Genomic DNA, 112598 nt, shown 5'->3' with positions numbered 1-112598 from the left:
GACTGGCAGGGCTTCCCGCAGCGCAAGGACTACCCGCTCGGCGGCATCGCCGTCGAGTACAAGGGCGCCCAGATCCCGGCTCCGGACCAGCGGAGGTCGTACTCCTGATGACCACTCCCCACGCAACACCCAGGGCCACGACCGAGGGGACTGTATATACAGTCACCGGCGGCGACTGGGACGAGGTCGTCGAGTCGGCGGTCAAGTCCGACGACGAGCGCATCATCGTCAACATGGGCCCCCAGCACCCGTCCACGCACGGAGTGCTCCGGCTGATCCTGGAGATCGACGGCGAGACCGTCACCGAGGCCCGCTGCGGCATCGGCTACCTCCACACCGGCATCGAGAAGAATCTCGAATTCCGGAACTGGACGCAGGGCACCACCTTCGTCACGCGCATGGACTACCTGACGCCGTTCTTCAACGAGACGGCGTACTGCCTGGGTGTCGAGAAGCTCCTCGGCATCGAGGACCAGATCCCCGACCGGGCCACCGTCCTGCGCGTGCTCCTGATGGAGCTCAACCGGATCTCCTCCCACCTGGTGTGCATCGCCACCGGCGGCATGGAGCTCGGCGCCACGACGATCATGATCTACGGCTTCCGCGATCGTGAACTCGTTCTCGACCTCTTCGAGCTGATCACCGGCCTGCGCATGAACCACGCGTTCGTCCGCCCCGGCGGACTCGCCCAGGACCTGCCCCCGGGCGCGGTCGACCAGCTGCGCGAGTTCGTGAAGACCATGAAGAAGAACCTGCCGGAGTACGACAAGCTCGCCACCGGCAACCCCATCTTCAAGGCCCGCATGCAGGACGTCGGCTACCTCGACCTCACCGGCTGCATGGCGCTCGGCGCCACCGGCCCCATCCTGCGCTCCGCCGGACTGCCGCACGACCTGCGCAAGACCGACCCCTACTGCGGATACGAGAACTACGAGTTCGACGTCCCCACCGCCGACAGCTGCGACTCCTACGGCCGCTTCCTCATCCGCCTGGAAGAGATGCGCCAGTCGCTGCGGATCGTCGAGCAGTGCATCGACCGGCTCGCACCGGGCCCGGTCATGGTCGCCGACAAGAAGATCGCCTGGCCCGCGCAGCTCGCGCTCGGACCCGACGGACTCGGCAACTCGCTCGACCACATCAAGAAGATCATGGGCACCTCCATGGAGGCCCTGATCCACCACTTCAAGCTGGTGACCGAGGGCTTCCGGGTCCCGGCCGGACAGGCGTACACCGCCGTCGAGTCGCCCAAGGGCGAACTCGGCGTGCACGTCGTCTCCGACGGGGGCACCCGCCCCTACCGGGTCCACTTCCGCGACCCGTCCTTCACCAACCTCCAGGCCATGGCGGCGATGTGCGAGGGCGGCCAGGTCGCCGACGTCATCGTCGCCGTCGCATCCATCGACCCCGTGATGGGAGGCGTCGACCGGTGACCGAAGCACGCAGCGAAGTCAGTCTGGGGATGCCGCAGCTCCCCGCCCCCGCCTACCCGGCCGATGTGCGCGCCAGGCTCGAAGCGGATGCGAAGGAGGTGATCGCCCGCTACCCCGACAGCCGCTCCGCGCTGCTGCCGCTGCTGCACCTCGTGCAGTCGCAGGAGGGGTACGTCTCGCGTACGGGCATGGCGTTCTGCGCCGACGTGCTCGGCCTCACCACCGCCGAGGTCACCGCGGTCGCCACCTTCTACACGATGTACCGGCGGAAGCCCAGCGGCGACTACCAGGTCGGCGTCTGCACCAACACGCTCTGCGCGGTGATGGGCGGCGACGCGATCTTCGACCGGCTCAAGGACCACCTCGGCGTCGGCAACGACGAGACGACCGAGGACGGCAAGGTCACCCTCGAGCACATCGAGTGCAACGCGGCCTGCGACTTCGCGCCCGTCGTGATGGTCAACTGGGAGTTCTTCGACAACCAGACGCCCGAGAGCGCGACGCGGCTCGTCGACGACCTGATCGCCGGCCGCACCGTCGAGCCGACCCGCGGCGCGCCGCTCTGCTCGTACAAGGAGACCGCCCGCATCCTGGCCGGCTTCCCCGACGAGCGCCCCGGCGCCGTCGCCGCCTCCGGCGGAGCGGGACACGCCTCGCTCATCGGCCTGAAGCTGGCCAAGGGCGAGGCCGGCCCCCAGCCCCGCGTGGTGGGCCCACGCGGCCAGGCACCGCGCGACGAACCGCAGAAGGGCGCCGAACACCTCAGCTCCCATGACGCGCCACAGCAGACCTCGGCCTCCGACCCGGCCCACCCGGCCGGTCCCGTCGCCGAGGAGGGGGAGTGATGACGTTGGCCGCCGAAATCGACAAGAACGGGACCAGTCCCGAGAAGCTTCTCGCCCCGGTCCTGTCCGCCTTCTGGGACGAGCCGGAATCCTGGACCCTGGAGACCTACCGCCGCCACGAGGGGTACGAGGGGCTGCGCAAGGCGCTGGCCATGTCCCCGGACGACCTCATCGCGTACGTCAAGGACTCCGGTCTGCGCGGCCGCGGCGGCGCCGGCTTCCCCACCGGGATGAAATGGCAGTTCATCCCGCAGGGCGATGGCAAACCGCACTACCTGGTGGTCAACGCCGACGAGTCGGAGCCCGGGACCTGCAAGGACATCCCGCTCCTGTTCGCCAACCCGCACAGCTTGATCGAAGGCATCGTGATCGCCTGCTACGCGATCCGCTCCACGCACGCCTTCATCTACCTGCGCGGCGAAGTCGTCCCCGTACTGCGGCGGTTGCACGAAGCCGTACGCGAGGCGTACGAGGCGGGCTATCTCGGTACGAACATCATGGGCTCCGGACTCGATCTGGAACTCACCGTGCACGCGGGCGCCGGTGCGTACATCTGTGGTGAGGAGACGGCACTCCTCGACTCGCTCGAAGGGCGCCGCGGCCAGCCCCGGCTGCGCCCGCCCTTCCCCGCGGTCGCCGGTCTGTACGCCTGCCCCACTGTGGTGAACAACGTCGAGTCCATCGCCTCGGTTCCCGCGATCCTGAACAAGGGCAAGGACTGGTTCAAGTCCATGGGCAGCGAGAAGTCCCCGGGCTTCACGCTGTACTCGCTCAGCGGACACGTCTCAGGACCCGGCCAGTACGAGGCCCCGCTCGGCATCACGCTGCGCCAGCTCCTCGACATGAGCGGCGGCATGCGCCCCGGCCACCGGCTGAAGTTCTGGACCCCGGGCGGCTCCTCCACCCCCATGTTCACCGAGGAGCACCTCGACGTGCCCCTCGACTACGAGGGCGTCGGCGCCGCCGGATCCATGCTCGGCACCAAGGCGCTCCAGTGCTTCGACGAGACCACCTGCGTCGTGCGGGCCGTCACCCGCTGGACCGAGTTCTACGCCCACGAGTCCTGCGGCAAGTGCACGCCATGCCGTGAGGGCACGTACTGGCTCGTCCAGCTGCTCCGCGACATCGAAGCGGGCAAGGGACAGATGGCCGACATCGACAAGCTGAACGACATCGCCGACAACATCAACGGCAAGTCCTTCTGCGCCCTCGGCGACGGCGCCGCCTCGCCGATCTTCTCCTCGCTGAAGTACTTCCGCGAGGAGTACGAGCAGCACATCACCGGCAAGGGCTGCCCCTTCGATCCCGCCAGGTCGACCGTCTGGGCCGACGACAAGAACGCACCCCAGGGGGTGAACGCATGACAGTCACCACGAGTGCGCCCTCCGGGGGCGGCGAGGCGGCGCTCCCGCCCGAGGACCTGGTCACGCTGACCATCGACGGCATCGAGATCAGCGTGCCCAAGGGCACCCTGGTCATCCGGGCCGCCGAACTCCTCGGCATCGAGATCCCGCGCTTCTGCGACCACCCGCTCCTCGACCCGGCCGGCGCCTGCCGCCAGTGCATCGTCGAGGTCGAGGGCCAGCGCAAGCCGATGGCGTCCTGCACCATCACCTGCACCGACGGCATGGTCGTCAAGTCGCAGATCACCTCGCCGGTCGCCGACAAGGCGCAGCGCGGCGTGATGGAGCTGCTGCTCATCAACCACCCGCTGGACTGTCCGGTCTGCGACAAGGGCGGCGAGTGTCCGCTGCAGAACCAGGCGATGTCGCACGGAGACGCGACCTCCCGCTTCGACGGGAAGAAGCGGACGTACGAGAAGCCCGTCCCGATCTCCACCCAGGTGCTGCTGGACCGTGAGCGGTGTGTGCTCTGCGCGCGCTGCACCCGGTTCTCCAACCAGGTGGCGGGCGACCCGATGATCGAGCTGATCGAGCGCGGTGCGCTCCAGCAGGTCGGCATCGGCGAGGGCGACCCGTTCCAGTCGTACTTCTCCGGCAACACCATCCAGATCTGCCCGGTCGGGGCACTGACCTCGGCGGCGTACCGGTTCCGCTCCCGCCCCTTCGACCTGGTGTCGTCCCCCTCGGTGTGCGAGCACTGCGCCGGCGGCTGCGCCACCCGCACCGACCACCGGCGCGGCAAGGTCATGCGGCGTCTCGCCTCCAACGACCCGGAGGTCAACGAGGAGTGGCTCTGCGACAAGGGCCGCTTCGGCTTCCGCTACGCCCAGCAGCGCGACCGGCTCACCACTCCGCTGGTCCGTAACGAGGCCGGCGAGCTGGAACCGGCGAGCTGGCCCGAGGCGCTGGCCGCCGCGGCCGCCGGACTCTCCGCCGCACGCGGCAGGACCGGCGTCCTCACGGGCGGCCGGCTGACCGTCGAGGACGCGTACGCGTACAGCAAGTTCGCCCGGGTCGCCCTGGACACCAACGACATCGACTTCCGGGCCCGGGTGCACAGCGGCGAGGAGGCAGACTTCCTGGCCTCGCGCGTCGCCGGGCGCGGCCGGGACCTGGACGGCGGCGGTGTCACGTACACCTCGCTGGAGAAGGCCCCGGCCGTGCTGCTGGCCGGGTTCGAGTCCGAGGAGGAGGCGCCCGGCGTCTTCCTGCGGCTGCGCAAGGCCCACCGCAAGCACGGACAGCGCACCTTCGCCGTCGCCTCGCACGCGACGCGCGGCCTCACGAAGGCGGGCGGCACGCTGCTGCCCGCCGCCCCCGGCACCGAGACCGAGTGGCTGGACGCGATCGCGGGCGGTGTCGGCCTCGACGGTGACGGAGCCGCCGCGGCCGAGGCGCTGCGCGGCGACGGCGCCCTGATCGTGGTGGGTGAGCGGCTGGCCGGTGTGCCGGGCGGGCTGACCGCCGCGGTACGGGCGGCGACCGCGACCGGGGCCACCCTGGTGTGGATTCCGCGCCGGGCCGGCGAGCGCGGCGCGGTGGAGGCGGGCGCGCTCCCGTCGCTGCTGCCCGGCGGCCGCCCGGCCACCGACCCGCGGGCCCGGGACGAGGTGGCGTCCGCCTGGGGCGTCGCCGAACTCCCTTCCCGCTTCGGCCGCGACACCGGCCAGATCGTCGAGGCCGCGGCCTCCGGCGAACTGGGCGCGCTGCTCGTCGCCGGGGTCGAGGCCGACGACCTGCCCGATCCGGCCCGGGCCCTGGAGGCCCTGGACCAGGTCGGATTCCTGGTCTCGCTGGAGCTTCGCCCCAGTGAGGTCACCGACCGCGCCGACGTGGTGTTCCCGGTGGCCGCGGTCGCCGAGAAGTCGGGCACCTTCCTCAACTGGGAGGGCAGGGCGAGGATGTTCGAGGCCGCGCTGAAGCCCGAGCAGATGACGCGGACCCCGGCCCCGGGTGATGCGCGGGTGCTGCACATGCTGGCCGACGCGTTGGGCGTCCACTTCGCGCTGCCGGACCTGAAGTCCGTACGCCGCGAACTGGACCGGCTCGGCGGGTGGCAGGGCACGCACGCGGAGGACCCGCGGGCCTCCTCCCAGCCGCTGCCCCGGCCCGGCGACGGCGAGGCGGTCCTCGCGGGCCACCGGATGCTGCTCGACCTGGGCCGGCTGCAGGAGGGCGATACGGCGCTGGCCGGGACGCGGCACGCCGCGGTCGCCCGGCTCTCCGCCGTCACCGCGGCCGAGACCGGCGTCAAGGACGGCGATCTGCTGGCCGTCTCCGGCCCGGCGGGCTCCGTGCGACTGCCGCTCCAGGTCACCGACATGCCGGACCGGGTGGTCTGGGTGCCGCTGAACTCCGTCGGGCGCGGAGTCCCGGCCGGCACGGGCGTCCAGCCGGGCGGCCTCGTCCGGATCGGTGCCGCCGCACCCGGCATTTCCGACGTCACACCGGAGGTGGGGGCGTGAGTGCCTTCGCTCAACTGGCCGCGGGCCCGCACGGCGTCGTGCTCGCCGCCGAGGACCTGTCGATGTTCGGCACCGACCCGTGGTGGCTCGTCGTCATCAAGGCGGTCTTCTGCTTCGCGTTCCTGATGGTGACCGTGCTCTTCTCCATCGTGTGGGAGCGCAAGGTCGTCGCCTGGATGCAGTTGCGCATCGGCCCGAACCGGCACGGTCCCTGGGGCATGCTCCAGTCGCTCGCCGACGGCATCAAGCTGATGCTGAAGGAAGACGTCATCGTCAAGCGGGCGGACAAGGTCGTCTACGTCCTGGCCCCGATCATCGCGGCGATCCCCGCGTTCATGGCGATCGCGGTCATCCCGTTCGGGCCGTCCGGCAACGAGGTCTCGATCTTCGGGCACCGTACGGCGATGCAGCTCACCGACCTGCCGATCGCGATGCTGTACATCCTCGCGGTCGCCTCGGTCGGGATCTACGGCATCGTGCTGGCGGGCTGGTCCTCCGGATCGACGTACCCGCTGCTCGGCGGGCTCCGCTCGTGCGCGCAGATGATCTCCTACGAGATCGCGATGGGCGCCGCGTTCGCCTCGGTCTTCCTCTACTCCGGGTCGATGTCGACCTCGAAGATCGTGGAGGCGCAGGAGGACCGCTGGTTCATCATCCTGCTGCCGGTCTCCTTCATCATCTACATCATCACGATGGTCGGTGAGACCAACCGCGCCCCGTTCGACATGCCGGAGTCCGAGGGCGACCTCGTCGGCGGCTTCAACACCGAGTACTCGTCGATCAAGTTCGCGATGTTCATGCTCGCCGAGTACGTCAACATGGTCACCGTCTCCGCGGTCTCCGTGACCCTGTTCCTGGGCGGCTGGCGGGCCCCGTGGCCGGTCAGCACCTTCTGGGAGGGCGCGAACCACGGCTGGTGGCCCATGCTCTGGTTCGTCATCAAGGTCCAGCTGCTGCTGTTCTTCTTCATCTGGCTGCGCGGCACGCTGCCCCGCGTCCGCTACGACCAGCTGATGAAACTCGGCTGGAAGGTCCTGATCCCGGTCTCCGTCGTCTGGCTGATGATGGTCGCGACCGTGCGGGCCCTGCGCAACGAGGGCTACGACTTCTCGAGGATCCTGCTCTACGTGGCCGGGGCCGTGATCGCGGTCCTGCTGATCTCCTTCGTGGTCGACATCTTCCGCGACAAGAAGGGCCGGGCGGCCGTGGAGGACGCGGGTCCGGAGCCGGCGTTCGACCCGATGGCGGGCGGATTCCCGGTGCCGCCGCTGCCCGGACAGACCCTGCCGCCCGTGCCGAGGCGCAGGCCGCGCCGCGAGCGGGAGCTCGTTGTCAGTGGCGGCATGGATACTCAGAGTGACGAAAATCCGAGTGACGGAAAGGAGGCCGGCGGTGTCTGAACTGCCCGAGTCGCCGGGGTCCAAGAGGCCGGCCAAGTCCACGAAGGCTTCCCGGTCCTCGGGATCTTCGGAATCTTCGCGGTCCTCGGATTCGTCGGAGGACAAGTTCCAGAATCCGGTGGCCGGGTTCGGCGTGACCTTCAAGGCCATGTTCAAGAAGCGGCTGACGGAGCAGTATCCGGAGACGCCGAAGGTGACGGCGCCGCGCTTCCACGGCCGGCACCAGCTCAACCGCCACCCGGACGGGCTGGAGAAGTGCATCGGCTGCGAGCTGTGCGCCTGGGCCTGCCCGGCGGACGCGATCTACGTCGAGGGCGCGGACAACACCGACGAGGAGCGCTACTCCCCGGGGGAGCGCTACGGCCGCGTCTACCAGATCAACTACGCGCGCTGCATCCTGTGCGGACTGTGCATCGAGGCCTGCCCGACCCGGGCGCTGACGATGACCAACGAGTTCGAGCTCGCCAACACCACCCGCGAGAGCCTCATCTACACCAAGGACGAGCTGCTCGCGGGCCTGGAGGAAGGCATGGTCGACAGCCCCCACGCGATCTTCCCCGGCACGGACGAACAGGACTACTACCGGGGCCTGGTGACCGAGGCCGCCCCCGGTACGGAACGCCAGGTCGCCGTCTCCAAGGGCGAGAAGCCGGACGACAGCGAGAGCAACGGCGCCACGCAGGAGGTGGACGCATGACCGGCCTGGCCGCAGCGGCCTCCCAGACGTCGACCGGCGAGGCCTTCCAGTTCTGGGTGCTCGGCACGGTCGCCGTGATCGGCGCCCTGTCCACCGTACTGATGAAGCGGGCGGTGCACAGCGCGCTGAGCCTCGCCGGGACCATGATCATCCTGGCGGTGTTCTACCTCGCCAACGGCGCCTACTTCCTCGGCATCGTCCAGGTCGTCGTCTACACCGGCGCGATCATGATGCTGTTCCTCTTCGTGGTCATGCTCGTCGGCGTCACCGCGGCGGACTCGCTGAAGGAGACCCTCAAGGGCCAGCGCTGGCTGGCCGCCGGATGCGGGCTCGGCTTCGGCGTCCTCCTGATCGCCGGCATCGGCAACGCCTCGCTGAACAGCTTCAACGGGCTCGGCGCCGCCAACGCCGCGCACGGCGGAAACGTGGAGGGGCTCGCCAGCCTCATCTTCACCAAGTACGTCTTCGCCTTCGAGATCACCGGTGCGCTGCTGATCACCGCCACGGTCGGCGCGATGGTGCTCACGCACCGCGAGCGCACCGAACGGGCGAAGAACCAGCGGGAGATGTCCCAGGAGCGCGTGCGCGGCAACCACCTGCCGCCGCTGCCCGCACCCGGTGTCTACGCCCGGCACAACGCCGTGGACATCGCCGGACTCCTCCCGGACGGCACACCGTCCGAACTCACCGTCATGCAGACGCTGCGCAAGCGCGGCCAGATGCGCGATGTGTCCAACGAGTCGCTGGCCGACCTCAAGGCACTGGAGCAGCGCTCCGGTGAGCGGCTCGGCCGGGACACCGCAGAAGAAGAGGAGGTCGCCAAGTGAATCCGGTCAACTACCTCTATCTCGCCGCTCTGCTGTTCACCATCGGCGCGGCCGGGGTCCTGATCAGGCGGAACGCGATCGTGGTGTTCATGTGCGTGGAGCTGATGCTCAACGCCTGCAACCTCGCGTTCGTCACCTTCTCCCGGATGCACGGCAATCTCGACGGCCAGATCATCGCGTTCTTCACGATGGTCGTCGCCGCCGCGGAGGTCGTGGTCGGGCTCGCGATCATCGTGTCGCTGTTCCGTTCCCGCCACTCGGCCTCGGTCGACGACGCCAGCCTGATGAAGCTGTAAGGGGCGCTTGAACTGTGGAGAATCTGATTGCGCTGCTGGTCGCGGCGCCCCTGCTCGGAGCGGCGGTGCTGCTCTGCGGCGGCCGCCGGCTTGACCGCGTGGGCCACTGGCTCGGCACCGCGTTCGCCGCCGCCTCCTTCGTCGTCGCGGTGGTGCTCTTCGCCGACATGCTCGGCAGGAGCGCCGACGACCGCGCGCTGCACCAGATGCTGTTCAGCTGGATTCCGGTCGAGGGCTTCCAGGCCGATGTGGCCTTCCAGCTCGACCAGCTGTCGATGACCTTCGTGCTGCTGATCACCGGTGTGGGCACCCTGATCCACATCTACTCGATCGGCTACATGGAGCACGACGAGCGCCGGCGCCGCTTCTTCGGCTATCTGAACCTGTTCCTCGCGGCGATGCTGATCCTGGTCATCGCCGACAACTACCTGCTGCTGTACGTCGGGTGGGAGGGCGTCGGTCTGGCGTCGTACCTGCTCATCGGCTTCTGGCAGCACAAGCCCAGCGCGGCCACCGCCGCCAAGAAGGCGTTCCTGGTCAACCGGGTCGGCGACATGGGCCTGTCTATCGCGATCATGCTGATGTTCACCACCTTCGGCACCTTCGCCTTCGGCCCCGTCCTGGAAGCCACCGGCGAGACGAGCGAGGGCAAGCTGACGGCGATCGGCCTGATGCTCCTCCTCGCCGCCTGCGGCAAGTCCGCCCAGGTGCCGCTGCAGTCCTGGCTCGGTGACGCGATGGAGGGCCCGACCCCGGTCTCGGCCCTGATCCACGCCGCCACCATGGTGACCGCGGGCGTCTATCTCATCGTCCGCTCCGGCGCGATCTTCAACGGCGCACCGGACGCACAACTGGTCGTCGTGGTCGTCGGAGCCGTCACGCTGCTCTTCGGTGCGATCGTCGGTTGCGCGAAGGACGACATCAAGAAGGCCCTCGCCGGGTCGACGATGTCGCAGATCGGCTACATGATCCTGGCCGCCGGGCTCGGCCCGATCGGCTACGTCTTCGCGATCATGCACCTGGTGACGCACGGCTTCTTCAAGGCCGGGCTCTTCCTCGGCGCCGGTTCGGTCATGCACGGCATGAACGACGAGGTCGACATGAGGCGCTACGGCGGCCTGCGGAAGTACATGCCGGTCACCTTCATCACCTTCGGCCTCGGCTACCTCGCGATCATCGGCTTCCCCGGCCTGTCCGGCTTCTTCTCCAAGGACAAGATCATCGAGGCGGCGTTCGCCAAGGGCGGCACCGAGGGCTGGATCCTCGGAGCTGTCACCCTGCTGGGCGCCGCGATCACCGCGTTCTACATGACGCGCGTGATGCTGATGACGTTCTTCGGCGAGGAGCGCTGGCGCAACGCCCCCACGCCGTCGCCCGCCGAGCCGGACGTGGAGCCCGCCGCCGAGACACGCGGCGAGTACTCCGTGCCGCATCCGCACGAGTCCCCGAAGTCCATGACGATCCCCATGATCATCCTGGCGTTCGGTTCCGTCTTCGCCGGAGGCTTCTTCTCCATCGGCGACCGCTTCCTGCACTGGCTGGAGCCCGTCACCGGCCACAGCCACGGGGACTCCCCGGTCAGCGCGACCACCGTCACGGCCGCCACCATGGTGGTGCTCGTCATCGGTGTCGCGATCGCCTGGGCGATGTACGGACGCAGGCCGGTGCCGGCACTCGCCCCGCGCGGCTCGCTGCTCACCCGGGCGGCCCGCCGCGACCTCCTCCAGGACGACTTCAACCACGTGGTCCTGGTCCGCGGCGGCGAACACCTCACCCGCTCCCTGGTCTACGTCGACCACTCCCTGGTCGACGGCGTCGTCAACGGCACGGCCGCGTCCATGGGCGGGCTCTCCGGCCGGCTGCGCAAACTGCAGAACGGCTACGCCCGCTCCTACGCGGTCTCGATGTTCGGCGGTACGGCGGTTCTCATCGCCGCGACCCTGCTGATGAGGGCGGTCTGATCACATGTCCTTTCCCCTCCTGACAGCGACGGCGGCGCTCCCGGCGATCGGCGCGGTCGCCACCGCCGCCGTCCCGGCGGCCCGGCGCACCGCCGCCAAGTGGCTGGCGCTCGCGTTCTCGCTGGGCACCCTCGTGCTGGCGGGCATCGCTCTCGCCCGCTTCGAGCCCGGCGGCGACCGTTACCAGCTCACCGAATCGCACGCCTGGATCAAGGACTTCGGCGTGCGGTACGAGCTGGGGGTGGACGGCATCGGTCTCGCGCTCATGGCGCTCACGGCCCTGCTGATCCCCTTCGTCATCCTGGCCGGCTGGCACGACGCCGACCCCCTGGAGACGAACTCCTCGCGCTGGCGGCCCACCCAGGGCTTCTTCGCCCTGATCCTGATGGTCGAAGCGATGGTGGTCCTGTCCTTCGTCGCCACCGACGTCTTCCTCTTCTACATCCTGTTCGAAGCCATGCTCATCCCGATGTACTTCCTCATCGGCGGCTTCGGCGACCGGGCCCACTCCGGGACCGACGAGAACGCGGCGGCCCAACGCTCCTACGCCGCCGTCAAGTTCCTCCTCTACAACCTGGTCGGCGGCCTCATCATGCTGGCCGCCGTCATCGGCCTCTACGTGGTGACGGGGACGTTCTCGCTCTCCGAGATCGCCGCGGCCCGGGCCGACGGCTCGCTGACCATGGCGACGAACACCGAGCGCTGGCTCTTCCTCGGGTTCTTCTTCGCCTTCGCGGTGAAGGCCCCGCTGTGGCCGCTGCACACCTGGCTGCCCAACGCCATGGGCGAGGCGACCACCCCGGTCGCCGTGCTGATCACCGCCGTCGTCGACAAGGTCGGCACCTTCGCGATGCTGCGCTTCTGCCTCCAGCTCTTCCCGGAGGCCAGCAAGTGGGCCACGCCCGTCGTCCTCGTGCTGGCGCTGATCAGCATCGTCTACGGGGCGCTGCTCGCCGTCGGCCAGCGTGACATCAAGCGGCTGATCGCCTACGCGTCGATCTCGCACTTCGGCTTCATCATCCTGGGCATCTTCGCGATGACCAGCCAGGGACAGTCGGGCGCGACGCTCTACATGGTCAACCACGGCATCTCGACCGCCGCGCTGATGCTGGTGGCGGGCTTCCTGATCACCCGGCGCGGTTCGCGGCTCATCGCCGACTACGGCGGAGTGCAGAAGGTGGCCCCGGTCCTGGCCGGCACCTTCCTGATCGGGGGCCTCGCCACGCTGTCGCTGCCGGGGCTCGCCCCGTTCGTCAGTGAGTTCCTCGTCCTGGTGGGCGCGTTCGCCGCGTATCCGGCGGTCGGCATCATCGCCACCACCGGGATCGTGCTCGCCGCGATCTACGTCCTCGTCCTCTACCAGCGGACGATGACCGGACCGGTCAAGGCCGAGGTCCAGGGCATGGCGGACCTCAAGGTCCGTGAGCTGGTGGTGGTCGTCCCGCTGATCGCTCTGCTGATCTTCCTGGGCGTCTACCCGAAGCCGCTGACGGAGATCGTCAACCCGGCGGTGCAGCACACCATGTCGGACGTACAGAAGAAGGACCCCCAGCCCGAGGTGGAGGCCGCCAAGTGAGCGCAACAGCTGTCCACAGCCTGTGGACCATGGCGGGCGGGGTGACATCGGCCGCCCCGGAGCAGAAGTTCCAGGCGCCGGTCATCGAGTACACCCAGCTGACGCCGGTCCTGATCGTGATCGGAGTCGCCGTTCTGGGCGTGCTCGCCGAGGCCTTCGTGCCGCGTCGGGCCCGCTACTACACGCAGGTGTTCCTGACCGTCGCCGCACTGGTCGCCGCGTTCGCCGCGGTCATCGGCCTGGCGGCGGCCGGGTACGGCACGACCAAGGCGCACATCGCCGCCATGGGCGCCATCGCCGTCGACGGACCCGCCCTGTTCCTCCAGGGCGTCATCCTGCTGACGTCCCTGGTCGCCGTCTTCACCTTCGCCGAGCGGCGGCTCGATCCCGAATCGCACGGCAGCCGCGTCGACTCGTTCGCCGCGCAGGCCGCCTCGGTCCCCGGCAGCGACAGCGAGAAGGCCGCCGTCAAGGCTGGATTCACCACCACCGAGGTCTTCCCGCTGCTCCTCTTCGCGGTGGCGGGCATGCTGGTCTTCCCGGCGGCCAACGACCTGCTGACGCTCTTCGTGGCCCTGGAAGTCTTCTCGCTCCCGCTCTACCTCCTGTGCGCCGTCGCCCGCCGCAAGCGGCTGATGTCGCAGGAGGCCGCGGTGAAGTACTTCCTGCTCGGCGCCTTCTCCTCGGCGTTCCTGCTCTTCGGCATCGCCCTGCTCTACGGATACGCGGGCTCCGTCTCGTACGCACAGATCGCCACCGTCGTCGACGGGTCCATCCAGCAGATCGACCCGGCGCTCGCCGACACGATGGGCAACGACGTGCTGCTGCTGATCGGCGGCGCGATGATCCTGACCGGTCTGCTCTTCAAGGTCGGCGCCGTCCCGTTCCACATGTGGACCCCGGACGTCTACCAGGGCGCCCCGACCCCGGTCACCGGCTTCATGGCCGCGGCCACGAAGGTCGCCGCGTTCGGAGCGCTGCTGCGCCTGCTGTACGTGGTGCTGCCGGGCCTCACCTGGGACCTGCGCCCGGTCATGTGGGGCATCGCGATCGTCACGATGGTGGGCGGCGCGGTCGTCGCCATCACCCAGACCGACATCAAGCGGCTGCTGGCCTACTCCTCGATCGCGCACGCCGGATTCATCCTCGCCGGTGTGATCGCGGCCACCCCGCAGGGCATCTCCTCGGTCCTGTTCTACCTGGCCACGTACTCCTTCGTGACAGTCGGTGCCTTCGCCGTCGTCACCCTGGTGCGCGACGCGGGCGGTGAGGCGACGCACCTGTCGAAGTGGGCCGGGCTCGGCCGGCGCTCCCCGCTGGTCGCCGCGGTCTTCGCGGTGTTCCTGCTGGCGTTCGCCGGTATCCCGCTCACCTCGGGCTTCTCCGGGAAGTTCGCGGTGTTCAAGGCCGCGGCCGAGGGCGGTGCCAGCGGACTGGTGGTCGTCGGTGTGATCTCCTCGGCGATCGCCGCGTTCTTCTACATCCGCGTCATCGTGCTGATGTTCTTCAGCGAGCCGAAGGCGGACGGCCCCACGGTCGCCGTCCCCTCCCCGCTCACGATGACCACGATCGCGGTCGGAGTCGCGGTCACCCTGGTGCTGGGCCTGGCCCCGCAGTACTTCCTGGACCTGGCGAGCCAGGCGGGAGTGTTCGTGAGGTAACGGACGCACCACTGCTGGACAGCGCCGGACGGGCTTGGAAGTCAAGTCCGTCCGGCGCTGTCGTAGGCGGCGCTTATCGTGGCAGGGGAGAGCGCGGGGACAGAACGGGACGGATGTTCGGGGGAACAGGGCAATGAGCAGGACGGGCGGCACAGGCGTGACGGACATGACCACGGACATGACCATGGACGTGACCGAGAGCGAGGCGCGGCAGACGCTGCACCGCATCTTCGGGTACGAGACGTTCCGCGGCGAGCAGGAAGCCGTCGTCGACCACGTGGTGGCGGGCGGGGACGCCGTCGTGCTCATGCCGACCGGTGGCGGCAAGTCCCTCTGCTACCAGATCCCGGCCCTCGTCAGACGGGGCACGGGCATCGTCGTCTCGCCGCTGATCGCCCTCATGCAGGACCAGGTGGACGCGCTGCGGGCCCTGGGCGTGCGGGCCGGGTTCATCAACTCCACGCAGGACTTCGACGAGCGCCGCTCGATGGAGGCACAGTTCCTCGCGGGCGAGCTCGACCTGCTGTACCTGGCCCCGGAGCGGCTCCGCCTGGACTCCACCCTCGGCCTGCTCTCGCGCGGCGAGATCTCCGTCTTCGCGATCGACGAAGCGCACTGCGTCGCCCAGTGGGGCCACGACTTCCGGCCCGACTACCTCTCCCTGTCCGTGCTGGGCGAGCGCTGGCCCGACATTCCGCGCATCGCCCTGACGGCCACGGCGACCGGCGCCACGCACCGCGAGATCACCCAGCGCCTCGGCATGCCCGACGCCAAGCACTTCGTGGCCGGCTTCGACCGGCCCAACATCCAATACCGCATCGTGGGGAAGTCCGACCCGAAGAAGCAACTGCTGACCTTCCTCAAGGAGGAGCACGCCGGGGACGCGGGCATCGTCTACTGCCTGTCCCGCAACTCCACGGAGAAGACCGCCGAATACCTCTGCCGCAACGGGATCGAGGCCGTGCCGTACCACGCGGGTCTGGACGCCGGGACCCGTGCCGCCCATCAGTCCCGCTTCCTGCGCGAGGAGGGCCTCGTCGTCGTCGCGACGATCGCCTTCGGTATGGGCATCGACAAGCCGGACGTGCGCTTCGTCGCCCACCTCGACCTGCCGAAGTCCGTCGAGGGCTATTACCAGGAGACCGGCCGGGCCGGCCGTGACGGAGCCCCGTCCACGGCCTGGATGGCTTACGGACTCCAGGACGTCGTCCAGCAGCGCAAGCTCATCCAGGGCGGAGAGGGCGACGAGGCCTTCCGCCGGCGTGCCGCCGCGCACCTGGACTCCATGCTGGCGCTCTGCGAGACCGTCCAGTGCCGCCGCGCCCAGCTCCTCACGTACTTCGGCCAGGAGCCCGCCCGGTCCTCGTGCGGCAACTGCGACACCTGCCTGAGCCCGCCCGAGACCTGGGACGGCACGGTCGTCTCGCAGAAGCTGCTGTCGACGGTGGTCCGGCTGCAGCGGGAGCGCGGGCAGAAGTTCGGCGCCGGCCAGATCATCGACATCCTGCTCGGCCGCAAGACCGCGAAGGTGATCCAGTTCGACCACGACCGGCTCTCGGTGTTCGGCATCGGCGAGGAGCTGGCCGAGGCGGAATGGCGGGGCGTGGTCCGGCAGCTTCTGGCCCAGAGCCTGATCGCCGTGGAGGGCGAGTACGGCACGCTGACGCTGACGGAGGAGAGCGGTGCCGTGCTCGGCCGGGAGCGCGAGGTGCTGCTGCGCAAGGAGCCGAAGAAGCCCACGGCGTCCCGCTCCTCCTCGTCGAGGAGCGAGCGCAAGGGCACGGCGGCCGCGGCCGCCGACCTCCCCGAGACGGCCATCCCGGTCTTCGAGGCGCTGCGCGCCTGGCGCGGCGCGCAGGCGAAGGAGCTGGGACTGCCCGCGTATGTGATCTTCCACGACGCGACGCTGCGCGAGATCGCGACGGTGCGTCCGTCGTCGCTCGGCGAGCTGGGCGGGATCAGCGGCCTGGGCGAGAAGAAGCTGGCGACGTACGGGGAGGGGGTGCTGGAGGTGTTGGCGGGGCTCCCGGGGCTCCCGGACGAGGCGGAACCCGCGGCGTCGGCGGAGGCGGCTCAGGCCCCGGCCTCGCCCCCCGCCACCCCGGCCCGGGTGGCGGCTCCGGCCGCCGACGCGGAGTTCGGCTGGGACGAGGAGCCGCCGGAGTTCGAGTGAGGCGGGGGCGAGCGTGCGGCGGATCTACTGCGGGTCCGCCGCCCGGCGCCGCGAGACGATCGCGGTGAGGTCGAGGTCGACGGGGAAGGGCGCGGAGACCTTCATCCGGTCGTGGAAGATGCCGGTGGAGGTGTATGCCCCGGTCGCAGGCTCCAGCTCGAAGACGTAGACGACCGCGCGGCCGTCCTGGTTCTCCACCCGCCAGTAGTGCGGAATCCTCGCCCGCGCGTACTTCACGGGCTTGGTCTCCCGGTCACGTGTGACGGAATCGTCGGACACGACCTCGATCGCCAGCAACACGTGCTCCGCAGGGAATCGCGTCTGCTGCAGACTCTCGACCGTGTCCGCGCGGACGACGACCACATCGGGCTCGGGCCGGTTCGACCGGTCGATATCAATCGTGAAACGGGCCACGGACTCCAGACCGGGCGGCGCCGAGGACAACAGTTGTCCACTGAAGAGGCTGACGGCCCGGGAATGGAAAACGGTCTGAGGGCACGCGAACACCAGACTGCTGTCGATTAGCTCCGTGTGCGGAGGCAGATTCGGCAGCGTGTCCAGGTCATCGGCGGTCCAACCGCCCTCGGGCGGAACCGCCCACTGCGGCTCGGATGCCTCGTGTTCCACGCCCACGCTCATCAGTGCTCCCGTGACTCCTCCGCGCCCTGAGAGGCGGGGCTTCTCGCTATGCCGTGTTGGCGTGGCGACGGACCAGCCCGGCCCGTAGGACGTTGAGTGCCCCGACCTCGTCGGCGTGGGCCTGGCGGTCGCAGTCGAACTTCCCGTGCATCCGCAAGGAACTGGTTCAGGCCTGCCAAAACGTGTCAACGCGTCAAGCGCCAATGCTGTCACCCCGGCGTTACGCCCCGCCTGCCCCATCGTGAACCGGTCGGCCGGCCCCGGACCGCTCCGGTGCGTCCCGGCGGACGTTGCGGTACACCGCGTAGGCGGGCCACCGCTCATGGACCAGTGACCGCATCACCGAACGGGACGTCAGTCCGGCGCCGGGTACCTGCCGGTCGAGGCCGGCCGCCGCCACGAGCGCGGCCAGTGCACGGCTGCGGTGGTCCGGGAGGCCGGCGCGCTCGGCCGCCGCGTACCGATCCCGGACGTGGGCCGCGTAGCTCCGCGGTCCCGCCGGGTGGCGGTGGCAGGGCACCAGGCCGAGGAAGCGGCGGGTCTCCCGGAGCAGCACACCGCGCTGCACCGCGGCCTCCAGATACATGTCCCCGGCCGGCTGTCCGGCGCACCGGACCCAGCCCTGGGCCGCGACGCCCGAGCGGCCCTTGCCCGGCGGTGGCAGGCTGCGCATCAGCGCGGCCACGAGCGGGTCCGGCGGCTCCAGCGGGTTGACCACCTGGATCTCGCCGCGTTGCCCGGTGACCCGTCCCTGCAGCTCCAGTTCGGCCGGGGCCGCCCCGGCCAGCGCGTACTCGAGGATCCGGTTGCGGCAGTACGGGGTGCCGCGCTGCGGGTCCAGCGCGAGCAGCAGCAGTTCCTCGGGCAGCGCCGGGAGGGGAGCGGGGTCATGACGCGGGCACGATCCGGCCGGTCACCTCGCCGAGCCCGACGCGGGTGCCGTGCGGACCAGGGGCCCAGGCCGTCAGCGTCACCGTGTCGCCGTCCTCCAGGAACGTGCGCTTGCCCTCCGCAAGTTCCAGCGGGTCGCGGCCGTTCCAGGTGAGCTCCAGCAGGGAGCCCCGCTGGGCCGGGTCGGCGCCGCTGATGGTGCCGGAGCCGTACAGGTCACCGCTGCGCAGCGAGGCACCGTTGACCGTCATCTGTGCCAGCTGCTGGGCGGCCGTCCAGTACATGGTGGAGAACGGCGGCTCCGAGACGACCTGCCCGTTGATCGCGACGGAGAGCCGCAGATCGAAGCCGCCGGGCTCCTCCTCGTCCGCGTCGTCGAGGTAGGGCAGCAGGGGGAAGTCCCGCGCGGGCGGCGGGGTCCGGGCGGCGTCCAGGGCGTCCAGCGGCGTCACCCACGCCGATACGGAGGTGGCGAAGGACTTGCCGAGGAACGGGCCCAGCGGGACGTACTCCCAGGCCTGGATGTCGCGCGCCGACCAGTCGTTGAGCAGCGACAGGCCGAAGACGTGCTCGCGGAAGTCGGCGAGCGGTACCGGCCGGCCCTGCTCGGAGCCGACGCCGACGACGAATCCGACCTCGGCCTCGATGTCCAGCTTGACGGACGGGCCGAAGACGGGCGCCGGGTCGGCGGGGGCCTTGCGCTGCCCCGACGGGCGCACCACGTCCGTACCGGAGACGACGACCGTGCCCGCCCTGCCGTGGTAACCGATCGGCAGGTGCTTCCAGTTGGGCGTGAGCGCGTCGCCGTCCGGGCGGAAGATGCGGCCGACGTTGGTGGCGTGGTGCTCGCTGGCGTAGAAGTCCACGTAGTCCGCGACCCGGTAGGGAAGGTGGAGCGTCACGGAGTCGACGGGGTGGAGCAGCGGCTCGATGTCCGCGCGGTGGGCCGGCACCGTCACCCAGGCGGTCAGCGCCCGGCGCACATCGCTCCAGGCGGTGCGGCCCGCCGCGAGCAGGGCCATCAGGTCGGGCTGGGCCAGCAGTTGCGCATAGGGCGAACCCAGCGCGTGCGCGGCCGCCCCGGCGTCCAGCACATGGTGACCGATGCGGACGCCGACCCGCCGCTCGGCGGGCCGGTCGGGGGTGGAGAAGACACCGTACGGAAGGTGGTGCGGACCGAAGGGATCGCCCTCGGCCACGTCGAGCGGGCTGCTCTGCTCGGGCATCTGTTGCTGCCTCGCTTTCCAGGTCGCTGTGGGGGACACGTTACGTGGGGGACATCCCCAGGCCGCAGCACCCCAACCACCCCCAATGCCCTGGAAAGCCCTGGAAGACCCTGGAAAGTCAAGGCCGGGGCCTCAGGCGCGGCGGGCGGCCCAGACGCTGCGCTCGGTGCGCACGGCGAGATCCTCGCGGCGCAGGATGCTGTGCGGGCCGTCGGTGTCCAGGAGCACGTCGAGAGCGGCCAGGTCCTCGGCGTCGAGTGCGGGGGCGGCCACGTCCCGGATGCGCTGGAGGCTGCCGTGGGCGTAGCGGCCGATGGCGGGGCTGCGCTCGCCCTCGATGTTCACGACGAGGGTGCGCTCGGCCTCGACGGCGAAGCCGGCTGCTGTCAGCATCGGCCCCCAGTCGGCGCCGCGGTGCGGAACGTGCTCGGCGTGGAAGCTGTCGGTCGCGGCATGGGCGCGCTCCTCGAGACCGGGCCGGCCCTCGGGGGCGCCGGCCGGCAGGAATCGGGGGAAGCCCGCGAGCTCGACGACGGCGAACAGGCCATCGGGGGCCAGCAGGTCGCGAACGCTTCGGAGGGCGTGGCCGGGGTCGGCCATGTGGTGCATCGAGGCCGAGGCCCACACCAGATCCGGGGTGCCGAGGTCGGGCCAGTGGCTGCTGTCCAGGTCGGCCTGCACGGTCCGCACGCGCCCCTGGACGCCGCGGTCGCATGCCTTCTCGCGCAGGAGCTGCAGGTGCCCGGCCGACGTGTCGACGGCGGTGACGTGCGCGTCGGGGAAGCGTTCCAGGAGCGCGAAGGTGCCCGCGCCGGTGCCGCAGCCCAGGTCCACGATCTGGCCCGGCTCGCTCTTCAGCGGCAGCCAGGCGGTGAGGGACGCGATGTGCTCGGCGAGCACCTCGGCATCCAGATCGAGGATCTCCGCCTGCCCGCTGTCGCCGTGCTCGTGGTGATCGCCGTGGCCGTGGCCGGGGTGGCGGCCTTCGCCCTGATGGGGGGTGTGCTGGTGCGTGTGGGTCATGGCGCCACCGTAAGCCCGTCATGCGCCAGTGGCACGACTACTTGCGTACAACGCAAGAAGGTGGCGCGGTTTGCTGCCCGGCAGGCAACATCACCCCCCCGTGCCTAATGGCCCTGGAGATCCTGGACGCCTCCGCAGTCCGCTTCGGAGCCGTCGACGTCCTTCTGATGGCCGCGGCGGGCGTCGCGGTCGAAGATGCCCATGATCTCGCACGGTCCGCCCTCGGCGCCGATGGCGTGCGGCATCATCGTGGGGAATTCGGCGGCCTGGTTGGTCTCGATGCGAAAGCGCCGGTTGCCGAGCATGAGGACTGCGGTGCCGGACAGCACGACGAGCCATTCACGACCGGGATGGGCCCGCATGCGAGCCGGGTTGTCCGGCGGCGGCTCCGTCATCCTCTGGCGCACGACGCTCATACCGGGATCGCCCTTGACCGGCCAGCGCATCAGTCCGTGCTTGCCGTCGATCACCGGGTTGATCACGACATCGTCGGCGGCGTTCTCCACGAGCTGGTCCAAGGTGGTGTCCAGGGCGCGGGCGAGCGTGACGAGCTGGTCGAGGGCGAGACGGCGTTGCCCGTTCTCGATGCGGCTCAGCGAGGACTGGCTGAGGTGGGCGCGCGTGGCCAGCTCCTCCAGTGACCAGCCCTGCGCGACGCGCAGCGCGCGGATGCGTTTGCGTACGAGACTGTCCAGCTGCCCGTCCTCTTGCGTCATGGGCAATATCGTATGCGTACTCTGCAACGCGGGCCGGACTCAGCCCGCCGTGCGCGGGATGCGCTTCTCCCAGGTCCGGTGGAAGACGACCTCGCCGCCCTCCTTGCAGATCACCTCGTTGGAGGTGATGAAGTCGCTCGCGTCGGCGGCGATCTCGGAGCGTGACTCGATCAGTACGTCCCAGGGCATCTCCGGCCGGTGCAGCCGGACCGTCCAGTCGGAGCGGGTGCGCGCGGAGAGCGGATCGCGCTCCTGGATCGTGTACGTCTCCACCGTGTCCTCGGTGAACTCCAGGCCGTCGGGGTAGACACGCGTGCCGCCGTACCGCGGGTCGACCTCCATCCGCCACTCGCCCTTGGCGACGTCACGGACGACGAGCCGCTCGGGCCGCTGCTCGTCGAGCGTGACGGGGAGGACGACGCCGAGCGGTTCGGACTGCTCGGGCTCCTCGAAGCGGATCGCGGGGTCCTCGGTGTGCCGGCGCACCGGGAGTTCGACGAGGCTGCCGTCGGCCTCGAGGGTGAAGCCCTTCGAGCCGGCCTGCGGCCAGATCCACGGCCAGTACGCGGAGGAGACCGCGAGCCTGATCCGGTGGCCGGGCGGGAAGGCGTGCCCGATGGCGTTCAGCTCGAAGGTGACGTCCTCCGTCGCACCGGCGGGCCAGTCCTCCGCGCGGTCCGGGCCGTTGCGCGCGGCCAGGTTGAGGACGCCTCGGGTGACGAGGGTCGAGGAGCCGTCGGGGGCGACGTCGCAGAGCCGGGCGACGGCCTGGCCGCGCGGAGCGTCCATCCGGATCCGCAGCCTCACCCGGGGGCGGCCAAGGATCTCGATCGGGGCGTCCTCGACCGGGAATTCGAAGCACACCGACTTGGCGTCCTCGTCCCGCTGGTCGGGCGGCAGGTCGGCGTCGCTGCCGAATGGGAGGAACCGGCCGGCGTCCACCCCGGTCTGCTGCGGCGAGTCGACGGTCTGCGGCCCGCCCTGGAGGGCGTACGCGATGGGCGCGACGTTCTCCGACGGCCAGCCGGCGTCCCCGACCCAGCGGCCCGGCAGGGTCTCGTAGACCGTGGCCGGCCGGTGCGACTCGCTGATCCAGGACCGCAGCAGCGGCTCCGCCATGACGCCGGTGTCCTTGTCCTTCAGATGCTGGTCCCACCAGCGCAGCGTCTCCTGGAGGAAGCCGATGCCGGGCCCCGGCGGGAGCCCGCGGTCGGGGTACTGGTGCGACCAGGGCCCGATGATCCCGCGGACCTTCGCCGGGTCCAGGTGCTCGACGAGCCGGAGCACGGTGTCGCGGTACGGGTCGTGCCAGCCGCCCACCGCGAGGACACCGGCCCTGATCGCGGAGTAGTCCTCGCAGACGCTGCCGTGCTTCCAGTAGTCGTCGCGCGTCTGGTGCGCCAGCCAGGTGTGGATGAACGGGTCCACGGCTTCGAGCCGGTCCAGCCACATCTCCCGCCAGTCGTCGCCGACGTCCGCCGGGTCGGGCGGCCGGCAGACGAAGGCCAGCATGGCCGCCGCCCAGGCGTGCATGTCCACGGCGAGGACCGAGCCACCCATGTAGTGGACGTCGTTGTCGTAACGGTCGTCGGTCGAGCACACCGTGACGACCGCCTTCAGCGGCTCAGGGGCCAGTGCGGCGATCTGGAGCGAGTTGGAGCCGCCCCACGAGATACCGAACATGCCGACCCGGCCCGAGCACCACTCCTGCTGGGCCAGCCAGTGGATGACGGCCACCCCGTCGGCGAGCTCCGCGGCGTCGTACTCATCGCCCGGCATCCCCTCGCTGTTGCCGTGCCCGCGCACGTCGACCCGGACCGAGGCGTAGCCGTGGCCCGCGTACCAGGGATGGCGCTGCCAGTCGCGCGGCGCGGTCCAGTCGCTCAGCCGGCACGGCAGGTACTCCAGCAGCGCGGGCACCGGTTCGTCGGTGACCGGCCGCCAGATCCGGGCGTACAGCTGGGTGCCCCCGGGCAGCGGGATGTAGAGGTCCTCGTGGGTCGTCTCGTACGGGAACGCGGTCCGGATGTGCATACGGGTCCCTCAGCGGACGGGGTGCATGGTGCACCTGAGCCAGGGTGCGGCGGCGATGACGGCCGCAGGGGCCACCACCGCGACAGCGCCATTGACACCGAAATCTTGTCGGACGTGTGCGGCCGGCGCGGCCCCGGCTTCGCCCGGACGGCCGCGACCACCGGGGCGAGATGGACGAGGGTGCCGTGCGCGGCGGCGACGGACGCGGCGGTGCCGGCCTCCATCCCCGTGCCGCCGTGCGCGACCGTGTCGGCGAAGCGGAGGACCCGGATCGCCCGCACGCCGAGGAACGAGAACCGCTTCCGTACCTCCAGGCCGGACACGGTCCTCAGACCCCGCGGCCGGCCCGGGAAGGCATGGTCGTCACCCGGCGGGGGCACGGCGGCTTCGGTGTCTGCGGCGGCGTGGGACAAAGGGGCAACTCCTGATCGTATGAGCTGATCCCGAACATACCGGCGGTCGCGGGAAGCCGCCCACGGTGATCCAAAGGGGACCGGATACGCTGACTTGAGTGATGGCAGCGACACATCGACATTCCGTGTGATCGTCAGCAGACAGGAGATCCCCTCGTGACCGTCGTCGGGCCGTTCGGACTGAGCGTGCGGGACCAGGCTCTTGAGGCCGGTGTCCAGGCCGGTTTGGCTGCTGTCGAGTCGGGGCTGCTCGATGCCACCAAGAGCGAGGTGCCCTTCATCACGGAGGCCGCGCAGCACCTGGTGCGCGCGGGCGGCAAGCGGTTCCGGCCCCTGCTGGCGATGCTGGCCGCCCAGTTCGGCGACGCCGACGCGCCGGGCGTGGTGCCCGCCGCCGTGGTCGTCGAGCTGACGCACCTCGCGACGCTGTACCACGACGACGTGATGGACGAGGCCGACGTACGACGCGGAGTCGACAGCGCCAATTCCCGCTGGGGCAACTCGGTGGCCGTGCTGACCGGCGACTTCCTGTTCGCGCGCGCCTCGCACATCCTGGCCGACCTCGGCCCCGAGGCCGTCCGCATCCAGGCCGAGGCGTTCGAGCGCCTGGTCACCGGCCAGATCCTGGAGACCGCGGGCCCGCGCGACGGGCGCGACCCGGTCGAGCACTACCTCGACGTGATGCGCGGCAAGACCGGCTCGCTGATCGCCGTGGCCTGCCGGTTCGGCGCGATGATGTCCGGCGCCGACGAGTCGACGACCGACATCCTCACCCAGTACGGCGAACGGCTCGGCGTCGCCTTCCAGCTCGCCGACGACGTCCTCGACATCGCCTCCGACTCCCACGAGTCCGGCAAGACCCCCGGCACCGATCTCCTCGAAGGCATCCCGACCCTGCCCGTCCTCCACCTGAGGGCGCAGGCCGCGGCCGACGGCAAGCCGGACGACCTGGAGCTCGTCGAGCTGCTGGACAGTGACCTGAACGGCCCCGGCAGGCTGGAGGAGGCGCTGCGCCGGCTGCGCGCCCATCCGGCACTCGACCAGGCGCGACGCGACACGATCCGGTACGCACAGGAGGCGCGGGCCACCCTGAAGCCGCTGCCCTCGTGCTACGCGAAGGACGCCCTGGAAGAGATGTGCGACGCCGTGGTGCACCGCGCGGGCTGAGTTCCCGTCACCGCCGACCCCTACGGGACGGCGGAGCTGCCGTCCCCCGATGTCATCCCGGAGAGGTACGCGGAGTTGCTCCCGCGGGCTGACGCCTGGAGCCGCCCGATTTGGTCAGATGGAGAACAACCACTCCTGAACCAAAAAACGGGTGAGAATGGCGGCAGGGAGTGGACGAGTGCATCCGGACGGAAGCCGCCGACCACGGAGGTAGGGCACACATGGCACCGAACGACAGCGCAGGGACCAACGGCACGGCGGCGCCCGGCACCACGGGCGCCGGCGCGGTCCGCCGGAAGGCGGCGCGCTACATCGTCCCGGTCGCGGTGGCGGGGGTGGCGGCCGCGACGATCGGGCTGGTCCCGGCGCTCGCGAGCTCGGGAGACCCCGATCTGCCGAAGATCACCGCACAGGAACTCATCGAGAAGATCGCCGCCTCGGACACGCAGCAGCTCTCCGGAACGGTGAAGATCAGCACCGACCTCGGCATCCCGTCGATCGGCGGCCTGGCCGGCTCCTTCCTTTCGGACGGCGCGGGCGACAAGGGCTCGGCGAGCGCCGACCCGCAGGCGAAGCTGACGGAACTGGCCTCCGGAACGCACACCCTCAGGGTGGCCGCCGACGGCCCCGACAAGCAGCGGGTGTCCATCCTGGACGACGCGTCCGAGTACAGCCTGATCCACAACGGGGACCAGGTCTGGGCGTACGACAGCAAGTCGAACGCGGTCTACCACGCGAAGGACGAGGCCGGCCGCGGCAAGGAACAGGCCGCCCCCGAGGCCGCCCCCGAGGGCGTGCCCACCACCCCGAAGGCCCTGGCCGATCAGGTGCTGAAGGCCGCCGACGGCACGACGTCCGTCACGGTGGGCGGCACGGCGCAGGTCGCCGGGCGCGACGCGTACCGGCTGGTCATCAAGCCCGAGCAGAGCGGCTCCACGATCGGCTCGGTCACGATCGCGGTGGACGCGGAGAACGGCACACCGCTCAAGTTCACCCTGCAGCCCAGCAGCGGCGGCAAGGCGGTGATCGACGCGGGGTTCACCTCGGTCGACTTCAAGAAGCCCGACGCCTCCTCGTTCTCCTTCACCCCGCCCAAGGGCGCCGAGGTCACCGAGGCGGACGAGGCCGAGGGCCACGCGAAGGCCGAGGCCGAGAAGGCGAAGGGCGACCTGGCCGAACTGGGCGGCCTGGGCGGTCCGGGCGGCCTGGGCGCCCTCGAGGGCGCGGACGGCATGAAGGTGATCGGCAAGGGCTGGAACGCCATCGCCGAGATCAAGACTCCCGGCGGGGGCGCCCTCCCGTCGGCGGAATCGGGCGACGTACCGTCCGAGGCCCAGGGGTTCCTGGACGCCCTCGGCGACAAGGTCACCGGAAAGTTCGGCTCGGGCACGGTCTTCAAGACCCGCCTGGTCAACGCTCTGATGACGGACGACGGCCGGGTCTACGTCGGCGCGGTCACCAAGGACGCGCTGGTGAAGGCCGCGGACAACGCGAGCTGAACCGCCCGTCGTATGCCGTCGCGCGCACGGCCCGCCCGCCCCGCCGTAGCCTCCGTACGGCGGGGCGGGCGCGGACGCGATCTGGGGAGCACACATGACAGGGGCCGACACCGCGCCCGTGATCGAGACGCGGGGTCTCACCAAGCGCTACCGCGGCGGCCAGCTCGCCGTCGACGGGCTCGACCTCACCGTCCCCGGCGGCAGCGTCTTCGGCTTCCTCGGGCCCAACGGCTCCGGGAAGACCACCACCATCAGGATGCTGATGGGCCTGATCGAGCCGACCTCCGGCACCGCGAGCATCCTGGGCCGCCCGATGCCGGGCGCGGCCCGCACCGTGCTCCCGGAGGTCGGTGCGCTGATCGAGGGCCCCGCGCTGTACGGGTTCCTGAGCGGCCGGGACAACCTCGTGCGCTTCGACTGCGCCGACCCCACCGCCGATCCGCGCACCCGGAGCGCCCGCGTCGGCCACGCCCTGGAGCGGGTCGGTCTCGCCGCCGCGGCCGGCAAGAAGGCCCGGGCCTACTCGCTGGGCATGAAGCAGCGGCTCGGACTCGCCGCCGCCCTGCTCCGGCCCCGCCGGCTGCTCGTCCTGGACGAGCCGACCAACGGCCTGGACCCGCAGGGCATGCGGGAGATCCGCACCCTGGTCCGGGAGCTCGCCGCCGAGGGCACCACGGTCTTCCTCTCCTCCCACCTCCTCGACGAGATCGAGCAGATCTGCACCCACGCGGCCGTCATGGCCCGGGGCCGGCTGATCACCCAGGGACCCGTCGCCGACCTCGCCGCGGGCGCCCTCGGCCGGCTCGCCGTCACCACGCCGGACCCGGCCGACGCCGCCCGCGTCCTGAAGGAGCACGGCATCACGGGCATCACGCTCGACGGCGACCGGGTGCGCGCCGACACACCGGCCGGCTCCGTCGAGCTCGCGGACCTGAACGCCGCCCTGGTCCGCGGCGGGATCCGGGTCCGGTTTTTCGGCGTCGAAAAGGCCTCGCTGGAGGACGCGTTCGTCGCACTCACCGGAGAGGGATTCGATGTCGCAGGCTGACCGCGCACTCGCCGGGACCGCCCCGGACGCCCCGGCCCGGCGCAACCCGCTGTGGACGCTCGGCATCCTGCGGTCCGAGCTGACCACCACCCTGCGCCGCCGGCGCACCCTCGCCCTGCTCGGCGTACTGGCGGCCGTCCCCGTACTGATCGGGATCGCGGTCCGCATCGAGACGTCCGACGGTTCGGCCGCCGGACCCGGCGGGGGTGGAGCCGGGCCCGCGTTCCTCTCCCAGGTGACCAACAACGGTCTCTTCCTGGTCTTCGCCTCCCTCGCCGCGACCCTGCCGGTCTTCCTCCCGATGGCGGTGGGCGTCATCGCGGGCGACGCCGTCGCGGGCGAGGCCAACGCGGGAACGCTGCGCTACCTCCTGGTGGCACCGGCCGGCCGGACCCGGCTGCTGCTCGCCAAGTACGCCTCCACCTTGGCGTTCTGCCTGGTCGCGACGCTCGTCGTGGCGGCCTCCGCACTGGCCGTGGGAGCCCTGCTCTTCCCCACCGAGGACGTCACGACGATCTCCGGCACCCGGATCGGCTTCGGCGAGGGCCTGCTCAGGGCCGGGCTCGTCGCGGTGGCGGTCGCGCGTCCCTGATCGGCTTCGCGGCCCTCGGACTCTTCGTGTCGACCCTCACCAACAGCGGGATCGCGGCCATGGCGGCGACGGTCGGGGTGCTGATCACCGTACAGATCGTGGACGCCATCCCGCAGCTGAGCGGCATCCACCCGTATCTCTTCCCGCACTACTGGCTGTCCTTCTCGGACCTGCTGCGCGAGCCGTTCTACTGGGACGAGGTGCTGAAGAACCTGGAGCTGCAGGCGCTGTACGCGGCGGTGTTCGGCTCGGCGGCCTGGGCGCGGTTCACGGCGAAGGACATCACCGCCTGAGCGGAGCGGCTCCGGCACCCGTACCGTCGGCCGGCGAGCCGTCCCCCGATCGGCTCGTCGCGGCACGAACGGCACGAACGGTGCGAAGGCAAGGAACGAGCCGACACGGCACGTTCCGTTTCCCGCTTGGGCATTGTTCGACTTTTGGCGACGGACTGTCAACAACGATTGGCTTGAACGGACCTATGCTCACCGAATGATCACATCGCCGAGTTCACTGCGCCGGAGCGAAAGCTCCCGCAGGGCGACCCTGGAGGCCGCCCTCGACCTCTGTACGGAGAAGGGGTACGGCCGCGTCACGGTGGAGGCCATCGCGGCCCGGGCGGGGGTCAGCAAGAAGACGATCTACCGCTGGTGGCCGTCGAAGAGCGCGGTGCTGCTGGAGGCGTTCACGGAGGCCCTGGTCACCGCCACCCCGTTCGCCGACACCGGTGACATCGCCGCGGACCTGCGCACGCATGTGACGGGCGCGGTGAGATTCCTCGCCGAGCCGCCCTTCGGCCCCGCGTACGCCGGCATACTCTCCGAGCTCCACCACGACGACGCCCTGGCCGAAACGGTCCGCACCCAACTGATCGATCCCCGCTTCGAAGCAGCGGTCGATCGCCTGCGATCCGCGCAGCACCAGGGCCAGATCCCACCCGGCGCCGATCTGCGCCTCGCGGTGGAGATGCTCTACGGCCCCGTCTACTACCGCCACGTCCTGCGCAAGCCGATGCAGGACCCGGAGACGGTGGCATCCCTGGTCGGGCACGTGCTGCGGTCGCTGGGGGCCGGGGGCAGCTGAGGGGCGACCCCCTCGGCACATTCGCTCCCTGTGCTTGAGCACAGCCGGCCCAGGAACATCCTTGTGTGCCAACCCCGTTTGCTCTAGCTTTTGCATGCGCGTTTGCAAATTGCGCCTGGGGGGTGGGCATGGCGTTCTGGATGGCGGCTGCGTCGGTGTGGGCGGTGTTGCAGTTGCTGCTGCTCACCTGGCCGGTGCGCACGGTGCGCTGGCCGACGGTGTTCGTGGCCTTCGGGGTGGGGGCATACGGCTGCGTCGTGCATCGATGCTGGTGGAACTGGTGACCGCACGCCAACTGGCCGCCTCGCGCCACGAGTCGGTCAGTGCCGTGCTGGACACCGTGTCATGGACGACGGCCCCGGTCGCGGAGGAGCTGATCAAGATCGCTCCGCTGCTGCTGGCGGGGTGGGCACTGCGTGGCCGTATGCGGTGGGGGCTGGCCGACTTCGCGGTGCTGGGCGGGGCCCTGGGAGCGGGCTTCAGCCTGCTGGAAGAGCTGCTGATGTACGCCGGGTCGGGGGCGAAGGCGGTGCCCCGGGAATCCGGCGGCTGGCAGATTCCGGCGAGCCTGATGTCCCAGGTCTACGTCCCGGGCCCGGGCGAGGTATTGGGGCACTGGTTCCCGGCGCCGACCGGATTGGCGGTGACCGGCGGCCTGGTGGTGCGGATGCCGTACGACATGCACGTCTTCGCCAGCGTGCTGGCGGGTGCCGGGGTGGGGCTGCTGCTGTGCGGGGCAGGCCGGCTGGTGCGGGCCTGCGGCGTACTCCCGGTCACCGGTGCGATAGCCGTTCACTGGGTGCACAACTACGCGGCCGTCTTCCCGGACAACGAGATGGCGGGGAGTGGCGGGAGCGACTCACCGGATCGTGGGGCCTGTGGATCATCCTGGGATGCCTGGCGCTCGCCTGGGGGTGGAGCGTTGGAGCCGTCCGGCTCGGCGTACGGCGCGAGAGCGGCGTCCGGCTCGATGGGGAGCGGCAGGGCCGCGGCAGCGCGCAGGTGCTGTTCGCCTTCGCTCTGCTGAAGCCCCCGGCGACCTGGCTCATCGCGCTGGGGTACGCACGGCAGCGTCGCGCCCTGCTGTACGCGGCGGCCCACCCCCGTACCCGTCCCGAAAAGCTGGAGCCGCTGCGGACGGGGGTGGTCGAACGGACGCGGCAGCTGAATCAGGTGAACGACGAGGCGGCCTGGCGCGGCCGGTCCCATCCCGCTCCGCTTCCCCGGCCAGTATCACGACCTGGAAACGGGCCACCACTACAACCTCCACCTCGATCTCAACTTCGGGAGCTCGTTCCAGTCAGGGGAAGACGCGTTCCAGGACCAGGGCGACGCCGTCCTCCTCGTGGGAGCGCGTTATCTCGTCCGCGGCCGCGCGCGGGAGCGGGTGGGCGTTCGCCATCGCCACGCCGTAGCCGCAACTGCGGAACATCGGCAGATCGTTGGGCATGTCCCCGAAGGCGATAGCGGTCGCCGGGTCCAGGCCCAGGTGCTCGGCGGCCGCCGCGATGCCGGTGCCCTTGTCGACGCCGTACGGCTGGAGTTCGACCGTCCCCGGGCCCGAGTGCGTCACCGTGGCGAGGTCGCCCACGGCCGCGTGGGCGGCGGCTGCCAGGGCGTCGTCGTCCAGGTCCGGGTGGCGGATCAGCACCTTGATGAGGGGCGTGGCCCACAACTGGTCCCGGTGGGTCGCCCGCTGGGCCGGCAGTGCGGGGTGCGGCATCCGGTAGCCCGGCTCGATCAGGGTCCGCCCGTCGGCCCCGTCCTGGTCGACCGCCGCAAAGACCTGGCCCACCTGCGCCTCGATCTTGCCGAGCGCGGCGTCGGCCAACTCCCGGTCCAGGGTGGCCGCGTGGACGATGCGCCCCGCCCCGGCGTCGTACAGCTGCGTTCCCTGGCCGCAGACCGCGAGCCCCTGGTAGTCCAGAGCCGAGAGCAACTCCCGTACCCCCGGTACCGGCCGCCCGGTGACCACGAGGTGCCGGGCTCCGGCGGTGGCGGCGAGAGCAAGCGCGGCGCGGGTGCGGGGACTCACGGTGTCGTCGCGGCGCAGCAGGGTGCCGTCCAGGTCCGTGGCGATGAGGGCATATGCGGGCGGGAGAGGCATGGGGCAAGCGTAAAGTTCCGCGAATTCCGCTGTACGGCCCTGACCTGCGGCGATGGTCCGGTGTCGGGAGGCAGCCCGTAGGACGTGGGGGCGTACCGGGAGGAAACGTACCGGCTGGGTCCAGGGTGCTGGGGCGCAGGCGGGGAAATCCGGGCCGGACCTAGAGTGCGGACATGCCTCCGTTTGATGGTCCGGGGAGAATCACGCTCAGGGAAGAGATCCTTTCGCTGCGGGAGCGGCAGCAGCGTCGGCGGCGCTCGCGTCGGCGTCGGCTCGCGACGGGCGCCGGAGCCGGTCTCGCCGTGCTGGCCGGCGGCCTATGGCCTCTTCTGGGCGCCGGGCCGCAGCCGGGCGGCCATGCGCCCCTGCCTGTATGCGCAGCCGACAGCACCACCCTGCGCGCCGACGTGGATGCGGACGGGCACCTGGACGAGATCCGCGACCAGAACCGCGACGCGTCCGGTTCGGTGGTCTTTCGGAAAGACGGAGACCGCACCACCGTCGGTGCGGGCGATGCCCGTGGGTTCTGGCCGAAGCTGCGAGGTGCGCTGAAGGAGGACATGGTGACGCGGGGAGCATTCGGCGACTTCGACGGCGACGGGTACCTCGACCTGGCCCTCTTCTACAGCCAGGACGACGAGGGCGACAGCCCGCGCGACAACATGCTGGTGCACGAGGTGCGTTACGGGCCTCTGGCCCGGGACCTGAGCAGTGACCGGACCGGCACCATCCGCGTAGGCAGCCCGGCGTTCGTGTCCGGGGCGTGGGTCACGGACGCCGACCACGACGGCCGCTCCGAGCTCCAGGTCCTCCAGTCGGGCGGGGACGGCATGATCGCGCGCCATGTCGGCCGGCAGGACGACGGAGGGATCTCGGTGGGAGGCGAGGAGTTCCGCGGGCCGGACCGGCCCGAGACGGAGCTCGGGCGGCTTGCCTTCCGTGCGTGCGCGGCTCGCTGACGCGATCAGGCGTTGCCGAGGTCGCCCCGCTTGACGCCCGCCACGAAGGAGGCGAAGGCGTCGACGGGGAGCGTCAGGACCGGGCCGGTCGGGTTCTTGGAGTCGCGTACGGGGACGATGCCGCGCGGGGCTACGAGGTTGGTGGCGACCTCGATGCAGGCGCCGCCATTGTTGCTGTAGGACGAGGTGTACCAGCGGGGGGATTCGGTCGTCACGGGGTGCCCTTTCGTGCCTGCTCGATCATGGCCATCGACGCCGACTGGGAGAGCGCCTCGGCCTGTAGCTGATGGTAGGCCGTCAACAGCGGCAGTACGAAAGTGCTTTCGCGTTCCAGATGGCCTTGTTGGGCCGACTCGGCGTAGGACATGAGCGAGCGGTCCGGCAGCGTCAGTACGTAGACGGGCAGGTCGAACGGGCGGCGGACGCCCATCGTGAACGGGGCGATCTGCAGGACGGTGGTCGGCAGCTCGGCGAACTCGAGCAGACGCGTCAACTGCGCGTCCATAGCCGCCGGATCGCCGATCGGCCGGCGGATGCAGCTCTCGTCGAGCACGACCAGCACCAAGGGCGTGGGCGTGCGGGTCAGTGACGCCTGCCGCTGTGCGACGAGGTCGATCCGCTCCTGCGCCTGGTCCGGCGTGATCGCCCCGCGCTTCACGGCGCTCTCGGCGAGGGCTGTCGCGTACTCCGGGGTCTGGAGCAGGCCGGGCATGACGCCCACCTCGTAGAGCCGGATCTCCGCAGCTCGGGCCTCCTGACCCACATACTCCGGGAAGCCTTCCAGCAGGGCCGTGTGGCGCGCGGCCCGACCCTGGCGCTCGAACTGATCGCCGGTTCCGAACGCCTTGTCGACGCTGTTCGAGAAGCGGGGAGTTGGGGACCGGCGACCGGTTTCGACAGCCGAGATATGAGTTCCGGAGTACCCCGTGCGCTCACCCAGTTCATCCTGCGTCCAGCCACGCTCGTCCCGTAACGTGCGAAGACGCTCCCCGAAGGCTGCGACGGGGGAGCTTTCGGGGCTCAGCTCTTTGCGGTTCATCAGTGTTCCGCCCAACTCTCCGTGCGGCTGACGCAAGTTGAAGACACTGCGACTCTAGGCCACGCTCGACCCGCTTGGTAGTGGAACGACTACGGAGAGGCACGAACGTGTCCGAAGAGAACCGGCCCCCGCCCCGCGGCACCCTCGTCGTGGACACCAACCGTGGTGACCGTGGCCGTGATCGCGACCGCGTCGGGGAGTTCCGCGGAGTCGCGGGCCCCTACTGGATGCTGCGGCCGGCCAGGGGCGGTCCCGAGTGGGAGGCGCTTCCCGAGCACGTCCGCCCGGCCACGCCCGCCGAGTCCCTCGCCGCCAGGACCGCGAGGGAGAACGCCCGGAGCCGGGGTGAGGTGGCGTGAGCGGCCGGGCGGAGGCGCCCGACGCGTGCCAGGAGTGCCAGGAGCTCGTTCTGGCCGAAGCCGCCGCCAAGCGTGAGCGGGACGGGAGCCGGGAGACCGACTGCCGGGTGCTGCGGGCGCGCCATCAGGCCGCGGTGCACGGGGCGCGGGCGTGAGGGCACGCGGCCGTCAGCCGCGTACGTGGAGTCCGAAGCCCGTGCGGCCCGCCGGCTCCAGGCCGGACTTCAGGTGCAGGGACGGGATCTCGTAGTCGCCGAAGTTCTGCCGCCGGAACGCGACCGGTTCGGTCGACTCCAGGGTGAGCAGGCGCTGTTCCCACGCCTTGGCCGCGTCCGGGAAGTCGTCGCCGGTCATCCGGTCGGTGCCGTACAGGACGAACGGCGGCAGCACCTCGATGCCGGGGTAGTAGAGGATGCCGTGCTGGATGGGGAACAGCAGGTCGTCGATGGGGCCGTTGATGCCGCGGGCGGCGTAGTGCGACTCCTGGCCGCCGACCGTCACCGAGAGCAGGGCCCTGCGGCCGGCGAGCGTGCCTTCGCCGAAGCGCTCGCCGTACTTCGTGTCGTTGTGCTCCCCGACGCCGTACGCGAAGTGGTACGTGAACACCCGGTCCACCCAGCCCTTCAGGATCGCGGGCATCGAGTACCACCACAGCGGGAACTGGAAGATGACCGTGTCCGCCCACAGCAGCTTCTCCTGCTCGGCGCGGACGTCCTCGGTGAGCGTTCCGGCGTCGAAGGCCCGGCCCGAGTCGCGGGCGACCCTCAGGGGGGTCGAGGCGTCGGGGCCGTAGTCCGCGGCGTCCACGACCGCCTTCCAGTTCATCGCGTACAGATCGCTCACCCGTACCTCGTGCCCGGCGGCCTCCAGGGTGGATACCGCGAGGTCCTTCAGCGAGCTGTTGAGCGACTGCGGCTCGGGGTGGGCGTGGACGATCAGGGTCTTCATGAGGACTCCTTCGGGCGGGTTCGGATGTCTCCGATTCAAGACGCCCGGGCGTCCGCCGTTCAGGGGCGCCGCTTCCGTCGGACCGGACTTCCTGGTATCGGCAGGGCCACCTTCACGCGCCAGGCCGTGGTCATACTGGAGCGCATGGACGATCTCGCGGGCTTTCTGCGGACCCGGCGTTCCCGGGTCGATCCGGCGGCCGTCGGCATCCCCGCGGACAGCCGCCGCCGGGTCGAAGGGCTGCGCCGTGAAGAGGTGGCCCACCTGTCCGGAGTGAGCGTCGACTACTACGTACGCCTGGAGCAGGGCCGGGCGACCCAGCCCTCCGAGCAGGTTCTCGACGCGCTCGCCCGCGTCCTCGGCCTCGACGAGACCGAGCGGGAGCACCTCCACCGGCTCGCCCGGCAGCGCCGCCGCCGCGCGAAGGCGCCGGGCGGGCGGGTCAGGCCGGAGGTGCTGCGGGTCCTCGACCTGGTCGTCGACGCGCCCGCTCTGATCATGGACCACCGGCTCGACGTCCTTGCCGGGAACCGCCTCGCCGGGCTGCTCTACGGGCGGCCGATGCCGGGCCTGAACACCGCACGCCACCTCTTCCTGGAGGAGAGCGAGCGCGGTCTCTACGCGGACTGGGAGACCTGCACACTCGATGCGGTCGGACACCTGCGCCTGGCGGCCGGCCGTTATCCCGAGGACCCCCGCCTGGCCTCGCTCATCGGCGAACTGGCGATGGGCAGCGAGCGTTTCCGCCGGCTCTGGGCCCGGGCGGATGTGCGTGCCCGGACCCATGGCCGCAAGGCGTTCCGGCATCCGCTGGTCGGGCTGCTGGAGCTGCACCAGGAGAACTTCGCCCTGCCGGACGAAGCCGGCCGGGAACTGCTCGTGCTGTCGGCGGCCCCGGGCAGCCCCGCCGAGGACGGGCTGCGACTGCTCGCGGGGCTGGACGCGGACGGCACGGACGGCGGTGATGGCGCGGGCGGCGGTGAGGCGCAGCCATCGGTACACCCCCGTCAGCTCCGCGCGTAGCTCACTGCACGCAGAACTCGTTGCCCTCCGGATCGGCGAGCACCGTCCACGTCCCGCCCGGCTCCGCCACCTTGCGGAGCACCTGCGCGCCCAGGCCCTCCAGGCGGGCCACCTCCGCGTCGCGGCGCTCCGGTCCGGCGTGCAGGTCGAGGTGGAGCCGGTTCTTCACCGTCTTGGGCTCCGGCACGCGCTGGAACAGCAGCCGCCGCCCCAGCCCCGTCCCGCTCTCCTGCTCGTACGGATCGTCCGGGTGCCGTACGGCCGCCAGGTCCAGCCAGGCCCGCCGCCCGTGCGCGGTCGTCGTGATCGCCTCCGGTACGGCTCCGAGGCCCAGGAGGCGTTCGACCAGGGGGCTGTTGTCCTCGATCTCGTAGCCGAGGGCCGCGGACCAGAACCCGGCCTGGGCGTGCGGGTCCGCGGCGTCGACGACGACTTTCCACTCAAGAGTCATGCGGGACATTCTCGCCCGGAACGGCGGATTCCGGTGGGCGGATCGAGACCAGGCGGGCGAACGCCACCACGTTCGCCTGGTAGCCGCCCGCCGCGGGGTCGTAGGCACCGCCGCAGGTGAGCAGGCGCAGCTGGGCGTCCTCGGTCGCGCCGTAGACGCGGGCGCTCGGGAAGTCGCGCTTCTCGAACTCCTCGATCGCGTAGATGCGGAAGGCCGCCACCGTCCGGTCCGCGCGGCGCACGTCGACCGTCGCGCCGGGGGCCAGCGTGTCCAGTCCGGCGAAGGCCGCCGGGCCGGTCGGGGTGTCGACGTGGGCGACGACGACGGCGGTGCCGGGGGAGCCCGGGGTCACCCCGTCCCGGTACCAGCCGGCCAGATTGCGCTCCGCCGGGTCGGGCACCCCGAGCCTGCCCCGGCTGTCCAGGGTCAGGTCCACCAGGGGTGCGTCGACCCCGAGGGCGGGGATGCCGACGCGGACGGGGCGGGAGGCGGACGGCCCCGCCGTCGCCGTGGCGCCGGGCCGGGGAGCGGCGGACGTGCTGGGCTCCGTCAGGGGCGAGCCCAGGAGCAGGACGAGCACCGCCGCGGCGGCCGGGATCAGCCCGGCCGCCGCGATCGGGCGCGGGAACGGCCGCCGTGAGGGCCGTTCCCGCGGGATCCGGGTGCTCAACCGCGCCGGCGCCGGACAGTGCGGAGTCCGCCGAGGGCGGCACCGGCCGCTGCCAGCAGCCCCGCCGCTCCGGCCGCCAGGCCCGTACCGGAGAGGCCGGTCGGGCCGGAGCCGGTCAGGGCGGTGGATCCGTCGCCCGCGTCGACCGGGCCTTCGGGCATGGGGCCGCTCCCGTGGCCGCCACCGTTCCCGTGGCCCCCTCCCCAGTGACCGCCGCCGTGGCCGTGGGACGGGGTGGGCCTGGGGTGGTGGGGGTGGGTGGGGCTGGGTGACGGGCTCGGCTCCACGTCACGCGCGGTGATCAGGGTGCGGTCCGTCGCGGCGACGCCGGTGCGCTGCGGCCCGTCGGCACCGGTCAGGGTGACCGTCAGCTCGGTCGTCACGTCGAGCGGGCCCGTGGGCGCGCCCTCGGCGGCCGCGAGGGTGAACGCGGCGCCTGCCTTCCCTCCGGGCTCCAGCGTGCCGCCGGCGCGGAGGTTGGTCCGCAGTGCGCCGGTGAGTGTCCCGTCCGGCCCCTGGGTGAGGGCGACCTCGGAGCCCTCGGACATGACGGTCAGCTGGTCCGCCCGGAGGCCGGCCGGTCCCTTGAGGGTCAGGTGGGTGCCGATGCCGGGGTACTGCGGTCCGTCCGCCGGGTCGGTGTAGGAGGCGTCGGCCGGGCGGGGGCCGTCCCCCGCCTCGATCTCGTCGGGGACGGTGAGCGCGGCCGTCGCCTTGCCCGTGACGGCGAAGTCCCAGGTGGTGCCGTCAGCCGTGATGTTGTCGACGTAGGTGTTGAGCGTGCCCGTCGCGTCGCCGAGCCGGCCGATGTTGGCGATGACCCCGTACGCGCCCTCGCACTCGGCGACGAAGTGCGACAGCGGGGCGTCTCCGCCCGCCGGGATGCCGGCCACCGCGCGCGAGGTGCGCATCACCGAGTCGCCGGTGAACCGGTACTTCTGCCAGGTGTCCGGCTTCAGAGCGGCGCCCTGGACGTCGGTGTTGCTGCCCGGTTCGAAGGACAGGGTGGTGAATCCCCCGCAGGAGGCAGGGAGTTGCAGGTTGGCGCCGATGCTGGTGTTGCTCGAGCCCTCGGTCGCGGTGTACGCCCAGTACGAGATGCCCGCGTCCAGCAGTGGCTGCATCGGCTCGGGGGTCCAGGTCGCGTTGAAGTAGTGGGCGGCCTGCGCTTGTTCACCGGCGCCGATGGCGAGGCGCAGGCTGCCGTTGAGATGGACCGGGTCGGGCTTCGGGGAGACCTCTTGGATGCCGGGGTCCCGGTCGGGGGTCGTTTCCTGGAGCCGCAACCAGGGACCCGCCGGGCCGAGGCCCGACGGGTGGACGGTCCGCACGGTGTCGTCCGCGCCCGCGGTGGGAGCGATTCCGCAGGCGAGGAGCGTCAGGGCGGACGCAGCGGCGGTGGTGGTAGCGGTGCGCAGGAGCGTGCGGGACGTTCCGGAGGTGCGCGAGGGTCGGGTCATAAGTGTGAGGAGAATATAAGCGTTGCGTCAGCGGTGTATGACCCGCCGTAACAGGCTCAAGCTCGCTCCAATGCCGCAGCGCGCAGGTACTCCGCGACCGCCCGCACGTCCCCGGCCGGGGCGATCAGCCCGACGTGGTTGTCCGGCCGGATCAGGACCAGGACGTCCTCGCCGGGCCCGATGCCGTACGCCGAACGGGCGTGGCCGTCATCATCGGCCAGGCCCTGGGGGCCGCCCACGTCCACTCCGTACGCCAGCAGTTCTCCCTTGTGCGCCGCCGACGCCTCCCGGAGTGCGGCCGCCGTGCCCGTACCGAAGCCGAGGAGGGTGAAGTGCGGTCCGGCGAAGGCCTCGAACAGCCGGCGGGGCGCCCCGGTGGCCACGTCGCGACAGGGGGCGTCCGGGGCGCGGTCGCCGGCGCGCAGCCGGGATGTGGCGCCGAGGCGGGCCAGTGAGCTCCACCGGTAGCCGTCGCCCAGGCCGTTGGTGCGCGGGGTGATCGCCGTGTCCAGGCCGCCGCCCGGCTTCTTGATCGCCTCCAGCGTGGCCCGCAGCCGCTCCGCGCTGAGGTCGAGGACGTCGGCCGCTACGGGCAGCCGCTCCTCCTCGTACGTGTCGAGGAGGGCCGGGCCGGCCTGTCCCGAGGCGACCCGGGCGAGCTTCCAGCCGAGGTTGTACGCGTCCTGGATGCCGGTGTTCATGCCGAGCCCGCCCGCGATCGAGTGGACATGGGCGGCGTCGCCCGCCAGGAACACCCGGCCCACCCGGTAGCGCTCCGCGAGGCGTTCGTTGACCCGGTAGGTGGAGAGCGGACCGGCCTCGGACAGCAGGCCGCCCGGCAGCCCCGTGTGCTTGGCGAACAGTCGCTGGAAGCTCTCCAGGGACGGGGGTACGGGGGCGCCCGCGGCGTCGGTCTCGGGGCCGGCCTGGAACCACCAGCCCGAACGGGTGCCGGGGATGGGGCAGAGCATCACGGCGCCGTCCTCGTCGAACCACTGGTGCCAGACGCCGCGGTCGGGTCCCGTCACCTCGACGTCGCCGCAGACCATCATCTGCGTCTCGTCCGTCTTCCCCTCGAACGGGACGCCCAGCAGCTTGCGCACCGCGCTGTGGCCGCCGTCGCAGCCGACGGCGTACCGCGCCCCGATCTCCCCGCCGTCGGCGAGCGTGGCGGTCACGGTCGTGCCGTCCTGGGCGAGGCCCACGACTTCGCGGCCGAGTGCGACGCGTACGCCGTAGGTCGCGAGCCGGTCCCGGAGGATCTCCTCCAGCCGCCACTGGGCGATCAGCCTGCCCCGGTCGTAGGGGGCGTCCGGGGTCGGGCGCGCGTCGGCGAAGGGGGTGGCGTCGGCGATCGCCACCGCGTCCCGGTACTTGCGCATCGGCAGCGGCGCGGCCCCGGCGGCCATCACCTCCTCGACGACACCGAGGTCCTCCAGGACCTCCAGGGAGCGCGGATTGGGACCCTTGGCCCGGGAGCTGCGCGGGAACCGCGGGGACTTGTCGATGATCGTCACGTCGACGGCCCGCCGGGCGAGATCGATGGCCAGGGTGAGTCCGGTCGGCCCGGCGCCGACGATCAGCACGGTGGTCGGGGATGTGGGCATGCGTACTCCTCGGTTGCGCGTCCGTGACAGCGTCAAGGAAAACGCAACCGAGTAATAAAAGCAACTAGGTAATGACTTACGGGATGGTCGTGGTCTCCGTGACCGCCGGGGCGCCCTGTTGCGCCGCGGCCAGCCGTGCGGCCTGGGCGCGCACCCGTGTGCGCCGGGACGTCCGCAGCGCATCCCAGGTCAGCAGCGTGAGGGCGAGCCAGACCAGCGCGAATCCCGCCCAGCGTTCCGGCGGCATCGCCTCGTGGAAGTACACGATCTCGAGAAGGAACTGGAAGACCGGCGCCAGGTACTGCAGCAGGCCGAGCGTCGAGAGCGGCACGCGGATCGCGGCCGCCCCGAACAGGACCAGCGGAACGGCGGTCACCAGGCCGGTCGCCGCCAGCAGCGCCGCATGGCCGGCGCCCTCGGAGACGAACGTCGACTCGCCCCGCGTGCCCAGCCAGATCAGGTAGCCGAGCGCGGGCACGAACAGCACCGCCGTCTCGGCCGTGAGCGACTCCAGGCCGCCCATGTCGACCTTCTTCTTCACCAGTCCGTACGTGGCGAAAGAGAAGGCCAGCACCAGCGAGATCCACGGGGGCTGCCCGTAACCGATCGCCAGGACGAGCACCGCCGCGGCGCCCGTGCCGACCGCCACCCACTGCACCGGGCGCAGCCGCTCGCCGAGGAGCAGGACGCCCATCGCGATGGTGACCAGCGGATTGATGAAGTAGCCGAGGGACGCCTCGACGACGTGTCCGTGGTTCACGGACCAGATGTACAGGCCCCAGTTGACGGTGATCACGGCCGCGGCGACGGTGATCAGTCCCAGCTTCTTCGGCTGCCGGAGCAGAGTGCCGATCCAGGCCCAGCGGCGCAGGACGAGCAGGGCGATGCCGACGACGCCCAGGGACCAGACCATGCGGTGGGCGAGGATCTCGATCGCGCCGGACGGCTTCAGCAGGGGCCAGAAGAGCGGGACGACACCCCACAGACCGTAGGCCCCCAGTCCGGACAGGAATCCGGCCCGCTGTTCGTTCTTTCCCTTCACGGGCCCCTCCTGGCAGGTGTCCGTCGACGGCTCCGTCGACCTGACGAAGGTAGCGCCGAGGCGGCCCCGTGTCATAGCCGTATCGCCTGACGGTCATGACACCGGGCCGGGGGTCGTGTGGACGCGCCCTGCCGCAGGCCGCCTACTGGGCGGCGACCGCTGCGGCGACGGTCTCGGCGAGCGGCGTGGTCGGACGGCCGATCAGCCGGGCCAGGTCGCCGCCGGTGTGGGCCAGCCGCCCGCGCCGGATCGCCTCGTCCACGTCGACGAGGATCGCCGCGAAGCCCTCGGGCAGGCCGGCGCCGACCAGGATCTCCTGGTGCGCGGCGGCCGGGACGTCCTTGTAGACGATCTCCTCGCCGGAGGCCTTGGCGATCTCTGCGGCGTACTCCGCGAGCGACCAGGCGACGTCCCCGCTCAGCTCGTAGGCCCGGCCGAGGTGGCCCTCGCCGGTCAGGACGGCCGCGGCCGCGGCCGCGTAGTCGGCGCGCGTGGCGGAGGCGATCCTGCCCTCGCCCGCGTTGGCCACGACGGCCCCGTGGGCCAGGACGGGGGCCAGGTTCGCGGTGTAGTTCTCCGTGTACCAGCCGTTGCGCAGGAAGGTGTACGGCAGGCCCGAGTCGAGGATCAGCTGCTCGGTCACCTTGTGCTCCGCCGCCAGCTCGAAGTCCGCGTCGGGTCCGCCCAGGATGCCGGTGTACGCGAGCTGCGCCACGCCGGCCGCCTTGGCCGCGTCGATGACCGCGGTGTGCTGTGCGACGCGGCTGCCGACCTCGTTGCCGGAGACGAGCAGCGCCCGGTCACCGGCGCGGAAGGCGTCGGCCAGCGTCTCGGGACGGCTGTAGTCGGCGATCCGGAGCTCCACGCCGCGGGCGGCGAGGCCGGCGGCCTTCTCCTTGTCGCGGACGACGGCGGCGATCCGGTCGGCGGGGACGGTGGTCAGCAGCTGCTCGACGACGAGACGGCCGAGCGCTCCGGTGGCTCCGGTGACGACGATGCTCATGGGGTGTTTCTCCTCTTCAGGTGCTCATGTGCCTGTTCGCGTGTTCTGCTCCTCACCCTAGGGGTAGCACTAACCAAACGAAAGTACCCACTTTGAAGTAAGGTACCGGCATGAGCGTAAGCAGCGTGGAGCGAAGGCCCGAGGCACGACGTCCTGCCGGGCCCGATGTGCGGGAGCCGATGTGCCCGTCCCGCCTCGTCCTCGAACACGTCACGAGCCGCTGGGGCGTCCTGGTGCTCGCCGCCCTGCTGGAGCGCTCGTACCGCTTCAGCGAGCTGCGCCGCGAGGTCGGCGGTGTCAGCGAGAAGATGCTGGCCCAGACCCTCCAGACCCTGGAGCGCGACGGCTTCGTCGACCGGGACGCCAAGCCGGTGATCCCGCCACGGGTGGACTACAGCCTCACCGGTCTTGGCCGGGAGGCGGCGGAGCAGGTGTGGGCCCTGGCGCGCTGGTCGGAGCGGAGCCTGGACGCGGTGGACGCGGCGCGTACGGCGTACGACGCGCGCAAGCAGGGGCGCGAACCGGCGGCGTGACACACGAAACGCCGGCCCTCCCGGTGGGTACGGGGAAGGCCGGCGCTTCGCGCGTGCCGGGTCCTAGCCGGCCACGGTCCAGTTGTCGTTGCCCGCGAGCAGCGCGGCCAGGTCGCCCTTGCCGTGCTGCTCGACGGCGGTGTCGAGCTGGTCGGCCATGAGGGTGTCGTAGACCGGCCGTTGGACGTTGCGCAGGACCCCGATCGGGGTGTGGTGCAGGGTGTCGGGGTCGGCCAGCCTGCTGAGCGCGAAAGCGGTGGTCGGCGACGCGGCGTGCGCGTCGTGGACGAGGATCTGCGAGCGGTTCTCCTCCGTGACGGCGACCACCTTCAGATCACCCGTCAGCGAGTCCCGGACGACGCCCTTGGAATCGTCCGTGCCGAAGAGGATCGGCTGCCCGTGTTCGAGGCGGATCACCGCCTCCTGGGCCTGGTCCTTGTCCTTCAGGACCTCGAACGCGCCGTCGTTGAAGATGTTGCAGTTCTGGTAGATCTCCACCAGCGCCGTACCGGGGTGGTCGGCCGCCGCGCGCAGCACGCTCGTGAGGTGCTTGCGGTCGGAGTCGACGGTACGGGCGACGAACGAGGCCTCCGCGCCGATGGCCAGGGACACCGGGTTGAAGGGGGCGTCGAGCGAGCCCATCGGCGTCGACTTTGTGATCTTGCCGACCTCGGAGGTGGGGGAGTACTGCCCCTTGGTGAGCCCGTAGATCCGGTTGTTGAAGAGGAGGATCTTGAGGTTCACGTTGCGGCGGAGCGCGTGGATGAGGTGGTTGCCGCCGATGGACAGGGCGTCCCCGTCCCCGGTGACCACCCAGACGCTCAGGTCCCGCCGGGACGAGGCGAGTCCGGTGGCGATGGCCGGGGCGCGGCCGTGGATGGAGTGCATCCCGTACGTGTTCATGTAGTACGGGAAACGGGAGGAGCAGCCGATTCCGGAGACGAAGACGATGTTCTCCTTCGCCAGTCCGAGCTCGGGCATGAAGCCCTGCACGGCGGCGAGGACCGCGTAGTCACCGCAGCCGGGGCACCAGCGCACTTCCTGGTCGGACTTGAAGTCCTTCATGGACTGCTTGGCCTCGGTCTTCGGCACCAGCTGGAGAAGTTCGTTGGTCTCAGGCATCGATGGCCTCCTGGAGGGCCGCGGCAAGCTGCTCGGCCTTGAACGGCATGCCGTTGACCTGGTTGTAACTGTGCGCGTCCACCAGGTACTTGGCCCGGATGAGCGTGGCCAGCTGCCCGAGGTTCATCTCGGGGACGACCACCTTGTCGTAACGCTTGAGCACCTCGCCGAGATTCCGCGGGAACGGATTGAGGTGACGCAGGTGCGCCTGCGCGATGGGCTGCCCGGCGGCGCGGAGCCGTCGGACGGCGGCCGTGATGGGGCCGTACGTCGATCCCCAGCCGAGGACGAGGGTCTTCGCCTCCGCCGGGTCGTCGACCTCCAGGTCCGGGACCTCGATGCCGTCGATCTTGGCCTGGCGGGTGCGGACCATGAAGTCGTGGTTCGCGGGGTCGTAGGAGATGTTGCCGGTGCCGTCCTGCTTCTCGATGCCGCCGATGCGGTGCTCGAGACCCGGCGTGCCGGGGACGGCCCAGGGGCGGGCCAGGGTCTGCGCATCGCGCTTGTACGGCCAGAAGACCTCGGTGCCGTCGGCCAGCTCGTGGTTCGGGCCCTGGGCGAACTGGACGCGCAGATCCGGCAGTTCGTCGATGTCCGGGATGCGCCAGGGCTCGGAGCCGTTGGCGAGGTAGCCGTCGGAGAGCAGGAAGACCGGGGTCCGGTAGGTCAGGGCGATCCGGGCGGCGTCGAGGGCCGCGTCGAAGCAGTCCGCCGGGGTCCTCGGGGCCACGATCGGCACCGGGGCCTCGCCGTTGCGCCCGTACATCGCCTGGAGGAGGTCGGCCTGCTCGGTCTTGGTCGGCAGTCCGGTGGACGGGCCGCCGCGCTGGATGTCGATGATGAGAAGCGGGAGTTCGAGGGAGACGGCCAGGCCGATCGTCTCGGACTTGAGCGCCACGCCCGGGCCGGAGGTGGTGGTGACCGCGAGGCTGCCGCCGAAGGCCGCGCCGAGCGCGGCGCCGATCCCGGCGATCTCGTCCTCGGCCTGGAAGGTGCGTACGCCGAAGTTCTTGTGCTTGCTCAGCTCGTGCAGGATGTCCGAGGCCGGGGTGATGGGGTACGAGCCCAGGTACAACGGCAGATCCGCCTGCCGGCCCGCGGCGATCAGGCCGTAGGACAGGGCCAGGTTCCCCGAGATGTTGCGGTACGTGCCGGTGGGGAACGCAGCTGTGGCCGGGGCCACCTCGTAGCTGACCGCGAAGTCCTCCGTGGTCTCCCCGAAGTTCCAGCCGGCCCGGAACGCCGCCACGTTCGCCTCGGCGATCTGCGGCTTCTTGGCGAACTTCGTCCGGAGGAACTTCTCCGTGTTCTCGGTGGGCCGGTGGTACATCCACGACAGCAGCCCGAGCGCGAACATGTTCTTGGAGCGCTCGGCCTCCTTGCGGGAGAGCCCGAACTCCTTCAGCGCCTCGATGGTGAGCGTGGTCAGCGGCACCGGATGGACCTGATACGCCTCCAGTGAGCCGTCCTCCAGCGGGCTGGTCTCGTAACCCACCTTCGCCATCGGCCGCTTGGTGAACTCGTCGGTGTTGACGATGATGTCGGCGCCACGGGGCACGTCGGCGATGTTGGCCTTGAGCGCGGCCGGGTTCATCGCGACCAGCACGTTCGGGGCGTCGCCCGGGGTCAGGATGTCGTGGTCGGCGAAGTGGAGCTGGAACGAGGACACGCCCGGCAGGGTTCCTGCGGGGGCGCGGATCTCGGCGGGGAAGTTCGGCAGCGTGGAGAGGTCGTTCCCGAAGGACGCGGTCTCCGAGGTGAAACGGTCACCCGTGAGCTGCATGCCATCTCCGGAGTCACCCGCGAAGCGGATGATCACCCGGTCCAGGCGACGGATCTCTTTCCCGTCGGCGCCTGCTGGTGCGGACTGGGGGGCACGCTGTCCCCCTACGAGTGCCTCACTGGCCTCGTCGGCCTGCTCGGCTGGGCTACTGACCTGGCTGGTCACTTACTGGACCTCCCTCGGCGCGGCGGCTCGGAACCATCCGGCCCGCCGGCGGTCCCGAGCCCCACCCTACGACTGTAAGGGTCGCCTTCCTCGGGCCGATCACATCGTGGACGGCCTTTTGAGACGCTTTTCGGTGCTGTCCCGCCATGATTCATCAGGCACCCGGTTCCGCGGCGGACCTTTGGCGGAGTCGGTGAGGGGCGCGTCGCCCTTTGCCTGGTCGGGGCGGTGCAAAGAGCACCGTCAAAGTGGTCTGACTGGGCGTCAGTAAAGGCGTTGCGGCATCAGGAACGCGGCATGCGGCTCAGGAATTGAGATACGTCAGCACCGCGAGCACCCGCCGGTGATCACCGTCGCTGGGGGACAGCCCCAGCTTCAGGAAGATGTTGCTGACGTGCTTCTCCACCGCGCCGTCGCTCACCACGAGCTGCCTGGCCACCGCCGAATTCGTCCGCCCCTCAGCCATCAGGCCGAGCACCTCCCGCTCACGCGGAGTGAGCCCGGCCAGGACGTCCTGCTTACGGCTCCGGCCCAGCAGCTGAGCCACCACCTCGGGGTCCAGCGCCGTGCCGCCCCGGGCCACCCGGACCACCGCATCGACGAACTCGCGGACGTCGGCGACCCGGTCCTTCAGCAGATACCCCACACCCCGGCTGGACCCGGCCAGCAGCTCGGTGGCGTACTGCTCCTCGACGTACTGCGAGAGGACCAGCACACCGATCCCCGGATACTCCTTGCGCAGCCGCACCGCGGCCCGCACACCCTCGTCCGTGTGCGTCGGCGGCATCCGCACATCGGCGACCACCACATCGGGCAGCGCGTCCTGCCCGGCGAGGTCACTCACCGTCTTGATCAGCGCCTCCGCGTCACCTACCCCCGCCACGACGTCATGCCCGAGATCGGTCAGCAGCCGGGTGAGTCCCTCCCGGAGCAGTACCGAATCCTCGGCGATGACCACACGCACTCTGTCTTCCACCACGACGCTGATTTCCCCCACTGCTCGCTTGTCCGCTGTCCACCCGTATGCCGTCCAGCATCCCAGTAACGGCAGTGACGTCGCGAGTCTTCGCAGGGTTGCGTGGCTGCCGCTTCTGTTGCACCGGGGGCACGGGGAGGTCAGCCGCGCCAGGGAAGTTCGGCCGTGACCCTTGTCGGGCCGCCCACGGGGGAGGCGACGACGAGGATTCCGTCCACCGCGTCCAGCCGCTCGGTCAGCCCGGCCAGGCCGCTGCCCGACGTGAGGTCTGCCCCGCCGTGTCCGTTGTCGGTGACCTGGAGCATGAGGCGGTCGGCGGAGCGCCAGACGTCGACGGTGGCTTTGCGGGCGCCGCTGTGTTTGCTGACGTTCTGGAGGAGTTCGGAGACGGTGAAGTAGGCGATGCCTTCGATGGCCTGGGCGGGTCGTCCGGGAAGGTCGACGTCGACGGTGACGGGGACGGTGCAGCGGGAGGCGATGGCGGAGAGGGCGGCGTCGAGTCCTCGGTCGGTGAGGACGGCGGGGTGGATGCCGCGGGCGAGGTCGCGGAGTTCCTGGAGGGCGACCTTTACTTCGCCGTGGGCCTCGTCGACCATTTTGGCGGCGGCCTCGGGGTCGTCCGTGAGCTTCTCCTTCGCCAGCCCGAGTCCCATGGCGAGGGCGACGAGGCGGGCCTGGGCGCCGTCGTGGAGGTCCCGCTCGATCCGGCGCAGGTCGGCGGCAGCCGTATCGACGACCACACCCCGGTCCGACTCCAGCTCCGTGACCCGCGTCGCCAGCCGCGACGGGCCCAGCAGTCCGGACACCATCAGCCGGTCCACCATGGCCAGGCCACGGATGACCCACGCCGTGGCCATGACGACCAGCAGCCCGGCGGCACTGGTCAGAGCGAGTTCGAAGGGCGAGTCGAGGTAGACGTTGTGCGTGGCGTCGCCGTACAGCTGCACCCCGTCGATCCCCGCGTAGGCGGGGAAGATCCAGGCGTACACCGGGTACGTCAGGGCCGCCCAGCCCCACGCCCACAGGGACAGCGAGACGGAGAACGCGAAGACCGCCCACGGGAAGTGCAGCAGCGCGTAGAGCAGGTGCCGCCAGGACACCCCGCTCTTCAGGACCGCCCCGACCCAGGACATCAGACCCCCGGTCCGGCCCCGCACCGGGGCGGGCTCGGCCACCTCCAGCCGCAGCAGACCACGCGCCCTGGCCCGCTCCAGCATGCCGAACCCCCGGCACAGCGTCAGCCCGGCGGCCAGGAGCGGAACGCCCAGGAAGGTGACGAGCAGCCCGGCGCTCACCGAGGTCATGGTGACCGCGAAGACGAACAGCACCGTGCTGATCGGGAAGCTCAGCATGAGATAGGCGAACTCGCGCCAGGTCCTGGCCTCGATGGGGGCCCGCAGAGCGGCCGGCAGAAATCGCCTGACAGCGAAGTGGTCCCCGGGACCGTGACCCGACCGCTGGGGGTCCCGTGTGTCCGGTCCGTATGCCGTGGCCATGGAGGTTCCGTCCGTTTCTTCGTCTCGTGTGGGCGGTGCTTGTGCGGGCGGTGCTCGTTGTATCCGCGTATCCGCTTCCAGGGTGCTGGGCGGCGGGCGCGCACACCATGAGGGCGGTATCCCTCTTCGACCGGGGGTTTTCCCCACCCCGGTTCCCGGTGGTCGCCGGGATCAGGCCGTACGGGCGTCGGCGGCGGCCTTCTCGCTCTCCCGGTCGCGCCAGGGCAGCTCCGCGGTAACGGTCGTCGGGCCGCCGGGCGGGGATTCGAGGACGAACAGTCCGTCGACGGCGTCCAGCCGCTCGGCGAGCCCCGACATCCCCGTACCGCCGTCCATCGAAGCCCCGCCGTGTCCGTTGTCGGTGACCTGGAGCATGAGGCGGTCGGCGGAGCGCCAGACGTCGACGGTGGCTTTGCGGGCGCCGCTGTGTTTGCTGACGTTCTGGAGGAGTTCGGAGACGGTGAAGTAGGCGATGCCTTCGATGGCCTGGGCGGGTCGTCCGGGAAGGTCGACGTCGACGGTGACGGGGACGGTGCAGCGGGAGGCGATGGCGGAGAGGGCGGCGTCGAGTCCTCGGTCGGTGAGGACGGCGGGGTGGATGCCGCGGGCGAGGTCGCGGAGTTCCTGGAGGGCGACCTTTACTTCGCCGTGGGCCTCGTCGACCATTTTGGCGGCGGCCTCGGGGTCGTCCGTGAGCTTCTCCTTCGCCAGCCCGAGTCCCATGGCGAGGGCGACGAGGCGGGCCTGGGCGCCGTCGTGGAGGTCCCGCTCGATCCGGCGCAGGTCGGCGGCAGCCGTATCGACGACCACACCCCGGTCCGACTCCAGCTCGGCGATCCGGCGCTCCAGCTCGTCGGAGGGGGAAAGCAGACCGCGGACCATCCCGCGGTCGGCGTTGGTCAGCAGCCGCGCGGTGTACGGGAGCACAGGCCACAGGACGAACAGGCTCACGAGCGTCACCGCGAAGGTGACCACGCCCCACGGCAGCCGTATGAAGGAGTACAGCACCGAACGCCAGCCGACCGGATCCTTCAGGCTCGACCACAGCCAGGCGAAGAACCCCTCCTCCCGGCGGACCCGGGCCATCGAGCTCGGCTCGTCGATCCGCAGCCCGAGCAGCCCCCGCGCCCGGCCCCGCTCGGCCCGGCCCAGCAGCCGGGCTCCCTGGAGTCCGAGCGCCAGCAGCGGCAGGCCGACCACGGTGACGGCCAGCCCCACGCCGACGGTGACCATCAGCACCGTATAGATGAATCCGGCCACCGCCATCGGGAGATTGGCGAGAAGGTGCGCGATCTCCTTCCACGTCCACCGATCGAAGGCGAAGCGGACAGGAGGCGGCCCGTCGTGGTCGGGTACCTGGGGGCTCATGGTCATGCGACCAGCCTGCCGGGCGCGGCCCCCGGACGCCATGGGGCTCGTGGGTGGGGGCGAAGTAGGGATATCCCTACCAGTTGCCCGACGCGACTGCTTACCGTCCCTTTACAGGGCCTAGACTCCCGTGCGTACAGATCGTCGGACAGGTTCTGAGGGAGCGAGGGGGCGGACGTGACGGACGTGACGGCCGGCGTGGCGAGCCTGACGGACCTGCCGGGACCGGCTTCGTCGGCCGAACCGACCGCGTCATCCGTGCTCGCGTCGGAGTACTTCCACAGCTACTCGGTGGTCGGACTGCTCGCGGTGATCGGGGTGCTGTTCGTCGCCGTCGCCTTCGGAGCGGGCCGGCTGCTGCGTCCCGTGGTACCGACGCCGGAGAAGCTCCTCACCTATGAATGCGGCGTGGACCCGGTGGGGGAGGGCTGGGCCCATACCCAGGTCCGCTACTACGTGTACGCCTTCCTCTACGTGATCTTCGCTGTCGACTCGATCTTCCTGTTCCCGTGGGCGACCGTCTTCGCCGCGCCGGGATACGGCGCGACGACGCTGGTCGAAATGTTCATCTTCCTCGGTTTCCTGGCCGTGGGACTGCTCTACGCATGGAAGAAGGGCGTCCTCGAATGGACGTGACGAGCCCGTCGTCCTCCGGCCACCCGCAGCCCGGCCCGGAGGCGGGTGCCGAACCCGTACCCGTACCCACGTTCCTTCCGGAGCCGAAGCGCCTCGGCGTGCTCTCCCGGCTGGCACCCGAGCCGATGAAGGTGGTCCTCAACTGGGGCCGCCGCTACAGCCTCTGGGTCTTCAACTTCGGACTCGCCTGCTGCGCCATCGAATTCATCGCCGCCTCCATGGCCCGCCACGACTTCATCCGGCTCGGCGTCATCCCCTTCGCCCCGGGCCCCCGGCAGGCCGACCTCATGATCGTCTCCGGCACGGTGACGGACAAGATGGCGCCCGCGGTGAAGCGGCTGTACGAGCAGATGCCCGAGCCCAAGTACGTCATCTCCTTCGGCGCCTGCTCCAACTGCGGCGGCCCGTACTGGGACTCGTACTCCGTGACGAAGGGCGTCGACCAGATCATCCCGGTCGACGTCTACGTACCCGGCTGCCCGCCCAGGCCGGAGGCCCTGCTCCAGGGGATTCTCAAGCTCCAGGAGAAGATCGCCCGCGAGTCGCTGGGCGAGCGCTACGCCACGGCTGCCGGCGGCCGTCCCTCCACGGCCGCGCTGCGCAGCGGCCTGGTCGCGGGCCCGCCGGCGCCCGGCTCCTCGAAGGAGGAGGAGAAGTGAGCGCAGCCGAGGACTACGACCGCCTCCCCGACGCCGTCACCGAGATCTTCGGCGAGGACGCCACGGCGGAGCAGGCGTACGACCTGCTGACCGTCGACGTGCCTCCCGCCTCCTGGATCGCCGCGCTCGAAACGGCGCGCGACCGGCTCGGCTGCACCTACTTCGACTGGCTGAGCGCCGTGGACGAACCGGGCACGGGCTTCCGGGTCTGTGCCCATGTCGCCGCGCTCCCGGCGGTGGGCGGCAGCGTCCGCCGGCTGCTGATCCGTACGACGGTCCCGCACGCGGAGGCCGTGCTGCCCACCGCGATCGGTGTGTACGCCGGCGCGGCCTGGCACGAGCGCGAGACGCACGAGATGTTCGGGATCGGCTTCGACGGCCACCCGCACCTGGTCCCGCTGCTGCTGCCCGAGGGCTTCGAGGGCCACCCCCTGCGCAAGGACTTCGTCCTGGCGGCCCGCGTCGCGAAGGCGTGGCCGGGAGCGAAGGAACCGGGCGAGTCGGAGCACGGCGGCCCGAAGCGCCGCACGATGCTGCCGCCCGGCGTGCCCGACCCGAACGAGTGGGGCCCCCTGAAAGGCCAGCTCCCCCCGGCCCCCGCCCGCCCGGCCCGCGCGGCCCGCCCCACGGGCGACCGCCCGGCCCGCCGCACCCGCACAGCGACCGACGCCACGCCGAGCGCGGCCGAGGCCACCCCTGTGACCCCCGCGACGCCGGTGGTGGAACCGGGACCCGGGACGACGCCGCCCGTCTCGGGCACGCCGGCCGTCTCTGGCACGTCGGCCGCGGAACCGGCGCCCGGAGCGACGCCCGCGCGCCGTACCCGCAGTGCCTCGCAGGGCTCGGCCAGCCAGCAGGCAGCGCCCGCGGGGCCGGTGGCGCCGGGCGCGGGTCCGGGCGTGGGTCCGGGCACGACGACGGGTCCGGTGGCGCCGAGCGAGGGCCGCCCCTCCGATGCGCCGTGGCACGACGCCCGTCCGGCGTTCGACGAGCCGTCGGGCGAATCGCGCGGAGCGGGTGAAGGCGGTGAGCCTGATGAATCCCCTCGGTCCAGCGGACCCGGCGAGCCCGGTGAAGGTCAGCCCCTCCGGCGATTGAGGAGCGCGGGTCCGGGGGCGGAGCCCCCGGTTCGGGAAGGGGCGGGCAGGGGAGAGGCCCCGCGCAGCGCCACCCCCACCGACCGCACCCCCGACGAACCCGCACCCGAACCACCCACTGAACCACCCACTGAGCAGGCCCCCGAGGCCCCCCAGACCCCCCAGGCCCCCAAGGCGGCCCCCGACACCCCCGCCGGAGGCGAAGCGTGAACGACGTACTGGACGTCGCCCTCCGCCTAGTCATCGTCTTCGCCGTGTTCATGGTCGTCCCCCTCCTCGTGGGCCAGGCCGAGCACAAGGTGATGGCCCACATGCAGGGCCGCCTCGGCCCCATGTACGCCGGCGGCTTCCACGGCTGGGCCCAGCTCGTCGCGGACGGCGTGAAGTTCGCGCAGAAGGAAGACATCGTCCCGGCCGAGGCCGACCGACGGGTCTTCCAGATCGCGCCTGCCGTCGCGCTGCTGCCGTACCTCCTCGTCCTCGTCGCGATCCCGATCGGACCCGGTGAGGGCGCGGTCGGCCAGGTCGTCGACGCGGGCATCTTCTTCGTCCTCGCCGTGATGGGTGTCGGCGTGCTCGGCTCCCTCATGGCGGGCTGGGCGTCCGCCAACAAGTTCTCCCTGCTCGGCGGCCTGCGTACCGCCGCGCAACTACTCGCGTACGAGCTGCCGATGCTGCTCGCCGCCGCCTCCGTGGCGATGGCGGCCGGCACCGTCTCGCTCCCCGGCATCCTCAACGCCTTCGAGTGGTGGTGGCTGCCCTGGCAGATCGTCGGCGCCCTGGTCTTCTTCGTGGCCGGGCTCGCCGAACTGCAGCGCCCTCCCTTCGACATGCCGGTCGCCGACTCGGAGATCATCTTCGGCGCGTACACCGAGTACACCGGCCTCCGTTTCGCCCTCTTCCTGCTCGCCGAGTACGCGGGCATCGTCGTGCTGTGCGGACTCACCACCGTCCTCTTCCTCGGCGGCTGGCACGGTCCACTGGGCGCCGACGGGCTCGGCTGGGTCTGGACGCTCCTGAAGACCGGACTCCTCGCCTTCGTCGTCATCTGGCTGCGCGTGAGCTATCCCCGGCTCCGCGAGGACCAGCTCCAGAAGCTCGCGTGGACCACGCTCATTCCGCTCGCTCTCGCGCAGATCGCGCTCACCGGCATCGTGAAGGTGGCGATCAACTAGTGCCCCCGATCCCCGGCGCAGGCCTGGCCAAGGGCCTCGCAGTCACCCTGCGGACGATGACGAAGAAGACCGTCACCGCCCAGTACCCGGACGTGCAGCCCGAACTGCCGCCCCGTTCCCGTGGCGTCATCGCGCTGTTCGAGGAGAACTGCACCGTCTGCATGCTCTGCGCACGCGAGTGCCCGGACTGGTGCATCTACATCGACTCCCACAAGGAGACCGTGCCCGCGGCGGTTCCGGGCGGACGCGAGCGCAGCCGCAACGTGCTGGACCGCTTCGCGATCGACTTCTCGCTGTGCATGTACTGCGGCATCTGTATCGAGGTGTGCCCGTTCGACGCGCTGTTCTGGTCCCCGGAGTTCGAGTACGCGGAGACGGACATCCTCGAACTCACCCATGAGCGCGACAAGCTGCGCGACTGGATGTGGACGGTCCCGGAACCGCCGGCTCTCGACCCGGCCGCCGAGGAGCCGAAGGAGGTCGCCGCCGCCCGCAAGACGGCGGAGAAACTCCGCACCCAGCGCGAACAGGAGGCAGCAGCGGCAGCGACCGGAGCGGCAGCCGAAGCGACCCCGCCCGCACCACCCGCCCCTCAGGCCCCGCCCGCCCCGCCGACCCCGACGGATCAGGAGGGACAGGAGTGATCACCGCCACCGGCACCGGCGCCGCCGTCGGGCACGCCACCGGCTCCGCCCTCGCCGCCGCCGCGAGCCACCCCGGCTTCCTCTCCCCGACCGGGGTCGAGATCGCCTTCGTCCTCGTCGGCATCGCCACCCTCGGCGCAGCCCTCGTCACCGTCACGACCAGACAGCTGGTGCACGCCGCCCTCTGGCTGATCGTGGCGCTCGGTGGTCTCGCCGTCGAGTACCTCCTGCTCACCGCGGAGTTCATCGCCTGGGTGCAGGTACTGATCTACGTCGGTTCCGTGGTCGTCCTCCTCCTGTTCGGCCTGATGCTCACCAGGGCCCCCATCGGCCGTTCCCCGGACGCCGATTCGGAGAACCGGTGGGCCGCCCTCGCGGTGGCCGTCGCCGCGGCCGGCACCCTCGTCTGGATCGTCGCCGACGCCTTCCGGACCACCTGGATAGCACTGGACGGACCGGCCCAGGGCTCCACCGAGGCCACCGGCTCCTTCCTCTTCCGGCACTGGGTGCTGCCCTTCGAAGCCCTCTCCGTCCTGCTGCTCGCTGCCCTGGTCGGCGCGATCGTCCTCTCCCGCAAGGGCCGCGACGACAAGGGCCGGGCAGACCAGGTCCGCGACGACAAGGGCCGGGCAGACCAGGCCCGGCCAGGCACGAGCCGAGAGGCCAAGAGCTGATGCACCTCGCCTATCCCGCCGTGCTCGCCGCCCTCCTCTTCTGCACCGGGCTGTACGGAGTCCTCGCCCGCCGCAACGCCATCCTCGTCCTGATGTCCGTCGAGCTGATGCTCAACGCCGTCAACCTCAACCTCGTCGCGTTCGACGTCTGGCTCCGCGACGCCCTGCACTCCGGCCAGGCCCTCACCCTCTTCACCATCGCCATCGCGGCGGCGGAGATCGGCATCGGCCTGGCGATCGTCCTCGCCGTCTACCGCAACCGCGGCAGCTCCGACGTCGACCGCCTCCGCGACACCGCCGAGACCGACGACGCCGAAACGGTCCCCGACGGCGACAGCGACGACCCCACCGGCAACGGCACCGAAGACCAGGCCACTGCTCCGGCAGGGAAGGCAAAGAAGGCAGAGGCCACCGCGTGACCACCACGACCCTCGCCGTCCTCGTCCCCCTTCTCCCGTTCCTGGGCGCGGCGGCCGGCCTCCTCCTCGGCCGCAGCGCACCCGGCTTCGTCCGGCCGCTCGCCGTGCTGCCCGCCCTGGCCACCCTCGTCGTCGCGGCCGTCGTCGCCGCCCGCCAGGGCGGCGGGCCGGCCATCGACGCCGCGACCCAGCTCACCCCCACCGGCTCGGTCCCGATCGACCTCGCGCTGCACCTCGACGGCTTCGCCGCCCTCGTCGCCGTCCTGGTCGCCCTCGTCGCGACCTGCGTGCAGATCTACTCGATCGCCTACCTCCGCGACGACCCCCGCTACCCCTCGTACGCGGCCCTCGTCTCCCTCTTCACCTCCGCGATGCTGCTCGTCGTCTACTCCGGCGACCTGATGGTGCTCCTCGTCGGCTGGGAGATCATGGGCATCTGCTCGTACTTCCTGGTCGGCCACTACTGGGAGACGCCCGAGGCCCGCGCCGCCTCCCTCAAGGCCTTCCTGGTCACCAAGCTCGGCGACGTCCCCTTCCTCATCGGCCTGTTCGCCCTCGCCGCCGACACCGGCACCTTCCGCATCACCGGCATCCTGGGCGCCGTCGCCCACGGCGGCCTCGATCACCCCACCCTGATCGCCCTGCTCCTCCTCGCCGGTGTCGCGGGCAAATCCGCACAGTTCCCGCTGCACACCTGGCTGCCCGACGCCATGGCCGGCCCCACCCCCGTCTCCGCGCTGATCCACGCGGCGACTATGGTCGCCGCCGGTATCTACTTCGTGGCCCGGCTCCTCCCCGTCTTCGCCGAATCCGGCGCCGCACTCGTCGTCCTCGCCGTGATGGCCGCCGTCACGATGATCGGCTCAGGACTCGCCGCCCTCGCGCAGGACGACATCAAGCGCGTGCTCGCGTACTCGACCATCGGCCAGCTCGGCTACATGTCCGGCGCCCTCGCCGTCGGCGACCGCGGCGCCGCCGTCTTCCACCTCATCTCGCACGGTGCGTTCAAAGCCGTCCTCTTCCTCGCCGCCGGCGTCGTCATCCACGCCGCCGGCACCAACTCACTGGCCGTCATGTCCCGCATGGGAGGCCTGACCAAGCGCGTCCCCGACGCCTACTGGACGATGACGGTCGCCCTCCTCGCGCTGGCCGCCATCCCGCCGTTCGCCGGCTTCTTCTCCAAGGAAGCCGTCCTCGTCGCCGCCGAGCACACCGCCCTCGGCGACCGGCACGTAGCCCCGGCCGCCGCCGGCTGGACCGTGCTCGTCGCCGGCCTCCTGGCCGCCGTGCTCACCGCCGCGTACGCCACCCGCCTCTGGCTCCTCGCCTTCCGCGGCCGCGGCGCCGAGGCCCCCGACCACGGCAGGCAGCCCGTCGCCATGACCTCGGTCCTGTGGGTGCTGGCCGTCCCCACCATCGCCTTCGGACTCACCGTGGGAGTGATCACCGACTGGTTCGACGGCCACGCCCTCACCCCGTCGCTGACCACCGCCGTGCTGTCCACCGGTGTCGGACTCGTCGGCGGCCTCGTCACCTACGGGGCCTGGCGCCACACCACGGCACTCGCCGCCCGCACCCCCATGGGCTCGGTCGTCGCCCACCCCGACGCGGAACCCGCCCTCGTCGAGATCGAGGCCATCGAGGCCCGCACCGCCGCCTACGGAACCGCCGGCGACGCCCCCGACCCCGCGGACCCCGGCCGACTGCTGCTCGGCCCCCTCCACCGCCACGCGGCCACCGGTTTCCACCTCGACGCCCTGTACGCGGCCCTGTTCGTCCGCCCCGTCCAGGCCGCGGCGAGCCTCGTCCGCTTCCTGGACCGCGAGGTCGTCGACACCTACGTACGCGGCTCAGCCACCGGCGCACGCTGGCTCGGCACCGCCGTCCGCCGCGCCCAGACCGGCAACGTGCAGACCTACCTCAGCGCACTGCTCGCCGGTTCGCTGGTCCTGGCGGTCGCCGCCGTCGTCTTCGCCAACGTCAACGCCGGGTCGTGAGCCGTGATCGATATCAGCGCATCCGTGATGCAGTACCTTCTGGCGTTCCTCGTCGTCGCCCCGCTCCTCGGGGCCGTCGCCGCCCTGCTCCCGGCCCCGCCCGGGATGAAGGGCAGGAACCCCGACCAGGCCGTACTCCGCCACGGCGTGACCGTGACCGGCGTGATCCTCATCGCGGCGATCGTGCTGGCAGCCGGCTTCGACCACGACCACCCGTCGAAGATGCAGGCCACCACCGACATCAGCTGGATCCCGGCGCTGGATGTCCGCATCCACCTCGGCATCGACGGCATCTCGCTCCCCCTTCTCGTACTGACCGCGCTGCTGACCTTCCTCTGCGCGCTCTACAGCTACTTCAAAATGCCCCCGGGCCCCTCCCCGAAGGCCTTCGTCGCACTCGTCCTCGTACTCGAATCCGGCACCCTCGCGACCTTCGCCGTCCTCGATCTGCTGCTGTTCTTCCTGGCCTTCGAGATGGTGCTCATCCCGATGTACTTCCTCATCGCCCGATGGGGCGGTGCGCAGAAGCAGGCGGCTGCCTGGAAGTTCATCCTCTACACACTGCTCGGCTCGGTCGTCATGCTGCTGGGGCTGCTCCTCATCGGACTGAAGAGCGGCACCTTCGACATGGTGGCACTCGCCACTGACAACGGCCGCGGCCTCACCTCGTCCGTGCAGGTCACCGCCGTTCTGGCGATCGGCATCGGGCTCGCGGTGAAGACCCCGATGTGGCCGCTCCACAGCTGGCTCCCCGACGCCCACACCGCCGCCCCGACCGTCGGCTCCGTTCTCCTCGCCGGCGTCATGCTGAAGATGGGCACGTACGGCTTCGTCCGCATCCTGCTCCCCATCGCCCCCGACGGCATGCACACGTTCGCGCCCTACCTCGCCGCGTTCGCCGTCGTCGGCATCATCTACGGATCGCTCGCCTGCCTCGCCCTCGCCCGGCCCGGCGCCAAGGGCGACCTGAAGCGGCTCATCGCGTACTCCTCCGTCGGCCACATGGGCTTCGTCCTCCTCGGCATCGCGAGCATGACCCCCACCGGCGTCAACGGGGCGCTCTTCGCCAACATCGCCCACGGCCTCATCACCGGCCTGCTGTTCTTCCTGGTCGGTGCGGTCAAGGACCGCTACGGCACCGCCGACCTCGACACCCTCGCCGGAGCCACCGGCGCCGCCCTCTACGGCCGCGCCCCCCGCCTCGGCGGCCTCCTCGCGTTCGCCGCGGTCGCCTCCCTCGGCCTGCCCGGCCTCGCCGGATTCTGGGGCGAGATGCTCGCCCTGTTCGGCGCCTTCGACCCCGCCGAGGGACTGAACCGCGCCGCCTTCCTGACCTTCATGTCCATCGCAGCGTTCGGCACCCTGCTCACCGCCGGGTACCTCCTCATCGTCGTCCGCCGCGTCTGCATGGGCGCCCAGCGCGAGGAACCGCACGCGATCGCCGACGTCCAGAGCTACGAATTCGCCGCCTGGACCCCCCTCGCGGCCCTCACCGTCCTCGCCGGCCTGTGGCCCGCCGTCCTCCTCGGCCTCACCGATCCGGCCGTGCAGAAGCTCCTCGCAGGAGGCAAGTCGTGACCACAGCGGCCGCAACCGCCGGCCTCGCCCAGTCGGTGGCCGAAACCAGCGCCGGCCTCGCGTCGGCGGCCGAGAGCACCACCGGCCTCGTCCAGTCCGTCGACTGGCTCGCGATCGCGCCCCCGGTCGTCGTCGCAGCCGTCGCCCTCGCCGTCCTGGTCGCCGACCTCTTCGTCCCCGCAGCACGCAAACCGCTCCTCGGCTACGGGGCCGTCGCCGGACTCGTCGCCGCGCTCGCCCTCATCGTCCCGCTGCACGACGGCGACCGCTCCACCTTCTGCCTCACCACCGGCACCCGCGCCTGCAGCTACACAGCCGACCACTTCACCCTGGTCATCCAGGCCCTCGTGCTCGGCGGCGCCCTGCTCACCGCGCTGCTCTCCATCGGCGACACCCGCAAGCTGCCCGCCGGCGAATTCTGGTTCCTGCTGCTGTCCTCCGCCGCAGGCGCCGCGCTCCTGCCCGCCGCCCGCGACCTCGCCACCCTCGTCGTCGCCCTCGAAGTCGCCTCGCTGCCCGCCTTCGCCCTCGTCGGCATCAAGCGCGGCGACCGGCGCTCCTCCGAGGCCGCCCTGAAGTTCTTCCTCTCCTCCGTCGTCGCGACCGCCGTCATGCTCCTCGGCGTCAGCTTCGTGTACGCGGCGACCGGCACCCTCCACCTCACGGAGATCGCCGCCCGCCTCGACGACGTCCCCGGACAGCTCTCCACCCTCGCCCAGGCGGGCGTCGCCCTCACCCTCGTCGGCTTCGCCTTCAAGACGGCCGCCGCGCCCTTCCACTTCTGGGTCCCCGACACCTACGTGGGCGCCCCCCTGCCGATCGCCGCCTACCTCTCGGTCGTCGGCAAGGCGGTCGGCTTCTCCGGCCTCATCCTCGTCACCGTCGTCGCCTTCCCCTCGTACGCCGACGTCTGGGGCCCCGCCCTCGCCGTCCTCGCCGCGCTCACCATGACCGTCGGCAACGTCGCCGCGCTGCGCCAGAGCGCCACCCGCGCCCGCAGCGCCGTACGACTGCTCGCCTGGTCGTCCGTCGCCCAGGCCGGCTACCTCCTGGTACCGATCGCCGCCGCCGCGTACGCCGGAGACCGGCAGATCGGCTCCACCGTCGCCTACGCGCTGATGTACGCCGTCGTGAACCTCGGCGCCTTCGCCGTCGCCGCACTGGTCGCCCGCACCCACCCCGGCAACCGCGTCGCCGACTACCGCGGCCTGTACGCCACCCGCCCGCTCGCCGCCCTCGCCATGGGCTTCTTCCTGCTCTGCCTGGCCGGACTGCCGCCGGGCATCATCGGACTCTTCGCCAAGGTCACCGTCTTCTCCTCGGCCGTCGACGCCGGTCTCGGCTGGCTCGCCGTCGTCATGGCCGTCAACGTCGTGATCGCGCTCTACTACTACCTGCGGTGGACCGCCGCCCTCTTCCGCAGCCCCGCCGAGGACGCCGCGGAGCAGCCCGTCACCCGCCACCGCACCCCGGCACCGCTCACCGTCGCGATCGTCCTCACCGCGGTCGCCGGAATCGCCCTGTCGGGCGCCCCGCAGACCGTCCTCAGGTTCGCCGACGTCAACCTGTTCTGACGCCGGCCGCCTATAACCCCAAGATCGGTTTGCCCCGGGCACCCCGCACAGGGCAGGGTCATGCGCGCGCACGGCGCATACGACCTTCCCATCGCAACAGAGGAGCCAGAGGCAGTGCTGAACGGGTTCAAGGACTTCATCCTTCGCGGCAACGTGATCTCCATGGCGATCGGCCTCGCCGTCGGAGCCGCGTTCACCGCGGTCGTCACCGGGTTCAGCAACGCGTTCATCGTGCCGCTGATCGGCGTCATCACCCGCGGAACCGGCGACTTCAGCAAGGCCACCTTCAGCGTCGACGGGGTGAAGTTCCCCTACGGCCTCTTCGTCAGCGCCGCCATCGCCTTCCTGATCACCGCCGCGGTCCTCTACTTCTGCGTCGTCGTCCCCATGGCCAGGGTCCAGGACCGTTTCACCACCAAGAAGGACCAGGAGAAGGTCGACATCAAGGCCGCCCTGCGCGACTGCCCCCGCTGCTACACGGCGATCCCCGCCGTAGCGTCCCGCTGCGCCTACTGCACCAGCGAGGTCGAGCCCGACCCCGAGGCCCTGGCGCTCGCCAAACTCCCCGTCCAGCGCTGACCCGGCGGCGCCCTCCACCCGTACGGCCTACGGCCCGCTCCGGCACGAACACCCGGACGGGCCGGGCCCTGCGGCCGTGAGCACAAGGGAACTAGCTCTCCTCGCCTGGCGTTGACCAGTACGGGAGGCTCCACTGAGGAGTGGAGCACCACCGAGCAAGGGTTCCCCTGCTGCACCACTTGGAGGGCGTACCGTGCACCGCCGGCACAACGGGCTGAGAACCGCCGTACTCCTCGGCGGCCTGTCCGCACTCATCATCGTCATCGGCAGCTTCTTCGGACGTACGGGCCTGATCGTCGCGCTCCTCGTAGCCGTCGGCACCAACGCCTACGCGTACTGGAACAGCGACAAGCTGGCGCTGCGGGCCATGCGCGCCCGCCCGGTGAGCGAGTTCGAGGCGCCCCAGCTCTACCGCATGGTCCGTGAACTCTCCACCGCCGCCCGCCAGCCCATGCCGCGCCTCTACATCTCCCCGACCCAGGCGCCCAACGCCTTCGCGACCGGCCGCAACCCGCGCAACGCCGCGGTCTGCTGCACCGAGGGCATCCTCAAGATCCTGGACGAACGGGAACTGCGCGGCGTCCTCGGCCACGAGCTCAGCCATGTCTACAACCGCGACATCCTGATCTCGTCCGTCGCCGGAGCACTCGCCTCCGTCGTCATGTTCCTGGTCAACTTCGCCTGGCTGATCCCGGTCGGCCGCTCCAATGACGACGACGGCCCCGGCATCCTCGGCATGCTGCTGATCATGATCCTGGGCCCGCTCGCCGCCTCCGTCATCCAACTGGCCGTCAGCCGCTCCCGGGAGTACGAGGCGGACGCCTCGGGCGCCCAGCTGACCGGCGACCCACTGGCCCTCGCCAGTGCCCTGCGGAAGCTGGAGGCGGGCACCAAACAGCTTCCGCTGCCCCCCGAGCCCCGGATCGAGACCGCGAGCCACATGATGATCGCGAACCCGTTCCGCCCCGGGCAAGGCATGTCCAAGATGTTCTCGACCCATCCGCCGATGGCGGAGCGCATCGCCCGACTCGAGAAGATGGCTGGTCATCGCCCGTGAAGACAATTCTGAACGTCATTTGGCTGATCCTGTGCGGCTTCTGGATGTTCCTCGGGTACATGCTCGCGGGACTCCTGCTGTGCATCACGATCATCGGCATCCCGTTCGGCCTTGCGGCCTTCCGCATCGGCGTCTACGCGCTGTGGCCCTTCGGCTACCGCGTCGTCGACCGACGGGACGCGGGCGGCCCCTCCTGCGTGGGCAACGTGCTCTGGCTGGTCCTCGCCGGCTGGTGGCTGGCGCTCGGCCACATCACCACCGGCATCGCCCTGTGCCTCACGATCATCGGCATCCCCCTGGGCATCGCCAACTTCAAGCTGATCCCGGTCTCGCTGATGCCCTTCGGCAAGGAGATCGTGCGCACCGACGAGCAGTTCGCCGGCTGGTAGCCCACGCGTACGGCGAGCGGGGCACAGACAATTCACCACCGTGCTCCGCAACCACCCGACCGGCACCGACGTCTTGGATTCCAGGACCGAGTGACGGGTAGGTTGGCGCGCATGACCATTATCGGCTGGATCATCCTGGGACTCGTCGCAGGCGTCATCGCCAAGATCCTGCTGCCGGGACGCGACCCCGGCGGCCTCGTGGGCACCACCCTCATCGGGATCGTCGGCGCCTTCCTGGGCGGCTGGATAGCGACACGCTTCCTGGACCGCACGATCGACAACGAGGACTTCTTCGACCCGGCGACCTGGGTCTCGGCCATCGGCGGTTCACTCGTCCTGCTGATCGCCTACCGGCTGCTGTTCGGAAACTCCCGCGAACGCCGCTGACCTCACCCGCCCCCCGGAGCGCCGAGCCCCGTCTCGCGCAGCGTCAGATTGAGCCGGCCACCACTCATGCCCGTCCCCGGCACCGCTGTTCCGGGACGGATCCGCGGCACGCCGTGGAACGCGCACCGTGACGGCCCGCCGAAGACGAACAGATCCCCGGACGCCAACTCCACATCCGTGTAGGGCCGCCCCCGGTCCTCCGTGTTGCCGAACCGGAAGACACAGGTGTCACCGATGCTGAGCGACACGACGGGGGCGCCGGACCGTTCCTCCTTGTCCTGGTGCATGCCCATCCGTGCCGCGTCGTCATAGAAGTTGACCAGCGCGGCGTCCGGCGCGTACGCCCGTGCCACCGCACTCTCCGTTCCGTACGCCTCCGCAACCGCCGCCCGCCCCAGCTCCGCCAGCCACTCCGGGAACGGCAGCACCGGTGCACCGTTCACGTCGTCCGCGGTGCGCGTGTACCGGTACGGCTGCCAGTGCCACCCCAGGCACACGGTCCGCACCGACATCACCCCACCACCCGGCAGAGCCGTATGCCGCAACGGAACGGGCCCGCGCGCCCACGCACGGCACGCCGCCACCAACTCCCGCTGCCGCTCGGCCGGCAACCACTCAGGCACATGTACGGCACCCGGCGCTACCGCGGCCCGCGGCCGCGGGAACAGCCCGGTCATCAGCCCGCCGCCAGGGCGCCCTCAAGTCCCAGAAGCTGCTGCTTGCGCTCCAGGCCACCCGCGTACCCCCGCAGCGCCCCGTCCGCACCGATCACCCGGTGGCACGGCCGCACGACCAGAAGCGGATTGCGCCCGATCGCAGTCCCCACGGCCCGGACCCCCGCCCCGGAGGAACCGACGCGCTCGGCGATCTGCCCGTACGAGACCGTCTCCCCGTACGGAACACCATCCAGCGCGGCCCATACCCGGCGCTGGAAGTCGGTGCCCAGGCCGTCGGCGTACAGGACATCGAAGCGGGTCCGTCGCCCCTCGAAGTACTCCCGCAGCTGTACGGCGACCCTTTCGAAGGCCGCAGGCCGGTGCAGCCAGCCCTCCTGAACGACCGCAGCACCCTTCTGGCCCGGCAGCGAGAGCGAGACGAGCGCGACCCCCGCCGTTCCCGCGGCCTCCTCGCCGACCAGCAGCAGTGCGCCCAGCGGGCTGTCGACCGTCGCGTACATGGTCATGACTCGTCCCTCTCCTCGTCCGTCGGCCCACCGGATCGCCGGCTGCCACGGACCAGTCTGTGCCGCCCGAACCGCCGCGACCGGCGGTATTCGGACATGCAGTCCGGGCCCGGAGCGACGCGTTCCACCCGGCCCGGACCGCCGCGTCCTACCGGTAGTTCGCGAACTGGACGTCGAAGTCGAAGTCCTGGCCCTTCAGCAGCGCCTGCACGGCCTGCAGGTCGTCCCGGCTCTTCGAGCTGACCCGCAGCTCATCGCCCTGGACCTGCGCCTTGACGCCCTTGGGACCCTCGTCACGAATGATCTTCGCGACCTTCTTGGCGTTCTCCTGGGAGATGCCTTCCTCGATCGTGCAGAACAGCTTGTACTCCTTGCCGGACAACTGCGGCTCGCCCGCGTCCAGCGACTTCAGCGAGATGCCGCGCTTGATCAGCTTGGACTGGAAGATGTCGAGGATCGCCTTGACCCGCTCCTCGCCGTTCGCCTCCATCAGGATCTTCTCGCCGGACCAGGAGATCGACGCCCCGGTGCCCTTGAAGTCGTAGCGCTGGGAGATCTCCTTGGCGGCCTGGTTGAGGGCGTTGTCGACCTCCTGCCGCTCGACCTTCGAGACGATGTCGAAACTGGAGTCGGCCATGACGTGTGGCTCCTTGTATCGGGGTGCTGGAAAGGGGTTGCTTACGCGGGCGGGCGCGGAGCCCTTCAGGCACCACACCGCCCACCAAGCCTAGCCACCCGCGCCCGTCCCGGACGCGGGTCAATCCAGTGGCGTAGCACCCCTGCGCATCAGGTATCGTTTACGTCGTTGCCACAGAGCGCCGCCGCAAGGCGGGTCTCACGGCAACATCCCTTGGCGGTGTGCCCGAGTGGCCAAAGGGAGCAGACTGTAAATCTGCCGGCTCAGCCTACCCAGGTTCGAACCCTGGCGCCGCCACATAGCAAGGCCCCCGTCCCTCGGACGGGGGCCTTCTCTGTTGTGCGACGCCGTGCTGTGACGAGGGGCGCGAACATGGAATCCGTGCCGGTCAGCGCATGTCTGCGGGGGTGCCCTGCCGGTTCGACGGGCGGGGCAGGGCTTCGGCGGAGATGACCGCCACCCTCGGCGGGCGGGCGCCCGTCGCCTTCCGCCCCGAGGTCGCCGCGGGACTGCCCACGCCCCGCCGCCCCGCCGAGATCGTCGGCGGCGACGGACACGACGTGCTGACGGCCGGGCCCCTGTCGTGGACAACACCGGACGCGATGTGACCGACGCTTTCGCGCAAGGCGCCAGGCGGGCGCTGGAGGCCGCGCACGGGGCGGGCTGCACCCAGGCACTGCTCATGGCCCGCAGCCCTTCCGGCGGGCGCGGCACGGTTCATGACGGTACGTTCGCCGGCGCGCTGCGCGAGGCGACGGGGTCACCGCCGCCCTGCTGGAGCGGCACGGTATCGCCGTCCGCCCCGCGACCGGCGACTGACCGGGCCGCGGTCCCTCGCGGCCGCGGCGTCAGTTCCCCGCGATGTCCTTCACCGCCACCGACACCGGGACGTTGCCCGAGATCAGTTCCAGGGTCAGGCCCGCCGTCGCCGGGGTGTCCAGCAGTTCCACGAGCGCCGCCGCGACGTCGTCGCGGGGGACCGGGCCGCGGCCGGTCGACGCCGCGAGCAGGACCTGGCCGGTGCCCGCGTCGTTGGTCAGCATTCCGGGGCGCAGGATCGTCCAGTCGAGGGCCGCCTGCGCGCGCACGTACGCGTCCGCCGCACCCTTGGCCCGCAGGTAGACGTCGAACACCTCGTCGCCGGGGTGGTCCGGGTCCGCGCCCATGGACGACACCACGAGGTAACGCCGCACCCCCGCCCGCTGTGCCGCGTCCGCGAAGAGCACCGCGGCGCCGCGGTCCACCGTGTCCTTGCGGTCCGTGCCGCTGTTGGGGCCCGCTCCGGCCGCGAAGACCGCCGCGTCGGCGCCGCGCAGCACCTCGGCGGCCTCCTCCACCGTGGCCGATTCGAGGTCCAGGACCACGGGTTCGGCGCCCGCGGCCCGGAGGTCCTCGCTCTGCTGCGGATTGCGGATGACGCCCACCGCCTCGTCCCCGCGCGCAGCGAGCAGCCGCTCCAGCCGCAGCGCGATCTGACCATGTCCACCTGCGATGACAATGCGCATGCAGTCGACGGTACGCCGTGGGGCGGCGCCGCGCTCAAGGCCCGCCGCCTGTCCCGGAATCCGGTCTTCCCTGGCGCGGCAGTCCGAACGAGCCGCCCGTCTCCGAGTCGCAGTACTCGCGTACCGCGCTGGTCCGGGCGACGACCCGGCCGCGGTGGACCACGATGCGGCTGTACGCCAGTGAGAGCACCCCGGCCAGCCGTTCCCCGCGTACGGCGAGCAGTTCGGCGGGGAAGCCCGCCTCGACGCGTACCTCGGGGAGGCCCATGGCCCGTCTGGCCTCCGTGGAGACGGCCTCGTAGGCGTGCTCGGCCCGCAGCCCGCTCTGTGACGCCAGCAGGAAGGCGGCCTCCAGCGGGTCGCCGCGCCCCACCGGGTTGGCGAGGTCGCGCAGCGCCCCGCTGCCCGCCGCGACCCGCACCCCGGCCGCGCGCAGCAGGCGTACGGGGGCGGCGCCCCGGCGCTCGGCTCCGCAGCAGCCGCCCTGGGGGAGGCAGACGACGGTCACACCGGCTGCGGCGAGCTGGTCGGCGGCGCGGGCGGCGGCCTCGTCGGGAAGGCGGGAGAGGCCGGCGCAGGGGCCGATGGAGACCTCCTGCCGCATTCCGCCCGCCATCGCGGCGAACCGGGCCAGCCGGGCCGGGTCGTCACTGTCCGTGTGCAGGTCGACGGGGCAGCCGTGCTCGGCGGCGACCTCCAGGACGGCCTCCGCGTACCCCGCCGGGTCGGGGTCCAGGTCCGGGCAGCCGCCGACCGCCCCGGCGCCCATCTTCAGCGCGTCGCGGAGCATCGCCAGGTTGCCGGCGCCCGCGACGCCGGTGAGCAGCCGGGGGACGGCGACGGCGGACAGGTCGGCGAGTCCGCGCAGCGAGCGGCGGGCCTGGAGGACGGCTTCGAGGGTGCCGAGGCCCTGTATGTCGCCGATGCGTACGTGGGAGCGCAGGGCGGTCGCGCCGTGGCCGAGTTGCAGCAACGCGGCCTCGGTGGCGCGGCGCTGGATTTCGTCGGGGTGCTGGGAGGCGGGTCCGGGGGCGTCGGTTCCGGTGCCGTCCGCGGTGAGCGCGGTGTCGCTGTGGGCGTGGGGTTCGGCGGGGGCGGGGAGCAGGAGGTAGCCGCGCAGGTCCACGCGGGCGCCGGGTGCGACGAGGCTGCCGGCGGTGCCGACGGCCTCGATGCGGCTGCCGCCGAGCCGTACGTCGACCAGGCGGCCGTCGGCGAGGCGGGCGCCGCAGAGGGTCAGCGTGGAGCTCTCCGGGCCGCCTGTGGCGTCGGCCGCGTGGTCGTCCGGCTGCCGCGGCTGACTGTCGGGCATCGCGGCTCCTGGAAGGGGGGCAAGATCACGCAGAGTGAGACGAGCCTAGGGCTGTGCCCGGTCCGGTTCGAGGAGGAGCGAAATAGTCGTACCGGTGCGGTCCAGTGGTGCGTGCGGGGCCGGGGCCTGCGCATGGGGCCGGGGATGGAGGAGTGGCTGATCAAGGGGCTGGAGCGGGGCCGGCGGGGGGCTCGGAGCCGTACCGATCAAGGGCTCGGGGCGGGGCTTCGAAACGGATTTGGGCGATCGGCGACCGAGCGTGTAATGTCTTCATCGCTCGCCCCAATAGCTCAGTCGGTAGAGCGTCTCCATGGTAAGGAGAAGGTCTGCGGTTCGATTCCGCATTGGGGCTCTGGTGATCGGGAAACCCCGCTTCGGCGGGGGGACTCAGTCATCAAAGCGGTGTAGCTCAGTCGGTAGAGCAAGCGGCTCATAATCGCTGTGTCACCGGTTCAAGTCCGGTCACCGCTACTAACAGTAGCCGATTGTGGGGTCGGTCCTCCGATCGGCTACTCTTTTTTTGCGTTCATCCGTCCACCGTCCGTCCAAGGAGCACTCACGTGGCTGCCACCGACGTCCGCCCGAAGATCACGCTGGCCTGCGTGGAGTGCAAGGAGCGGAACTACATCACCAAGAAGAACCGGCGTAACAACCCGGACCGACTTGAGATGAAGAAGCATTGCCCGCGCTGCAACTCGCACACTGCGCACCGCGAAACGCGCTGAATCAGGCTCGTACACGAGGCCGTCCCCATTGGGGGCGGCCTCGTGTCGTTGTATGTACCGGGCCGCAACTCCACTGCACTGCGGCCCCTTCGTCATTCATCAGGGAGGTTGCGAGCTCATGGCGCTCGACCAGTCCTTCGTGGGGCGGACCTATCCGCCCACCCCGGCGTACGAGGTCGGCCGGGAGAAGATCCGAGAATTCGCCGAGGCGGTGGGCGACACCAATCCCGCCTACGTCGACCCCGAGGCGGCCAAGGCGCTCGGTCACAGCGATGTGATCGCGCCCCCGACCTTCGTGTTCTCGATCACTTTCAAGGCCGCCGGGCAGGTGGTGCGTGATCCGCAGCTGGGTCTGGACTACAGCCGGGTGGTGCACGGTGACCAGAAGTTCGCCTACGTGCGTCCGGTGCGGGCGGGGGACCGGCTGACGGTCACCTCGACGATCGAGGCGGTCAAGTCCATGGCGGGAAACGACATCGTGGACATCCGTGGCGAGGTCCACGACGAGTCCGGTGAGCATGTCGTGACGGCCTGGACGAAGCTGGTGGCGCGCGGCGCCGAGGAGGCGTGATGACGGCGAAGGTGAGTTACGACTCGGTCGAGGTCGGTACGGAGCTGCCGCCGCAGACCTTTCCGGTCACCCGCGCGATGCTGGTGCAGTACGCGGGCGCCTCGGGCGACTTCAACCCGATCCACTGGAACGAGAAGTTCGCGCGCGAGGTCGGGCTGGAGGATGTGATCGCCCACGGCATGTTCACCATGGCCGAGGCGATCCGGGTGGTCACGGACTGGGCCGGCGATCCGGGTTCGGTCGTCGAGTACGGGGTGCGGTTCACCAAGCCCGTCGTCGTGCCCAACGACGACAAGGGCGCGCTGATCGAGGTCAGCGGCAAGGTGGCCGCACTGCTGGACGACAGGCGCGTGCGGGTCGACCTGACGGCCATGAATGACGGCAAGAAGGTGCTGGGCATGTCCCGTGCCGTGGTGCAGCTCGGCTGACTTTCACCGGCAGGTGCGTAGGACTTTCACCGGCAGGTGGGTAAGGGGCGTGGTCCATGGGGCCACGCCCCTTACACGTGGCGCGGGGGCCGGGCTCCTCGCTCGTGGGGGCGGAGGCGCGGACCGTACTCTTGTCCCCGTGCAGGAACTCCACGACGCGCCCCTCGCCCCCCTGACCACCTTCCGGCTCGGCGGCCCCGCCACCCGCCTCCTCACCGCGACGACCGACGCCGAAGTGGTCGAGGCCGTGCGCGAGGCCGACGACTGCGGCACCCCGCTCCTGGTCATCGGCGGCGGCAGCAATCTGGTGATCGGCGACAAGGGCTTCGAAGGCACCGCCCTGCGCATCGCGACCAAGGGCTTCGTGCTGGACGGGGCGTCGCTCGAGCTGGCTGCCGGAGAGGTCTGGACGGACGCCGTCAGCCGCAGTGTGGACGCCGGACTGGCGGGCCTCGAATGCCTCGCCGGCATCCCCGGCTCCGCGGGAGCGACGCCGATCCAGAACGTCGGGGCATACGGACAGGAGGTGTCGGCCACCATCACGGAGGTCGTCGCCTACGACCGGCACACCCGGGAAACGGTCACCATCCCGAACTCCGAGTGCGCCTTCGCGTACCGGCACAGCCGTTTCAAGGCCGAACCCGACCGGTTCGTGGTGCTGCGCGTCCGCTTCGGGCTGGAAGAGGCGGGTGGCCTGTCCGCGCCCCTCAAGTACCCCGAAACGGCACGCGCCATGGGCGTTGCGGAGGGCGAACGCGTTCCCGCCGCGGCCGCCCGCGAAACCGTCCTGCGGCTCCGGGCCGGCAAGGGCATGGTGCTCGACCCGGAGGACCACGACACCTGGTCGGCCGGGTCCTTCTTCACCAACCCGATCCTGGACCCGGCACAGTTCGAGGAGTTCCGCGCCCGGGTGGCGGAACGCCTCGGCCCGGACGTGACGCCCCCCGCCTTCCCCGCGGGCGGGGGACGCACCAAGACCTCGGCTGCCTGGCTCATCGACCGGGCCGGTTTCACCAAGGGATACGGCTCCGGTCCGGCCCGTATCTCCACCAAGCACACCCTCGCCCTCACCAACCGGGGCGCGGCGAGCACCGAGGACCTGCTGGCCCTGGCCCGCGAGGTCGTCGCCGGGGTCGAGGCCGCCTTCGGCGTCACGCTCGTCAACGAGCCGGTGACCGTCGGCGTGAGCCTGTAAGGGGCAGTACGCAAGGGTCAGTACGCCACGCCCACCCCCTGCTTCACCGACGCCGGGTCGTCGATCAGCGCGAGCATCGCGTGCGCCACGTCGGCCCGGGAGATGGAGCGGCCGCTGCGCGGGTTGCTGCCGATGACCGTCCGGTAGACGCCGGTCAGCGGCCCGTTCGTGAGCTTCGGGGGACGTACCGACGTCCAGTCCGTGGCGGAGGCGGCCAGTGCGGCCTCCATGGCGGTGAGGTCGGCGTAGACCTCCTTCAGAATCGCGCCGATCGCCCCGAGCATCATCCGGTCGAGCAGCGGGTCGTCCGCGGGTTTTGGGGCGACCGGGGCCGCGCTCACCACGAGCAGGCGCCGGGTGCCCTCCGCCTCCATGGCCGTCAGTACGCTCCGGGTCAGCCGCTCGGCGATCCCGCCGGCCTTCCGGCCCCGTGAGCCCAGGCCGGAGAGCACCGCGTCGCGGCCCGCGACCGCCTCCCGCAACGCCTCCGGGTCGTCGATCCGGGCCGCGGTGTGGACGGTGAGGCCGGAGAGCGGCACCGGCAGCCGCGCGGGATCGCGGACCACCGCCGTCACCTCGTGCCCCGCCGCCACCGCCTGGCGGACGATCTCCTGCCCGATGCCGCCTGTCGCGCCGAACACTGTGAGCTTCATGGGCGCACCCTCCTAGGGTGGGTAAGTGTTCACTCACCCTCTAGAGTGAGTGGGTACTCACCCCGTCGTCAAGCTTCATTGGAGTGCACATGGAGCAGAAGCCGGCCCGCGCCCGCATCCTCGACGCCGCCCACCGGCTGATGTTGACCATCGGACTGGCCCGGGCCACCACCAAGGAGATCGCCAAGGCCGCCGGCTGCTCGGAGGCCGCGCTCTACAAGCACTTCGCGAGCAAGGAGGAGCTCTTCGTCGCGGTGCTGAAGGAGCGGCTGCCCGAGATCGGCGGAGTTCTGAAGCGGCTGATGACCGACCCGGGGGAGGGGGAGCACACGGTGGAGCAGAACCTCACCGAAATCGCCCGCGAGGCCACCCTCTTCTACGAGCAGAGCTTCCCGATCGCCGCGTCCCTGTATGCCGAGCCGAAACTCAAGGAGCGCCACGACGCGGCGATGCGCGAGTTGGGGACCGGTCCCCACGTGCCGATCCGCGGCGTCGACGCGTATCTGCGCGCCGAACAGGCCGCGGGCCGGGTGCGGGCAGGAGTCGACACCTACGCCGCCGCCTCCCTGCTGCTCGGGGCCTGCGCTCAGCGGGCCTTCGCCTACCACGCCACGGAGACCGGCGGGCCGCCGCAGCCCCTCGATGCCTTCGCCGCCTCGATCGCCCGGATGCTGTGGAGCGGGCTCGCGGGGTAGCGGCGCGGCGCGTCAGCCCGCCGGCTTGGCCAGCCAGTCGTCGACGCCCGCCAGGAGCCTGGTGCGCACCGCGTCGGGCGCCGCGGAACCCCGTACCGACTGGCGCGCCAGTTCGGCCAGTTCCTCGTCGGTGAACGCGTGATGGTGCCGTACGAGGTCGTACTGCGCGGCCAGGCGGGACCCGAAGAGGAGCGGGTCGTCCGCGCCGAGCGCCATCGGCACCCCGGCATCGAACAGGGTGCGCAGGGGTACGTCGGAAGGCTTCTCGTAGACGCCGAGCGCCACGTTCGACGCCGGGCAGACCTCGCATGTCACCCCGCTCTCCGCGAGCCTGCGCAGCAGCCGCGGGTCCTCGGCGGCGCGCACCCCGTGCCCGACCCGCGAGGCGTCGAGGTCGTCCAGGCAGTCGCGGACGCTGGAGGGGCCCGACAGCTCACCGCCGTGCGGGGCCGCCAGCAGGCCGCCCTCCCGGGCGATGGCGAAGGCCCGGTCGAAGTCACGGGCCATGCCGCGCCGCTCGTCGTTGGAGAGCCCGAAACCGACGACGCCCCGGTCCGCGTACCGCACCGCGAGCCGTGCCAGCGTTCTGGCGTCCAGCGGGTGCTTCATCCGGTTGGCGGCGATCACCACCCGGATCGGCAGCCGGGTCTCGCGGGAGGCGCTGTCCACCGCGTCCAGGATGATCTCGATCGCCGGAATGAGCCCGCCGAGCAGCGGCGCGTACGACGTGGGGTCGACCTGGATCTCCAGCCAGCCGGAACCGTCCGCCACGTCCTCCTCGGCGGCCTCGCGCACCAGCCGCTGGATGTCGTCGGCGGTCCGCAGACAGGACCGGGCGATGTCGTAGAGCCGCTGGAAGCGGAACCAGCCGCGCTCGTCCGTCGCCCGCAGCTTGGGGGGCTCACCGCTGGTCAGCGCCTCGGGAAGCCGCACGCCGTACTTGTCGGCGAGTTCGAGCAGCGTCGTGGGCCGCATCGACCCGGTGAAATGCAGGTGCAGGTGGGCCTTCGGCAACAGCCGTACATCACGCTCCATCCATGGATCTTGCCGCACGGACGGGGCGCCGCGGTAGCCGGTTTCCCCATCGAGTTGCCAATCGAACGAATGCGCGAACACGAAAGCGACCCCCGGCCGGAACCGAGGGTCGCCATCGCAGAATCCGGGAGGTACTAGACCTTGGCCTCGCCCAGCAGCTTCTGGAGCCGCGAGACGCCCTCGACGAGGTCGTCGTCACCCAGCGCGTAGGACAGGCGCAGGTAGCCCGGGGTGCCGAAGGCCTCGCCCGGTACGACCGCGACCTCGGCCTCGTCCAGGATGAGCGCCGCCAGCTCGACCGAGGTGGCCGGGCGCTTGCCGCGGATCTCCTTGCCGAGCAGCTCCTTCACCGACGGGTACGCGTAGAACGCGCCCTCGGGCTCCGGGCACAGCACGCCGTCGATCTCGTTGAGCATCCGCACGATGGTCTTCCGGCGCCGGTCGAAGGCGGTGCGCATCTCGGCGACCGCGTCCAGGTTCCCGGAGACGGCGGCCAGCGCGGCGACCTGGGCCACGTTGGAGACGTTGGAGGTGGCGTGCGACTGCAGGTTCGTCGCCGCCTTCACCACGTCCTTGGGGCCGACGATCCACCCGACGCGCCAGCCGGTCATGGCGTACGTCTTGGCGACGCCGTTGACCACGATGCACTTGTCGCGCAGCTCGGGCACGATCGCCGGCAGCGAGGTGAACGTCGCGTCGCCGTAGACCAGGTGCTCGTAGATCTCGTCGGTCAGCACCCACAGGCCGTGCTCGACGGCCCACTTGCCGATCGCCTCCGCGTCCGCCTCGCTGTAGACCGCACCGGTCGGGTTCGAGGGGGAGACGAACAGGACGACCTTCGTACGCTCCGTGCGCGCCGCCTCCAGCTGCTCCACGGAGACCCGGTAGCCGGTGGTCTCGTCGGCGACGACCTCCACCGGTACGCCGCCGGCGAGGCGGATCGACTCGGGGTAGGTGGTCCAGTACGGCGCCGGGACGATGACCTCGTCACCCGGGTCGAGGATCGCGGCGAAGGCCTCGTAGATGGCCTGCTTGCCGCCGTTGGTCACCAGGATCTGGGAGGCGTCGACCTCGTAACCGGAGTCACGCAGCGTCTTCTCGGCGATGGCGGCCTTGAGCTCGGGGAGCCCGCCCGCAGGGGTGTAGCGGTGGTACTTCGGGTTGCGGCAGGCCTCGACCGCGGCGTCGACGATGTAGCCGGGGGTCGGGAAGTCGGGCTCGCCCGCGCCGAAGCCGATCACCGGACGGCCGGCGGCCTTGAGGGCCTTGGCCTTGGCGTCGACGGCGAGGGTGGCGGACTCGGAGATGGCACCGATGCGGGCCGAGACCCGGCGCTCGGAGGGAGAAGTAGCAGCGCTCATGCCCCCCATGCTCCCAGACCGTATTCCCCGTCGGCACAGGGGTTTCAGGGACCGGACAGCACTCGGACAGCATGCGGACAGACGGCCGTGCAGCATCGGACAAGAACGGTCGGGAGCTATCTGTTCGACGCCGGGCCGCTGAGCACGTACACTCACCTGTCGTTGGCCTTCACCAGCCGCACCGTTCCTGCACCCGGGCCTCCCGGGACATGCGGTAGGTTGGTGGACACCACAAAGGGTCGTAGCTCAATTGGTAGAGCACTGGTCTCCAAAACCAGCGGTTGGGGGTTCAAGTCCCTCCGGCCCTGCTACACACTCCTTCGCCAGGATGTGTGCGCATGTACGTACTTCAATGCACCGCCGTGCGGCTCCACCGGGCGCGGCACGGCCATGACCCGGAATCAGGTGAGAAGCGTGACGGACGCCGTGGGCTCCATCGACATGCCTGATGCCGAGGATGAAGTCCCCGAGTCGAAGAAGAAGACCCGGAAGGGCGGCAAGCGCGGCAAGAAGGGCCCTCTGGGTCGTCTCGCGCTGTTCTACCGCCAGATCGTCGCGGAACTCCGCAAGGTCGTCTGGCCCACGCGCAATCAGCTGACGACCTACACCTCAGTGGTGATTGTGTTCGTGGTCGTCATGATTGGTCTTGTTACCGTGATTGACTTCGGATTCCAGCGGGTCATCAAGTACGTCTTCGGCTGATCCCGCGGAGGGCGCCTCATGGGCGCCCCTTTCGCATGTTCCACCCATTTGTATCCAGGAAGAAGCAGCCACCGTGTCTGACCCGAACCTGAACGACGCCGTCGAGCCGACGGCGGGCGCCTTCGAGTCCGCCGAGGACGAGCTCGACATCGTCGAGGCGGCGGACGCTGTGGAGCCGGACCAGGCTGAAGCTGCCGACGACGCCGCGGGCGAGCCCGCCGAGCAGGCCGCCGTGGAAACCGAGGAGTCCGACGAAGCCGATGAGGCCGTCGAGGCCGAAACCGGTGACGACGAGGACGAGAGCCCCGAGGCCGAAGAGGCTGCTGACGAGGCCGCCGACGAGGAAGAGGCCGAGCCGGCCGAGCCCGTCGACGCCGTCACCGCCCTGCGCGAGGAGCTCCGCACCCTCCCGGGCGAGTGGTACGTCATCCACACGTACGCCGGTTACGAGAAGCGCGTGAAGGCCAACCTGGAGCAGCGTGCCGTCTCGCTGAACGTGGAGGAGTTCGTCTATCAGGCCGAGGTGCCTGAGGAGGAAATCGTCCAGATCAAGAACGGCGAGCGCAAGAACGTCCGGCAGAACAAGCTCCCGGGTTACGTCCTGGTGCGCATGGACCTGACGAACGAGTCCTGGGGCGTCGTCCGCAACACGCCCGGCGTCACCGGCTTCGTGGGCAACGCCTACGACCCGTACCCGCTGACCCTGGACGAGATCGTCAAGATGCTCGCCCCCGAGGCCGAGGAGAAGGCAGCCCGCGAGGCGGCCGAGGCCGAGGGCAAGCCGGCTCCGTCCCGCAAGGTCGAGGTCCAGGTGCTGGACTTCGAGGTCGGCGACTCCGTCACCGTCACCGACGGCCCGTTCGCGACGCTGCAGGCGACGATCAACGAGATCAACGCCGACTCGAAGAAGGTCAAGGGTCTCGTCGAGATCTTCGGCCGTGAGACCCCGGTCGAGCTCAGCTTCGACCAGATCCAGAAGAACTAGCGCTTCCCGCCAGCTTCTGGACACATGCCTACCGAGCAGGTCAGACCGGCTGTCACAGCAGGTCTGACCTGCTCGGTTTTTGGTCGCGCAGCTATACCCGTTATCGTTGTGCGGTATGCCTGCATCCGGATGACCGGATGACGGCGAAAACTCTCACTAGGACCCGGAGAGAGCACATGCCTCCCAAGAAGAAGAAGGTCACGGGGCTTATCAAGCTCCAGATCAACGCCGGTGCGGCGAACCCGGCTCCGCCGGTCGGTCCCGCACTGGGCCAGCACGGCGTCAACATCATGGAGTTCTGCAAGGCCTACAACGCCGCGACCGAGTCGCAGCGTGGCATGGTCGTGCCGGTGGAGATCACGGTCTACGACGACCGCTCCTTCACCTTCATCACCAAGACTCCGCCGGCCGCCAAGCTGATCCTCAAGGCCGCGGGTGTGGACAAGGGCTCCGGCGAGCCGCACAAGACCAAGGTTGCCAAGCTGACGGCCGCCCAGGTCCGCGAGATCGCCACGACGAAGCTCCCCGACCTGAACGCCAATGACCTCGACGCCGCGTCGAAGATCATCGCCGGCACCGCCCGTTCCATGGGCATCACGGTCGAAGGCTGATTCAGCCCCACCCCCTCAGTGGTAGGACCAAGCGCTGGTCCGCACCACGACTCCACACTCTTAAACCACAGGAGTAGAAGTGAAGCGCAGCAAGAACCTCCGCGCTGCGGACGCCAAGATCGACCGGGCGCGTAACTACGCCCCCCTCGAGGCAGTCCGTATCGCCAAGGACACCGCCTCCACGAAGTTCGACAGCACCGTCGAGGTCGCGTTTGCCCTGGGTGTTGACCCTCGCAAGGCCGACCAGATGGTCCGTGGCACCGTGAACCTCCCGCACGGCACCGGCAAGACCGCCCGGGTCCTGGTCTTCGCGACCGGTGACCGTGCTGCGGCCGCGGAAGCCGCGGGCGCCGACATCGTCGGCGCCGACGAGCTCATCGACGAGGTGGCGAAGGGCCGTCTGGACTTCGACGCCGTCGTCGCGACCCCGGACCTCATGGGCAAGGTCGGCCGCCTCGGCCGCGTGCTCGGTCCGCGTGGTCTGATGCCGAACCCGAAGACCGGCACCGTCACCCCCGATGTCGTGAAGGCTGTCAACGACATCAAGGGCGGCAAGATCGAGTTCCGCGTCGACAAGCACTCGAACCTGCACTTCATCATCGGCAAGACCTCGTTCGACGAGACCAAGCTGGTGGAGAACTACGCAGCGGCGCTGGACGAGATCCTCCGTCTGAAGCCGTCCGCCGCCAAGGGCCGCTACATCAAGAAGGCCACGCTGGCCACCACGATGGGCCCCGGCATCCCGCTGGACTCCAACCGCACCCGTAACCTCCTCGTCGAGGAGGACCCGGCGTCCGTCTGAGCCTCCGCGCTCGTACGACCGCCGCGTCACGTGTGACATGGACGGGCCCCGCAACCTTTCGAGGTGCGGGGCCCGTCCTCGTATATACGGATCAGTGGCTTGTCGGAGCCGTGCGTCGTGGCTGTGGCGGCGGCGCTGACGTCGGTCGGGGCCTGCGGAGGACCGGACGACGACGGCACGACCCGGGGCAAGGGCGAGGCGGGACCCGGGGCAAGGGCGAGGCGGGACCCGGGGCAAGGGCGAGGCGGAGAGCCGCGGCACCGGCGTGGTGAAGACCAACGCGATCGCCGCGCTGCTCGACGTGCAGAAGAAGACCGGCGCGGCGAGCTCGGCGAAGGTCGAGGGAACCATGGTCACCGGAGAACACCTCCCCGAGTCAGGGAGTGAATTCGCTACTGGCCTCCGGCAAGGTGAAGGAGGTCGGCAATGAGCAGGCCCGCGGTGTCGCCACCACGCACTACTCCGGCACGGTCGACGTCGCCGAGCTGACCGCGAGGACGTCGAAGCTGGATGCCGGTCAGCTGGCCGCTCTCAAGAAGCAGCTCACCGACTCCGGGATCACGACGGAGACCATCGACATCTGGGGCGACGAGAACGACCTGCTCGTGAAGAAGAGCGAGCGCGGGCAGATGAAGACCGGCGAGCTCAACTCGACCGTGTTCTACAGCGACTACGGCACCAAGGTCTCGGTCGAGCGGCCGCCTGTCGGCGAGACCATCGGGTTCAAGGAGCTGCTCCAGCAGCAGCAGGGCGCGGCCGGCGCTGCCTCGTAAAGGGGTCGCTCAAACCTTCCGGACCGCCCGAACCGGGACGGATTTGCCCGGCGCGACCCCTGTCGCGTATTCTTCTGCAGAAGCCAAAGACCGCTGGTCGTTGCTCGGAACCCGCAAGGGGGACGGCAACCGAAGGATCCGTTGAATACGGACGACCTGCGCAGGTGACTGTGGAAAGGCTCCCGGATTTCATTCGGTCGAGCTTCGCCCTGGCGCCTGCGCCGGGGCGTTTCGTCTTTTCCGGGCCCTTTTGAGCGGTCCTCATCACCCGGAAGGAGGCCACGCTCATGGCAAGGCCCGACAAGGCTGCAGCGGTAGCCGAGCTCGCGGACCAGTTCCGCAGCTCGAACGCCGCCGTGCTGACCGAGTACCGGGGCCTCACCGTGGCACAGCTCAAGCAGCTGCGCCGTTCGCTCGGTGAGAACGCCCAGTACGCCGTGGTGAAGAACACGCTGACCAAGATCGCGGCCAACGAGGCCGGGATCGACACGCTGGACGACCTGTTCGCAGGTCCGACGGCGGTTGCCTTCGTCACCGGTGACCCGGTGGAGTCGGCGAAGGGTCTTCGTGACTTCGCCAAGGAGAACCCCAACCTCATCATCAAGGGCGGTGTCCTTGACGGTAAGGCGCTGTCCGCCGATGAGATCAAGAAGCTCGCGGACCTCGAGTCCCGCGAGGTTCTGCTCGCCAAGCTGGCCGGTGCCATGAAGGGCAAGCAGACTCAGGCTGCGCAGCTCTTCCAGGCTCTGCCGTCGAAGTTCGTCCGCACCGCGGAAGCGCTTCGTGCCAAGCGGGAAGAGCAGGGCGGTGCCGGTACTCCGGCTCCCGCCGAGGCCGCCGAGTAATTTCGCTCAGCGGTCCAGCGGGCTCCACGTACGCCCGCCGACATATACATCCGGCACCTGCCGAATAGTGGAAGGACGCCATCATGGCGAAGCTCAGCCAGGAAGACCTGCTCGCTCAGTTCGAGGAGCTCACCCTCATCGAGCTCTCCGAGTTCGTTAAGGCCTTCGAGGAGAAGTTCGACGTCACCGCCGCCGCGGCCGTCGCCGTTGCCGGCCCCGCCCAGGGTGGCCCCGCCGCCGAGGCCGCTGAGGAGCAGGACGAGTTCGACGTCATCCTCACCGCCGCCGGTGACAAGAAGATCCAGGTCATCAAGGTCGTGCGTGAGCTGACCTCCCTCGGCCTGAAGGAGGCCAAGGACCTCGTCGACGGCGCCCCGAAGCCCGTCGTCGAGAAGGTCGCCAAGGAGGCCGCCGAGAAGGCTGCCGAGTCCCTCAAGGCCGCCGGCGCCTCCGTCGAGGTCAAGTGACCCTGCGAGTCTTCTGACTCGTCTGGACCCCCGTACCGCGAGGTACGGACGTCACATCGCGAAAGGCGATCACCCGTTCGGGTGGTCGCCTTTCGGCGTACCCGGGGCGGGTGCCTTGCTCTTCCCGTGGTGACGAGTATGGTGATCTTCGCCGTGCGCCTCTCGTGGGGAGCGCGGACGGCGCCCCAGGGGCGGCCGGAGGCGGGTCCTGGAAGCCCTTACCGGCTGGGGGGCCTTGACGAACCGCACGAGGCGCGCAATTCTCAAGGCGCGTCGTCACATCGATCCGGATCCGAGGCATGGATCGATGACGAAGAGGGCAGTAAAGAAGAGCGCAGCTCGCGCAGGGCTAGACATAGGTGTTGAGAACAGCTGTTGAGAGCAACGTGGGTCTCTGAGAACCCCGACTGGACATCAGTGTGCCGCTTGGCTACACTGACCCTTTGCGCTGCCTGTTAGCTGCCTCCTGCCCGTCACCAGGGGCATACCCATCCTGTACACCGTGGACCAGCCATCCCTCACCTGGGATTTCTGCCCACCTGTCCAGTTTGGGACCGGTACGCGCGTAGTGAGTCCGAGCCCTCGGAAGGACCCCCTCTTGGCCGCCTCGCGCAACGCCTCGACCGCGAATACGAACCACGGTGCCAGCACCGCCCCGCTGCGCATCTCTTTTGCAAAGATCAAGGAGCCCCTCGAGGTTCCGAACCTCCTCGCGCTGCAGACCGAGAGCTTTGACTGGCTCCTCGGTAATGCCGCCTGGAAGGCTCGCGTCGAGGCTGCTCTGGACAGTGGACAAGACGTCCCCACCAAGTCCGGCCTGGAGGAGATCTTCGAGGAGATCTCACCGATCGAGGACTTCTCCGGGTCGATGTCGCTTACGTTCCGCGACCACCGCTTCGAGCCCCCCAAGAACTCGATCGACGAGTGCAAGGAGCGCGACTTCACGTTCGCCGCCCCGCTCTTCGTCACGGCCGAGTTCACCAACAACGAGACCGGCGAGATCAAGTCCCAGACGGTCTTCATGGGCGATTTCCCGCTCATGACCAACAAGGGCACCTTCGTCATCAACGGCACCGAGCGTGTCGTGGTGTCGCAGCTGGTCCGCTCGCCGGGTGTCTACTTCGACTCCTCGATCGACAAGACGTCCGACAAGGACATCTTCTCCTCCAAGATCATCCCTTCCCGGGGTGCCTGGCTGGAGATGGAGATCGACAAGCGCGACATGGTCGGTGTCCGCATCGACCGCAAGCGCAAGCAGTCCGTCACCGTTCTCCTGAAGGCTCTCGGCTGGACCACCGAGCAGATCCTCGAGGAGTTCGGCGAGTACGAATCGATGCGCGCCACCCTGGAGAAGGACCACACCCAGGGCCAGGACGACGCGCTGCTCGACATCTACCGCAAGCTGCGTCCCGGCGAGCCGCCGACGCGCGAGGCTGCTCAGACGCTGCTCGAGAACCTCTACTTCAACCCGAAGCGCTACGACCTCGCGAAGGTCGGCCGCTACAAGGTGAACAAGAAGCTCGGCGCGGATGAGCCGCTCGACGCCGGTGTCCTCACCAGCGACGACATCATCGCGACCATCAAGTACCTGGTGAAGCTGCACGCCGGGGAGACCGAGACCGTCGGCGAGTCCGGCCGGGAGATCGTCGTCGAGACCGACGACATCGACCACTTCGGCAACCGTCGTCTGCGTAACGTCGGCGAGCTCATCCAGAACCAGGTCCGCACGGGTCTGGCCCGGATGGAGCGCGTCGTGCGTGAGCGCATGACGACCCAGGACGTCGAGGCGATCACGCCGCAGACCCTGATCAACATCCGGCCGGTCGTCGCCTCCATCAAGGAGTTCTTCGGCACCAGCCAGCTGTCGCAGTTCATGGACCAGAACAACCCGCTGTCGGGTCTCACCCACAAGCGCCGCCTGTCGGCTCTTGGCCCGGGTGGTCTGTCCCGTGAGCGGGCCGGCTTCGAGGTCCGTGACGTGCACCCGTCCCACTACGGACGCATGTGCCCGATCGAGACCCCTGAAGGCCCGAACATCGGTCTGATCGGTTCGCTCGCCTCGTACGGCCGCGTCAACGCGTTCGGCTTCATCGAGACGCCGTACCGCAAGGTCGTCGACGGCCAGGTCACCGACGAGGTCGACTACGTCACGGCCGACGAGGAAGACCGTTACGTCATCGCCCAGGCGAACGCGACGCTCTCCGACGAGCTGCGCTTCACCGAGCCCCGCGTCCTGGTCCGCCGTCGTGGCGGAGAGGTCGACTACGTGCCCGGCACCGAAGTCGACTACATGGACGTCTCGCCGCGCCAGATGGTGTCCGTCGCCACCGCGATGATCCCCTTCCTGGAGCACGACGACGCCAACCGTGCCCTCATGGGCGCGAACATGATGCGGCAGGCGGTGCCGCTCATCAAGTCGGAGGCGCCGCTCGTCGGCACCGGCATGGAGTACCGCTGCGCCACCGACGCCGGTGACGTGCTGAAGGCCGAGAAGGACGGTGTGGTCCAGGAGGTCTCCGCGGACTACATCACCGTGACCAACGACGACGGCACGTACACCACGTACCGGATCGCGAAGTTCATGCGCTCCAACCAGGGCACCTCGGTCAACCAGAAGGTCGTCGTCTCCGAAGGCGACCGGATCGTCGCCGACCAGGTACTCGCCGACGGACCGGCCACCGAGAACGGTGAGATGGCCCTCGGCAAGAACCTGCTCGTGGCGTTCATGCCGTGGGAAGGTCACAACTACGAGGACGCGATCATCCTGTCGCAGCGCCTCGTGCAGGACGACGTCCTCTCCTCGATCCACATCGAGGAGCACGAGGTCGACGCCCGTGACACCAAGCTCGGTCCGGAGGAGATCACCCGGGACATCCCGAACGTCTCCGAAGAGGTCCTCGCGGACCTCGACGAGCGCGGCATCATCCGGATCGGTGCCGAGGTCACGGCCGGTGACATCCTCGTCGGCAAGGTCACGCCCAAGGGCGAGACCGAGCTGACCCCCGAGGAGCGCCTGCTCCGCGCGATCTTCGGTGAGAAGGCGCGCGAAGTGCGCGACACCTCGCTGAAGGTGCCGCACGGCGAGATCGGCAAGATCATCGGTGTCCGCGTCTTCGACCGCGAAGAGGGCGACGAGCTGCCGCCGGGCGTGAACCAGCTGGTCCGCGTCTACGTCGCGCAGAAGCGCAAGATCACCGATGGTGACAAGCTCGCCGGCCGTCACGGCAACAAGGGCGTCATCTCGAAGATCCTCCCGATCGAGGACATGCCGTTCCTGGAGGACGGCACCCCGGTCGACATCATCCTCAACCCGCTGGGTGTCCCGTCCCGAATGAACCCGGGACAGGTCCTGGAGATCCACCTCGGCTGGCTCGCCAGCCGAGGCTGGGACGTCTCCGGCCTCGGTGACGAGTGGGCCAAGCGCCTGCAGTCCATCGGCGCCGACCAGGTCGCCCCCGGCACCAACGTCGCCACGCCCGTCTTCGACGGTGCGCGCGAGGACGAGATCACCGGCCTCTTCCAGGCCACGATCCCGAACCGCGACGGAGACCGGCTGGTCCAGCCCTCGGGCAAGGCCAACCTGTTCGACGGCCGCTCCGGCGAGCCGTTCCCGGAGCCGGTCTCGGTCGGCTACATGTACATCCTCAAGCTCCACCACCTCGTCGACGACAAGCTCCACGCTCGTTCGACGGGTCCGTACTCGATGATCACCCAGCAGCCGCTGGGTGGTAAGGCACAGTTCGGTGGACAGCGCTTCGGTGAAATGGAGGTGTGGGCCCTTGAAGCTTATGGCGCCGCATACGCCCTCCAGGAGCTGCTGACGATCAAGTCCGACGACGTGACCGGCCGCGTGAAGGTCTACGAGGCCATCGTCAAGGGCGAGAACATCCCCGAGCCCGGCATTCCCGAGTCCTTCAAGGTGCTCATCAAGGAAATGCAGTCGCTCTGCCTCAACGTGGAGGTGCTGTCCTCGGACGGCATGTCCATCGAGATGCGCGACACGGACGAGGACGTCTTCCGTGCGGCGGAGGAGCTCGGTATCGACCTGTCCCGGCGAGAGCCGAGCAGCGTCGAAGAGGTCTGACGGGTTGGCCGGCCGGATCCCCGTGATCCGGCCGGCTCTCCCCGGACCCGTTCAGACCATTGCTGAAGTGCCCCGATTTCTCGCGTGAAGCGAGGGGGCTCGAACCCCCGAAAGAGGGATTGACGACAAGTGCTCGACGTCAACTTCTTCGACGAGCTGCGGATCGGCCTTGCCACCGCGGACGACATCCGGACCTGGTCCCACGGCGAAGTGAAGAAGCCGGAGACCATCAACTACCGCACGCTCAAGCCCGAAAAGGACGGACTCTTCTGCGAGAAGATCTTCGGTCCGACCCGGGACTGGGAGTGCTACTGCGGCAAGTACAAGCGTGTCCGCTTCAAGGGCATCATCTGTGAGCGCTGTGGCGTCGAGGTCACGCGCGCCAAGGTGCGTCGTGAGCGCATGGGCCACATCGAGCTTGCCGCTCCCGTCACCCACATCTGGTACTTCAAGGGCGTCCCGTCGCGCCTGGGCTACCTGCTGGACCTCGCGCCGAAGGACCTCGAGAAGGTCATCTACTTCGCCGCGTACATGATCACGTTCGTCGACGAGGAGCGCCGCACCCGCGACCTCCCGTCGCTGGAGGCCCACGTCTCCGTCGAGCGCCAGCAGGTCGAGAACCGTCGCGACTCGGACCTCGAGAACCGCGCCAAGAAGCTCGAGACCGACCTGGCCGAGCTCGAGGCCGAGGGCGCCAAGGCCGACGTGCGCCGCAAGGTGCGCGAAGGTGCCGAGCGTGAGATGAAGCAGCTGCGCGACCGTGCGCAGCGCGAGATCGACCGCCTCGACGAGGTGTGGAGCCGCTTCAAGAACCTCAAGGTCCAGGACCTCGAGGGGGACGAGCTGCTCTACCGCGAGCTGCGTGACCGCTTCGGCACGTACTTCGACGGCTGCATGGGCGCCGCCGCCCTGCAGAAGCGCCTGGAGTCGTTCGACCTCGACGAGGAGGCCGAGCGCCTCCGCGAGATCATCCGTACCGGCAAGGGCCAGAAGAAGACCCGTGCGCTCAAGCGCCTCAAGGTCGTCTCCGCGTTCCTGCAGACCAGCAACAAGCCCAAGGGCATGGTGCTCGACTGCGTGCCGGTCATCCCGCCGGACCTGCGTCCGATGGTGCAGCTGGACGGTGGCCGCTTCGCGACCTCCGACCTGAACGACCTGTACCGCCGTGTGATCAACCGCAACAACCGCCTCAAGCGTCTCCTTGACCTCGGTGCCCCCGAGATCATCGTGAACAACGAGAAGCGGATGCTGCAGGAGGCCGTCGACGCGCTGTTCGACAACGGCCGCCGCGGTCGCCCGGTCACCGGTCCCGGTAACCGCCCGCTCAAGTCCCTCAGCGACATGCTGAAGGGCAAGCAGGGCCGATTCCGTCAGAACCTTCTCGGTAAGCGTGTGGACTACTCCGCGCGTTCCGTGATCGTCGTCGGCCCGCAGCTGAAGCTGCACCAGTGCGGTCTGCCCAAGGCCATGGCGCTGGAGCTCTTCAAGCCGTTCGTGATGAAGCGCCTGGTGGACCTGAACCACGCGCAGAACATCAAGTCGGCCAAGCGCATGGTCGAGCGCGGCCGCACGGTCGTGTACGACGTCCTGGAAGAGGTCATCGCGGAGCACCCGGTTCTCCTGAACCGTGCGCCCACGCTGCACCGTCTCGGCATCCAGGCCTTCGAGCCGCAGCTGGTCGAGGGCAAGGCCATCCAGATCCACCCGCTCGTCTGCACCGCGTTCAACGCGGACTTCGACGGTGACCAGATGGCCGTGCACCTGCCGCTCTCCGCGGAGGCGCAGGCCGAGGCCCGCATCCTGATGCTGTCCTCCAACAACATCCTGAAGCCGGCCGACGGTCGTCCCGTCACCATGCCTACGCAGGACATGGTGCTGGGTCTGTTCTTCCTGACCACCGACGGCGAGCTCCGTGACACCAAGGGCGAGGGCCGCGCGTTCGGCTCCACGGCCGAGGCGATCATGGCGTTCGACGCCGGCGAGCTGGCGCTCCAGTCGTCCGTCGACATCCGCTTCCCGGTGGGCACCATCCCACCGCGTGGCTGGGTGCCGCCGGTCGCCGAGGAGGGCGAGCCCGAGTACCAGCCGGGTGACACCTTCCGGCTGCGGACGAGCCTGGGCCGCGCGCTCTTCAACGAGCTGCTGCCCGAGGACTACCCGTTCGTCGACTACTCGGTCGGCAAGAAGCAGCTCTCCGAGATCGTCAACGACCTCGCCGAGCGCTACCCCAAGGTCATCGTGGCGGCGACGCTCGACAACCTGAAGGCGGCGGGCTTCCACTGGGCGACGCGCTCCGGCGTGACCGTTTCCGTTGCCGACATCGTCGTGCCCGAGGCCAAGAAGGCCATCGTCAGGGGCTACGAGGAGCAGGACGAGAAGGTCCAGAAGCAGTACGAGCGCGGTCTGATCACCAAGGACGAGCGCACGCAGGAGCTCATCGCGATCTGGACCAAGGCGACCAACGAGGTTGCCGAGGCGATGAACGCGAACTTCCCCAAGACGAACCCCATCTTCATGATGGTTGACTCGGGTGCCCGAGGAAACATGATGCAGATGCGTCAGATCGCCGGTATGCGTGGTCTGGTGTCCAACGCCAAGAACGAGACGATTCCCCGTCCCATCAAGGCGTCGTTCCGTGAGGGCCTCACCGTTCTGGAGTACTTCATCTCCACGCACGGTGCCCGTAAGGGTCTGGCGGACACCGCTCTGCGTACCGCCGACTCGGGTTACCTGACCCGTCGTCTGGTGGACGTGTCGCAGGACGTGATCATCCGCGAGGAGGACTGCGGCACCGACCGCGGCCTCAAGCTGAAGATCGCGGTCAAGGACGCGACCGGCGTGCTCCGCAAGACGGACGACGTCGAGACCTCGGTGTACGCCCGCATGCTCGCCGAGGACGTCGTCGTCGACGGCAAGGTCATCGCGCCTGCCAACGTCGACCTCGGTGACGTCCTGATCGACGCCCTGGTGGGCGCCGGCGTCGAGGAGGTCAAGACCCGTTCGGTCCTGACCTGCGAGTCCGCGGTCGGCACCTGTGCCTTCTGCTACGGACGCTCGCTCGCCACCGGCAAGCTGGTCGACATCGGTGAGGCGGTCGGCATCATCGCCGCCCAGTCCATCGGTGAGCCCGGTACCCAGCTGACGATGCGTACCTTCCACACCGGTGGTGTGGCCGGTGACGACATCACCCAGGGTCTGCCCCGAGTCGTCGAGCTCTTCGAAGCCCGTACGCCGAAGGGTGTCGCCCCGATCTCGGAGTCCGCAGGCCGGGTCCGGATCGAGGAGACCGAGAAGACCAAGAAGCTCGTGGTCACGCCGGACGACGGCAGCGACGAGATTCCCTTCCCGATCTCCAAGCGCGCCCGTCTGCTGGTGGGCGAGGGCGACCACGTCGAGGTGGGCCAGAAGCTCACCGTGGGTGCCACCAACCCGCACGACGTGCTGCGGATCCTCGGTCAGCGCGCGGTCCAGGTCCACCTGGTCGGCGAAGTCCAGAAGGTCTACAACTCGCAGGGCGTGTCGATCCACGACAAGCACATCGAGATCATCATCCGGCAGATGCTCCGCCGCGTGACGATCATCGAGTCCGGCGACGCGGAACTGCTGCCGGGCGAGCTCGTCGAGCGTTCGAAGTTCGAGACCGAGAACCGTCGTGTGGTCCAGGAGAGCGGTCACCCCGCCTCCGGCCGGCCGCAGCTGATGGGTATCACCAAGGCCTCGCTGGCGACGGAGTCGTGGCTGTCCGCGGCTTCCTTCCAGGAGACGACCAGGGTCCTGACGGACGCGGCGATCAACGCCAAGTCCGACTCCCTGATCGGCCTCAAGGAGAACGTCATCATCGGTAAGCTCATCCCGGCCGGTACGGGTCTGTCCCGCTACCGCAACATCCGGGTCGAGCCGACCGAAGAGGCCAAGGCCGCGATGTACTCGGCCGTCGGCTACGACGACATCGACTACTCGCCGTTCGGCACGGGCTCCGGCCAGGCCGTTCCGCTGGAGGACTACGACTACGGTCCGTACAACCAGTAGCAGTGAGTGAGAAGGGCGCCCACCCCGTGGTTCACGGGGTGGGCGCCCTTCTGCGTGCCCGGGGTCCGGGGGCCCGGCCCGGTGCGAGCCGGGTCAGCGCATGGCTTCCCACAGGGCGACGGTGAGGCCGGCGGTCGCGGTGAGCGCGCCGACGCTCGGCAGCGGCCAGCGTGCACGTTCCAGCGTGTCGAGGCGTGCCTCGTGGTCCGCCAGTTGTTCGTCGGTCTGGTCGCTGCGCTGCACCAGCAGCGCCAGCTGGCCGTCGGCCCGGGCGAAGCCGGCCTCCAACGAGCCGCGCAGGCGTTCCAGCTCCAGGGCGACGACAACCGGGTTGTTCGGATCAGTCTCGGTCACGGGTGGCTCCTGCGGTCTCTTCCCCGGTCGGCTCGGTGTGTGGCCGGGCCGGGTACGGCCGCCACCCCGGTCAGCGCCCCCGCGACGGCCAGGGCCCCGGCGACCCGGGGCAGGGCCGCCGGGGGACCGGACACGTGGACAACCGCGGGCAGAAGCACGGCACGGGCGAGGACGGTCTGGGCCATGGTGCGGGCGGTGCGGCGAGTGGCGTCGGACATGGTTGCGGACTCCTCACCCCGTGTGCGGGACCTTGAGGGCGTTCCAGGAGGTACGGCCAGGCACCCCGTCGGCCTCGCTGCCTCTGAAACCGAGCTTGCGTTGCCAGGCGGCGTACGAGCGGCGGTCGGCGTCGGTCCAGCGGGGACCCGGCCCGACGGTGTAGGACGAGCAGCGCTCGGCGACGAGCCTTCGGCCCATGGCGGTGATCACGGGGGAGCTGGTGCGGCCGGTGAAGAACGAGGTGCCGGGGAACGGCTGGTACCGGGGGGCGGACGTCCCGCCGGCCGGGGTGCTCGCCGACCCGCCGCTCGCCGGGCTGCTCAGCCGGGTGGCGATACGGTTCCGCAGGGACGGCATGGTGAAGCCGCGCGGATCGACCTTCCAGTCGGACCATTCGAGGTGGCCGATGACGCTGCGGGCGGACCAGCCGTGGGCACGGCAGATCGCCGCGGCCACGCGTTCGATCGCGTCCAGCTGGGCGGTCGGCCAGGGGTCCTCGCCGTCGCCGAGGTTGACGCACTCGAATCCGTAGAAGTGGGCGTTGCCGTCGACGGAACCGGCCCCGCCGTCGTGTTTCCGGGGGGCGGGCGGGCGGTCGCCGTAGTCCTCCGCGATCACTCGCCGCAGTACCGTCGGGTCGCCGCCGCCCGCGTGGTTGGCGCGGCCGTTGCCGACCAGGTGGACGGTGCCGGTCTTGTCGATGACACCGTGGCAGAGCGGGCCCGGCAGTGCGGCGTGTCCGTTGTAGCAGAGCTCGACGGACCCGTCGGTGCCGCTACTGACGGTGTGGTGGATCATCACGCCGTTCAGCGGGCCCCAGGCGCCCTTGTGGTTGCGGTTGTGCGTGCGCCAGCCGCTGTGCTCGACGACGGTCAGGCCCTCGGACCTGAGGGCGGAGAGCAGGGCGGTGGCGGTCAGGGGTGTGGCCATGAGAGTCCTCCGGCGGTGGATGGGGCAGGGAGGCGCGCGGGCGGCGGCGTCAGCGCGCCAGGATCTGCCACAGGGCGAGGACGGCGACGCAGAGAGCGGTGAGGGCGCCGATGCCGGCCATCGGCCAGCGTCCGCGTTCCAGCGCGTCGAGCCGGGCCTCGTGGTCGGTGAGCTGCCGGTCGGTCCGGTCACTGCGCTGGACGAGCAGCGCCAGGGATCCGTCCATCCGGGCGAAGCCGGCTTCCAGGGTTCCGCGGAGCCGTTCCAGTTCGCGGGCGTCGGCGACCGGGTCGTTCGCGTCAGTCGGCGTCATGGGCTTCCCGGGGCGTTGCGGTGGTGGTCCGGCCCGGCCCGGTGAGGGGCGCGATGGTGGCGGCGGGAGCGTCGGGGGTGCCGTCGGCCGGTGTGGTGGGGGTGGGTGCGGTGGCCGGGTCGTCCGGTGTGGTCAGCCAGGCCGGAAGCAAGGCCTGCACGGCCGGGGCGGCCATGGCGCGGGACAGCAGACCCGAGACGGTGAGGGCCGCCCCCGCCCAGGGCAGCGAGCGGGGCAGGGCCCCGCTGTCCACCATGGCGGGCAGAAGGACGGCGATCCCCACGGCGGTCTGCAGGACCGTGCGCAGGGCGCGAGTGGTGGCTTGGGACATGCGGCGTGCCTTTCGTGAGATCGGCCCGGCCGGCGGTGCGGGACGCGGCGCGCCCCTCCGCGCCAGGGCCGCCCCGGCGCCGGACGTGGGTCCGGGGACGGGGTGCCGGGGCGGTGCCGGGGCGGTGCCGGGGCGGTGCGGCCGTCCGGGCGGGCGGGTTCAGGCGGTGTACGGGACCTTCAGCGCGGCCCACGAACCGGCGCCCGGCCAGCCGTCGGCGTCCGCGCCGGTGTAGCCGAGCTTCTGCTGCCACAGGGCGTACGAGGCGCGGTCGGCCTCGCTCCACTGCGAGCCGGGGCCGTCGGTGTACGCGGAGCAGCCCTCGGCGACGAGGCGGCCGCCCATCGCGGCGACGATGGTGGAGCGGGGCGCCGAGGTGAAGAACGCGGAGCCCGGGAACGGCTGGTAGCGCACGGCGCTGCCACCCGGGGCGGCGGCCAGCAGCGCGGTCACCCGCGAGCGCATCGACGCCATGCTGAAGCCCTTGGGGTCGATCTTGGCGTTGGTCCACTCCAAGTGGCCGATGACCGAGGCGGCGTTCCAGCCGTGGGCCCGGCAGATCGCGGCCGACACCCGGGCGACGGCCTCCAGCTGTATCTCGGGCCACGGGTCGGAGCCGTCGCCGAGGTTGACGCACTCGAAGCCGTAGAAACGGGCGTTGCCGTCGGTGTTGTTCTCGTCCGGGGCGGGCAGCGCGGTCTCGTTGACGACGGCGGCCAGCACGTCGTCGTCGCCGAGCCCGGCGTGGTTGGCGCGGCCGTTGCCGACGAGGTGGACGGTGCCGTCCTTGGCGATCACGCCGTGGCAGAGCGGGCCGGGCAGCTCGGCGTAGCCGTCGTAGCAGAGGGCGACGGAGCTGTCGGTGCCGGAGGTGACGGTGTGATGGACGACCACACCGTTCACCGGGCCCCAGGCGCCCTGGCTGTCGCGGTTGTGGTTGCGCCAGTCGCCGTACTCGACGACCCGGACGCCTTCGGCGGTCAGGGCGGTGACGAGGGTGCCGGCGGTGAGCGGGGTTGCCATGGTGGCTCCTTGTGCGGTGCCCGTGGGCGCGGTGCGCCTGCGGGCGGTGCTGGTGTGGGAGGGGGCGGTACGACCCGGGGCCGGCCGAGCGCGCGAGACGCGTACGGCCGGCCCCGGGGGCGGGAGCGGGAGCCCGGTCAGGAGACGGCGGCCCAGATGGCGTTCGCGTCCGCGACGATGGTCGAGGGGGTGAACGAGGTGGGCAGCGAGGTCAGGCCGGTGGCGGCGAGCCGGGCGTGCCGGACGAAGGCGCCGGGCATCCGGGCGCTGCCGCCCGGGTAGTTGCCGACGCTCGCGCCCACCATGAAGGCAGGACCGTTGGTCTTCGGGTCGGGGCCGTTGATCAGCAGCGCCACCCAGTAGTTGCCCGCCGCGGCGGCGTAGGCCGTGGCCAGCTTCAGGACGAAGGTGGTGCCTTCGGTCTTGGTGATCAGCTTGTCCAGGGTGCCGGTGACCCCGACGCGCGTACCGGCGCTGGAGTACAGCCCCGCGTACGAGGTGGCGGCGATTCCGGTGCCGGCGAAACCAGGCACGTAGAAGACGACGTTGGTGACGGTCGCCGCGGTGGTCAGCGGCACGCCTATGAGGTAAACGGTGCCGTTGATGCAGTACTGCGGGCTGGTGACCGAGGACGCCGCCGGGTCGAACGCCCACGCCTTGAAGCCCAGGGAGGCCGGCGTCCAGGTACCGGAGGAGGCCACGTTGTCCACGTAGGAGCGGCGCACCAGCTGATTGGCGTTGGCCGGGTCGGCGGAGACGGTGGGAACGATGGAGAACGTCTTGGCCCCGACGATGGTCTGGGCGCCGCCGAGCAGGACGGCCTGGTCGGCGGAGACCGCCCCGAGGTCGTCCGACGTCAGGGTGATGGCTCCGGTCTGTCCGTTGACGGAGGTGACGGGTGCGGCACCGATCGCCAGGTACCGGGTGTCGGCGGCGGCCGGGGTGAGCGCGCCCAGGTCGACCGCCGCGAGGGTGACGGCCCCCGTCTTTCCGTTGAGGGAGGTGACGCCCTCGCCGGTGCCGTCCGGCAGCTGTGCGAGCGGCACCTTGCCCTCGGCGTCGAGCTGGGCGACCCCGCCGGCCCGGCCGGCGGCCGAGGTGGCCACGGCGCCGATGTCGGCGGCGGCCAGGACGATGTCGGTCTCGGTGTGGCCGTTGACCGAGCGGATGGGGCCGGCCGGGCCCTGCGGCCCCGGTGCGCCCTGCGGTCCTGGGGGGCCCGGCACGCTCACGTACTGCGCTCCGGCAGGGTCGGCGGGGGCGATGTCGGCGAGGTCGATCTCCGCGGCGACGGCCGGCAGAGCGATGCGGTAGGCGCGGTTGCGGCCGACGCCGGCGATCCGCTCGGTGACGGCGTACGTCCAGCCGAACGGGTTCCAGCCCTCGGCGTCGGTGGCCGGGAGCGTGACGTCGATCCGGCCCTCGGAGTCGAGCGTGGCGACGGTGGGGCCGCCGACGAAAAGGTCGGCCTGGGAGTGGGTGAGCAGCGCCGGCGGCTGGAACTCGACATTCCCGCTGTGCGGGCGGCCGTCGAGGGTGAAGTACTGGGCGGTGAGCCGGACGGTCGGGATGGATTCGGGCAGCACGGGAACTCCGGTGTCTGGCAGGTGTCTGGGAAAGGGGAACGGGACGTGCGGCGGTGCACGGCCCTACGGCGGGGGCAAGGGCCGGGTCCGGGGACGCGGGAGTGGCACAGGCGCCCAGGGCCGGGTGCGGTGCGCGCGGCCCTGGGGCTGTCCGGTGCGGAGGCGGGCCGGCTTCAGCGGTCTCCGGAGCTCAGGACTGCACGCCGTACAGTCCGCGCGGCAGGCAGGCGACGGTGTCGCCGGTGGCCGCGACCCTTGCCTGGATCTCGAAGGCCACCGTGTCGCCGAAGGACGCCGGAAGGTCCTCGACCAGGGTCACGGTGAGGTCGGCCGGCTGCCCCGCGGTGCCGGTCAGGGTCTGCTCCGCACCGACCGCGGTGCCGTTGACGAGCAGCCGGACGGCCGCTCCCACGGTCCCGGAGACCGCCAGCGCGCAGTACACCTTGGGGTGCTGGGCGAAGCCGGGGCCCGCGTAGAGCGTGGTCCAGTCGGTCGAGCCGGTGAACTCCCAGCCGGCCCTGCTCACCGGGACCGGGGTCGGGAACGGCAGGTAGGGGCGGGCCAGACCCCCGTGGGCCGCGTCGGTCGCCAGGACGGTGTCACCCCGGTGGTCCAGGACGCGCAACGCCTGTACGGGGGAGTTCACCGGGTCAGTCGTGATCAGGGACAGCGCCAGCGAACCGTCGTCGCGCCGCAGCTCCAGGCCCTGCTGGTAGGTCTCCGTCTCGCTGTCACGGTCGGGCTGCACCCGGCCGACCAGCAGCAGGTCCTCGCTCAGCGAGGTCCTGGCCCGGATGCGGCCCCGGTCGCCGACGACGATGTCGCCGTTGCCGACCTGGTTCATCGCCGGACTGCTGTTGGCGCTCGCCATCAGCCCGCGGATGCGGCGTTCGATCTCCCGGACGCGGTCCATGAGGTCGGTGGGGATCGTGGCCATGTCTACACGCCTTCCAGGTAGAGGGTCGCCGTCTCGGCCTTGGTGCGCTGCGGCGGTTCCACCGCGATGCCGACGATCCGGTACTGCTCGTCCTGCGGCTGCTGATGCCACAGGTCGCGCAGCCGCAGCCGGATGCGGGCGCCGAGCAGCGCCGGGGTGATCCGGCCGTCCAGCCGCACGGTGATCTCCGGGATCACCTCCGGCATGCGCTGGCGGGCCAGCTCGGCCCCGGCCAGGGACCGCAGGATCGCCTCGTCGGTCACCCCGCTGTGGTCCGAGGTGGACTCCAGCCGGGGCCAGCCGGCCGCCAGGTCCTCGGGCGACGCGACGGAGACGGTGAGCGGCTGGGACTCCTGCGCCTGGTCGCTGTTGGACGAGTCGCCGCGCGCCACCCACACGTCGGCCTGCACGGTCGAGTCGGCCGGCAGGCTGTAGGTGATGACCTGGCCGGGGTGGTCCAGGACGATGTCGGAGGCCCCGGCGGTGATCAGCGGGTGCCCGAGCTGGAGCCGCTTGGCACGCCGGCCCCCGGCGTCCCGGTAGCAGTGCACCCGCCACTCGAACCCGTCGGCCAGCTTGGCCAGCTGGTCCAGCAGCTCCCTGACCCGGGTCAGCGAGGAGTAGGCGAAGGCGCAGTCCCGCGCGATGCCGGACATCTCGTTCCCGAGCTGGATGCCGATGTCGCCGCCCGGCTGCTCCTGGGCGTGCGCGACGAGCAGCCGTGCGATCTCGAACTGGTCGAGCGCCGTGTAGGAGACGTCCTGCGCCAGGATGCGGTGGTCCAGGTACGAGTCGAAGGTGCCGGCCTGGAACTGCGCCTGAAGGCGGCCGCGTTCGTCGCTGGACGGGGTGCAGGTCCAGAGGACCCCGCCCCACCAGATGTCGCCGTCGCGCTCCAGCCATACCGCGGTGCGGCCGGGCACCAGCGCCGCCCTGGCCCGGCGGGCCAGGGCGGCGTCCGGCAGCGGGACCGTAGCCGACAGCGATCCCGACTTGCCGATGTAGTCGTCGAACTTGGTCTCCGTCAGCGGCAGCACGTCCACCACCCGGTCGGTGCGCAGGTCGCAGAAGACCGCCCGGTAGACGGGGGTGAGCGGGGTGTACGTCGTACGGGGCGAACTCGTCACGCCGCCCTCCTCAGAGCATCGGGTCGACGCGGATGAACCGGTTGTCGAACCAGTGGTTGTTGGTCGTGGCGCCGGAGGAGTACGCGGAGACGGCGGTGTACTGGGCGCCGGCCTGGAGACCGGTGACCGGGAAGACGGTGCTCACGGACTGGTTGCCCCGGCCGGTGTCGACGGCCGAGCGAACCTCGTCGGCGCCGAGGCCGGTGACCAGGACGCCGTCCTTGCGGATGTTGGCCGACATCCGGCCCCAGCCACCGTCCACCGACGGCTGCCCCTGGAAACCGAGGTGGATGAGGACCTTGCCGGAGACCGGAGCGGTGAACGTGGTGGCGATCGTCGGCCCGTTGGTGCCGGTCAGTGCCTCCGACCAGGTGATGGTCTTGCAGTAGCCACCGTCGTTGTTGTACGAGAACGCCGGGTTCGGCATCGCGAGCACCCAGGCGGTGCCGCTCCACCGCTCCAGGCGGCCGTTGTCGTCCCGGTACTGGCCCACGTACCCGCCGGTGGCGAGCTGGCCGGTCGGCGCGATGCCACCGATCTGGCTCGGGTAGCCGTTCCAGTCGCCACCGTCCCAGCGCTGGAACTGGGTACCGATGTCGCGGTACTGGCCCGGGTAGGCACCGGTCTCGTTGGTGTTCCCGTACAGCGGCAGGATGCCGCCGACCGCGACGGTGCTGGTGCGCAGGTTGGCGACGGCGGAGGCCCAGGCGATGCCGCCGGTACCGACGGACGCGCCCGCCGGAACCCGGATCGTCGCCAGCGGGAGGGCGCCGGACGGCGTCTCGGGGACCTGAGGAGTGCCGGACGGGACGCCCTGCAGGACCTCCAGTACGGCCTCGGTGCGGCCGGACTTGTCGAACTGGGCGTCGTAGATCCGCAGGACGAGCAGGTCGACGCGCGGGTTATTGGCGTCGCCGTCGCCGAGGACCACCGTGGTGTAGTCGGTGAGCACGACCGGGTAGGCGCCGGCCGCCTCGCTGCCTTGGACGACGGCACGGCCGGGGGCGACGGTCGCCGTCATGCCGGCGGTGGAGCTGAAGACGTAGAACGCCGACATCAGGTCCTTGCCGTCGGGCGAGCCCGGGATGATGCCGCTGCGGCTCGCGAGCCCGCTCGTCGGGGTCATGGTGCCGGTCGGGGCGAGCCGGGTGTCGGCACGGGACTGGCCGGACTCGGCGTCGGTGCGGTTGACGAGCCATGCGCTGCGCACGGGCATGAGGTCCTCCTGGAAGAAATCTGCGGGAGTGCTGGTCTGTGGAACTGCGGGTCTGCCGGACCGCTGGTCTGTGGAACTACGGGTCCGCGGGTCTGCTGCTTCGCGAGGGGCGGCGGGTCACCAGTGCCCGGCGCGCCAGCGGACGGTGACGGAGGCGTCCGGGGACGCGGTGACGTCGTCCGAGCGGAAGGCCAGGCCCGTGGTCCCCGGCTCCAGTTGGAACAGCTGCTCGGGCGAGGAGTCCGGGGTGGCGGTGTAGATGCGGGACGCGGTGTCGTTGAGCAGCACCGTGCCGGCCTCGGTGTCGACCGTGAGGATGTCCCCGGCGCCCAGCGCCAGGGCGTACTGGAGCTGGCGGCCGTCGGAGAGCCGGGTCAGTGAGGGGCGCTGCACCGGTCCGCGGAACTCCACGAGCGGGCGCACGGCGGCGCCCCCGTCGTTGACCGCCGTGATCGAACCGGCGGTGCCGCTCGCACCCCAGCTCAGCGGCCACACCAGACCGGATCCGGCGTCGTCGTCCCAGGCCATCCCGGACTCGCCGACCGGCAGCCCGGTGATCGCCTCGTGCCGGACGGTGCCGTAGCGGCGCGGGTCGGTGGCCGTCCACTGGATGCTGACCTTCGCGAACCCCTGGATCGCGTAGGAGCGGTCCTGCGGTACGACGCGGCGGCTGACCCTGGCCCGGACCGCGAGGGTTTCGCCCAGCAGCCGGATGGCGAGCCAGCGTTCCCGGCCGTCGGGACCGGTCGAGGCGCGGAAGGCGGTGGCGGTGGCAAGGGGGTCGGTCCCGGCCGGCGGCGCCAGCCAGACGGTCGTCCCGACCAACCGGGGCTGCGCCCAGCGGTCGCCGGGCCAGGAGCCGTGCTGGTCCGGCCGGAGCACGTCTCCGAGGTCCAGCTCGGGCAGGTCTTCCCAGCCGGTGACCCCGGTGCGGTCGACCGGGTAGGGCGTTCCGGCCCCCATGAGGAGGCCGCCCCACTGGATCTGGCCGTCGCGTGTGATCAGTGAACCGGGGTTGGTGTCGTCGGAGAGGGGGATCGGGGCAGTGGAGACGGTATCGGCCATATCGGGCCGTCACCTCGCTTCGGGGCTTGGCTTACGGGCGGGGACGCCTCCGGGGCGGGGCCCTGGGTGGCGCCTGGGCATGCGGAAGCACGGCACGGCGGGTGGGTGTGCCGGGCGGCGGTGCGGTACGGGCCGGGCGGCGGTCGCGTAACGGCCGGCTCAGGCCGCGGTGCGGTACAGGAAGTGCAGGTCGTCCGCGATGGTCAGCGCGCTGCTGCCCTCCCGCTCCGCGTAGACCCGGACCCCGGGGCGGCCTGCGAAGAAGGCGGGCCCGGTGGTGGCGGGGGCGCCGGACGGCGCGGGGAGGAAGCGGCCGAGCCGGGAGAGCGGCTGCACGGAGGAGGCCCCCGGCACGGCGGCCGGCAGCACGACACCGCCCTCGGCGAGCTGCGGGATCTTCGACAGGTGCACGCCGAACTTCTTGCCGAAGAAGTTGAAGCTCAGGTGGTTGAGCCCGTCGATGATCCAGTTGGCGAAGGCGATCAGGCCCTTGACGGGTCCGGTGATGACCCCGGCGACGGTCTGGATGCCGGTGGACATGAACGTACCCATGCCGTGCAGGGACTTGGACATGGCGTCGCGCACCCGGGTGAACGCCGAAGGAAGCGTCTTCGTCAGCCAGTTCAGGGTCGGCTGGACGACGCCCTTGAAGCCGTTCCAGGCCCCCTTGACGACCGAGGTGACCGCACGGGTCGCTGTGGAGATGGCGCTCCGCGCGCCCTCGAAGCCGGCCCTGAGCCCGGAGCCGATCGTCTTCAGCACCGATCCGACGGTCCGCTGCACCCCCTCGAACACCTCGGACACGTTCTTCACCCAGCTGTGGATGATCGGCCCCATGAACGCCCAGACGGCCCGGAACATGTCCAGCGCGCCCCGGAAGACCTCCTGGATCACCTTCTGGCCGGTGGCGGAGTTCATGGCGTAGTCGATGAGCAGGGCCACCAGCGGGGTGACGATCCCTAGGACGAAGCCGAGCGGATTCGCCTTCATGGCCGTGTTGATGCCGGTCATGACGACGGAGCCGACGGTCATGGCGACGCCGAAGAGGGTCATGGCCTTGGTGACGGTCGGGGTGTACTTCCCGAACAGGTCGGTCATGGATCCGAAGGCCCCGGCGCCGGCGGCGAGCGTGCCGAGGACGCCGACGGGGCCGCGGACCTTGGTGGCGCCGGCGCGGATACGAGTCGCGGCGGTGGAGGCGGAAGTGCCGGCCTTGCGGACGGAACTGCCCGCGCGCGTCGCCGCCGTACGGAACTGCCGGAGCGCGGGTGCGGTGGTGGCCGTCAGCGTGGCCATTGTGCCGAGCGGGGTCCGGGCACCGACGAGCCCGCGCCGCACACTCTGGACGGAGGTGCCCGTCCGGAGTGCCGCGGTGCGGAAGTTGCCCAGGGCCGCCGCGGGCCTGGCACCGCCGGACGTCGGGTCCCGGCGGGCGCGTTTCATCCTCGGGCCTTGGAGAGGAACAGCAGGGCGCTGGCGGTGTCCTGGACACTGCTGCTCGACGCCTCGTAGTACTGCTCGATGTAGAAACCGCCGTCGGTGGCTGCGGCGCCGCTGCCCAGCCGGCCGGCCCGGGTGCTGTGCCCCAGCAGTCGGCTCAGCTTGGAGAGCGGCAGCACAGCCTCCGCCTCGCCGGCCTCGGCGACGATGGTGTGCACGCCGCCGTTGCGCGGCTGGACGATGCCGCCCTGGGCGAGGCGGGGGATGGTCGGCAGGTGGATGCCGAAGGACTTGCCGCCGACGACGGGCACCCAACCGGGCACCGAGACCTTGATGCCGTTGAGCTTGCCGATCGCGGAGTTGATCAGCCCGATCACGGCGTTGATCGGGCCGCTGACGGCGCCCTTGATCGCGCCGAAGGCGTTGCTCGCGATGGACTTCAGGCCGTTCCAGGCACTGGAGAGCTTGCTCTTGACGGCGGTGAACGCGGCGGGGACGACACTCTTGATCCAGTTCACCACCGGCGAGATGACGGACTTGATGCCACTCCATACGGTGGTGATGATCTTCTTCACGGCGTTCATGGCCGTCGTGATGATCGTCTTCCAGAGGGTGAAGTAGGTCTTGATGACGGTGGCGACGGCCTTGACGACCACCGAAACCGCCGTCTTGATCCCGTTCCACACGCTCTTCATGAGCTTGCCGGCCGCCTGCATGATGGGGCCGACGGCCTTCATCACTGTGGTGATCACGCTCTTGATGACGGAGAAGGCGGTTTTGAGGACCTTCTGCATGGTCTTCGACTGCATCGCCATGTCCACGACCTTGGCGATCAGCGGGGCGAGCAACGCCATCAGGACGCCGATGAGGTTGCCCTTCATCGACTTGTTGAGCCCCTTCATGCCCTTGTCGGCCTTGGCCGCGCCGGACTGGAACGTGCCGATCTGCTTGCCGCCGGTCTGCCCGGCCTTCCCCGCCTTGGTGATGGACTTCCCGGCCTTGTCCGCCGCCTGCTGAAGCGACTTCAGCTCCTTGGCCGACTGCTGGGAGGAGGACTTGATGCTGGTGATCCCGCTGTTGCTGCTTTGGGTGCTCTGCTTCAGGCCGGTCGCCGCCCGGCTGGCCTGGTCGAGATTGGTCTTGAAGCCGCGGAGACTGTCCGCGGCTTTCTTGAGTGTGGCTGTGAACGCCATTCCATGTCCGATCGTTCATCGGCCTGTCCGGCCGATCGGCTTGCGGTGCCGGAATGTGGAAGAGGAGGTGCGGACCGGAACGGTCAGGCGAACTCGGCGAGAAGCCCGTCGACCTTGGTGTGAAGGCCGTCGATCGCGGTGCCGAGCTTCTTCGTCGCCGCTTCGATCCTGGCGACCGAACGGTTGGTCCAATCGGCGTCAGGGGCCGACATCTGGGTGACCTCGGTGCTCTCGAGCTTGGGCAGGAACCCGCTCTTGGTCGTGCCGATCTTCTTTCCCTTTTTCTCCAGAAGAGTTTTCAGCGCGACATCGAACTGTAGGATTTTCAGCCCGAGGGCACCCACGAGTGCGAGACCCAGCGTCACGACCGTGGTCATCGAGAACGAGGAAGTGGCGAGGCTCTTGACGCTTTCCACGATCTCCTTGGGTATCAAGCCCTGCAAGAGGGTCTCGACGGGGCCGGGCTGGCTCTTCTTTTCGGCGGCAGGGGCCGCAGCCCCGCTACCTGAAGAAGACTTCTTGAGTTCGGCGATTTGTTTGGCGATGTACTCTTCTGTGGCCAGCCGGGTAGGACCTTTTCCTGGGACGGAGTCCTGAACACCCTTAATTGCCTGAAGGATCTCCGTGTCTTTGGTGAGAAGTTCTTCGTTGGTCGTCATCGAGCTGCCTTTCCTGGACCATGGGCATACGGCAGGCTGTGGGATGCGAGTGAAATGCCACCGTAAGTGGCATTTGTGGAGAACTATCTGGTCGCTCCCCGGGCCGCTTCTGCCCGGCTCCGGATTCTGTTGCCAACGGCGGTGACGCCATGTCATCATCGACGAAAAAGAGCCGGAGGGTCTGTGGTGTTCAACGTTTTCGGTGTGATTTTCGCTGTTGCACTTCTCGCCCTTATCTCCTTCGGAGTTCCGTACCTCAGGCAGGCTCCTCTGCGACAAAGAGGTGTGCGCACATGGGGGTGGGAGGCGTCCAGGTCGGTTCCACAGGACGGGAAAATAACGGTGCGGTACGGGTACGACGGGCGCGACGGTGGGCTGCACAGCATTCCGATGGTAGGTCTTACCGTGCAGCCCTCCGGATCTGAGGAGATCGTCTACGACCCGAAGAATCCGAAGCGCGCCGAATTCGTTTCCCGTATGCCGGAAAACGTGAAGGGGAGGCGTAATCTCCTCATCGTTCTGCTGGCTGTGGCATTTATTTCGCTCGCTCTGGGATGTATCGATGCGGCGATGTGATTCACGGACCACACGGAGCCTCGCGGTTACCGATCGCCGGTAATCCGTCTCCCGGCCATCTGTGCTCCCCGGTCAGGTGGCTCGGGTTTTCTCGGCGGAAAGTGCAGAAGTGGGGAGAAGTTGCACGTGATCGCTGTTTTGCAGTGCCCGCCGGCCGCCCCGGAGAGAAGAGACGGCCGGCAGAGGCGTGTCAGCCGAAGAAGTGGGCCAGTTCCGAAGCGCTCGGGCCGGCCTTCGGGGCATCGGTGGCGTCGGTGTCATCGCCCCGCGTGTCCCGCTCGGCCGAGTCCCCCGGGCGCGGGACCGGCACCGGTTGTTCCGGCGGGTCGGACTCTCCGTCGCCGTTGACGACGGAGAACATCCAGTTGGCGGCCGCGAGATGGTCCACCACCGCTGCCAGCAGGTAGTCGGTGACTCCCCAGTCGGCGCCTTCGCCGTCGGTGTCGCGGATGGTGGAGCTGTCCCGCGGCAGGTGCTTGATCAGGATCGCCAGTCGGCGGGAGGAGAGCCGGCCGCGATGCCAGTCGAGCAGGTCCACCCCGTAGTGACGGAGCAGGTCGGCTTCGAGAGCCTCGGCGTGTTCATCGGCGAACGCGACGAGGCTCAGTCTTCCCCCAGGCCGAGCCCGGTCTCCTTGCCGTACGCCTCCAGGATGGCGGCGATGTCCTGCATGGTCACGTCGAGCTGCGCGAAGCGGGCGAACTGCTTCTTGCCCATGAGGAGTTCGAGCAGGCCGTCGACGTCGTCGTCGTCCAGGCCGCGGAGCGCCCGGGCGGTGACGCGCGTCAGTTCGGTCGGCAGTTCGAAGGTGTCGCCCTCGATGGTGAACGACCAGGAGCGGCCGAGGGCCTCCATGCGCTGGGCGCGGGCTGCGGACACGTCGAAGGTGGCCATGGGGTCTCCGTTTCGGGAAGGGGGCCGCACCCGGGCGGCCCGGATCGGGCGTCGTGGTGCGGCGGTGCGATGCGGTACGTGCTGGGTGGTGGGGTACGTGCGACGCGATGACGCGTCGCGGGGTGCCGGGCCGGACGGGCAGGCACCCCGCGACGCTGCCCCCAGGAGCCGGGGGCAGCGGGTCACACCGAGAGGTACGACGGGTCCTTCATGACGAAGGTCGCCAGCGGCTGGGTCTCGCCGGAGGACAGTGCCGTGAACGTGACACCCAGCGAGGCGGCGGCCTTGCGGGCGAGCTTGATGTCGTCCGACGCTGTGACCTGGCCGCGCGGGATGACGAAGCGGTAGGTGACGTCCACCCCGTCGTGGAACTCCAGGCCGAGGGCGCGCTCGTCGAACTGCGGGCCGTCCGGCACGCTGTACGTGTAGACGCCCGGGTTCTCGGTGGCGTTCACCGCCGAGACCGTGTCGCCGCCCATGAAGAACGGCAGGGTGTCCTCGTTGAACTGGAGCATGGCGAACTTCAGGGTCAGGTCGCGGTCCGCGTAGATGAAGCGAGCCGGGCTGACGGCCTGCCACGTCTCGACCGGGTCGAGCTTGTCCTTCTTGGAGAAGGTCACGCCGTCGGTGGACGTGTAACCGAGGTCCCGCCACACCGCGCTGTCCCAGTCGGCCGAAGGGTCGTTGGAGAACGTGGTCGGCGCGGGGGTACCGGCCTTGGCCACGAGGATGCGGCCCGTTCCGGCGATGCGGATCTCGGACGAGTTGTTACCAGCCATGGAGGTGGCTTCCTTTCCAGGGGGTGCCCCCGTGCGGGGGCCGCCGTATCCGGGGCGGGTACGGCGAAGGCCCCGCCGTCTGTTCGGCGGGGCCTGGTTCGCGGGGCGTCGTACGGCCGGGTGGGCGGGCCCGGACGCCGGATGTGGTGCGTACGGAGAGCGGCTGTGCCCCGGCGCGGGCGCCGGTGGGGCCGTCAGTCCGTACGGACGGTGAAGCGGAGGATGCAGATGTACCGGTTGGCGCCTGCGTAGATGTAGTCGGGCAGCCAACGCGGGCCGTCCTCCTCGATCACCTCGCTGACGAACGAGGTGCCGAAGACGGTGCCGGTCGCTGCCAGCAGCGTGGCGCGGGCCGCGTTGGCGAGGGTGTGGGCCACCGACTTCTCCGGGCCGTAGACCTCCAGTTGGATCAGCGGGCGGTCCACGTGCATGTCGTCGACCCAGGCGCCGCCCATGCGGGAGATCAGTACGGCCTTCTGCGTCCCGTCGAAGCCGGCCGGCGGCGCGTCGTCGACGAACGCGTCCGCCAGTTCCGCGCGCGTTTTGAGCAGGTCCCGCACGATCGCCTGGACGTCCGGGAACGTCCCTGGCGCGGATGAGGGCATGGTGTCACTCCTTTGTACGGGCCGAGTACGGACGCCCGTGCGTGCGGCCCGTACGCACGCCGGACACGACGGCGGCGGAACCGTGCCCCTCGGAGGGAGGTGGGCACAGCTCCGCCGCTGCACCCATAGTGATCCATAGATTGCGCGCGCGCAACCAACTTCGACATAGGCGGGTCATCGAGATGTTCGAACGTCGGATCCACGTGGAGGGGGGTAGGTGCGTGTCGCGCCGTCATATGCCAGGTGTTCGCGCCCGGTTCTGCGCTATCCTGAGCAACCGATTCGAACAGAATTCGAACAGACCGAACGTGGCATGGACCGACGCAGGCGTAAGGACGGTGTGGGGTCGTGACGACGAACAGCGAATGGAGGCCGGTCCCCGGCGGTGAGCAGTCGTGGTGACCGGGGAGCCGGGAGAGCGGCTTGCCGATGTCATGGCTGCCGCCGTCACGGTGGCCGTGGAATCGGCGGAAGCCGGCCGTTACACCGGAGAGGTGGGCAGAACCCTGGCCGCGGTCGTGGGTGAGATGGGAGCCCGGCTCGTCGGAGAGGCCGAGCTGCGTGGCTTTTCCACCGGCTGGCAGGAGGCGATGGCCGTGAGACCCGCCGGAGTGCGACCCCTCCGCGCCGCCCGGGCCCACGCCTGACGGCTCGGCCGGCCCCGGCCGCCCGGCACCCGCCGCGCACGGACGCGTACGTCCCCTACGTACGCCACGCCGAGGCAGCGGTGGGGGGCGCCCACCGCCCCCGCGGGTGCACTGTCCGCCGCCGGCCCTTCCGTACGCCCCGCACGCCGCGCCCCCGGGCGCGCCCCGCGCGTCGTACGCGGGGACGGCCGGCGACGGAGCTCCCGGCCGCGGACATGCGAACGCCCCCGGTCCCTGTGCGGGAACCGGGGGCGCAGACGTGTGCGGCAGCGGTGGGGGTGTGGCCGCCCCGGTCAGCCGCGCGGTGCGGAGGTGGGCCCGGACGCGGTGGCGGTGGAGCGGTGAGGTGGGCGGCGAGTGGCGCGTTCGGCGGCGAACACGTCCTCCAGCCGGTACAGATGGCGCCTGCCCTGCTGTCCGGAGGGCCGCAGATGGCCGAGCTGCACCCACTTCCTGATAGTCGCGGGCACCACCCCCGCCTCCTGGGCCGCCAGGGCGCTGGTCACCAGAGTGACGCCGGTCAGCGTGGAGTACGGGTGGCGAGGGGAGGTCATCGGGGATCGGCCCCGTTTCCGGTCCGGGAGGCGGAGGCCGCGACCGCCTGGCGGCCGGCTCCCACGGCCGGCCAGGCGTCCCGTTCCCAGAGATGGCGGAAGACCGGATCGCTCGTGCAGTCGCACGCCTCGTCCCCGCACCGGCACCCCGGATTGACGCAGAGCACGGCTTCGCGGTCGGGGAAGGCGCGCAGGGAGACCGAGTCGCACCAGGGGCAACGCCCCGGCAGCCGGACCATCGTCTCCGTCTCGCCCAGGGCCCGGGCGCATCGCCTGGCCATCCGGCGCAGCTCGTCGTGGGCGTGCCGGGCGAGCGTCGGGTCGGCGGCGGTGTGTCCCAGGAGTCCGGCGATCCGGGCGAGCCTTTCGGGCACCGGGGCGCGGCGCGGCCGGCCGAACCCGAGTCGGCCGAGGAGCGCCTCCTCCAGTTCCGCGACGCCGTCGCTGATGTCGCGCAGCGCGTCCGAGATGTGCAGCCGCACGGGCGCGGCCGAGTGGCCGGGGGCAGTGAGCCCGCGCCGCTCGTTGAAAAGTGCCTCCTCGCGTTCCGTACGGCTCAGCGCGGCGCGCGCCGCGCGCTCGGCCGGGCCCGGGACGTGCCGGACGACGGACGGGCGGCTGCCCGAGGAGGGGGCCAACTCCTCCAGCAGGTCCGGAAACTGGCGGGCCAGGGTGGCGGCCCAGAGCGCCGCGTCCCGGGCGATGCCGGTGCCGTCCGCCTTCTCGGCGGTTCGGACGCGGTCCGTCCCGGGCTGCCCGGCGTACGGTCCCGTGGCTCCGGATACCTTTTCCTCGTCACCCATAGCGGGCCCTCCTTCTGCATGCTTCTGTGCGGGTTGTTCGGATTGCTGCGGGGCGTGGCTGTCCGTTTCTCCTGGCGCTCCGAGGTCAGGCGGCTGCGCGGCGACCCCTGCCCCGCTCCAGGGCGACGGGCCGGCCGTTGCGCCAGAGCCGCCCCGCGCACACCCCGTCGAACCAGCTGTCGGCCGGCGCCACCGTCTCCTCGCACCGCCGGAGGACCGGGCAACGGGCGCAGGCGCCGAGGGCGGCCGCGGCCTCGGCCGGATGCCGGGCGAAGACCGTCTCCGGAGGAAGTCCCAGACAGGCAGCCGAAGCGGTCCAGGTGTCGGAGGGGAGTGAGAGGAACGACGGATCCATGGAGGCTCCTGGTGCGCGAGCGGTGAGGCGGGGCGTGAGTGACACGACGGCAGGGAGGGATGCGACTGGAGATGCACAGTGCCAGATTGCGTGCGAGCGCGCAACGAACTTGGCGCCGAGCGCTGCTTTCAGCCAATCGCTAAGAGTGATGTTGACGTCACAACGCGCACGGAAGGGGCAAGCTCTTGACGGAATCTCCACCTTGCGCTCGCGAAAGCTCATAATTCTGCGCGCGCAAGCGCGGTAACCTGACCTTCGCTTCGGAGGGAGGCGAAGGTCTGTGACCGTCAGTGAACTGGAGCAGTTCGCGGCCTGGATCGAGGATGTGATCCGGCGGCGTGGATATGACATCGACAGCCCGCGCGGCGGCGGCAAATCCCGCCTCGCCGACGAGGCGGGCGTACACCGGGCAGCCATCACGAGGCTGTTGCAGCGGCAGAGCATGCCGGACCTGGAGACGATGCGCAGACTCGGCCATGTCCTGGGCGTCCCTGTACGGGAGATGCTCATCCGCTCGGGCCGGCTCACCGAGGACGAGCTGCCGATGCCCCCGGCCCCGGACGGCCTCGACAGGCAGAACGCCGGCGCCGAGCGGATCACGCTGGAGGAGGCCGCGGCCGCGCTCGGCGTCCCGGCCGAGCAGCGGGAGATGTTCATGCGGGTCGCCGGGCAGTTCCTGCCCGCGGAGCCGGTGGAACGGGATCTGCCGGTCCGGCGGACCCGGAGGGGCTGAGGCCGGGCGAGGCATGGGCGCCCCCTTGTACGTACGTGCGCCGGTCGTCGACCCGGACGGCCGACGGTCAGTCCTGCGGCGCCCGCCCGATCCTGTGGCCGTTCTGCGGCCATCCTTGCCGCCGACCGCCTCGGGATCGCGGCGCGCGGGTGATCGCTAAGCTGCTCCTGGTCCGTTCAGCAGGGGGACGGGTTCTCACCGGCCCCGGTCCACCGTGGGCGAGAAACGCGCGCCGGTCGAGGAAGCGGGCGCCGCACTACTGTGGCGGGAACGGTGGTGAAGGGGACGTCAGGGAGAGCCGCGCATGGTCGAGGGCGAAAAGGGCTCCCGGCAGGCGAACGGCTCGCCCGAGGCCGCACCGTGTCAGCGGCGGCCGAAGGTACCGGACGTGGGGGAGGGCAGGAAGATGCCTCCCGGCGATGTGGCCCGGCTGCTCGCCGCTGTCGGGGTCCTGCTGGGGAGCCACGCGCCGAGCGATCTGGTGGTTGTGCCGAGGGAGGAACTGGAGCGGCGGGAGTTCGCCGCGTACGGGCAGGGCTGGCGGGACTCGGCGGCCCAGAAGCACCGAGTCGCCGAGTGGGCCGACGGCCCCCCGGCGGCGGATGCCGACGACCGGACGCCCGGGCAGGCCGCGGTCATTCCGTTCCGCCGCAGGCTCACGTCCGGTGTGCGTGACGACGCGCGGAGTGGAGTGGCGGACCTTCCCGGACCCGCTTCGGCCAGGGCGATCACGGGCCGTCTCCGTCCCACCCCCGATGCCGCGGACCCCCCGGATCCCGAAACCACCGGCCCCACGCCGTCTCCCCCCGCGCCCACCGGCCACGACACGGCCCCCGCGCCCACCGGCCCTGGGTCCGCGGCCCCCGCCCCCACCGGTCCCGGGTCCATGGCCCCCGCGCCCACCGGCCCTGGGTCCGCGGCCCCCGCCCCCACCGACCCTGGGCCCGCGGCCCCCGCGCCCGCCGACCCCGGGTCCACGGACCCCCCGTCCACCGGCCCCGTACCGGTGGACGCACAACTGGACACCCCGGCCCTCGCCCGCCCCGCGACTCCGGCGCGCCCTCCGGCTTTCGTCCTGAAGAACCGCCGCTCCAAGGTGCCCACCATCCCGCGCCTGCCCCGTCCGCGCCAGGGCCGCCCCGACGGACGGAACTGAGCGGACGGCCCCGCGCCGCCCCGGCACGCACGCGCTCCGGCCGGGGCGAGCGGCCGGAGCGGCCGCGGAGGCGAGGGTGGTGGGGCCGAGCAGCTGACTGAACTCCCAGAGTTGCGGCCCCGCCCGCCGGGCGCGTACCGGGGCGGGCCTCCCGCGGCGGCCGACGAGGTCCAGGCCGGGCGCCCGCGCCCGGTGAGCAGCATTTGTTTTGACCCAGCTCCGTGAGGTAGGTACGCTCAGACCTTGTGCCTGGGGTGTGCCTGGTCTCGTGTGCGTGTCCTCAACCGCACGGCGAGCCCGTCTTTGCCACCGCGATCTGTGCTTCCACTGCTCCAGGGGAGTGGCCCGCAGTATCCGACACACCCGACCGCGTGGGTCGGCGATGTTCCAGGTTAGTTTCACCGACGGCACACAGAAACCGGAGAAGTAGTGCCTACGATTCAGCAGCTGGTCCGGAAGGGCCGGCAGGACAAGGTCGAGAAGAACAAGACGCCCGCGCTCGAGGGTTCGCCCCAGCGTCGCGGCGTCTGCACGCGTGTCTTCACGACCACCCCGAAGAAGCCGAACTCGGCGCTCCGTAAGGTCGCGCGTGTGCGTCTGACCTCCGGCATCGAGGTCACGGCCTACATTCCGGGTGAGGGACACAACCTGCAGGAGCACTCGATCGTGCTCGTGCGTGGTGGCCGTGTGAAGGACCTGCCGGGTGTTCGCTACAAGATCATCCGCGGCTCGCTCGACACCCAGGGTGTCAAGAACCGCAAGCAGGCCCGCAGCCGCTACGGCGCCAAGAAGGAGAAGTAAGAATGCCTCGTAAGGGCCCCGCCCCGAAGCGCCCGGTCATCATCGACCCGGTCTACAGCTCTCCTCTTGTCACGTCGCTGATCAACAAGATCCTGCTCGACGGCAAGCGTTCCACCGCCGAGCGGATCGTGTACGGCGCCATGGAAGGCCTCCGCGAGAAGACCGGCGCAGACCCGGTCATCACGCTGAAGCGCGCGCTTGAGAACGTCAAGCCCTCGCTCGAGGTCAAGTCCCGCCGCGTCGGTGGCGCGACCTACCAGGTGCCGATCGAGGTCAAGCCCGGTCGTGCCGCCACCCTCTCGCTGCGCTGGATCGTGGGTTACTCCCGCGCCCGTCGCGAGAAGACGATGACCGAGCGGCTCATGAACGAGCTGCTCGACGCCTCCAACGGTCTTGGCGCTGCTGTCAAGAAGCGCGAGGACACCCACAAGATGGCCGAGTCCAACAAGGCCTTCGCGCACTACCGCTGGTAGTCGCTTACCCCATCGAGACCGAGAGAAGATTGAGCCTTATGGCCACCACTTCGCTTGACCTGGCCAAGGTCCGCAACATCGGGATCATGGCCCACATCGACGCGGGCAAGACGACCACCACTGAGCGGATCCTCTTCTACACCGGTGTGAGCTACAAGATCGGTGAAGTCCACGACGGCGCTGCCACGATGGACTGGATGGAGCAGGAGCAGGAGCGCGGCATCACGATCACGTCTGCCGCGACGACCTGTCACTGGCCGCTCAACGATGTTGACCACACCATCAACATCATCGACACCCCCGGTCACGTCGACTTCACCGTCGAGGTGGAGCGTTCGCTCCGCGTCCTCGACGGTGCCGTCACCGTGTTCGACGGTGTGGCCGGCGTCGAACCGCAGTCCGAGACCGTCTGGCGTCAGGCGGACCGCTACGGCGTGCCGCGTATCTGCTTCGTCAACAAGCTCGACCGCACGGGTGCCGAGTTCCACCGCTGTGTCGACATGATCGTCGAGCGCCTGGGCGCGGTTCCGCTCGTCATGCAGCTCCCCATCGGCGCAGAGGCCGACTTCAAGGGCGTCGTCGACCTCGTGTCGATGAAGGCCTTCGTGTGGCCCGAAGAGGCCGCCAAGGGCGAGATGTACGACACCGTCGAGATCCCGGACACCCACAAGGAAGCTGCCGAGGAATGGCGCGGCAAGCTCCTTGAGGCCGTCTCCGAGAACGACGACGCGATGATGGAGCTGTACCTGGAGGGCGTCGAGCCCACCCAGGACCAGCTGCACGAGGCGATCCGCCGCATCACCCTCGCGTCGAAGGGCAGTGCCGACTCGGTCACCGTCACCCCGGTGTTCTGTGGCACCGCGTTCAAGAACAAGGGCGTCCAGCCCCTGCTCGACGCGGTCGTGCGCTACCTGCCTTCCCCCCTGGACGTCGAGGCCATCGAAGGCCACGACGTGAAGGACCCGGAGAAGGTCATCAAGCGCAAGCCGTCGGACGACGAGCCGTTCTCCGGCCTGGCGTTCAAGATCGCGAGCGACCCGCACCTGGGCAAGCTCACCTTCGTCCGGATCTACTCCGGTCGCCTCGAGGCCGGCACCGCGGTGCTGAACTCGGTCAAGGGCAAGAAGGAGCGCATCGGCAAGATCTACCGCATGCACGCGAACAAGCGTGAGGAGATCGCGTCGGTGGGCGCCGGTGACATCATCGCCGTCATGGGCCTGAAGCAGACCACCACCGGTGAGACGCTGTGTGACGACAAGAACCCGGTCATCCTGGAGTCCATGGACTTCCCGGCGCCGGTCATTCAGGTCGCCATCGAGCCCAAGTCCAAGGGTGACCAGGAGAAGCTGGGTGTCGCCATCCAGCGCCTCTCCGAGGAGGACCCGTCCTTCCAGGTGCACTCCGACGAGGAGACCGGCCAGACCATCATCGGTGGTATGGGCGAGCTTCACCTCGAGGTGCTCGTCGACCGCATGAAGCGCGAGTTCCGCGTCGAGGCGAACGTCGGCAAGCCGCAGGTCGCGTACCGCGAGACGATCCGCAAGGCCGTCGAGCGCATCGACTACACGCACAAGAAGCAGACTGGTGGTACCGGCCAGTTCGCGAAGGTGCAGATCGCCCTTGAGCCCATCGAGGGTGGCGACGCGTCCTACGAGTTCGTCAACAAGGTCACCGGTGGCCGCATCCCCCGTGAGTACATTCCCTCGGTGGACGCGGGCGCCCAGGAAGCCATGCAGTTCGGCATCCTGGCCGGCTACGAGATGGTCGGCGTCCGCGTCACCCTTCTCGACGGTGGTTACCACGAGGTCGACTCCTCTGAGCTCGCCTTCAAGATCGCCGGTTCCCAGGCGTTCAAGGAGGGTGCCCGCAAGGCGTCCCCCGTGCTCCTGGAGCCGATGATGGCCGTCGAGGTCACCACGCCCGAGGACTACATGGGCGATGTCATCGGCGACCTCAACTCCCGCCGCGGCCAGATCCAGGCCATGGAGGAGCGCAGCGGCGCTCGCGTCGTGAAGGGCCTCGTGCCCCTCTCGGAGATGTTCGGCTACGTCGGAGACCTCCGCAGCAAGACCTCGGGTCGCGCAAGCTACTCGATGCAGTTCGACTCCTACGCCGAGGTTCCGCGGAACGTCGCCGAGGAGATCATCGCGAAGGCCAAGGGCGAGTAACTCTTCGGAGCACACGCTTTAGGCTTATCACCGGAGCCCGGTCGGGCATTCGCCGCAGCGCGTAAGCAGCGTGGCGAATGCCCCCGGCACCGGCATCCCAGCAAAGATCACCTGGCGCCGATGAAGCAAGGCGTACAGAACCACTCAGGAGGACCCCAGTGGCGAAGGCAAAGTTCGAGCGGACTAAGCCGCACGTCAACATCGGCACCATCGGTCACATTGACCACGGTAAGACGACCCTCACGGCCGCCATTACCAAGGTGCTGCACGACGCGTTCCCGGACCTGAACGAGGCCTCGGCCTTCGATCAGATCGACAAGGCGCCGGAAGAGCGTCAGCGTGGTATCACCATCTCCATCGCGCACGTCGAGTACCAGACGGAGTCGCGTCACTACGCGCACGTCGACTGCCCGGGTCACGCCGACTACATCAAGAACATGATCACGGGTGCGGCGCAGATGGACGGCGCCATCCTCGTCGTCGCCGCGACCGACGGCCCGATGCCGCAGACCAAGGAGCACGTGCTCCTGGCCCGCCAGGTCGGCGTTCCGTACATCGTCGTCGCCCTGAACAAGGCCGACATGGTGGACGACGAGGAGATCCTGGAGCTCGTCGAGCTCGAGGTCCGTGAGCTCCTCTCCGAGTACGAGTTCCCGGGCGACGACCTTCCGGTCGTCAAGGTCTCGGCGCTCAAGGCTCTTGAGGGCGACGCCGAGTGGGGCCAGACCGTTCTCGACCTGATGAAGGCCGTCGACGAGTCCATCCCGCAGCCCGAGCGTGACGTCGAGAAGCCGTTCCTGATGCCGATCGAGGACGTCTTCACGATCACCGGTCGTGGCACCGTCGTCACCGGTCGTATCGAGCGTGGTGTCCTGAAGGTCAACGAGACCGTCGACATCGTCGGTATCAAGACCGAGAAGACCACCACCACGGTCACCGGCATCGAGATGTTCCGCAAGCTGCTCGACGAGGGCCAGGCCGGTGAGAATGTCGGTCTGCTCCTCCGTGGCATCAAGCGCGAGGACGTCGAGCGCGGCCAGGTCATCATCAAGCCGGGTTCGGTTACGCCGCACACCGACTTCCAGGCCCAGGCCTACATCCTGTCGAAGGACGAGGGTGGCCGTCACACCCCCTTCTTCAACAACTACCGCCCGCAGTTCTACTTCCGTACCACGGACGTGACGGGCGTTGTGACCCTTCCCGAGGGCACCGAGATGGTCATGCCGGGTGACAACACCCTCATGGACGTCGCGCTGATCCAGCCGGTCGCCATGGAAGAGGGCCTGAAGTTCGCCATCCGTGAGGGTGGCCGGACCGTGGGCGCCGGCCAGGTCACCAAGATCCTCAAGTAATTACTTGAGCGTCTGACCTGGTAGCTCCGCACAAGAGCACCGAGAAGGGCCCCGTCCCGCCGCGCAAGCGGTGGGACGGGGCCCTTCTTTTTTTCCTACGACGGGGATGCGGGCCGGCGCACCATGAACACGTCGACCGGGTCCTCGCGCTCCGTGGTGAACCCGTGCCGTTCGTACAGCCGCCGGGCCCCGCTGCCCTGGAGCACGTTGAGACGGACCGGCACCCCTTCGGCGTCCGTACGGGCCAGCAGGGCGCTCAGCACGCCCGAGCCGATGCCCCGCCCCTGGTGTTCCTCGTCGATGAAGAAGCTCTCCAGGCACCAGCCGTCCTCGAAGGGCCGCAGCGTGACGCTCCCGCCGAACCGGCCGTCGACGACGATCACCGAGGTGTACTCGGGCAGATAGGACTCCCGCATCCGCTGACGCACCCGGTCCTCGTCGTAGCGGCCGAGACGCACGAGATCCGGGCGCATGACGACGGCCCGGATCTCGACTATGGCCTCGAGGTCATCGGGGGTGGCGGGGCGCAGGGCCCAGCGTTGAGTGGTGCGTACAGACATGGTCGGAGTCTGCCAGGTCTGCCGGAGTGCCCCGCGTGGGTGGAGGGGTTCATCCGGATCAGTGATCCTCGGTGAAGACTTCCTCGGCGGTGGTGGCGGTGGCGGCGCGTTGGAGCCACTGGTGCAGGAGGGCGGGGTCGGTGCAGGTGGTGATCTTCGTGCGCGTCTCGTCGGTGAGGGAGATGCCGCGTGCCTCGAGGACCAGCCGGAGGCTGCTTGCCAGGCCCTTGGCCTCGCCCTCGGCTCGGCCTTCGTCCCGGATTTCTTCGGAGATGAAGGACTTGTAGAAAGAGGTGTCCACGGCCACCAGGTTCCTCCACTGTTGTGCGGCTGGGCGGTTGCCCAGGCCTTGTGCGGTGAGTTCGACGATGGGGTCGGCGATGTTCTCGGGTGTGTCGCGCAGGGCGGCGGAGAGTGTTTTCAGTATGGCATCGACGTCCGGATTGTCGGCGTGTGTGATGGCGGCGAGGGTGGCGAGGGCGAGGTCTTTGCGGGCTTCGGCGACGTTGGTGATGACGGGCATGTTGTGGGGTCCGGCGACGAGTGGGTTGAGGGTGAGGGTGGGCCATTGGCGCAGGCCGATGGTGATGGGGGTGGCGGCCCAGCGGGCGGTGCTGTGGTCCTGGCAGACGATCAGGAGGAGCACGGGCAGGGCGCCGTAGCGGTTGTGGAGGTAGCTGACGTAGTAGGGCCAGCTGGCGGTTTTGCGGTGGTCTTTCTTGCCTTGGGCTTCGATGGCGAGGAGGAAGGGGCCGTCGTCCTGGGTTTCGATGCGCAGGAGGGTGTCGACGCGGCGTTCGACGGGGCTGTTCTCGGTGAGGTCGGTGGGCAGGACGGTGGCGGAGGTGGGGCGTGGGATGTGGATGCCGAGGTGTTCGGAGACGCGGGAGAAGAGGCCGGGGTACTCCTGGAAGATGCGGTGCATTGCTTCGTGGGGTGGGCTGACCATGCGGTTCCGTTCAGAGGGTGGCGTGGGCGGCTGAGTGCGCGTCGGTGAGGCAGTCGCGGCAGTGGCCGGGGTGGGTGGCGCGGAAGGCGCGGTCGCAGGTGTCGCAGTTCTGGAGGGGGACGACGATGATCTTGCGGCGGGGCGGGGGTGTGAGGTCCTGGGCT

112 protein-coding genes, 4 tRNA genes and 4 pseudogenes (2 of these 120 cut by a window edge) are annotated in these 112598 nt (G+C 70.2%); 66 read left to right on the top strand and 54 right to left on the bottom strand.

Annotated elements, in window-relative coordinates; all coding sequences use genetic code 11:
* From ABTX18_RS16980 to recQ, 13 genes are all read left to right on the top strand, one after another.
* Positions 1-108: the end of an NADH-quinone oxidoreductase subunit C gene (locus ABTX18_RS16980; protein ID WP_352123469.1), read on the top strand. 612 nt of this gene lie to the left of the window's left edge; 108 of the gene's 720 nt are visible here — the last part of the coding sequence; the start codon falls outside the window, past its left edge; its stop codon occupies positions 106-108.
* Positions 108-1430: an NADH-quinone oxidoreductase subunit D gene (locus tag ABTX18_RS16975; RefSeq protein WP_352123468.1), complete on the top strand. Its 1323-nt coding sequence runs from the start codon at positions 108-110 to the stop codon at positions 1428-1430. Before ABTX18_RS16980 ends, ABTX18_RS16975 begins: the two co-directional genes overlap by 1 nt.
* A gap of 29 nt (positions 1431-1459) precedes the next feature.
* Positions 1460-2275 carry an NADH-quinone oxidoreductase subunit NuoE gene (nuoE, locus tag ABTX18_RS16970; protein ID WP_352123612.1) on the top strand — a complete coding sequence of 272 codons (816 nt, stop codon included), beginning with the start codon at positions 1460-1462 and terminating at the stop codon, positions 2273-2275.
* Positions 2272-3639 carry an NADH-quinone oxidoreductase subunit NuoF gene (gene nuoF, locus ABTX18_RS16965; RefSeq protein WP_352123467.1) on the top strand — a complete coding sequence of 456 codons (1368 nt, stop codon included), beginning with the start codon at positions 2272-2274 and terminating at the stop codon, positions 3637-3639. The genes nuoE and nuoF overlap by 4 nt, the downstream gene beginning before the upstream one ends.
* A complete protein-coding gene (locus tag ABTX18_RS16960) occupies positions 3636-6143 on the top strand; it encodes an NADH-quinone oxidoreductase subunit G (RefSeq protein ID WP_352123466.1) in 2508 nt (835 codons plus the stop codon). Before nuoF ends, ABTX18_RS16960 begins: the two co-directional genes overlap by 4 nt.
* A complete protein-coding gene (nuoH, locus tag ABTX18_RS16955; RefSeq protein ID WP_352123465.1) occupies positions 6140-7543 on the top strand; it encodes an NADH-quinone oxidoreductase subunit NuoH in 1404 nt (467 codons plus the stop codon). Before ABTX18_RS16960 ends, nuoH begins: the two co-directional genes overlap by 4 nt.
* A complete protein-coding gene (gene nuoI / locus ABTX18_RS16950) occupies positions 7536-8240 on the top strand; it encodes an NADH-quinone oxidoreductase subunit NuoI (RefSeq protein ID WP_352123464.1) in 705 nt (234 codons plus the stop codon). Before nuoH ends, nuoI begins: the two co-directional genes overlap by 8 nt.
* Entirely contained in the window at positions 8237-9067 is an 831-nt protein-coding gene (locus tag ABTX18_RS16945) for an NADH-quinone oxidoreductase subunit J (protein ID WP_352123463.1), read from the top strand. Before nuoI ends, ABTX18_RS16945 begins: the two co-directional genes overlap by 4 nt.
* Entirely contained in the window at positions 9064-9363 is a 300-nt protein-coding gene (gene nuoK / locus ABTX18_RS16940; RefSeq protein ID WP_018101339.1) for an NADH-quinone oxidoreductase subunit NuoK, read from the top strand. The genes ABTX18_RS16945 and nuoK (ABTX18_RS16940) overlap by 4 nt, the downstream gene beginning before the upstream one ends.
* A 14-nt stretch (positions 9364-9377) precedes the next feature.
* Positions 9378-11324, top strand: coding sequence for an NADH-quinone oxidoreductase subunit L (nuoL, locus tag ABTX18_RS16935; protein WP_352123462.1), 1947 nt, complete (start codon positions 9378-9380; stop codon positions 11322-11324).
* Positions 11325-11328: 4 nt separating this feature from the next.
* Positions 11329-12900, top strand: a complete 1572-nt coding sequence (locus ABTX18_RS16930) for an NADH-quinone oxidoreductase subunit M (RefSeq protein ID WP_352123461.1) — start codon at positions 11329-11331, stop codon at positions 12898-12900.
* Positions 12897-14561 carry an NADH-quinone oxidoreductase subunit NuoN gene (gene nuoN, locus ABTX18_RS16925; protein ID WP_352123460.1) on the top strand — a complete coding sequence of 555 codons (1665 nt, stop codon included), beginning with the start codon at positions 12897-12899 and terminating at the stop codon, positions 14559-14561. Before ABTX18_RS16930 ends, nuoN begins: the two co-directional genes overlap by 4 nt.
* Before the next feature lie 184 nt (positions 14562-14745).
* Positions 14746-16734, top strand: a complete 1989-nt coding sequence (gene recQ, locus ABTX18_RS16920) for a DNA helicase RecQ (RefSeq protein WP_352123611.1) — start codon at positions 14746-14748, stop codon at positions 16732-16734.
* A gap of 24 nt (positions 16735-16758) precedes the next feature.
* Here recQ and ABTX18_RS16915 read toward each other — a convergent pair whose 3' ends face one another.
* The 7 genes and pseudogenes from ABTX18_RS16915 to ABTX18_RS16885 form a co-directional block, all read right to left on the bottom strand.
* Complete coding sequence (locus ABTX18_RS16915; protein ID WP_352123610.1) at positions 16759-17367, bottom strand: Uma2 family endonuclease; 609 nt, start codon at positions 17365-17367, stop codon at positions 16759-16761.
* A gap of 226 nt (positions 17368-17593) precedes the next feature.
* Positions 17594-18229: a GOLPH3/VPS74 family protein gene (locus ABTX18_RS16910; RefSeq protein WP_352123609.1), complete on the bottom strand. Its 636-nt coding sequence runs from the start codon at positions 18227-18229 to the stop codon at positions 17594-17596.
* Positions 18230-18260: 31 nt separating this feature from the next.
* A complete protein-coding gene (gene fahA / locus ABTX18_RS16905; protein ID WP_352123459.1) occupies positions 18261-19490 on the bottom strand; it encodes a fumarylacetoacetase in 1230 nt (409 codons plus the stop codon).
* Positions 19491-19622: 132 nt separating this feature from the next.
* The gene (locus ABTX18_RS16900; RefSeq protein WP_352123458.1) at positions 19623-20513 is read right to left on the bottom strand and encodes a class I SAM-dependent methyltransferase; all 891 of its coding nucleotides are present in this window, start codon (positions 20511-20513) and stop codon (positions 19623-19625) included.
* Positions 20514-20617: 104 nt separating this feature from the next.
* Positions 20618-21229 (bottom strand): helix-turn-helix domain-containing protein, encoded by a 612-nt coding sequence (locus tag ABTX18_RS16895; protein ID WP_352123457.1) that lies wholly within the window; start codon positions 21227-21229, stop codon positions 20618-20620.
* 39 nt (positions 21230-21268) lie between these two features.
* A complete protein-coding gene (locus tag ABTX18_RS16890; RefSeq protein ID WP_352123456.1) occupies positions 21269-23263 on the bottom strand; it encodes a CocE/NonD family hydrolase in 1995 nt (664 codons plus the stop codon).
* Positions 23264-23421: 158 nt separating this feature from the next.
* Positions 23422-23676: pseudogene (locus tag ABTX18_RS16885) on the bottom strand (peptide MFS transporter); the annotation flags it as partial.
* Positions 23677-23832: 156 nt separating this feature from the next.
* Between ABTX18_RS16885 and ABTX18_RS16880 the strand changes: the two are divergent.
* The 7 genes and pseudogenes from ABTX18_RS16880 (at position 23833) to ABTX18_RS16850 (ending at position 30089) form a co-directional block, all read left to right on the top strand.
* A complete protein-coding gene (locus tag ABTX18_RS16880) occupies positions 23833-24843 on the top strand; it encodes a polyprenyl synthetase family protein (protein WP_352123455.1) in 1011 nt (336 codons plus the stop codon).
* Between the two features lie 221 nt (positions 24844-25064).
* Positions 25065-26342, top strand: a complete 1278-nt coding sequence (locus ABTX18_RS16875) for a LolA family protein (RefSeq protein ID WP_352123454.1) — start codon at positions 25065-25067, stop codon at positions 26340-26342.
* Positions 26343-26436: 94 nt separating this feature from the next.
* Complete coding sequence (locus tag ABTX18_RS16870) at positions 26437-27390, top strand: ABC transporter ATP-binding protein (protein WP_352123453.1); 954 nt, start codon at positions 26437-26439, stop codon at positions 27388-27390.
* Positions 27377-28275, top strand: a pseudogene (locus ABTX18_RS16865) (ABC transporter permease). The gene ABTX18_RS16870 and the pseudogene ABTX18_RS16865 overlap by 14 nt, the downstream one beginning before the upstream one ends.
* A 196-nt stretch (positions 28276-28471) precedes the next feature.
* Positions 28472-29062, top strand: coding sequence for a TetR/AcrR family transcriptional regulator (locus ABTX18_RS16860; RefSeq protein ID WP_352123452.1), 591 nt, complete (start codon positions 28472-28474; stop codon positions 29060-29062).
* Between the two features lie 128 nt (positions 29063-29190).
* On the top strand, positions 29191-29346 hold the full coding sequence (locus ABTX18_RS16855) for a hypothetical protein (protein WP_352123451.1): 156 nt from the start codon (positions 29191-29193) through the stop codon (positions 29344-29346).
* On the top strand, positions 29343-30089 hold the full coding sequence (locus ABTX18_RS16850) for a PrsW family glutamic-type intramembrane protease (RefSeq protein ID WP_352123450.1): 747 nt from the start codon (positions 29343-29345) through the stop codon (positions 30087-30089). The genes ABTX18_RS16855 and ABTX18_RS16850 overlap by 4 nt, the downstream gene beginning before the upstream one ends.
* 273 nt (positions 30090-30362) lie before the next feature.
* On the opposite strand, the gene ABTX18_RS16845 is transcribed toward ABTX18_RS16850, so the two are convergent.
* Positions 30363-31169 carry an HAD family hydrolase gene (locus ABTX18_RS16845; protein ID WP_352123449.1) on the bottom strand — a complete coding sequence of 269 codons (807 nt, stop codon included), beginning with the start codon at positions 31167-31169 and terminating at the stop codon, positions 30363-30365.
* Between the two features lie 173 nt (positions 31170-31342).
* On the opposite strand from ABTX18_RS16845, the gene ABTX18_RS16840 reads away from it, so the two are divergent.
* Positions 31343-32128, top strand: a complete 786-nt coding sequence (locus ABTX18_RS16840) for a hypothetical protein (RefSeq protein ID WP_352123448.1) — start codon at positions 31343-31345, stop codon at positions 32126-32128.
* Positions 32129-32133: 5 nt separating this feature from the next.
* Here the strand turns inward: ABTX18_RS16840 and ABTX18_RS16835 are convergent, their stop codons facing one another.
* Positions 32134-32343 (bottom strand): DUF397 domain-containing protein, encoded by a 210-nt coding sequence (locus ABTX18_RS16835; protein WP_352123447.1) that lies wholly within the window; start codon positions 32341-32343, stop codon positions 32134-32136.
* Complete coding sequence (locus tag ABTX18_RS16830; protein ID WP_352123446.1) at positions 32340-33167, bottom strand: helix-turn-helix domain-containing protein; 828 nt, start codon at positions 33165-33167, stop codon at positions 32340-32342. Before ABTX18_RS16830 ends, ABTX18_RS16835 begins: the two co-directional genes overlap by 4 nt.
* A 107-nt stretch (positions 33168-33274) precedes the next feature.
* On the opposite strand from ABTX18_RS16830, the gene ABTX18_RS16825 reads away from it, so the two are divergent.
* Both ABTX18_RS16825 and ABTX18_RS16820 read left to right on the top strand, forming a co-directional pair.
* Complete coding sequence (locus ABTX18_RS16825; RefSeq protein WP_352123445.1) at positions 33275-33526, top strand: hypothetical protein; 252 nt, start codon at positions 33275-33277, stop codon at positions 33524-33526.
* A complete protein-coding gene (locus ABTX18_RS16820; RefSeq protein WP_352123444.1) occupies positions 33523-33681 on the top strand; it encodes a hypothetical protein in 159 nt (52 codons plus the stop codon). The genes ABTX18_RS16825 and ABTX18_RS16820 overlap by 4 nt, the downstream gene beginning before the upstream one ends.
* A 13-nt stretch (positions 33682-33694) precedes the next feature.
* On the opposite strand, the gene ABTX18_RS16815 is transcribed toward ABTX18_RS16820, so the two are convergent.
* Complete coding sequence (locus tag ABTX18_RS16815) at positions 33695-34474, bottom strand: NAD(P)H-dependent oxidoreductase (protein ID WP_352123443.1); 780 nt, start codon at positions 34472-34474, stop codon at positions 33695-33697.
* Positions 34475-34618: 144 nt separating this feature from the next.
* Here ABTX18_RS16815 and ABTX18_RS16810 point away from each other — a divergent pair, with 144 nt between their 5' ends.
* The gene (locus ABTX18_RS16810; RefSeq protein ID WP_352123442.1) at positions 34619-35497 is read left to right on the top strand and encodes a helix-turn-helix transcriptional regulator; all 879 of its coding nucleotides are present in this window, start codon (positions 34619-34621) and stop codon (positions 35495-35497) included.
* A 1-nt stretch (position 35498) separates the two neighbouring features.
* Here ABTX18_RS16810 and ABTX18_RS16805 read toward each other — a convergent pair whose 3' ends face one another.
* The 6 genes from ABTX18_RS16805 to ABTX18_RS16780 all read right to left on the bottom strand — a co-directional run bounded on the left by ABTX18_RS16805 (position 35499) and on the right by ABTX18_RS16780 (position 41730).
* On the bottom strand, positions 35499-35957 hold the full coding sequence (locus ABTX18_RS16805) for a VOC family protein (protein WP_352123441.1): 459 nt from the start codon (positions 35955-35957) through the stop codon (positions 35499-35501).
* Positions 35938-36618, bottom strand: a complete 681-nt coding sequence (locus tag ABTX18_RS16800) for a class F sortase (protein WP_352123440.1) — start codon at positions 36616-36618, stop codon at positions 35938-35940. Before ABTX18_RS16800 ends, ABTX18_RS16805 begins: the two co-directional genes overlap by 20 nt.
* A complete protein-coding gene (locus tag ABTX18_RS16795) occupies positions 36615-38078 on the bottom strand; it encodes a hypothetical protein (RefSeq protein ID WP_352123439.1) in 1464 nt (487 codons plus the stop codon). Before ABTX18_RS16795 ends, ABTX18_RS16800 begins: the two co-directional genes overlap by 4 nt.
* A 56-nt stretch (positions 38079-38134) precedes the next feature.
* On the bottom strand, positions 38135-39685 hold the full coding sequence (locus ABTX18_RS16790; RefSeq protein WP_352123438.1) for an FAD-dependent monooxygenase: 1551 nt from the start codon (positions 39683-39685) through the stop codon (positions 38135-38137).
* A 76-nt stretch (positions 39686-39761) separates the two neighbouring features.
* Positions 39762-40727 (bottom strand): EamA family transporter RarD, encoded by a 966-nt coding sequence (rarD, locus tag ABTX18_RS16785; RefSeq protein ID WP_352123437.1) that lies wholly within the window; start codon positions 40725-40727, stop codon positions 39762-39764.
* Positions 40728-40869: 142 nt separating this feature from the next.
* Positions 40870-41730 carry an SDR family oxidoreductase gene (locus tag ABTX18_RS16780; protein WP_352123436.1) on the bottom strand — a complete coding sequence of 287 codons (861 nt, stop codon included), beginning with the start codon at positions 41728-41730 and terminating at the stop codon, positions 40870-40872.
* A gap of 110 nt (positions 41731-41840) precedes the next feature.
* Here ABTX18_RS16780 and ABTX18_RS16775 point away from each other — a divergent pair, with 110 nt between their 5' ends.
* A complete protein-coding gene (locus tag ABTX18_RS16775) occupies positions 41841-42263 on the top strand; it encodes a winged helix-turn-helix transcriptional regulator (protein ID WP_352123435.1) in 423 nt (140 codons plus the stop codon).
* A gap of 63 nt (positions 42264-42326) precedes the next feature.
* Here ABTX18_RS16775 and ABTX18_RS16770 read toward each other — a convergent pair whose 3' ends face one another.
* From ABTX18_RS16770 to ABTX18_RS16750, 5 genes are all read right to left on the bottom strand, one after another.
* Positions 42327-43385: a 2-oxoacid:ferredoxin oxidoreductase subunit beta gene (locus ABTX18_RS16770; RefSeq protein WP_352123434.1), complete on the bottom strand. Its 1059-nt coding sequence runs from the start codon at positions 43383-43385 to the stop codon at positions 42327-42329.
* Positions 43378-45333, bottom strand: coding sequence for a 2-oxoacid:acceptor oxidoreductase subunit alpha (locus tag ABTX18_RS16765; protein ID WP_352123433.1), 1956 nt, complete (start codon positions 45331-45333; stop codon positions 43378-43380). Before ABTX18_RS16765 ends, ABTX18_RS16770 begins: the two co-directional genes overlap by 8 nt.
* Before the next feature lie 304 nt (positions 45334-45637).
* The gene (locus ABTX18_RS16760) at positions 45638-46297 is read right to left on the bottom strand and encodes a LuxR C-terminal-related transcriptional regulator (protein WP_352123608.1); all 660 of its coding nucleotides are present in this window, start codon (positions 46295-46297) and stop codon (positions 45638-45640) included.
* Between the two features lie 152 nt (positions 46298-46449).
* A complete protein-coding gene (locus ABTX18_RS16755; RefSeq protein WP_352123432.1) occupies positions 46450-47805 on the bottom strand; it encodes a sensor histidine kinase in 1356 nt (451 codons plus the stop codon).
* 171 nt (positions 47806-47976) lie between these two features.
* A complete protein-coding gene (locus ABTX18_RS16750; protein WP_352123431.1) occupies positions 47977-49179 on the bottom strand; it encodes a sensor histidine kinase in 1203 nt (400 codons plus the stop codon).
* A gap of 201 nt (positions 49180-49380) precedes the next feature.
* Between ABTX18_RS16750 and ABTX18_RS16745 the strand changes: the two genes are divergently transcribed.
* The 14 genes from ABTX18_RS16745 (at position 49381) to ABTX18_RS16680 (ending at position 62038) form a co-directional block, all read left to right on the top strand.
* The gene (locus tag ABTX18_RS16745) at positions 49381-49809 is read left to right on the top strand and encodes an NADH-quinone oxidoreductase subunit A (RefSeq protein ID WP_503061163.1); all 429 of its coding nucleotides are present in this window, start codon (positions 49381-49383) and stop codon (positions 49807-49809) included.
* Positions 49800-50468, top strand: a complete 669-nt coding sequence (locus tag ABTX18_RS16740) for an NADH-quinone oxidoreductase subunit B (RefSeq protein WP_352123430.1) — start codon at positions 49800-49802, stop codon at positions 50466-50468. The genes ABTX18_RS16745 and ABTX18_RS16740 overlap by 10 nt, the downstream gene beginning before the upstream one ends.
* Positions 50465-51775 carry an NADH-quinone oxidoreductase subunit C gene (locus ABTX18_RS16735; RefSeq protein WP_352123429.1) on the top strand — a complete coding sequence of 437 codons (1311 nt, stop codon included), beginning with the start codon at positions 50465-50467 and terminating at the stop codon, positions 51773-51775. Before ABTX18_RS16740 ends, ABTX18_RS16735 begins: the two co-directional genes overlap by 4 nt.
* On the top strand, positions 51772-52740 hold the full coding sequence (locus tag ABTX18_RS16730; protein ID WP_352123428.1) for a complex I subunit 1/NuoH family protein: 969 nt from the start codon (positions 51772-51774) through the stop codon (positions 52738-52740). The genes ABTX18_RS16735 and ABTX18_RS16730 overlap by 4 nt, the downstream gene beginning before the upstream one ends.
* Positions 52740-53384: a NuoI/complex I 23 kDa subunit family protein gene (locus ABTX18_RS16725; protein WP_352123427.1), complete on the top strand. Its 645-nt coding sequence runs from the start codon at positions 52740-52742 to the stop codon at positions 53382-53384. Before ABTX18_RS16730 ends, ABTX18_RS16725 begins: the two co-directional genes overlap by 1 nt.
* Positions 53384-54058 carry an NADH-quinone oxidoreductase subunit J family protein gene (locus tag ABTX18_RS16720; protein WP_503061162.1) on the top strand — a complete coding sequence of 225 codons (675 nt, stop codon included), beginning with the start codon at positions 53384-53386 and terminating at the stop codon, positions 54056-54058. The genes ABTX18_RS16725 and ABTX18_RS16720 overlap by 1 nt, the downstream gene beginning before the upstream one ends.
* Positions 54058-54477 carry an NADH-quinone oxidoreductase subunit NuoK gene (gene nuoK / locus ABTX18_RS16715; RefSeq protein WP_352123425.1) on the top strand — a complete coding sequence of 140 codons (420 nt, stop codon included), beginning with the start codon at positions 54058-54060 and terminating at the stop codon, positions 54475-54477. The genes ABTX18_RS16720 and nuoK (ABTX18_RS16715) overlap by 1 nt, the downstream gene beginning before the upstream one ends.
* Entirely contained in the window at positions 54474-56474 is a 2001-nt protein-coding gene (locus ABTX18_RS16710; protein ID WP_352123424.1) for an NADH-quinone oxidoreductase subunit 5 family protein, read from the top strand. Before nuoK (ABTX18_RS16715) ends, ABTX18_RS16710 begins: the two co-directional genes overlap by 4 nt.
* A 27-nt stretch (positions 56475-56501) precedes the next feature.
* The gene (locus ABTX18_RS16705; RefSeq protein WP_352123606.1) at positions 56502-58052 is read left to right on the top strand and encodes a complex I subunit 4 family protein; all 1551 of its coding nucleotides are present in this window, start codon (positions 56502-56504) and stop codon (positions 58050-58052) included.
* Between the two features lie 35 nt (positions 58053-58087).
* The gene (locus ABTX18_RS16700) at positions 58088-59626 is read left to right on the top strand and encodes an NADH-quinone oxidoreductase subunit N (protein WP_352123605.1); all 1539 of its coding nucleotides are present in this window, start codon (positions 58088-58090) and stop codon (positions 59624-59626) included.
* Positions 59627-59740: 114 nt separating this feature from the next.
* Entirely contained in the window at positions 59741-60205 is a 465-nt protein-coding gene (locus ABTX18_RS16695) for a large conductance mechanosensitive channel protein MscL (protein ID WP_352123423.1), read from the top strand.
* Positions 60206-60398: 193 nt separating this feature from the next.
* On the top strand, positions 60399-61262 hold the full coding sequence (gene htpX, locus ABTX18_RS16690; RefSeq protein ID WP_352123422.1) for a zinc metalloprotease HtpX: 864 nt from the start codon (positions 60399-60401) through the stop codon (positions 61260-61262).
* A complete protein-coding gene (locus ABTX18_RS16685) occupies positions 61259-61651 on the top strand; it encodes a YccF domain-containing protein (protein WP_136328479.1) in 393 nt (130 codons plus the stop codon). The genes htpX and ABTX18_RS16685 overlap by 4 nt, the downstream gene beginning before the upstream one ends.
* Positions 61652-61762: 111 nt before the next feature.
* Positions 61763-62038, top strand: coding sequence for a GlsB/YeaQ/YmgE family stress response membrane protein (locus tag ABTX18_RS16680; protein ID WP_352123421.1), 276 nt, complete (start codon positions 61763-61765; stop codon positions 62036-62038).
* A 2-nt stretch (positions 62039-62040) separates the two neighbouring features.
* Here ABTX18_RS16680 and ABTX18_RS16675 read toward each other — a convergent pair whose 3' ends face one another.
* The 3 genes from ABTX18_RS16675 to ABTX18_RS16665 form a co-directional block, all read right to left on the bottom strand.
* A complete protein-coding gene (locus tag ABTX18_RS16675) occupies positions 62041-62715 on the bottom strand; it encodes an alpha-ketoglutarate-dependent dioxygenase AlkB family protein (RefSeq protein ID WP_352123420.1) in 675 nt (224 codons plus the stop codon).
* Positions 62715-63221: a methylated-DNA--[protein]-cysteine S-methyltransferase gene (locus ABTX18_RS16670; protein ID WP_352123419.1), complete on the bottom strand. Its 507-nt coding sequence runs from the start codon at positions 63219-63221 to the stop codon at positions 62715-62717. The genes ABTX18_RS16675 and ABTX18_RS16670 overlap by 1 nt, the downstream gene beginning before the upstream one ends.
* A gap of 148 nt (positions 63222-63369) precedes the next feature.
* Entirely contained in the window at positions 63370-63858 is a 489-nt protein-coding gene (locus ABTX18_RS16665) for a YajQ family cyclic di-GMP-binding protein (protein ID WP_352123418.1), read from the bottom strand.
* 215 nt (positions 63859-64073) lie between these two features.
* Between ABTX18_RS16665 and ABTX18_RS16660 the strand changes: the two genes are divergently transcribed.
* Together ABTX18_RS16660 and ABTX18_RS35835 are read left to right on the top strand one after the other, a co-directional pair.
* Positions 64074-64155, top strand: a tRNA-Tyr gene (locus tag ABTX18_RS16660).
* Between the two features lie 75 nt (positions 64156-64230).
* A pseudogene (locus ABTX18_RS35835) lies at positions 64231-64677 on the top strand (2-thiouracil desulfurase family protein).
* Positions 64678-64706: 29 nt separating this feature from the next.
* On the opposite strand, the gene ABTX18_RS16645 reads toward ABTX18_RS35835, so the two are convergent.
* The gene (locus ABTX18_RS16645; RefSeq protein WP_352123416.1) at positions 64707-65363 is read right to left on the bottom strand and encodes an SDR family oxidoreductase; all 657 of its coding nucleotides are present in this window, start codon (positions 65361-65363) and stop codon (positions 64707-64709) included.
* 34 nt (positions 65364-65397) lie between these two features.
* Positions 65398-66675, bottom strand: a complete 1278-nt coding sequence (locus ABTX18_RS16640) for an amidohydrolase family protein (protein WP_352123415.1) — start codon at positions 66673-66675, stop codon at positions 65398-65400.
* Positions 66676-66954: 279 nt separating this feature from the next.
* Between ABTX18_RS16640 and ABTX18_RS16635 the strand changes: the two genes are divergently transcribed.
* The 6 genes from ABTX18_RS16635 (at position 66955) to ABTX18_RS16610 (ending at position 69594) form a co-directional block, all read left to right on the top strand.
* Positions 66955-67027, top strand: a tRNA-Thr gene (locus tag ABTX18_RS16635).
* Positions 67028-67073: 46 nt separating this feature from the next.
* Positions 67074-67146 (top strand) — tRNA-Met (locus ABTX18_RS16630).
* A gap of 89 nt (positions 67147-67235) precedes the next feature.
* On the top strand, positions 67236-67400 hold the full coding sequence (rpmG, locus tag ABTX18_RS16625) for a 50S ribosomal protein L33 (protein WP_003956487.1): 165 nt from the start codon (positions 67236-67238) through the stop codon (positions 67398-67400).
* Between the two features lie 118 nt (positions 67401-67518).
* Entirely contained in the window at positions 67519-67971 is a 453-nt protein-coding gene (locus ABTX18_RS16620) for an FAS1-like dehydratase domain-containing protein (protein ID WP_352123414.1), read from the top strand.
* Positions 67971-68399, top strand: coding sequence for a MaoC family dehydratase (locus ABTX18_RS16615; protein WP_352123413.1), 429 nt, complete (start codon positions 67971-67973; stop codon positions 68397-68399). Before ABTX18_RS16620 ends, ABTX18_RS16615 begins: the two co-directional genes overlap by 1 nt.
* A gap of 139 nt (positions 68400-68538) precedes the next feature.
* A complete protein-coding gene (locus tag ABTX18_RS16610; protein ID WP_352123412.1) occupies positions 68539-69594 on the top strand; it encodes a UDP-N-acetylmuramate dehydrogenase in 1056 nt (351 codons plus the stop codon).
* Positions 69595-69611: 17 nt separating this feature from the next.
* Here the strand turns inward: ABTX18_RS16610 and ABTX18_RS16605 are convergent, their stop codons facing one another.
* Positions 69612-70247: an NAD(P)-dependent oxidoreductase gene (locus ABTX18_RS16605; RefSeq protein ID WP_352123411.1), complete on the bottom strand. Its 636-nt coding sequence runs from the start codon at positions 70245-70247 to the stop codon at positions 69612-69614.
* 89 nt (positions 70248-70336) lie between these two features.
* Here ABTX18_RS16605 and ABTX18_RS16600 point away from each other — a divergent pair, with 89 nt between their 5' ends.
* Entirely contained in the window at positions 70337-70942 is a 606-nt protein-coding gene (locus ABTX18_RS16600) for a TetR/AcrR family transcriptional regulator (protein WP_352123410.1), read from the top strand.
* Positions 70943-70954: 12 nt separating this feature from the next.
* Here the strand turns inward: ABTX18_RS16600 and ABTX18_RS16595 are convergent, their stop codons facing one another.
* Complete coding sequence (locus ABTX18_RS16595) at positions 70955-71977, bottom strand: adenosine deaminase (RefSeq protein ID WP_352123409.1); 1023 nt, start codon at positions 71975-71977, stop codon at positions 70955-70957.
* A gap of 134 nt (positions 71978-72111) precedes the next feature.
* Positions 72112-73338 carry a pyridoxal phosphate-dependent aminotransferase gene (locus ABTX18_RS16590; protein ID WP_352123408.1) on the bottom strand — a complete coding sequence of 409 codons (1227 nt, stop codon included), beginning with the start codon at positions 73336-73338 and terminating at the stop codon, positions 72112-72114.
* Between the two features lie 235 nt (positions 73339-73573).
* On the opposite strand from ABTX18_RS16590, the gene ABTX18_RS16585 reads away from it, so the two are divergent.
* The 10 genes from ABTX18_RS16585 (at position 73574) to ABTX18_RS16540 (ending at position 86636) form a co-directional block, all read left to right on the top strand.
* Positions 73574-73646: transfer RNA gene (locus ABTX18_RS16585), tRNA-Trp, on the top strand.
* Between the two features lie 106 nt (positions 73647-73752).
* Positions 73753-74040, top strand: a complete 288-nt coding sequence (gene secE, locus ABTX18_RS16580; protein ID WP_073732696.1) for a preprotein translocase subunit SecE — start codon at positions 73753-73755, stop codon at positions 74038-74040.
* A 73-nt stretch (positions 74041-74113) separates the two neighbouring features.
* Complete coding sequence (nusG, locus tag ABTX18_RS16575; RefSeq protein WP_352123407.1) at positions 74114-75025, top strand: transcription termination/antitermination protein NusG; 912 nt, start codon at positions 74114-74116, stop codon at positions 75023-75025.
* Positions 75026-75201: 176 nt separating this feature from the next.
* Entirely contained in the window at positions 75202-75636 is a 435-nt protein-coding gene (gene rplK / locus ABTX18_RS16570) for a 50S ribosomal protein L11 (protein ID WP_024494105.1), read from the top strand.
* 79 nt (positions 75637-75715) lie between these two features.
* A complete protein-coding gene (gene rplA, locus ABTX18_RS16565) occupies positions 75716-76438 on the top strand; it encodes a 50S ribosomal protein L1 (protein ID WP_123461041.1) in 723 nt (240 codons plus the stop codon).
* A gap of 383 nt (positions 76439-76821) precedes the next feature.
* A complete protein-coding gene (locus ABTX18_RS16560) occupies positions 76822-77211 on the top strand; it encodes an SCO4651 family lipoprotein (RefSeq protein ID WP_352123406.1) in 390 nt (129 codons plus the stop codon).
* 287 nt (positions 77212-77498) lie between these two features.
* Positions 77499-78056, top strand: coding sequence for a 50S ribosomal protein L10 (rplJ, locus tag ABTX18_RS16555; protein WP_352123405.1), 558 nt, complete (start codon positions 77499-77501; stop codon positions 78054-78056).
* 83 nt (positions 78057-78139) lie between these two features.
* On the top strand, positions 78140-78523 hold the full coding sequence (gene rplL / locus ABTX18_RS16550; RefSeq protein ID WP_352123404.1) for a 50S ribosomal protein L7/L12: 384 nt from the start codon (positions 78140-78142) through the stop codon (positions 78521-78523).
* A gap of 598 nt (positions 78524-79121) precedes the next feature.
* Positions 79122-82607 (top strand): DNA-directed RNA polymerase subunit beta, encoded by a 3486-nt coding sequence (rpoB, locus tag ABTX18_RS16545; RefSeq protein ID WP_352123403.1) that lies wholly within the window; start codon positions 79122-79124, stop codon positions 82605-82607.
* Positions 82608-82736: 129 nt separating this feature from the next.
* Complete coding sequence (locus ABTX18_RS16540; protein WP_352123402.1) at positions 82737-86636, top strand: DNA-directed RNA polymerase subunit beta'; 3900 nt, start codon at positions 82737-82739, stop codon at positions 86634-86636.
* 93 nt (positions 86637-86729) lie between these two features.
* On the opposite strand, the gene ABTX18_RS16535 is transcribed toward ABTX18_RS16540, so the two are convergent.
* The 14 genes from ABTX18_RS16535 to ABTX18_RS16470 all read right to left on the bottom strand — a co-directional run bounded on the left by ABTX18_RS16535 (position 86730) and on the right by ABTX18_RS16470 (position 99029).
* A complete protein-coding gene (locus ABTX18_RS16535) occupies positions 86730-86990 on the bottom strand; it encodes a hypothetical protein (protein ID WP_352123401.1) in 261 nt (86 codons plus the stop codon).
* Complete coding sequence (locus ABTX18_RS16530; RefSeq protein ID WP_352123400.1) at positions 86987-87208, bottom strand: hypothetical protein; 222 nt, start codon at positions 87206-87208, stop codon at positions 86987-86989. Before ABTX18_RS16530 ends, ABTX18_RS16535 begins: the two co-directional genes overlap by 4 nt.
* A gap of 13 nt (positions 87209-87221) precedes the next feature.
* The gene (locus ABTX18_RS16525) at positions 87222-88139 is read right to left on the bottom strand and encodes a peptidoglycan-binding protein (protein ID WP_352123399.1); all 918 of its coding nucleotides are present in this window, start codon (positions 88137-88139) and stop codon (positions 87222-87224) included.
* A gap of 49 nt (positions 88140-88188) precedes the next feature.
* Positions 88189-88452, bottom strand: a complete 264-nt coding sequence (locus tag ABTX18_RS16520) for a hypothetical protein (RefSeq protein WP_352123398.1) — start codon at positions 88450-88452, stop codon at positions 88189-88191.
* Complete coding sequence (locus ABTX18_RS35830; protein WP_503061159.1) at positions 88439-88783, bottom strand: hypothetical protein; 345 nt, start codon at positions 88781-88783, stop codon at positions 88439-88441. The genes ABTX18_RS16520 and ABTX18_RS35830 overlap by 14 nt, the downstream gene beginning before the upstream one ends.
* A gap of 159 nt (positions 88784-88942) precedes the next feature.
* Entirely contained in the window at positions 88943-89806 is an 864-nt protein-coding gene (locus ABTX18_RS16510; RefSeq protein ID WP_352123397.1) for a peptidoglycan-binding protein, read from the bottom strand.
* Positions 89807-89943: 137 nt separating this feature from the next.
* Positions 89944-91392, bottom strand: coding sequence for a phage tail protein (locus tag ABTX18_RS16505; protein WP_352123396.1), 1449 nt, complete (start codon positions 91390-91392; stop codon positions 89944-89946).
* A 190-nt stretch (positions 91393-91582) separates the two neighbouring features.
* On the bottom strand, positions 91583-92329 hold the full coding sequence (locus ABTX18_RS16500; RefSeq protein WP_352123395.1) for a hypothetical protein: 747 nt from the start codon (positions 92327-92329) through the stop codon (positions 91583-91585).
* A 2-nt stretch (positions 92330-92331) separates the two neighbouring features.
* The gene (locus ABTX18_RS16495; RefSeq protein ID WP_352123394.1) at positions 92332-93456 is read right to left on the bottom strand and encodes a hypothetical protein; all 1125 of its coding nucleotides are present in this window, start codon (positions 93454-93456) and stop codon (positions 92332-92334) included.
* Between the two features lie 10 nt (positions 93457-93466).
* Positions 93467-94672 (bottom strand): hypothetical protein, encoded by a 1206-nt coding sequence (locus ABTX18_RS16490; RefSeq protein WP_352123393.1) that lies wholly within the window; start codon positions 94670-94672, stop codon positions 93467-93469.
* Between the two features lie 117 nt (positions 94673-94789).
* Positions 94790-95737: a phage distal tail protein gene (locus ABTX18_RS16485; RefSeq protein WP_352123392.1), complete on the bottom strand. Its 948-nt coding sequence runs from the start codon at positions 95735-95737 to the stop codon at positions 94790-94792.
* A gap of 159 nt (positions 95738-95896) precedes the next feature.
* Complete coding sequence (locus ABTX18_RS16480) at positions 95897-97180, bottom strand: phage tail family protein (RefSeq protein ID WP_352123391.1); 1284 nt, start codon at positions 97178-97180, stop codon at positions 95897-95899.
* Positions 97177-98370 (bottom strand): phage tail family protein, encoded by a 1194-nt coding sequence (locus tag ABTX18_RS16475; protein WP_352123390.1) that lies wholly within the window; start codon positions 98368-98370, stop codon positions 97177-97179. The genes ABTX18_RS16480 and ABTX18_RS16475 overlap by 4 nt, the downstream gene beginning before the upstream one ends.
* Before the next feature lie 83 nt (positions 98371-98453).
* Positions 98454-99029, bottom strand: coding sequence for a hypothetical protein (locus ABTX18_RS16470; RefSeq protein WP_352123389.1), 576 nt, complete (start codon positions 99027-99029; stop codon positions 98454-98456).
* Positions 99030-99212: 183 nt separating this feature from the next.
* Here ABTX18_RS16470 and ABTX18_RS16465 point away from each other — a divergent pair, with 183 nt between their 5' ends.
* Complete coding sequence (locus tag ABTX18_RS16465; RefSeq protein ID WP_352123388.1) at positions 99213-99605, top strand: hypothetical protein; 393 nt, start codon at positions 99213-99215, stop codon at positions 99603-99605.
* A gap of 190 nt (positions 99606-99795) precedes the next feature.
* Here ABTX18_RS16465 and ABTX18_RS16460 read toward each other — a convergent pair whose 3' ends face one another.
* The 4 genes from ABTX18_RS16460 to ABTX18_RS16445 all read right to left on the bottom strand — a co-directional run bounded on the left by ABTX18_RS16460 (position 99796) and on the right by ABTX18_RS16445 (position 101883).
* Positions 99796-100143 carry a hypothetical protein gene (locus tag ABTX18_RS16460; RefSeq protein ID WP_352123387.1) on the bottom strand — a complete coding sequence of 116 codons (348 nt, stop codon included), beginning with the start codon at positions 100141-100143 and terminating at the stop codon, positions 99796-99798.
* Between the two features lie 65 nt (positions 100144-100208).
* Entirely contained in the window at positions 100209-100499 is a 291-nt protein-coding gene (locus tag ABTX18_RS16455; RefSeq protein ID WP_352123386.1) for a hypothetical protein, read from the bottom strand.
* 182 nt (positions 100500-100681) lie between these two features.
* Complete coding sequence (locus ABTX18_RS16450; RefSeq protein WP_352123385.1) at positions 100682-101278, bottom strand: phage tail tube protein; 597 nt, start codon at positions 101276-101278, stop codon at positions 100682-100684.
* 194 nt (positions 101279-101472) lie between these two features.
* Positions 101473-101883 carry a hypothetical protein gene (locus ABTX18_RS16445; protein ID WP_352123384.1) on the bottom strand — a complete coding sequence of 137 codons (411 nt, stop codon included), beginning with the start codon at positions 101881-101883 and terminating at the stop codon, positions 101473-101475.
* A 398-nt stretch (positions 101884-102281) separates the two neighbouring features.
* Here ABTX18_RS16445 and ABTX18_RS16440 point away from each other — a divergent pair, with 398 nt between their 5' ends.
* Entirely contained in the window at positions 102282-102530 is a 249-nt protein-coding gene (locus ABTX18_RS16440) for a hypothetical protein (RefSeq protein WP_352123383.1), read from the top strand.
* A gap of 293 nt (positions 102531-102823) precedes the next feature.
* Here the strand turns inward: ABTX18_RS16440 and ABTX18_RS16435 are convergent, their stop codons facing one another.
* The 3 genes from ABTX18_RS16435 to ABTX18_RS16425 all read right to left on the bottom strand — a co-directional run bounded on the left by ABTX18_RS16435 (position 102824) and on the right by ABTX18_RS16425 (position 104242).
* Positions 102824-103084, bottom strand: a complete 261-nt coding sequence (locus ABTX18_RS16435) for a MerR family transcriptional regulator (protein WP_352123382.1) — start codon at positions 103082-103084, stop codon at positions 102824-102826.
* Complete coding sequence (locus ABTX18_RS16430; RefSeq protein ID WP_352123381.1) at positions 103081-103887, bottom strand: hypothetical protein; 807 nt, start codon at positions 103885-103887, stop codon at positions 103081-103083. The genes ABTX18_RS16435 and ABTX18_RS16430 overlap by 4 nt, the downstream gene beginning before the upstream one ends.
* Positions 103888-103972: 85 nt before the next feature.
* A complete protein-coding gene (locus tag ABTX18_RS16425; RefSeq protein ID WP_352123380.1) occupies positions 103973-104242 on the bottom strand; it encodes a WhiB family transcriptional regulator in 270 nt (89 codons plus the stop codon).
* A 280-nt stretch (positions 104243-104522) separates the two neighbouring features.
* Between ABTX18_RS16425 and ABTX18_RS16420 the strand changes: the two genes are divergently transcribed.
* The 6 genes from ABTX18_RS16420 (at position 104523) to tuf (ending at position 110925) form a co-directional block, all read left to right on the top strand.
* Positions 104523-104975: a helix-turn-helix domain-containing protein gene (locus tag ABTX18_RS16420; protein WP_352123379.1), complete on the top strand. Its 453-nt coding sequence runs from the start codon at positions 104523-104525 to the stop codon at positions 104973-104975.
* 304 nt (positions 104976-105279) lie between these two features.
* On the top strand, positions 105280-106131 hold the full coding sequence (locus tag ABTX18_RS16415; RefSeq protein ID WP_352123378.1) for a hypothetical protein: 852 nt from the start codon (positions 105280-105282) through the stop codon (positions 106129-106131).
* A 429-nt stretch (positions 106132-106560) separates the two neighbouring features.
* A complete protein-coding gene (rpsL, locus tag ABTX18_RS16410) occupies positions 106561-106932 on the top strand; it encodes a 30S ribosomal protein S12 (protein ID WP_003948652.1) in 372 nt (123 codons plus the stop codon).
* 2 nt (positions 106933-106934) lie between these two features.
* Positions 106935-107405 carry a 30S ribosomal protein S7 gene (gene rpsG, locus ABTX18_RS16405; protein WP_014154599.1) on the top strand — a complete coding sequence of 157 codons (471 nt, stop codon included), beginning with the start codon at positions 106935-106937 and terminating at the stop codon, positions 107403-107405.
* Between the two features lie 38 nt (positions 107406-107443).
* Positions 107444-109573 carry an elongation factor G gene (gene fusA, locus ABTX18_RS16400; RefSeq protein ID WP_352123377.1) on the top strand — a complete coding sequence of 710 codons (2130 nt, stop codon included), beginning with the start codon at positions 107444-107446 and terminating at the stop codon, positions 109571-109573.
* 158 nt (positions 109574-109731) lie between these two features.
* Complete coding sequence (gene tuf, locus ABTX18_RS16395; RefSeq protein WP_352123376.1) at positions 109732-110925, top strand: elongation factor Tu; 1194 nt, start codon at positions 109732-109734, stop codon at positions 110923-110925.
* 95 nt (positions 110926-111020) lie between these two features.
* Here tuf and ABTX18_RS16390 read toward each other — a convergent pair whose 3' ends face one another.
* The 3 genes and pseudogenes from ABTX18_RS16390 to ABTX18_RS16380 all read right to left on the bottom strand — a co-directional run.
* Entirely contained in the window at positions 111021-111485 is a 465-nt protein-coding gene (locus ABTX18_RS16390) for a GNAT family N-acetyltransferase (protein WP_352123375.1), read from the bottom strand.
* 58 nt (positions 111486-111543) lie between these two features.
* Positions 111544-112434, bottom strand: a complete 891-nt coding sequence (locus ABTX18_RS16385; RefSeq protein WP_352123374.1) for a hypothetical protein — start codon at positions 112432-112434, stop codon at positions 111544-111546.
* A gap of 10 nt (positions 112435-112444) precedes the next feature.
* A pseudogene (locus ABTX18_RS16380) lies at positions 112445-112598 on the bottom strand (helix-turn-helix domain-containing protein) (it continues 928 nt past the right edge of the window).

The organism is Streptomyces sp. NPDC096323 (assembly GCF_040302845.1).
Lineage (GTDB): Bacteria > Actinomycetota > Actinomycetes > Streptomycetales > Streptomycetaceae > Streptomyces.
The sequence above is the reverse complement of the archived record's forward strand: the minus strand, read 5'-3'. Positions and strand labels throughout refer to the sequence as shown.

Coding starts and splice junctions, on each gene's coding strand:
- ABTX18_RS16960 (WP_352123466.1), top strand. CDS start 3,636: ATGACAGTCACCACGAGTGCGCCCTCCGGGGGCGGCGAGGCGGCGCTC.
- rplK (WP_024494105.1), top strand. CDS start 75,202: ATGCCTCCCAAGAAGAAGAAGGTCACGGGGCTTATCAAGCTCCAGATC.
- ABTX18_RS16425 (WP_352123380.1), bottom strand. CDS start 104,242: ATGGATCCGTCGTTCCTCTCACTCCCCTCCGACACCTGGACCGCTTCG.
- fusA (WP_352123377.1), top strand. CDS start 107,444: ATGGCCACCACTTCGCTTGACCTGGCCAAGGTCCGCAACATCGGGATC.
- ABTX18_RS16875 (WP_352123454.1), top strand. CDS start 25,065: ATGGCACCGAACGACAGCGCAGGGACCAACGGCACGGCGGCGCCCGGC.
- ABTX18_RS16675 (WP_352123420.1), bottom strand. CDS start 62,715: ATGACCGGGCTGTTCCCGCGGCCGCGGGCCGCGGTAGCGCCGGGTGCC.
- ABTX18_RS16775 (WP_352123435.1), top strand. CDS start 41,841: ATGAGCGTAAGCAGCGTGGAGCGAAGGCCCGAGGCACGACGTCCTGCC.
- nuoK (WP_352123425.1), top strand. CDS start 54,058: ATGCACCTCGCCTATCCCGCCGTGCTCGCCGCCCTCCTCTTCTGCACC.
- ABTX18_RS16385 (WP_352123374.1), bottom strand. CDS start 112,434: ATGGTCAGCCCACCCCACGAAGCAATGCACCGCATCTTCCAGGAGTAC.
- ABTX18_RS16455 (WP_352123386.1), bottom strand. CDS start 100,499: ATGGCCACCTTCGACGTGTCCGCAGCCCGCGCCCAGCGCATGGAGGCC.
- ABTX18_RS16510 (WP_352123397.1), bottom strand. CDS start 89,806: ATGGCAACCCCGCTCACCGCCGGCACCCTCGTCACCGCCCTGACCGCC.
- ABTX18_RS16945 (WP_352123463.1), top strand. CDS start 8,237: ATGACCGGCCTGGCCGCAGCGGCCTCCCAGACGTCGACCGGCGAGGCC.
- ABTX18_RS16975 (WP_352123468.1), top strand. CDS start 108: ATGACCACTCCCCACGCAACACCCAGGGCCACGACCGAGGGGACTGTA.
- ABTX18_RS35830 (WP_503061159.1), bottom strand. CDS start 88,783: ATGTCCCAAGCCACCACTCGCGCCCTGCGCACGGTCCTGCAGACCGCC.
- ABTX18_RS16895 (WP_352123457.1), bottom strand. CDS start 21,229: ATGACGCAAGAGGACGGGCAGCTGGACAGTCTCGTACGCAAACGCATC.
- ABTX18_RS16490 (WP_352123393.1), bottom strand. CDS start 94,672: ATGCCCGTGCGCAGCGCATGGCTCGTCAACCGCACCGACGCCGAGTCC.
- ABTX18_RS16840 (WP_352123448.1), top strand. CDS start 31,343: ATGCCTCCGTTTGATGGTCCGGGGAGAATCACGCTCAGGGAAGAGATC.
- ABTX18_RS16470 (WP_352123389.1), bottom strand. CDS start 99,029: ATGACGACCAACGAAGAACTTCTCACCAAAGACACGGAGATCCTTCAG.
- ABTX18_RS16805 (WP_352123441.1), bottom strand. CDS start 35,957: ATGTCCCGCATGACTCTTGAGTGGAAAGTCGTCGTCGACGCCGCGGAC.
- ABTX18_RS16780 (WP_352123436.1), bottom strand. CDS start 41,730: ATGAGCATCGTCGTCACCGGAGCCACCGGAGCGCTCGGCCGTCTCGTC.
- ABTX18_RS16900 (WP_352123458.1), bottom strand. CDS start 20,513: ATGACCCACACGCACCAGCACACCCCCCATCAGGGCGAAGGCCGCCAC.
- ABTX18_RS16845 (WP_352123449.1), bottom strand. CDS start 31,169: ATGCCTCTCCCGCCCGCATATGCCCTCATCGCCACGGACCTGGACGGC.
- ABTX18_RS16520 (WP_352123398.1), bottom strand. CDS start 88,452: ATGACGCCGACTGACGCGAACGACCCGGTCGCCGACGCCCGCGAACTG.
- ABTX18_RS16750 (WP_352123431.1), bottom strand. CDS start 49,179: ATGACCATGAGCCCCCAGGTACCCGACCACGACGGGCCGCCTCCTGTC.
- ABTX18_RS16860 (WP_352123452.1), top strand. CDS start 28,472: ATGATCACATCGCCGAGTTCACTGCGCCGGAGCGAAAGCTCCCGCAGG.
- ABTX18_RS16815 (WP_352123443.1), bottom strand. CDS start 34,474: ATGAAGACCCTGATCGTCCACGCCCACCCCGAGCCGCAGTCGCTCAAC.
- ABTX18_RS16595 (WP_352123409.1), bottom strand. CDS start 71,977: ATGGAGCGTGATGTACGGCTGTTGCCGAAGGCCCACCTGCACCTGCAT.
- ABTX18_RS16445 (WP_352123384.1), bottom strand. CDS start 101,883: ATGCCCTCATCCGCGCCAGGGACGTTCCCGGACGTCCAGGCGATCGTG.
- ABTX18_RS16590 (WP_352123408.1), bottom strand. CDS start 73,338: ATGAGCGCTGCTACTTCTCCCTCCGAGCGCCGGGTCTCGGCCCGCATC.
- ABTX18_RS16475 (WP_352123390.1), bottom strand. CDS start 98,370: ATGGCGTTCACAGCCACACTCAAGAAAGCCGCGGACAGTCTCCGCGGC.
- ABTX18_RS16665 (WP_352123418.1), bottom strand. CDS start 63,858: ATGGCCGACTCCAGTTTCGACATCGTCTCGAAGGTCGAGCGGCAGGAG.
- ABTX18_RS16390 (WP_352123375.1), bottom strand. CDS start 111,485: ATGTCTGTACGCACCACTCAACGCTGGGCCCTGCGCCCCGCCACCCCC.
- ABTX18_RS16615 (WP_352123413.1), top strand. CDS start 67,971: ATGACGGCGAAGGTGAGTTACGACTCGGTCGAGGTCGGTACGGAGCTG.
- nuoE (WP_352123612.1), top strand. CDS start 1,460: ATGCCGCAGCTCCCCGCCCCCGCCTACCCGGCCGATGTGCGCGCCAGG.
- ABTX18_RS16670 (WP_352123419.1), bottom strand. CDS start 63,221: ATGACCATGTACGCGACGGTCGACAGCCCGCTGGGCGCACTGCTGCTG.
- ABTX18_RS16855 (WP_352123451.1), top strand. CDS start 29,191: ATGGCGTTCTGGATGGCGGCTGCGTCGGTGTGGGCGGTGTTGCAGTTG.
- ABTX18_RS16525 (WP_352123399.1), bottom strand. CDS start 88,139: ATGGCCACACCCCTGACCGCCACCGCCCTGCTCTCCGCCCTCAGGTCC.
- ABTX18_RS16480 (WP_352123391.1), bottom strand. CDS start 97,180: ATGAAACGCGCCCGCCGGGACCCGACGTCCGGCGGTGCCAGGCCCGCG.
- ABTX18_RS16620 (WP_352123414.1), top strand. CDS start 67,519: ATGGCGCTCGACCAGTCCTTCGTGGGGCGGACCTATCCGCCCACCCCG.
- rplL (WP_352123404.1), top strand. CDS start 78,140: ATGGCGAAGCTCAGCCAGGAAGACCTGCTCGCTCAGTTCGAGGAGCTC.
- ABTX18_RS16645 (WP_352123416.1), bottom strand. CDS start 65,363: ATGCGCATTGTCATCGCAGGTGGACATGGTCAGATCGCGCTGCGGCTG.
- ABTX18_RS16435 (WP_352123382.1), bottom strand. CDS start 103,084: ATGACCTCCCCTCGCCACCCGTACTCCACGCTGACCGGCGTCACTCTG.
- ABTX18_RS16415 (WP_352123378.1), top strand. CDS start 105,280: ATGGTCGAGGGCGAAAAGGGCTCCCGGCAGGCGAACGGCTCGCCCGAG.
- rplJ (WP_352123405.1), top strand. CDS start 77,499: ATGGCAAGGCCCGACAAGGCTGCAGCGGTAGCCGAGCTCGCGGACCAG.
- rpsG (WP_014154599.1), top strand. CDS start 106,935: ATGCCTCGTAAGGGCCCCGCCCCGAAGCGCCCGGTCATCATCGACCCG.
- ABTX18_RS16790 (WP_352123438.1), bottom strand. CDS start 39,685: ATGCCCACATCCCCGACCACCGTGCTGATCGTCGGCGCCGGGCCGACC.
- ABTX18_RS16680 (WP_352123421.1), top strand. CDS start 61,763: ATGACCATTATCGGCTGGATCATCCTGGGACTCGTCGCAGGCGTCATC.
- ABTX18_RS16830 (WP_352123446.1), bottom strand. CDS start 33,167: ATGAACCGCAAAGAGCTGAGCCCCGAAAGCTCCCCCGTCGCAGCCTTC.
- ABTX18_RS16530 (WP_352123400.1), bottom strand. CDS start 87,208: ATGTCCGACGCCACTCGCCGCACCGCCCGCACCATGGCCCAGACCGTC.
- ABTX18_RS16810 (WP_352123442.1), top strand. CDS start 34,619: ATGGACGATCTCGCGGGCTTTCTGCGGACCCGGCGTTCCCGGGTCGAT.
- ABTX18_RS16870 (WP_352123453.1), top strand. CDS start 26,437: ATGACAGGGGCCGACACCGCGCCCGTGATCGAGACGCGGGGTCTCACC.
- ABTX18_RS16890 (WP_352123456.1), bottom strand. CDS start 23,263: ATGCACATCCGGACCGCGTTCCCGTACGAGACGACCCACGAGGACCTC.
- ABTX18_RS16600 (WP_352123410.1), top strand. CDS start 70,337: ATGGAGCAGAAGCCGGCCCGCGCCCGCATCCTCGACGCCGCCCACCGG.
- recQ (WP_352123611.1), top strand. CDS start 14,746: ATGGACGTGACCGAGAGCGAGGCGCGGCAGACGCTGCACCGCATCTTC.
- ABTX18_RS16795 (WP_352123439.1), bottom strand. CDS start 38,078: ATGACCCGACCCTCGCGCACCTCCGGAACGTCCCGCACGCTCCTGCGC.
- ABTX18_RS16930 (WP_352123461.1), top strand. CDS start 11,329: ATGTCCTTTCCCCTCCTGACAGCGACGGCGGCGCTCCCGGCGATCGGC.
- ABTX18_RS16605 (WP_352123411.1), bottom strand. CDS start 70,247: ATGAAGCTCACAGTGTTCGGCGCGACAGGCGGCATCGGGCAGGAGATC.
- ABTX18_RS16640 (WP_352123415.1), bottom strand. CDS start 66,675: ATGCCCGACAGTCAGCCGCGGCAGCCGGACGACCACGCGGCCGACGCC.
- ABTX18_RS16450 (WP_352123385.1), bottom strand. CDS start 101,278: ATGGCTGGTAACAACTCGTCCGAGATCCGCATCGCCGGAACGGGCCGC.
- ABTX18_RS16500 (WP_352123395.1), bottom strand. CDS start 92,329: ATGGCCACGATCCCCACCGACCTCATGGACCGCGTCCGGGAGATCGAA.
- ABTX18_RS16770 (WP_352123434.1), bottom strand. CDS start 43,385: ATGCCTGAGACCAACGAACTTCTCCAGCTGGTGCCGAAGACCGAGGCC.
- ABTX18_RS16755 (WP_352123432.1), bottom strand. CDS start 47,805: ATGGCCACGGCATACGGACCGGACACACGGGACCCCCAGCGGTCGGGT.
- ABTX18_RS16705 (WP_352123606.1), top strand. CDS start 56,502: ATGCAGTACCTTCTGGCGTTCCTCGTCGTCGCCCCGCTCCTCGGGGCC.
- ABTX18_RS16740 (WP_352123430.1), top strand. CDS start 49,800: ATGGACGTGACGAGCCCGTCGTCCTCCGGCCACCCGCAGCCCGGCCCG.
- ABTX18_RS16485 (WP_352123392.1), bottom strand. CDS start 95,737: ATGGCCGATACCGTCTCCACTGCCCCGATCCCCCTCTCCGACGACACC.
- fahA (WP_352123459.1), bottom strand. CDS start 19,490: ATGCCCGAGCAGAGCAGCCCGCTCGACGTGGCCGAGGGCGATCCCTTC.
- ABTX18_RS16430 (WP_352123381.1), bottom strand. CDS start 103,887: ATGGGTGACGAGGAAAAGGTATCCGGAGCCACGGGACCGTACGCCGGG.